Below are 94401 nucleotides of genomic sequence, written 5' to 3' on the forward strand. Positions count from 1 at the left end.
AGGTCATCTGGAAGCAGACGTAAATCAGCTCCGAGATGTTGGCGTCGACCGAGAAGGTCGCGGCCTTCGTGTCGGTGGTGACGCCCATCATGAAGGCCTTGGAGAAGCCGCCAATGAAGTCGGAGCCGCCGGTGAAGGTGAGGCTGTAGCCGTATACGGCCCAGATCACGCAGACGACGCAGACGGTGTAGAACACCTGCATCAGGACCGAGAGCATGTTCTTGGAACGAACCAGACCGCCGTAGAACAGCGCGAGGCCGGGGATCGTCATCAACAGCACCAGCACTGTCGATGTCAGCATCCAGGCGTTGTCTCCCTTGTTGACCGTTGGCTCGGCGTAGGCTGCGGTCGCAGCGAACAGGCCGACTGCGAGAGCCGCCAGTCCCGCGCCATAGGGACGCTTGAACGTCATATTGTTTACTCCTGCTTGGATAAGGTTGAGCGCGAAATCAGAGGGCCGCGGCATCGGCCTCGCCGGTGCGGATACGCACCGCGTGGTCGAGGTTGATGACGAAGATCTTGCCGTCGCCGATCTGTCCGGTTTTCGCCGCGGACGTGATGGCATCGATGGTCTTGTCGACCTGGTCGGAGGCGACAGCGACCTCGATCTTGATCTTGGGCAGGAAGCTCACGGCATATTCGGCGCCGCGATAGATTTCCGTATGGCCCTTCTGGCGGCCATACCCCTTGACTTCCGTCACCGTGAGACCGTGAACGCCGATGGCGGTCAGGGCGTCACGGACTTCTTCAAGCTTGAATGGCTTGATGATCGCCATAACAATTTTCATGGGTCCTATCCCCGCTTGGGCCCGGTCCGGACGTGGCCGGGCGTTCTCGACTGGTTCGCCACGAGGGAGAAGTTTCACTACGCGGGCACAGCCGGACCCCTAGAATCAAATGCCGTGCCAGATCAGGCGGATTGCCTAACGGACTATGAAGACGGGGGTTTTCGCCTTTGGCGGGTGCTGCGATGCAGTGCGCTATTACGTCGCGCTCAAAACGTGGTCACGCCTGCTGAAAATAAGGGCAAGACAGGCTCCCGACACAATGTTGCTCACGTGTCGGGCAGCGAGGCGGTATTTACGTAGCGTCGGCGCCTACTGCAGGGCTTCACCGTGCTGCGAAATATCCAGACCCTCCAGCTCGTGCTCACGGGATACGCGCAAGGGCACGAACAGGCCGACCAGCTTGAGCAGGATGAAGCTGACGCCCGCCGACCAGACGAAGGTCACGGCGACCCCATAGAACTGGATCAGGAGCTGCTGCGGATGGCCCTCCAGCAGGCCGGCGGTGCCGCCGATGGCGCTGGTGGCGAACACGCCGCCGAGCAGGGTGCCGGTCAGGCCGCCGATGCCGTGGACGCCGAAGACGTCGAGCGAATCGTCGTAGTCGAAGCGGTGCTTCAGCCAGGTACAGGCCCAGTAGCAGAGTGCACCGGCAATGATGCCGATGACGATGCCGTGCCATGGCGCGACGAAGCCCGAGGCCGGCGTGATGGTGCCGAGACCTGCGACCGCGCCGGAGATCATGCCGAGCACCGAGGGCTTGCGCCGCGTCGCCCATTCGATCGCGCCCCAGGTCAGCGCGCCCGCGCAGGCGGCCAGATGGGTCGCGATGATCGCCATCACCGCGCGTGAGTTCGCTCCGAGCGCTGAGCCGCCGTTGAAGCCGAACCAGCCGACCCACAACAGGCCGGTGCCCATCACTGCGAGCGACAGATCGAACGGCGAGAGATTCTCGGTGCCGTAGCCGTGACGGCGTCCCATCACCTTGGCTGCAACGAGGCCGCCGGTGCCGGCGGACAGATGCACGACGAGACCGCCGGCGAAATCGAGCACGCCCATGCTGGCGAGGAAGCCGCCGCCCCACACCCAATGCGCCAGCGGAATGTAGACGAAGATGAACCAGGCGACCGAGAACAGGAGATAGGCGGAGAACCGCATGCGGTCGGCGACCGAGCCCGCGACCAGCGCCACCGTGATGACGGCAAACGTCATCTGGTACAGCATGAACAGCGATTCCGGGATCGTCTTCGCCGCGGGGTTGACGCTGTCCATGGTCATGCCGGCGAGAAACCAGCGATCGAGCGTGCCGATCCAGGGGCCGTCGCCGACGAAGCACAGCGAGTAGCCGAACGCCACCCAGAGGATTGAGATCAACATCACCGCGGCCAGGCTCTGCGCCATGGTGGCGAGCACGTTCTTCTTGCGCACCATGCCGGAATAGAACAGCGCAAGCCCCGGGATCGTCATCATCAGCACCAGCGCTGTCGCGACGATCATCCAGGCGGTGTCGGCGGTGCTGATCTCGTTTGCCGCCGCGTGCGCCGGCGCAGCTAGGACGGACACAAATCCGATTGGCGCAGCCTTGGCAGCTGCGCGGCGCGACAATCCCGCCATATCGTTCCCCCCGGCATCAATTGGCGTCGCACATCATGGCGTATTTGCCCGGTGCGATCGAAGCAGTCGTGTCAAAGCGTTTTCGAGCGAAGTGGATACCGGTTCGCGTGACAAGAAAACGCGTCAAAACAAAAAGTCAGAGCGCGTCGCTGTCGGTCTCGCCGGTGCGGATGCGCAGCGCGTGGTCGATCGGCGTGACGAAGATCTTGCCGTCGCCGATCTGGCCGGTGCGCGCCGTCGCGGTGATCACGGCGACCGCCTTGTCGGCGACGTCGGAAGCGACCGCGATCTCGATGCGCAGCTTCGGCAGGAAGTTCACGACATATTCGGCGCCGCGATAGATCTCGGTGTGGCCCTTCTGCCGGCCATAGCCTTTCACCTCGGTCACGGTCATGCCGTGCACGCCGATCGCCGTTAGGGCCTGGCGGACCTCATCGAGCTTGAAGGGTTTGATGATCGCGACGACGAGTTTCATGGTCAGGCCTATTCCCCGGGATGCGCCGCGCCGTATGTCCCCGGCGCTGCGTCAATCTGGCATCTTTCCAGGCAAATGGCACAAAAAAGTTGCAGATTGAAGCGGAAAAACGTTTGGCCAAGGGCGGTCATGTGAACGGCCGCCTCTGTACAGGGCAGCTGTTCATCATTCACAATGCATTTTTGGCATGGATGCGGTGAACCCAGGCGTGAACCGAAGCGTCCCGGCCGGTACACACCTAAGTTCGAGGGGGACGTTCCATGGCGAGTTGGTTCTACGCATCCGAGGGTAAGCAGCAGGGGCCCTTTCCGGAAGGGCAATTCCGCGACCTCGTTGCCCAGGGCGTCGTGCGTCCGGACACCTTGGTCTGGACCGAGGGCATGGCCGGCTGGCAGAAGGCCGCCGAAATTCCCGGCCTGATCGGCGGCGGTGCGCCGCCGATGGTCCCGACGGGCGGAAGTGGCTATGGCGGCGCTGCCGGCTATGCAAGCGGTGGATCGCTCTCGGTCGATTTCAGCATCCTCGAATTCACCTGGCGCAGCATCGTCCTGCTGATCGGAATGATCTTCGTCATCCCGGCGCCTTGGGCCTTCGTCTGGTACACCAGATGGATCGTCTCCTGCGTGAACGTCCCCGGGCGGCCGAACCTCAGCTTCACCGGCAATGCGATGACGTTGGTGCCGTGGTATTTCGGCTTCATCGTTCTCGCCATCGCGCTTGGCTTCGTCGGCAGCGAGATATTGAGCAACCTGCTGTTCATCGTGCAGATCGTGCTCTACTGGCTGCTGATCAAATGGATGGTCGCGAACCTCGCCTCCAACGGGCAGCCGCTGGGCCTCAGCTTCACCGGTTCGGTCTGGGCCTATATCGGCTGGAATCTGCTGTTCGCGATTTCCATCATCACCATCATCGGCTGGGCCTGGGTGGCCGCGGCTCAGATGCGCTGGTTCTGCCGCAACGTCGAGGGCACCCGGCGCGAGATCGTCTTCAAGGGCAGCGGCCTCGATATCCTCTGGCGCGGCATCGTGGCCGCCATCCTGATGTGCTTCATCATCCCGATCCCGTGGGTGTACCGCTGGATCATGAACTGGTTCGCCTCGCAGACCGAGCTCGCGCCGCGCGGCTCGCTCGGGGCATGATCCGAACGCTTCAGGCGCTGCTTGAAGCGATCAGGCCTTCCGTTCGCGCACCGAGCCTTCCTGCGCGACGGAGGCGACCAGCGTGCCGTCCGGCTTGAAGATCGAGCCGCGGGTCAGCCCCCGTCCCGATTGCGCGCTCGGCGAATCCTGCGCGTAGAGCAGCCATTCGTCGGCGCGGAACGGGCGATGGAACCACATCGCGTGGTCGAGACTCGCCGGCATCATGCGCTTGTCGAACAGCGTGCGGCCATAGCGCGCCATGATCGCATCGAGCAGCGAGAAGTCCGAGGCGTAAGCGAGCGCGCACATGTGCAGCGCCGGATCGTCGGGCAGCTTGGCGGCGGTCTTGATCCAGACGTGGATGCGGCCGTCGTCGATCTTCTGGCCGAAATAACGGCCGAGCTCGACCGGGCGCAGCTCGATCGGCCGATCGGATTCGTAATACCGGCGGATGAAGTCCGGCATCTCCTTGAACATCGGCTGCTTCGCCACCTCCTCCGCCGTGAGCTTTTCCGGCGGGGGCACGTCCGGCATCTTGTCCTGGTGGTCGAACGCAGTCTCCTCCTCGGCGTGGAACGAGACCATGATCGAGAAGATCGCGTTGCCGTGCTGGATCGCGGTGACGCGGCGGGTCGAGTAGCTTTTGCCGTCGCGCAGGCGCTCGACCTGATAGATGATCGGGATCTGCGGATCGCCCGGCAGGATGAAATAGCAATGCAGCGAATGCGGCAGCCGGCCCTCCACGGTGCGGCAGGCCGCGACCATCGCCTGCCCGATCACCTGGCCGCCGAACACCCGCTGCCAGCTCGTCTTCGGGCTGTTGCCGCGGAACAGGTTCACCTCGAGCTGCTCGAGGTCGAGGATCCCGATGAGGTCGATCAGTCCTTTGGACATGATGGTGCTTTCCAGTGATGCCTCATTCCGGGGCGCACGCGGTGCGAACCCGAAAATCTCGAGCTGATAAACCTCCGGATTCCGGGTACGCGCGTTGCGCGCCCCGGAATGACGGAACGAAGGGCTAGCGGTCCTCGTTTCACCGCACTGTTTCGCCCAGCTCAAGTCTGCTAGCAAGACCGAGAATTGTCCGGGAAGCTTTGGTATGTCGGTACAGGGTAGCATTGTCATCGGTGGCGGCGCGTTTGCCGGCCTTGCGCTGGCCTTGGCGCTACGCCAGGGGCTCGGGCCCGAGATCCCAATCATCGTCGCCGATCCCGCGCTCGGCACGCGGCCGAGCCGCGACCCCCGCGCCACCGCGATCGTCGCCGCCTGCCGCCGCCTGTTCGAGACGATCGGCGCCTGGGACGACGTCCGGGGCGAGGCCCAGCCGATCCTCGACATGGTCGTCACCGATTCCAAGCTCGAGGACGCCACCCGCCCGGTGTTCCTGAACTTCGCCGGCGACGTCGCGCCGGGCGAGCCCTTCGCGCATATGATCGAGAACCGCCGCCTGATCGACGCGCTGGTGGTGCGCGCCGAGGCCGACGGCATCGATCTTCGCGCCACCCCGGTCGCCTCCTACGATGCGCGCACCGACGGCATCGAGGTGACGCTCGGCGACGGCAGCGTGATCGCGGCGGGCCTCTTGGTCGCCGCCGATGGCGCGCGGTCGAAGCTGCGCGAGCGCGCCGGCATCGTCACTCATGGCTGGGAGTACGATCAGTCCGGCATCGTCGTCACCGTCGGCCACGAGCGCGATCACGAGGGCCGCGCCGAGGAACACTTCCTGCCGGCCGGCCCGTTCGCGATCCTGCCGCTCACCGGCAAACGCTCCTCGCTGGTGTGGACCGAGCGCCGCACTGAGGCCGCGCGCATCATCGCCCTCAGCGACGAGGAATTCCACGCCGAGCTCGAGCAGCGCTTCGGCCTGCATCTCGGCGAGGTCAAGGTGCTCGACAAGCCGCGGGCGTTTCCGCTGTCTTATTTCGTCGCGCGGTCCTTCATCGCCGAGCGCCTCGCGCTGGTCGGCGACGCCGCCCATGTCATCCACCCCATCGCGGGCCAGGGTCTCAACATGGGCCTGAAGGACGTCGCTGCGCTGGCGGAAGTGGTGGTCGATGCCGCGCGGCTCGGCCTGGATATCGGCGGGGCGGACGTGCTCGAACGCTACCAGCGCTGGCGCCGGTTCGACACCATGGCGATGGGCGTCGCCACCAACTCGCTGAACTTCCTGTTCTCCAACCAGTCGACGCTGTTGCGCACGGTGCGCGACATCGGCCTCGGCCTCGTCGACCGCGCCCCGCCGCTGAAGAACCTCTTCATCCGCCAGGCCGCAGGCCTCACCGGCGAGGTGCCGCGGCTGTTGAAGGGCGAGGCGTTGTAAGGGCGAATGGTGAGTATCGAGTGGCGAGTGGACCCATTCGCCATTCGCCACTCCCCACTCGCTGTTATCAATCGATCTTGCGCGCCTCTTCCGGCAGCATGATCGGGATGCCGTCGCGAATGGGATAAGCGAGCTTGGCGCTGCGCGAGATCAGCTCCTGCCGCTCAGCATCGAATTCCAGCGGGCCCTTTGTCAGCGGGCAGACCAGGATCTCCAGCAATTTTGGATCGACGCTGGCTTCGGGACGTTCGGTGGGCGCGTTCATGGAAGTCTCCGGCACTTGCTTGCCTTTAGCATAGAAATTCGCGCCCGCCATCGCGCTTTAGGCGGAGACCATCGCCAGGAGCTCGTCGAGCATGGTCCGCAGCCGCGCGGCCGGGATTGACGGGCCTGACAGGGCGAAACCGAGAAATGTCCAGTACAGGATCTGCGCGCGGGCCTGCGCCGTTGCCGGGGCGAGTCCCCGCTTCTGCAGCAGCTCCTCGATATAATCGAGCCTGCGGCGATCGATGGCACGCACCGCCCCTTGCGCGCTCGCATCGAACGCCGCCCAATTGCGCACCGCGCGTTCGAGGTCGAGCCGCGCGCCGAAGGATCTCCGCAGCAGCATCTTGACCGGCTCGTCGCCGGCGGCTTCGACGTCGGCGATGATCCGCTCGGCCGCGATCTCGCGCCAGCGCTTCAGCACCGCGGCGTGAAACGCGGCGAGATCGGCGAAATGCCAATAGAAGCTGCCGCGCGATACGCCCATGGCCTTGGCGAGCGGCTCGGCCTTCAAGGCCGTGAAGCCGCTCTTGGCCAGGGCCTTGAGGCCCTGGCCAGTCCAATCGTCAGCGGAGAGCTGTTGGTTCATGTCGTTTCCCGAAAAGCGCACCATACACTAGTGTATTGACAAGCGCTTGGCCAGACGCTATCGAAACATACATGAGTGTATGGAGGCGTCGATGCGGGATCTGCTGCTCCAGTGTGCGGGCGTCGTGACCATCGCCGTTGCGCTCGTTCACGGCTACCTCGGCGAAGCCAAGGTCTTCGCCCGCGCGCGCATCGAGCCGGAGCGCCTCCGCACCTTGATCCGGCTGGTGTGGCAGGCCTCGACCGTGGCCTGGATCGGCGGTGGCGTGCTGCTGATCGCGGCGCCGTGGATGCAATCGGAGCCGGCTCGTCACTGGATCGTCGCGACCATGGCCTGCGTGTTCGGCTGCTCCGCCCTCGCCAACGCCTGGGCGACGCGGGGCCGGCATTTCGGCTGGATGGCGCTCAGTGCGGTCGTCGTGATGTCGGTTGCCGGGTACTAGAACTCATCTAAAGCGGACCAGATCCGTTACCGATCGACCAGGCATTCTTCGGATGCCGTCTCGTCCCTTTCGTGCTCCACGTTGCTGGCGTGGCGCTGATGGGACTCCTGCAGCGCGATGATCACCGGACGCAAGCGCATCCGCGTCCATCTCCAGTCATCCGCAAACGCGCGCAGCGGGCTTCCGGCGCGACCGGCGCGCGGACCGTGTTAGCCCCACAGATCAAATTTTACGGACGGTGTTGGCAAGCCGCTAAGCATGCGATCAGGCGCGGCACAAAATTAACGCGAAGGGCGATTAGCCGGTCCAGCATCGACAAACATCAACAATATCGACGATGGGGCGAAACTGAATGTTCCGCGTTTTCTCCTGCCTTACGGCCGAACACGATTGGCGGCTCGTCGTGCTCGCTGCTCTGGTCTGCTTCGTTGCCAGCATCGTCGCGGTCAGCATCTTCCACCGCGCGATCGCAACGCGCGGGAGAACCCGGTGGATCTGGATCGCCATTGCCGGCGCGGCCATCGGATACGGCATTTGGGCTACGCATTTCGTCGCGATGCTCGCCTACGAGCCCGGGGTCACGACGGGCTACGGCATCGTGTTGACGGCGTCCTCTCTCGCGGCGGCAATGCTGCTGACCTCGGTCGGCTTCGGCGTCGCGGTCGTCACGTCCGGCCGCTGGCGCGCGGCGGCTGGCGGCGTCATCATCGGTGGCGGCATTGCCAGCATGCACTATCTCGGAATGTGGGCGCTCGAAGTGCCGGGCCGAGTCTCCTGGTCCGTAGACCTCGTGCTCCTCTCCATCGTTCTGGGCATGTGTTTTGGCTACGCTGCGCTGGCGGCAGCGCTCACCCGTCAGGGTTATAGCGGCACGCTGGCAGCCGCCACCCTGCTGACGCTCGCCATCGTGTCGCATCACTTCACGGCCATGGGCGCCGTGCAGATCACACCGGATCCGGCGCTCGCGACCGATACGCTTTCGCTGTCTCCGGCCTTCCTCGCGCTCGCCATCGCCGGCGTCGCATTGTCCGTGCTGGGCATGAGCCTGATCGGAGTGCTGGCCGATCGTCGTCTGGCGACCAGAACCGCCAGGTTCGAGGAGATCATCAGCCAGCTCTCCATAGCCCGGCAGCAGCTCGAAGGGTCGCAGAACGAGCTCAAGGAACAGAAGCTGAGGCTGGACACGGCCATCAACCATATGGTCGAGGGCCTTTGCATGTTCGACGCCGGGAAGCGGCTCGTCATCTGCAACGAGCGTTACGCCCGTTTGTACCGGCTGCCGCCGGAATTGCTGCGTGCGGGAACTCCGCACCGCGACATCATCCGTCATCGCGTCACCAGCGGCATACTCGAAGGCGAGGCCAGCGATTTCGCCGCCGAACGGCAGATCGCCAGGCTCGAAGCACTGCCGATCCATGCCGTCTCGAGCCGCATCGATGCGTTCGCCGATGGGCGGCTGATCTGCGTGACGCGGCAGCCGATGGCCGGCGGCGGCTGGGTGGCTACGCATCTGGATGTCACCGAGCAACGCCGGTCCGAAGCGAAGATCACCTACATGGCGGAACACGATGCGCTCACCGAGCTGCCGAACCGCGTGCTGCTCAAGGCGCGTCTGGAGCCTGCACTTGCCGATACGCGTGGCGGAAATCTCCATCTGGCGGTTCTCCTGCTCGACCTCGACCGCTTCAAGGAGGTCAACGACACGCTCGGACATCCGGCGGGCGACCTGCTGCTGCGCTCAGTCGCGGCGCGCTTGCTGGATTGCATCAGGGAAACGACGTTCGTCGCCCGACTGGGCGGCGACGAATTCGCAATCGTCGACTACGTGACCAATCCGGCTGCGGACGCGGCCTCTCTCGCCGAGGCGATCCATGGCGCGCTCAGCGAGCCGTTCGATCTCGGCGATCATCAGGTCATTGTCGGCACCAGCATCGGGATCGCCCTTGCGCCCCGAGACGGCGCCGATTCCGACACGATCCTCAGGAGCGCAGATCTTGCCCTCTACTCGGCCAAGAGCGGCGGACGTGGTGCATTCCGCTTCTTCGAGCCGGAGCTGGACCGGCTCCTGCATGCGCGCCGCAACCTGGAGCGGGATCTGCGGAAGGCGCTTGCGAGGAGCGAATTCGAGCTCCACTACCAGCCGTTCGTCAATTTGAAGAGCGGCGAGACCTGTGGCTTCGAGGCGTTGCTGCGTTGGCATCACCCCGAGCGGGGTCTGGTCTCGCCCGGCGAATTCATTCCCGTCGCGGAGGAAACTGGCTTGATCCTGCCGCTGGGGGAATGGGTGTTGAGAACCGCCTGTGCCGAAGCGGCAAAATGGCGTTCCGACCTGAAGATCGCGATCAACCTGTCTCCAGCGCAATTCAGGAGCAAGGAGCTCGTGTCGACGATCGTGAGCGCACTGGCGGCGTCGGGGATTGCTTCAGACCGGCTCGAGCTCGAGGTCACCGAAACCGTCATCATGCATGACAGCGGGACCGTATTCGCAGCACTCAGCCAGCTGCGCGAGCTCGGGGTGCGGATTGCCCTCGACGATTTCGGCACCGGCTATTCGTCGCTCAGCTTTCTGCAGAAGTTTCCCTTCGATAAGATCAAGATCGATCGCAGCTTCGTCAGCGAGCTGTCCAGTCCGATGGAGGAGCCCCATCGGATCGCGCGGGCCGTGGTCCAGTTCGCCACGAGTCTCGGTAAGACGTCCACCGCCGAAGGCGTCGAAACCGCCGAGCAGCTGGACATCCTGCGCCAGGAGGGCTGCGTCGAGGCCCAGGGCTTCCACCTCAGCCCGCCGATACGAGCCTCGACGATCGCACGGCTTGCGGATCGAAAGGCCGAGGCCGGCGAGTTTGCCGCATAGAGCATGATCCGGACCCGAAGGGCCGCGTCAGCGCAAAGTGTGTAGCGGTTTCCGAAAAGATCATGCTCAAACCAAAAAACCCAAAGCGCGATGAGGATTCATCCTAATCGCATCGCGCTTTGGGTCGCTTGACGATCACTGCAGCGGCGGGTCGCCGCTGGTGCGCTTCTTGGCGAGGTCCATCTCGGTGACGGCGATCAGGATCTCGGCGCGGGTCTTCAGGTCGGGCGCCTCCAGCATGGCCTGCTTTTCCGCGGGGCCGTAGGGCGACATCATCGCGAGCGCATTGACGAGGGCTTCATTGGGCGCGCTCTCGACGCCCTCCCAGTCGACCTTGAGGTTGTTGGCCTTCAGGAAGTCCGCCAGCACCGCCAGCAGCGCCTCGCGGTCGACCTCCTCCTCGCCGCGGCGCGCGGTGAAATCGTCGACGTAGGCGAAGAAGTCCACCTTGCACTGCCGATAGGGGGTGAGCACCTCGAGCTCCTCGACCACCTTGAAGCGCGAAACGCCGGTGAGCTCGAGGATGTAGCGGCCGTCGCCGGACTCGGCGAGCTGGGTGATGCGGCCGACGCAGCCGACGCGGAACAGCGCCGGCTTGTCGGAATCCTTCCGCGAATGCGCGATGTCGGGCTGGATCATGCCGATCAGGCGATGGCCGTCGCGGAAGGAATCGTCGACCATCGAAAGGTAGCGCGGCTCGAAGATGTTGAGCGGCATCTGGCCGCGCGGCAGCAGCAGCGCGCCCGGCAGCGGGAAGACCGGAATGATCTCCGGGAGGTCGGCGGGCCCGCGATATTCGATGTTGATCGGCATCTGCCCGGTCCCCTGGCGTTGCTAGCGCATGATCCGGATCCGAAGGACCGCGTTAGCGCAAAGTGTGGAGCGGTTTTCCGAACAGATCATGCTCAAAAAAGGCCGTTACGAAAACAGGATCGTCGACAAACGTTTGCGGCCTTCGACGGTTGCATCATCCGTGCCGCCCCAGGCCTCGAAGAACTGCACCAGCTGCTTGCGGGCGCCGTCGTCGTTCCATTTGCGGTCGCGCTTGATGATCTCGAGCAGCTGCTCGGTCGCCGCCGCGCGGTTGCCTTGGGCGTTGAGCGCGGTGGCGAGGTCGAACCGGGCCTGATGATCGAGCGGATTTGCGGCGACTTTCTGTTCCAGCTCGGCGACCGGTCCAAGCGATTTCGCCTGCTCGGCGAGATCGATTGCGGTCTGCACGGCCTTCACGGCCGGGTCGTTGCGCTTGGATTCCGGCACCATGGCCAGCGTCTGCTTGGCCTGCTCCATCGCGCCGGAAACGGCGTAGCACTTCGCAAGGCCCGCAAGCGCCGCGATGTTGGTGGAATCATGCTGCAGCGCCTCGGCATAGATCTGCGCCGCCGCCGCCGCGTCGCCCTCGGCGAGCACCGCGTCGGCCTCCTGCACGATCTCGGCGACGTTGACCTCGCCCGGCGCGGTGACGCCCTTGGTCAGCCGCTCGATGAAGGCGTTGACCTGGCTCTCCGGCACCGCGCCCATGAAGCCGTCGGCCGGCTGGCCGTTGACGAAGGCGATCACGGCCGGGATCGACTGGATGCCCATCTGGCCCGGGATCGCCGGATGATGGTCGATGTTCATCTTGACCAGCTTGACCTTGCCCTTGGCCGCCTTCACCGCCTTCTCCAGGACGGGGGTGAGCTGCTTGCAGGGGCCGCACCATTCCGCCCAGAAATCGATCAGCACGGGCTGGCGCTTCGATTCCTCGATGACGTCCTTCACGAAGGTCTGGGTGGTGGTGTCCTTGATCAGGTCGGCCGCAGCCGGGCCCGCCGCTCCGTTACCCTGGTCGATGATCGTCACGGGATTCCCTCGTCATGTCTGGAATGGCGGCTCTTTAGCACGCCGCCGCGTCATATGCTTGTGGTCGGCTCCTAAATTGGGCCGAATGGGCCGAATTTCAATCCAGGCACCCCGATTCGCCGGTTCCGAGACGTTTCCGGTCGATTTGGCCGGCTTCGGGCTCCATACGGGGTCCGAATTGCGAATTGAGGCCGCCTGTAGCTGTTGCATTCCCCTCCCGCTTTTGGCATACGACAGCCGTTGTCGGCGCGTCACGCGACCGACACAGGATGCGGGTGTAGCTCAGTGGTAGAGCACGACCTTGCCAAGGTCGGGGTCGAGGGTTCGAGCCCCTTCGCCCGCTCCAGTTTTTCCTAGGCTGGCCTAGGAAGCGCTCTCCAACCTCGGAGAGCATTGTATGAGCCTCAAAGACTCCAAAGGGCAAGCGCGAGCTGTTGTTGGGCATGAGCCGCCTCGTACGGCGATTTGCTGTCCGCGCTTGCGAGAGCGGCCTCAAACCGAGGCCGGAGCAATTTTGAAGGTCTTTCGGTAGTTTACGGGCAAGTGAAGACGCCGGGAAGGCAGCAACTCAATGGATTCTCAGGCCTTGGTTCACTATATTTGGGGAGAGGAGTTTCCATGTCTGCTCAGCGCTCCGCCACCAAGGCCCAGTATACCGCTGGTGTAATCCAGCGGTTGGCGGCTGCTAACAACGTGGCAGTGATCGCGACATCGAACGATGTCTTTGCCCATCACGTGACGCGGCTCTCCGGCGATGACGTGAATTTCGATCCTATCGAGAATACCATCGTCGCACTCCAGCGCGCCGGGATTTTGGATCGTGTCCAAGCGGTGCGTCTTCAAGCGCGCTATCTTCGCGAAAGCCGTCTGTGACGTTTGATCCGTTTGGAGATTTTGCGACGCGCGGTTATTTGCGCAACGTCGCGAAGGCCAAAGATCCCGGAATCGTTCAGCGCCTCCTGCACAACTCCTTTCTGACCGGCATCGATGCAGCCTTGGATCATCTCAAAGCGCAGCCTTCCCTAAGCTACGCCGATGTCCTCCAAACACACAAAACGCTCTTTGAAGGAGTGTTCCCCTGGGCTGGAGAGGACCGTCATACGAACGCGTCCCACATCTTCGTAAAGAAGGGCTCTGTGATCTTCGCCCATCCCAATGACATCCGCAAAGCTATCAACTCCTGGACGGCAATGGCCGCACTATCATGCTGATCCATGCGGAACTTGCGCGGCGTGCAGGCATCAGCATCGATTGGGCCGCCACGGACAAAGTTCAGTATCTCGCAGCCCTGACGCAGGAGCTCGAAGAGCCGGGCAAGGGCAAACTTGATGCTTACCTTAAGCCATTCATCCGCAAGGGCTCGGAGAGCAACATCGCCGACGGGATCAAGGCCGCGCCGGGCCTGGACGGCGGCAACACAGACACAGTCGCAGGCGAGACGAGCAATCCAATGCTCCAGGCGCAATACGAAGAGCAAAAAGCCAAGCGCAACGGCGGGCGAGACTTGCAATGACAATCCTGGTCACCGGTAGCGCTGGCCATCTCGGGGAGGCGGTCCTGCGGACGCTCCGTGGGCGCGGGTCGCCCGCCCGCGGCGTCGATCTCAAGCCCTCCCCCTTCACCGATGCCGTTGGCTCCATCGTCGATCCCGCCTTCGTGCGGCGCCAGATGGACGGCGTCACTGCCGTGATCCACACCGCGACGCTGCACAAGCCGCATGTGGCGACCCATTCCAAGCAGGATTTTGTCGACACCAACGTGTCAGGAACGCTGAACCTGCTCGAGGCGGCAGTCGCGGCCGGCGTGAAGAGCTTTGTCTTCACCAGCACCACCAGCGCATTCGGCTCGCAGCTGCGGCCCGAGGCGGGACAGGCGGCGGTGTGGGTCACCGAGGAGCTGCCATCGGTGCCGAAGAACATCTACGGCACGACCAAGCTGATGGCCGAGAACCTCTGCGAGCTGTTCTTTCGCGAGCGCGCGCTACCGATCGTGGTTCTGCGGACCTCGCGCTTCTTTCCGGAGGACGACGACGATCCGGCGATGCGATCGGCCTACACGCTGGACAACGCGCAGGCCAACGAGCTGCTCTACCGCCGGCTGGATATCGCGGACGCAGTGAGCGCGCATCTGCTCGCCGTCGAGCGTGCGCCCGGCATCGGCTTCGCCCGCTACATCGTCTCGGCGACGAGCCCGTTCGAGCAACGTCATCTCGGAGCGCTGGCGCGCGATGCCGCCGGCGTCGTGCGCGAGCTCTATCCGGAGTGCGCGCAGCTCTATGCGGCGCGCGGCTGGCGGCTCTTCCCCGCGATTGACCGGGTCTATGTCAACGAGCGCGCGCGGCGGGAGCTCGGCTGGCGACCCGAATTCGACTTCGCGCATGTGCTGCGCAGCCTGCGCGATGGCCGCGACGTCCGCAGCACGCTGGCGCGTGAGGTCGGATCGAAAGGCTACCACGACACGCTGTTCGACGACGGACCCTACCCCGTGGCCCCGTGAGCGCCGCGATTATTTTACTCGACGCTTCAAATGATTGTCCGGCGTCACCGCGCGCGGATCAACTTGCGCAGTTCTACTGTGCATGGGGTTGTTTTCGCACTTTTGTATGCCCACCCCGGCGGACCGCCTGACGACGTTGCGCGCGCGCTGTTGATTCCGCGTTGCAGCGCGAGGCGCGGTCGTCGCAGCGTTCATCCGTTCATTGACATTCCGTCTCAATTTTTGCTGCGCGCAGCCGCGCTGCATCCGGCGCGCTTCTCACGATGGGCAGATGTGCTACCCTTTTTGCGCCTGTCGTCCCGACGGGCTCAAGACTTCGCCTCTCGACTAGCAAAACAAAATAACGCGCAGCCCTGATGGCTGCCTTAGGGGAGTGATGCGATGACATCGATGTTCCATCGATCCGTGTTGGCGCTTGCAGCCGTGGCCCTTCTCGCGGGGACCGGCGCCGGCAACGCGCAGCAGCAGGACAAGAACAAGCCGCTGAAGAAATACGATTCCAGCACCAAGGAGTTCTGGACCCATCCGCCGGATGACTGGTTCCTCGGTGACGAGACCGAGGCGCAGAAGGGCCTCGCGCCGCCGTCGGGCCCGCCGACCGGCGCCTCCGACGCCGAGCTCGCCAACATCGTCAAGAAGATCAAGCTGCCGCCGGGCTTCAAGATCGAGGTCTACGCCTCGGGCGTGCTGGCCGCGCGGCAGATGGCCTGGGGCGACAAGGGCACGTTGTTCGTCGGCTCGTTCGGCCTCGGCAACGTCTATGCCATCAAGGACAACAACGGAAAGAAGGAGGTCAAGACCGTCCTCAAGGGCCTCAACATGCCCACCGGTCTCGCCTTCAAGGACGGCGCGCTCTACGTCATCGCCGTCGACAAGCTGATCCGCTACGACAACGCCGAAGCCAATCTCGACAATCTCGGCCAAGGCAAGGTCGTTTATGACGACATGCCGTCCTATGCCGCGCATGGCTGGAAGTACATCGCGGTCGACAAGGAAGGCTGGTTCTTCCTGCCGTTCGGCCCGCCCTTCAACATCGGCATTCCGCCGACCAGCGTGTCGCAGATCCGGCGCGTCGATCCCAAGACCGGCAACGCCGAAATCTGGGCGCTCGGCGTCCGCAACTCGGTCGGCGGCGACGTCGATCCGCGCACCGGCAAGCTCTGGTTCACGGAGAATGCCCGCGACTGGATCAGCGATGATCTGCCCTCGGACAAGCTGAACATGATCAACCGGATCGGCGAGCATTTCGGCTATCCCTATTGCCATCAGGGCAATCTGCCTGACGACAAGTTCGCGATGGGCCACAAATGCTCCGAGTTCACGCCGCCCGTACTGAACCTCGGTGCCCATGTCGCACCGCTCGGCATGAAGTTCTACACCGGCGACCAGTTCCCCGCCGACTACAAGAACAACATCCTGATCGCGGAGCACGGCTCCTGGAATCGCCACAAGTACCAGGGCGCGCGCATCGTGCGGGTGATCGTCGGGCCTGACGGCAAGAACCCGAAGCGGGAGGTCTTCGCCTCCGGCTGGCTCGAGGGTGACCAGGGCTATCTCGGCCGTCCCAACGACATCATCATCGCCAAGGACGGATCAATCCTTGTGGCCGACGATTGGGCCGGCGCGATCTATCGCATCAGCTACAGCAAGAAGTAGCGCGACCTGACGGAGAAAGCTGCGACCGGGTGACGGCCGCAGCCTCGTTTGTTTAACGCCCCAAACTGTCGTTCCGGATTGCGCGCCACTTGCGCGCAAGTCCGGAACCCATAACCCCGACTCGTGGTTATGGATTCCGGGCTCGCGCCAAGCGGCGCGCCCCGGAATGACGAGCTCGATAGATCGGAATCCTCCCCCATGCGCCGGCAGTTCATTTCGTACGCAATCAGCGCGGTTGCGCTCCTGATGCTCGGCGCCTTCATCCCAGCCGAAGCCGCCGACAATGCCGCGATCAAGGAGAAGGCCGCCGCCTGCTCCGGCTGCCACGGCGAGAACGGCATTTCGCAGACCGAGAACATCCCCTCGCTCGCCGGCCAGCCCGATCAATTCCTGCAATGGCAGCTCGTGTTCTTCCGCGCCGGCGCGCGCAAGAACGATCAGATGCAGCCGATCGTGGAAGGGATCACCAACGAGGACATCCGCAATTTCGGCGCTTACTTCGCCTCGCTGGCGCCGCCGAAGGGACCCGAAGACGGGGATCCCGACCTGTCGAAGAAGGGGGCGCAGGTGGCCGCCGGCCGCCGCTGCGCCTCATGCCATACCGACAGCTATGCCGGCACCAAGGCGGTGGCGCGGCTCGCGGGGCAACGTGAGGAATATCTCGTCAAGGCGCTGCACGATTACAAGGCCGGCCAGCGTGTCGGCGGCGGCGTCGCCGCGATGGCCGACGTCGCCTATCACATGAGCGATGAGGAGATCACCGCCGTCTCGCACTATCTCGCGCACTTGAAATAGCGCTGAGCTGTTTCGTCAATCGCAGCTCGTCATCCCCGGGGCGCGACACAGTCGCGAGCCCCGGGACGACACCGAATGTGTGGTTACGCCCTACCCCGCCCGCTGCCTCTCATACGCCTTCAGATGCGTATAGGCGATGCGCAGCTTCGGCACCGGCACCTTGGCGGAGTCGGCGCGCGCGATGAGATCGCCAATGACGTGATCGGCCTCGACAGGCAGGCCGGCCTTGATGTCGCGGAACATCGACGCCGTCAGCGGCGAGCCCTCGGTGGTGAGATTGCCTTTGACGCGATCGAAGAACGGGCCGCCCGGCGGATAGCCGGACGCCGTGGCAACCGCGCTGGTCTCATCCAGCATGCCGAGCAGGAAATCGCGGCCGCCGGGCGCGGCGAGGATATTGCCGACGGACGTCCGCATCAGGCTGGTGCTTGCAGCGAGCGAGGACAGGAACACCCACTTCTCCCACATGTCCTGCATGATGTTCTGGCTGGCGCTGGCGCCATGGATGCCGCTCTTGAAGGCCTCGTCGATCGCCTTCACCCGGTCCGACATCCCGCCGTCGCGCTCGCCGTAGCTGAGCGACTGCATCGGCTGGAGCTGCACCACCTCGCGCTTCTCGTTCAGCGTGGCCGCAATGGCGCAGAGGCCGCCGAGCACGCGCTCCTTGCCGAACCTCGTGTCCAGCGTGTCGAGATGCTTCATGCCGTTGAGCATCGGGATGATCGCGGTGTTCGGCCCCACCGCGGGGGCGAACGACTTGATGGCATCGTCGAGGTCGAATGCCTTGCAGCTGAGCAGCACGACGTCGAACGTGTCCTTGATTGCGTCGGCCTGAACCGTCGGCGGGTTCTTCAAGGTCACATCGCCGTTCGGGCTCTTGATAACGAGGCCGGCGCTCGCGAGCTCGTCGGCGCGGCGAGGCCTAACCAGGAAGGTCACGTCGCGGCCGGCCTGCAACAGCCTGCCACCGAAATAGCCGCCGATGGCGCCGGCGCCGACCACGAGGATGCGCATGGGAGAACTCCGCTTGTATTATTAGCGAATGGCGAATAGGGAGTAGCGAATAGTGGGCGCGATTTCCACTCGCTATTCGCTACCCGCCATTCGCGCGCTTCACTTTCCCGACACCATCTCCTCGACCTCGCGCAACTGCTCCTTGCCGAAGAACATTTCATTGCCGACGAAGAAGGTCGGCGAGCCGAAGGCGCCGCGGGCGACCGCCTCCTCGGTGTTCTTGATCAGCTTGGCCTTCACCTCGGGTTCCCCGGCGCGGGCGAACAGCTTTTGCGCATCGAGACCAGACGACGCCAGCGCCTTCGCCGCGATCTCGGGATCGTCCATCTTCTTCGGCTCGCGCCACATGTGGTGGAAGGTGGCCTCGACATATGTCTCGAACACGCCCTCGAGCTGCGCTGCGATGGCTGCGCGCATCAGGTTCAGCGTGTTGACGGGAAAGTGCGGATTCCAGACATAGGGCTGGACATGGAAGCGTTTGATGAAGCGCTCGGTCTCGACCTGCTGGAACTCCCGCTTGTTCTTGATGCCGGCGAGCGTCTCGGCCGGCGACTTGTTGTTGGTCGACTTGAAGATGCCGCCGAGCAGGATCGGCACATATTCGAACTTGACGCCGATCCGCTGTTCGATGGCTGGAATCGCCAGATGGCTGAGATAGGCGTTGGGGCTACCGAAATCGAACAGGAATTGCGGGGCGGTGCGGGTCAAAATCATTCTCCCTGGCCTGGCTTTCTGAGCGGCTTTTTCTCATTGTGGCGCAGGCCGCGCCACAGGTCTATCGTTTAATGACGGTCATAATACTTTGACCGTCAGATCAGGCGCTGCATCGCCCGCTTGCGCCACACCAGATGGTAATAGCCCATCTGCAGAATCAACATGGCGCAGAACACGATGGGATAGGCGGCCCACACGCCGGTCAGGCCGACCGTGTGGCTGAGGATGATTGCAGCCGGCAGCTCGATTGCGGCGATCGCGAAGATCGACAGCAGCATCGGCGTCAACGCGACGCCGGCGCCGCGCATTGCGCCCGAGAACACCGTGGCGAGCCCGAACGGCACCGAGCTCCACAAGGCGATGTTGAGCAATCCCTTCGCCAGATCCAGCACGGCGCCGTCGGTGATGAAGATACCGAGCACCGCGCGTGGCGCGAGGTAGATCAGCGCCACCAACCCGCCGGTCAGGACGATATTGAACGCAAGGCCCATCCGCACGATGCCGTCAAGCTGGGCCCGGTCGCCGCCGCCGACGGCCTGGGCGCCGAGGATCGAGACCGCGATCGAAATCGACATCGCCGTGAACTGGGTGTAGCCCATCACCTGGTTGACGGCGCCATAGGCCGCGGTGGCATTCGAGCCGAAGCCGTTGACGAGGCCGAGCAGCACAAGCTCGGCGATCGCCATCACCACCATGCCGATCGCGCTCGGCAGGCCGATCCCGAGGACTTTGCCGAGCACGGCGCCGTTTAGTCGGAGGTGACGCAGCAGCGTCGCATCCGGCGCGAGCGCGTGCTTTCTCCGCAGCAGATAGGCAGCCAGCACGATCAGCGTCAGCGTGTTCGAGATCGCAGCCGCCCAGGCAGCACTGGTGATGCCGACGGCCGGCAATCCGAACGTGCCGCGGATCAGCATCGGCGTCAGGATCAGGCCGATCGCCGTCGACAAGGCCAGCGCCAGCAGCGGCGTCAGTCCATCGCCGACGCCGCGGATCATCGCCGTCATCAGCAGGAAGATGAAGCCGAGCGGCATCGTCAACAGCATGATGCGCGCATAGGCGCTGGCTTCATCGAGAATGTCCGCGGGCGTGGCGAGCATCACCATCAGGGGCCGGCTGAAGATCCCGCCAACGAGTGCAATCGCTATCGAGAGCAGCAGGCCGACGGCGAGTGTCGTGCCGACGATGATCTTGATCCGGCCATGCTCGCCGGCGCCGAAGGCCTGGCCGATCAGCACGGTGGCGCCGGTGCTGAGGCCCATGACGAAGGCGAACAGGAAGAACATCACCGGGAAGAACGCCGAGACCGCGGCGAGCGCGCCGACGCCGACCATCTGGCCGAGATAGACGTTGCTGACGGTGCCGAACAGCGATTGCAGCGCGTTGCTCAGCATCAGGGGTGCGAGAAAGCGGAGGAATGTGGTCCAGAGCGGCTTTGCGGCAGACATGGCATTGGCCTTTCATCAGGGCGTGCGAAGCCGTTGCCGCGCAATGCGCGGCTCGGCCGTCGATGGGGCGTGAGAAGCGGCGCGCGGTTTAAGCGCGGTCGCTGTAGGCGAGCTTGACGATGTGGTCGCGGATGTCGGTCGGCCAGTCGGCGATCAGGCCGGTGAAGCGTCGCCGGTCATCCGCGAACAGGGCGCGCGAGGCTTCCTCGAACTGCGGCAGATCGCCGGCCATGGTCGACATGAAGTGGTAGGCCGCATCGCGCGCCTGCCGCTCGCGGTCCTTGTCGCCGCTGGCGCGCCTGGCTTCGTCGACGAGCTTGCGCAGCGCGACCGAAGCGCCGCCGGCCTGTGCGTTGAGCCACTCCCAGTGCCGCGGCAGCAAGGTCACCTCGCGCGCGACCACGCCGAGCTTCGGCCGGCCGCGACCGCGCGGCTCTGCGGGTGCTTCGGTCGCCTCAGCCGACGGCGGGACAAGCTTCGCCAAGCGCGCCAACACCTCGCGATCTCCACCACGCAGATCGAAGTCGATCGATCGGCCCGTGGCGTCCTCGAAGATGATGATTGGCTCGTCCGGCTGTGACGCCACCCGCTTGACGACCAGCGCGACCTCTCCAGCCGGCCCGGACACCAGGCGGCGTTGTCCCTGGAAAGCGGTGAAAAATTTCTGCATTGGAATCATTGCCATTTTGACGATGCTGGGTTTCTTAATACCCGGGTAAATTACTCGCGTCAATATACCCGGATAAAAATATCAGCAGCGACGGCTCGACAATGTGTTCCCGGGCTGGCACCAACGGCGCGGCCGATGACCACGACCAAGCCTTGAGGACCCCGCGATGCTGACCGTTCACCACCTCAACAATTCCCGCTCGCAGCGCGTGCTGTGGCTGCTCGAGGAGCTGGGCGTTCCCTACGAGATCGTGCGCTATCAGCGTCAGCCGGACATGCGCGCGCCGAAGGAGCTGCGCGCCATCCATCCGCTAGGCAAATCGCCCGTCATCACCGACAACGGCAACACCATCGCCGAATCAGGCGCGATCATCGAATATCTCATCGCCACCTACGGCAACGGGCGGCTGATCCCGCCGCCGAACACGCCGGAGCGGCTGCGCTACACCTATTGGCTGCACTATGCGGAAGGATCCGCGATGCAGCCGCTGCTGCTCAAGCTGCTGTTCACGCTGATGCCGAAACGTGCGCCGGCCTTGCTGCGCCCGCTGGTGCGCAAAGTCTCCAACCAGGCGCTGACCGCGCTGGTCAATCCGCAGCTGAAGCAGCACATGGACTATTGGGAAGGCGAGCTCGGCAAGAGCGAATGGTTCGCCGGCAGCGAGTTCACCGCGGCTGACATCCAGATGAGCTTTCCGCTCGAAGCCGCCCAAGCTCGCGGCGGCCTCGAGCAGGGCCATCCCAAGGCGATGGCGTTCCTGGAGCGCATCCACGCCCGGCCTGCCTATGCGCGCGCGCTGGAGAAGGGCGGGCCGTATCAGGTCGGGCGGTAAGCTCCCTTACTCCGTCATTCCGGGAGCAGGTTACTGCCCCGCCGCCTCCGCGCCGCGCGTGCGCGGATCGGCTGCGCCCAGCGTTCCGTTCGGCGTCACCAGAATCGAGTTGGCAGATGTCTGCCCCATCGGCTCGAGGACGAGGTGCCCCATCGCCTTCAGCTCGAGCAGCACGCCCTCGGGAAAGCCGCGCTCGACGCGCACTTCATCCGGCAGCCATTGGTGGTGCAGCCGCGGCGCTGCGACCGCGGCCGCAACATCCATCTCGTAGTCGAGCACGTTCACGATCACCTGCAGCACGGTCGAGATGATGCGGCTGCCGCCGGGCGAGCCCGTCACCAGCACCGGCTTGCCGTCCCTCAGCACGATGGTCGGTGACATCGACGACAGCGGCCGCTTACCGGGACCGGGAAGATTCGCTTCGAAGCCGACCAGGCCATAGGCGTTGGAGGCGCCGATTGCCGCGGTGAAATCGTCGAGTTCGTTGTTGAGCAGCACGCCGGTGCCGTCGGCGACGAGGCCGACGCCGTAGCTGAAGTTCAGCGTGTAGGTGTTGCTGACGGCATTGCCGCGGGTGTCGACGACGGAAAAATGCGTGGTGTTGCTGCCCTCACGTGGCGCGGCAGGAGAGGTCACGAGCTCTTTTGACGGCGTGGCGCGTTCGAGGGAAATGTTTGCGCGCAGCTTCGCGGCATAGTCCTTCGCAATGAGGGTCTCGATCGGCGCGTTGACGAAGGCGGGATCACCGAGATAGCGGGCGCGATCGGCATAAGCGCGCTTCATGGCTTCGATCAAGAGATGCAGCGACGCCGCTGATCCCTGCTTCAGATCGGCCAGAGGGAAGCCCTCGAGGATGTTGAGCGTCTCCATCAGCACGACGCCGCCGGATGAGGGTAGCGGCATCGACACGATGTCATAGCCGCGGTAGCTGCCACGCACCGGCGTGCGGATGACCGGCTGATAGGCCTTGAGGTCGGCCGGCGTCATGATGCCGCCGGCATCGGTCACGGCCTTGGCGAGCTTCTCGGCGACCGGCCCCTCGTAGAATCCCCGCGGCCCCTGTGCAGCGACGGCCGCCAGCGTTTCGGCGAGATCGCCCTGCACCAGCCGATCGCCTTCGCCCAGCGGCGTGCCATCCGGACGCGAGAATATCCTGGCCGAAGAAGGCCAGCGTGCCAGCCGCCGGTGCCAGCCCGGCAACGTATCGGCCATGTCGTCGCTGACGATGAAGCCATCGCGTGCGAGCGCGATCGCAGGCGCCAGCAGTTGCGCCAGCGTGAACTGACCCGAGCCGTATTTCTCGAGCGCGAGCGCAAGGCCGGCGACGGTGCCGGGCACGCCGATGCCGAGCGCGGAATCCCGTGACTTCGTCGCGTCGGGCTTGCCGTCGGCGCCGAGGAAGATCTGCGGCGTGGTCGCGGCCGGCGCGGTTTCGCGATAGTCGACCGTGATGTCTTCATTGCGATCGGCGGAATGGATCACCATGAAGCCGCCGCCGCCGATATTGCCGGCACGCGGATAGGTCACGGCCATCGCGAAGCCGGTCGCGACCGCAGCGTCGATGGCATTGCCGCCGCGCCGCAGGATGTCGGCGCCGATCTGCGCAGAGATCTTCTCCTGCGCCACCACCATGCCGTGCTCGGCGGCGACGGCGCGCACTGCCTCGCGTGCGGGCGGAACATAGCCCTGCCTTGCATCCTGAGCGGTCGCAGGGGCGAGACCGAGCACCAGGACGGCAATGGCGGCTAAAAATCTCCGCCGTGTCGAATATGACGACATCATCGAATTCCCGCCGTGGCGTTGCACCGGTTCACACCCGTCACTGTAATGCTATACCGTTTGCTCTAAGAGAGGCAAAACTGTTCGTGATGGGTGCTGCGTGATGACGACAATCGCTCCGGATGCGCGCATGGCCGGCGTGGCGCGGACCTATCCGCCGCGCGCCGCCGTCGTGAGTTGGATCTTTTTCGATTGGGCCGCGCAGCCATATTTCACGCTGATCACGACCTTCGTGTTCGCGCCCTATTTCGCGACGGCCATTGCGCCAAATCCCGCCGCCGGTCAATCCTTGTGGGGCTTTGCGATGGCGGCCGCGGGCCTTGCGATCGCGCTGTTGTCGCCGGTGCTCGGCGCCATCGCCGACGCTTCGGGCCGCAGGAAACCGTGGATCGCAGGTTTCGGTACGGTGCTGGTGCTGGCGTCCTGCACGCTCTGGATCGGCAAGCCCGGCGATCATGCCGTCATTCCGCTGGTGCTCACCGCAGTTGCGCTCGCCAGCGTTGGTGCGGAATTTGCCACGCTCTTCAACAACGCGATGATGCCGACGCTGGTGCCGCCGGAGCGGATCGGTCGTCTCTCCGGCACCGGCTGGGCCACGGGCTACATTGGCGGCATCGTCAGCCTGATCATCGTGCTCGGCCTGCTCGCCGCCAATCCCGAGACCGGCCGCACGCTGCTCGGCGTCACGCCGCTCTTCGGCCTCGATCCCCTCACACGTCAGGGCGATCGTGCCGCGGGGCCGCTGACTGCGCTGTGGTTCATCATCTTCGTGACGCCGATGTTCCTGTTCACGCCGGATTATCCGGCGAAGCGCCCGCTGGGCGAGGCGTTGCGCGAAGGCCTGTCGGAGCTGAAGCAGTCGATCAAGAGTCTGCCGAGGCAGAAATCGCTCGCGGCATTCCTGCTCGCCAACATGATCTACACCGATGGTCTGGTGTCGCTGTTCGCCTTCGGCGGCATCTATGCCGCAGGCACCTTCGGCTGGCATACGATCCAGATCGGGACGTTCGGCATCATGCTCGCGATCGCCGGCGCGCTCGGCGCCTGGTTCGGCGGCAAGCTGGATGATCGTCTCGGGCCGAAGCGCGTCATCGCCGGCAGCCTGCTGGTCCTGCTGCTGTCGGTGGCCGCGATTCTCCTCGTCGACAAGGACAGCGTCCTGTTCGTCAAGACCGCGCCGCCGCAAGCGGGCGCTGCCCTGTTCTCGAGTACGGCCGAGCGCGCCTATCTCGTGCTGGGCTGCCTGATCGGTGCAGCCGGCGGCCCGCTCCAGGCCGCTTCCCGCACGCTGCTGATCCATCTCGCGCCGAAGGATCGCATCGCGCAATATTTCGGCCTGTTTGCGCTGACGGGAAAGGTGACGTCCTTCATCGGCCCGCTCCTGATCGGCCTGGTCACCGCGCTGACCGCCAGCCAGAAGGCCGGCATGGCCGTGCTGGTGGTGTTCTTCGTTGCGGGATTGGGGCTGTTGATGCGGGTGCGGGATTAGCATCCCCATCGTCATTCCGGGGCGCGCCACTTGGCGCGAGCCCGGAATCCATTTCTCCGCATGGGACCCTGCACAATGGATTCCGGGTTCGCGCTTCGCGCGCCCCGGAATGACAGCAACTCAATGCCTGAAGTGCCGCGTTCCCGTGAACACCATGGCGATGCCGTGCTCGTCGGCGGCCTTGATCACCTCGTCGTCGCGCATGGAGCCGCCGGGCTGCACCACGGCGGTGGCGCCGGCTTCGATGCAGGCGAGCATGCCGTCGGCGAACGGGAAGAATGCATCCGAGGCCACCACCGAACCCTTGGTGAGCGGTTCGGCGAGCTTCAGCTCGGCCGCCGCATCCTGCGCCTTGCGTGCGGCGATCCGCGCTGAATCCACCCGGCTCATCTGACCCGCGCCGATACCGACGGTGGCGAGATCCTTGGCGTAGATGATGGTGTTGGACTTGACGTGTTTTGCCACCCGGAACGCAAACTTCAGATCACGCATCTCCGCATCCGTCGGCGCGCGCTTGGTGACGACCTTGAACGTCATGTCGTCGACAACGGCGTTGTCGCGGCTTTGCACCAGCAGGCCGCCGGCCACCGTCTTGGCGGTCAGGCCCGGCGCACGCGGATCGGGCAGGCTGCCGGCGAGCAGCAGGCGCAGGTTCTTCTTGCCGCCGATGATGGCGATCGCCTCTTCGCTGGCGTCGGGCGCGATGATGACCTCAGTGAAGATCTTGGTAATCTCGCGCGCGGTATCGGCATCGAGGGCGCGGTTCATCGCGATGATGCCGCCGAAGGCCGAGGTGGAATCGCAGGCCAGCGCCCTGCGATAGGCCTCGACGAGGTTCGGACCTTCGGCGACGCCGCAGGGATTGGCATGCTTGACGATGACGCAGGCCGCGGTGCGCTTGGCGTCGAACTCGCCGATGCATTCATAGGCGGCATCGGTGTCGTTGATGTTGTTGTAGGACAGCTCCTTGCCCTGGAGCTGCCGCGCGGTGGAGACGCCGGGGCGCTTGTCCGGCGTCGCGTAGAAGGCGGCGGTCTGGTGCGGGTTCTCGCCATAGCGCAGCGACTGGATCAGCCTGCCGCCGAAAGCGCGGAAGTCGGGCGCGTCGATCTCGAGCTGACGGTTGAACCAGTTCGAGATCGCGGCGTCATACGCCGCAGTGCGGGCATAGGCCTTCGCGGCGAGCCGCCGGCGCAGCTTTAGCGTGGTCGCGCCCTTGTTGGCGGCAAGCTCGTCGAGCACGGCCTGATAGTCCTGCGCCTCGACCACGACGGCAACATCGTCGTGATTCTTGGCGGCGGCGCGGATCATCGCGGGGCCGCCGATGTCGATGTTCTCGATGCAATCCTCGAAGCCCGCGCCTTTGTCGACGGTGGCCTCGAACGGATAGAGATTGACGACGAGCAGGTCGATCGGCGCGATGCCATGCGCCTTCATCGCTTCCGCGTGCTCCTTGTTGTCGCGGATCGCGAGCAAGCCGCCATGCACCTTCGGATGCAGCGTCTTGACGCGGCCGTCCATCATCTCGGGGAATCCGGTGAGGTCGGAGACGTCCTTCACCTTAAGGCCGGCCGCGGCGATTGCTTTCGCGGTGCCGCCGGTCGAGACCAGCTCGACATCGTGCGCGGCGAGCGCCTTGGCGAACTCGATCAGGCCGGTCTTGTCGGAGACGGAGAGAAGGGCGCGGGTGACGCGGCGGGGACGGTCAGTCATGAGCAAGATCCTCTGTTCAGGGAGTGTCTATGCCCAGGCGCGCGGCTTATATGTCCCGCGCTTCCCGATGGTGCTCCATCCAAGGTCGCCAGTCGCGCGAGCGAGCGCTCGATAGCAGCTTTTGGCGTCGCTCTCAACGGGTAGATAGGGCCGGATCGCGCCTGTTTACAACGGAAGTTCCGGCTCGCGCCGGGCGTTGCGGCGGGCATTGGTCACTGCGGGCGAGGCGGTGGAGCGGACAAAGCTCCAGCGGATCGAGGGGGCCTGGCGGGCGTTCTGACGGATCACGATCTGGGCGGTGCGGCGCGGGCCGTCATTGCCGGCCAGGAATACGCTGTCCTCGAGATCGACCTTGTCGTCCAATGCCTCGAAGGTCCAGACGTCGCGGTTCGGCAGCACCAGCATGACGCCGCGCGCATCCGACAGCCGGCTTGCCTTCACTGCGGGATGCAGATGGAAGCGCAGCGCGAAATCGGCATCGGCGCCCTTGAAGCGTCCGCCCTGCGGCGGCGACAGCGCGTCCTCGCCGTCGATGCGCGCGCCGTCATTGGCGATCATCAGCACGCGGCGGTGGATCGCGCCGAACTTGGCGAGATAGCCGTCATGCGAGGTCGTGAGCAACGTGCCGTTCTGCACGACCTCGCGATAGCTCTCGACCTCGACCGGGCCGCTGGTGACGGGCGCGCCGTGCAGGAGCCGCTTCATCGCCGACATCTCGACGAACTGGCATGACGACGACTCGTGATAGGTCAGCGTCGAATGCGCCGCCGTGCTGCGCGCGAACGGCCGCCAATTGTCGCGGCCGGTGGTCGGCATGCCGCAATTGGTGACGATGCGGCTGATGCCGGACGACAATTCGAACGAGAGGCAGCCGGCATGGGCGTCGTGACTGACGCCGGCCGGCGGCGGCGGGCCGGTGTCGATGATCACAGTGGTCTGGCCGGCATCGAGGCGCTGAAAGCCGGTATGCGGCATGTTCGCCATCGGCGCGCCGTGGGTGTCGTCATAGGCAAGCAGCGTGGCGAGCAGGTCGGACGAGGTCGCGCTCATGCCGTTGAACAGGGCGAAATTGCCGTCGCCGTGCCGGAAGAAGCGCAGCATCGGCATCATGCGGTCGATCGCATTGAGCAGGGCCGGCGGCGGCGCGATATTGCGCGCGGCAAAAGTCTGCCGCAGTGGCAAGAGGTCGATCAGGAGCTCGATCAGCGCGCCCGGATTGCGCGAGATGTGGCCGCCATCGGGCAGGATCTGCCGCTGCAATTCGTCCGACAGCTTCTTGGAGGCGCTGCGGATGTGACGCGTCTGGTTGGCGAGGCACAGGGACGCATAGCACAGCGCGATCAGCACCTGCAGCTTCGGCACCCCGTCCGGAATGTCGACCATGGTGTAGCGCAGGAAGCGGATCTCGCGCGCCAGCGCCCGCAAGTAACGGCGGTAGAACTTGTTGTCGGTCTCGCTCAGCACCAGCGGCGCCTGCGAGAGCAGCGAAATCACGCGCCTCGCCAGTACGTCGGCGCGGCGCGCGACGGGGCGGCGCTTGTTGGCGGGATTCGAGATCCAGTCCTCGATCAGCGCGCGCGCATTCGCCCGCGTCAGCGCCGTATCGGCGGCGCGCAAGTGCCGCAGCCAGCCGAAGCCGAGCAGCGCAACCTCCCAATCCTCCGACGGCGGCTCGAGGTCGAAGATCGAGCGGCCATGGCAATTGACGATCTTGCCGGCGAAGACGAAGCGACCGGCATAGATCTCGGCAGCGCGAGTCGCATCCGCGGTCCGCAGGTCATGCGGCGCGATAATCAGCCGGTCGGTGCGGCCGGGCCAGACTCGCGACAGCACAACGGAACCGCCGCTCGCGCGCGCGAGCATGTTCCGCGCGAAGCGGTTCATGACCAGCGTCGAGATACGTCTGCGTTGAGCGACCGACACGCCTTGCCTTGATGGGGGAGAGGATCAGTGACGAATCCTTATTAATCCCAAAATCGGACGCCTGACACCACCTTGAACGGCGCGAATCAGGGTCGTGGTCGCAAAATCCAGTGCAAAATCAGGATTTAACGAGCCGGGCCGCGAAAAATCCGTCGAGCCCGCCGAGCCTGGGATCGGCGTTCGGCAGATGGCAGGGCAGGGTGCGCAGGTCGCCGTCCCCGTTGAGGATTTCGTCGAGGCCCGCAACCTCCGATGCCACGATCGGAGCGCGGCGAAGCGCGGGCTCGGCGGCGAGCAGTGCCGCCACCGCCTGCTCGCCCTCCTCGGGTTCCAGCGAACAGGTGCAATAGACCAGCGTTCCGCCCGGCTTGAGCAGCGACACCGACTTGCGCAGCAGCCGCTGCTGGAGCGCGGCCAGGGTAGCGATGTCGGAGTCCTGCCGCAGCCATGCGACGTCGGGATGCCGGCGGATCGTGCCGGTGGAGGTGCAGGGAGCATCGATCAGAATACCGTCGAACGCCTCCGCCGGGCCGGCCCATTCCACGGCGTCAGCGACGACGGTCTCGGCCTGCAGCGACAGCCGCGCCAGGTTTTCGCGCAAACGCGCCACCCGTGCCGGCGAGCGGTCGATCGCCGTGACCTGCGCGCCCGAGAGCACCAGCTGCGCGGTCTTGCCGCCAGGGGCGGCGCAGAGATCGGCAATGGACTTGCCTTTGACATCGCCGAACAGCCGGGCGGGCAACGCGGCGGCGGCGTCCTGTACCCACCATTGTCCTTCGGCGAAGCCGGGCAGCATGGTTACCGCACCATGCAGCAGCATCCGCACCGTTCCCGTCGGCAGCATCTCACCATGCAGGCGGCTTGCCCATTGGGCGGGATCCGATTTCACCGTGAGATCGAGCGAGGGCTCGTGGCCGAGCGCCGATGCCATGTCCCGTGCGATCGCCTCGCCATAATGAGCGCTCCAGCGCGCGAGCAGCCATGGCGGCAGATCCAGTGATTGCGTCGCGACCTCCTCGACCAGCGCCTTGCCCTCGCGCGCACAGCGGCGCAGCACGGCGTTGACGAGCCCGGCATAGCGCGCGGCGCGGCGGTCGGATTGCACGAGGCGGACGGAAAGATCGACCGCGGCGTGATCCGGCACGTCCATCCAGAGGATCTGGGCGGCGCCGATCAAAAGTGCGCTCTGCGCGCGTGGCGCGTCGGAGGGAACGCCCTTGTCGAGCAGGCGGGACAGCACATGGCCGAGCGTGCCGAGCCGGCGCAGCACCGTGGCGACCAGGCGCCGCATCAGCGCGCGGTCGCGGTCGGCCAGCGTCTTCAGTCCGGGATGGGCACCGCCGCCGTCGAGCTGGTCGTCGAGCGTGCGGTGCTTGTGCAGCACGCCGTCGACGATGTCGGCGGCAATCCGTCGCGCCGCAAGGCCGGGCACTTCGGACGGAGGGACGAAACGTTGAGATGGCATGCGGAAGCAAGGTTCTGAACGAGCGGCAGTTCCGCCGCGATGGGCGCATGCCTTGAGAAGGCGATCTCTGACACGCGAATATGCCAAATGTAAGAATCGCTTGCGGGTTTTTCAGCGCTCCGAGCCGATTTCAGGAATGCGTTATTGGGCATCGCGTTGTGCGCGGTCCTGCGCTAGAAAGCGCGGCGATGAGTGACCCCGTTCCCGATCGCAAGCCGCTGTCGCCGGCCGCCCAGCGCGCGCTGGCCGAGGCCGAGGCGCGCCGGCAGGCTGCGGCCGCCAAGGCCAAGGATGAGGCCAAGAACAAGACCAAGGCGAAGGAGCTGCAGGGGCCGAAGGGGCCCGAGCCCACCCGCTACGGCGATTGGGAGCGCAAGGGCATCGCTTCCGACTTCTGAGCTTGCAGTCGGAGCGGCTGGATAACGCCGGCAGATCTCGTCCCGGTCGTCACAGGTAGTTGTGCGCTCGCAAGTAGCGGATGATGCGTTCGCAGGCCGCCTCGCTCGACAGCTCCGAGGTGTCGATGGTGATGTCGGGCGCCAGCGGCGCTTCGTAGGGGGCATCGATGCCGGTGAATGCCGGCAGCTGGCCCGACCTAGCCTTGCGATAGAGCCCCTTGGGATCGCGGCGCTCGCATTCGGCAAGCGGCGTCGCGACATGGATCTCGATGAACTCGCCCGCCTCGAGCCGCTGGCGCGCCAGCTGGCGCTCGCTGCGGAACGGCGAGATCAGCGCCACCAGCGCGATCAAGCCGGCATCGACGAACAGCCCCGCGATCTCCGCGACGCGCCGGACGTTCTCCGTTCTCTCCGCGTTGGAAAAGCCGAGGTCGCGGTTGATGCCGTGACGAAGATTGTCGCCGTCGAGCAACGCGGCATGGCGCCCGAGCTCGGCGAGCCGGCTGTCGACGAGATTGGCGATGGTCGATTTGCCGGCGCCGCTCAGCCCCGTGAACCAGAGCACGCAGGGCCGTTGCTGCTTCAGCCGGGCTCGCACGGATTTGTCGACCGCAAGCCGCTGCCAATGAACGTTGGTGGCGCGGCGGAGCGACATGTCGATCATTCCCGCCGCGGCAGTGCGATGGCTGATCGGGTCGATCAAGATGAAACTGCCCATCTCGCGGTTGTCGCGATAGGCCTCGAACACCAGCGGGCGGTCGAGATCGAGATGGACATAGCCGATCTCATTGACGTCGAGCGTGGCGGCGCTTTCCCGCGCCATGGTGTCGATGGCGATCCGGTGCTTGAGTTCCGTGATCACCGCGCCGGTCGAGGCGGTACCGCACCGGAGCAAATAGCGCCGGCCGGCGACCATGGCCTCGCCATCGAACCAGACGAGATGGGCCGCGAGCTGATCCGACACCGGCGCTGCAGATCCGGCGGTCAGCACGTCGCCGCGGCTGACGTCGATCTCATCGGCGAGCGTTAGGGTGATGGACTCGCCTGACCTTGCGTGATTGCGCTCGCCGGCGGGCGTGAGAATGCGCGCGATGCGGGTCTGGTGACCCGACGGTTGCGCGCGAACGGCATCGCCCACCGAGATCGTTCCGCTCGTGATCCGTCCGCAGAAGCCGCGAAAGTCCGCATGCGGCCGGCTCACCCATTGCACCGGCAGCCGGAACGGCTGCTGCGAGGTGTCCCCGGCCACGTCCACGGATTCCAGATAGGCCGTAACGGTCGGTCCCTCGTACCAGGGCATGCGCGTGCTCGCGGCGACGATGTTGTCGCCGTCGGGCGCCACGACCGGGATGCACTGGACCTGGGAGATCCCGAGCTGACCGGCCAGAGTCAGGTATTCGGCGGTGATGGAAGCGAAGCGATCGCCGTCAAATCCGATCAGGTCCATCTTGTTCACGGCGAGCACGACGTGGCGGATGCCGAGCAGCGACAGGATGTGGCTGTGACGCCGCGTCTGCGTGATAACGCCCTTGCGCGCGTCGACCAGCACCACGGCGAGATCAGCATTGGAGGCACCGGTCGCCATGTTGCGCGTATATTGCGCATGTCCCGGCGTGTCGGCGACGATGAAGCGGCGCAGCTTCGTGGCGAAGAAGCGGTAGGCCACGTCGATGGTGATGCCCTGCTCGCGCTCGGCCTGCAACCCGTCGACCAGCAGCGCGAAGTCGAGGTCGCCGCCGGTGGTGCCGGCGGTCCTGCTCTCCGAGGCGAGCGCGTCGAGCTGGTCGTCGAGCAGCGTCTTCGAATCGTAGAGCAGCCGACCGACCAGCGTGCTCTTGCCGTCGTCGACGCTGCCGCAGGTGACGAAACGCAACGTCGGGCGATCGTCTTGCTCGAGCCGCGGCGCATCGGCGGCGGCGATCGCCGGTGCCTCGTGATAGGACATCAGAAATAGCCTTCCGCCTTCTTGCGCTCCATCGATGCGAGACTGTCCCGGTCGATCATGCGTCCCTGTCGTTCGGAGGTGCGCGACGCCATCATCTCCTGCACGATCTCGGGCAGGGTTGCCGCCGTCGAACTCGTTGCACCGGTGAGGGGATAGCAGCCGAGGGTGCGAAACCTGACGGAGCGCGATTGCGGCTCCTCGCCGGGTTGCAGCGGCATCCGGTCGTCGTCCACCATGATCAATGCTCCGTCGCGCTCGACCACGGGGCGCGACGCTGCGAGATAGAGCGGAACGATCGGGATGTCCTCGAGCAGGATGTAGTCCCACACGTCGATCTCGGTCCAGTTCGACAGCGGAAACACCCGCATGCTCTCGCCGGGCGCGAGCCTCGTGTTGTACAAGCCCCACAGCTCCGGCCGCTGGTTCTTCGGATCCCAGCGATGCGCCGCGCTGCGGTGTGAGAACACGCGCTCCTTGGCGCGCGACTTCTCCTCGTCGCGCCGCGCGCCTCCGATCGCGGCGTCGAAGCCGTGGAAGTCCAGCGCCTGTCGCAGCGCTTGCGTCTTCATGACGTCGGTGTAGCGGGCCGAGCCGTGGGTGAAAGGGTCGATGCCCTGGCTCAATCCGTCATTGTTGGTATGGACGATCAGGTCGAGGCCGAGCTCGCGCGCGCGTCGGTCCCGAAACGCGATCATCTCGCGAAACTTCCAGGTCGTATCGACATGCAGCAGCGGAAACGGCGGCTTGCCGGGATCGAAGGCCTTCATCGCCAGATGCAGCAGCACCGAGGAATCCTTCCCGATGGAATACAGCATGACCGGCTTGCGGAACTCGGCCGCCGTCTCTCGCAGGATGTGGATGCTTTCCGCCTCCAGACGGCGGAGGTGGCTGGCGACGTGACGCTGCTTGCCGCCAGCACCTTCACGGAGTGCGGAATCGGCTCCGGTGGGAACGTCCAGCATGACCATCACGCAGCCGCAGCAAACCAGTCGCCGAACAGACGTTGCGACAGTGCCGCATTTAGGCCGAGATCGCGAACACAGGCGGCGACCGCGACGCGATAGGCATCATTGACCCCGCAGCGCTCCAGAGCCTCGCGTTGCGCTTCGCTCAGAGAGGCCGTCGCACGGCGCTGGTAGCGATAGGCACTGTCGGAGGTGTGCAAATTGGGCACCTTGTAGATCGTCGCTTCGCTCGGGAAGATGACGCGCGCATTGTTCGCGTGCGAGTCTCCCGGCTCACGCCAGGACGTCACGGCATTCTCGTTGAAGCTGCCCGAAAGGCCGATCCGTTCGAACAGGACACGAACCGAGGACACGGCCTCCTTGCTCACCTCGTAGACGTAGTGAGTGACGGCAACGCCCTGTCGCTGGGCGTAGCTTGCGACTTGAGCCGCGCTGAGCGCGGCGACGACATAGTGCCGCAGCAATACATCTTCAGGCGCGCGCGAGATCAGCTTGTCGAGCCACGATGCCAGTGAACTCGCCGGCTCACGGTCGAGCATGATGAGATGCAGCCGGTGCCGCGGATAGCCCGCCTCGATCAGCAGCTTGAGCGGATTGAACAGGCTCTCGGCGAGCACGTAGGGCCCGATCGTTTCCTTGCTGAAGATGTGCGGCTCGTCGTCTGCCGACGGCACGGCCCACGGCGCCGGCCTCTTGCCGACGAGCGCATCGCGCAGCATGGCCTTCAAAGGCTGATAGTAGGAAGGCATCCCGGTCATGCCGAACAGATTGCTCAGGGCCGTCGATCCGACGCGCGCCTTGCCGCATGCAAAATAGAGCATGGGAAAGTCTTGCGGCGAGCGATGCCGGAAGCCGTCCGCCAGGCACTCCGTCACCTCGCGCATCAGTGTTTCGAGCGCGACGGTCCTGGTTTGGAACCCCTCCACCGGCGGAAGCAGCGTGGTGTCGAGAGAACTATCTTGCCGACGAACGAGTTCGGCGATTCGCTCGAGCGAATCGGGGGACGACGCATCGATATTCATGGCGGGGGACTCGCTGAACAAGTTCCGCAAGCGAGTTGCTCACGGCTCAATGTTCAACCTAGTGTTGATTACGACCCCGGTCAAACCCGGGAAATCCCGGGGGCTTCATAAATGTCCGGCGAGCACGGCAATCGTGCTCGCCGCTCCGTTGCGCACTACGCGGCGCGCACGGTGCTGAGGAACTTCTCGACCTCGGTCTTCAGGAGGCTGCTTTCGCTCGACAGCGAACGCGCCGACGCCAACACCTGTCCCGACGCCGCGCCGGTCGCGCTCGCGCCATGGCTGACCTGGGCGATCTTGTCTGCGACTTCGACCGTTCCCTTGGCGGCTTCGCTGACGTTTCGCGCAATCTCGGCCGTCGCTGCGCCCTGCTGTTCGATCGTCGCGGCAATGGTCGTCGAAATATCGGAGATGCGGCCGATGGTCGTCCCGATTTCCTTGATCGCTCCGACGGAGTCCTGCGTTGCAGATTGCATGCCGGCGATCTGCGCGCTGATTTCCTCGGTCGCTCGCGCGGTTTGCGCCGCGAGCGCCTTGACCTCGCTCGCCACGACCGCAAAGCCGCGGCCGGACTCGCCGGCGCGGGCCGCCTCGATCGTCGCGTTTAGCGCCAGGAGGTTGGTCTGTTCGGCGATCGCCGTGATCAATTTGACGACGTCGCCGATGCGGCCCGCCGCCTTGAGCAGCTCGTTGATCCGGGCATCGGTACGCTCGGCCTGCTTGACCGCATCGCCGGCGATACGGCTGGAATCGTGCACCTGACGGCCGATCTCGACGACCGACGTGCTCATTTCCTCGGCCGCGGACGCCACCGCCCCGACATTGGTCGAAGCTTCCTCCGAGGCGGCGGCGACCATTCCGGAGAGCTGCTGGGTCTGTTCGGCCGTACCCGACAACGTGCCGGCAGCGGATTCGAGCTCCTGGGATGCGGCTGACACCGAGTTGATGATGCCGCCGACCGCAGTTTCGAAGGCGTTGGCAAGCCGCGTCATCTCCTGCTTGCGCTGAGCGGCCGCAGCGGCTTGATGGTTCTTCTGCTCGGCTTCCATCTGCTCGATGCGGATCAGATTGTCCTTGAAGGTCTGTGCCGCGCGGGCGTTGTCGCCGACCTCGTCGCCACGGCGGGTGTAGGGAATTTCGATCGCCTTGTTGCCTCCGGCGAGCTGCAGGAGCACATCGCCGATGCGACGGATCGGACGGGCGACGTTCAAGACGGAAAAGACTGCGGAGCCGACCAACGTCAGGACGACGAATAGGCCGACGATCAAAGCGAAATTGGCGACGCGGTCCAACTCGGCCAGCATCTCGCCCTTGCGGCGCGCGGCGAATTCGTTGGCGACGCCGACGAGATCGTCGATGCGCTTGCTGACTTCCTGCGCTGCCGGACGCATATGCTCTGCGAGAATACTTGCCCTGGCCGACTCTGCTGCAAGCTTGGCGCCACCCGCGGGGGCGGCGATGACCGCCTTTTGCGCCGCGGCGAGCTCGACGCCGCTGGCCAGATACGCATCGACGAATTTCTTGGCCTCGCGGTAAGCGTCCTGTGTGACCTTGCGGGTCGCCCGCTCTCTCGCGGCATCGATTTCAGTGCCGGCTTCGCCGGCCCGGGTACGGAGAAGCTCAAGGAGCCTGTCCACCTCTCCGGCTGACGGTGCCGAGCCGAGTTCGAGAGCGGCGAGCTGCGCGCGTGCCATCGCCGTCTGAGCCGCCTGCGCATTGCCCTTGTTGAGATAGTTGATCGTGACGAGGCGATTGGATTCGGCAATGGAGCGGTTGCCGAGCATCTGATTGGTCAGCATGCCGCCGACCAGCACGACGCTCACGCCCGTCACGATGCCGAGCTTTGTTCCAATGCGAAACCTGAATGACCTCACGGCAATCTCCCCTCGGTTTGTCGTATAACAGCTATTCGCAACCAATGATTGAGATTTGGAAAATATTCGCGGATCCCCAGTAGAACTACGGCTAACCTCTTTGACAGGCGGAACTTTCGTGCATGGCCTCCGGCGCATTCGGCATCGTTTATGGACACGCTCGTGCTTGTGAGTTCCCCCGACTCAGACATAGCGTGAGTTGATGCGTTTCCAGGATCGCCCCAATTCCTACCGGCCGCAGTTCAGCGGCTCGCCGTTCGGCCGCCGCCTCTCCGGCCTATTGCCCTGGATGTTCGTGGTGGGCATCGCGCTGGCCGTCGTGCTCACATTCCGTCATGGAACGCACTGGCTTGTTCGCGATACCGATCGCACTGGAGATGCCGAGATCGTTCTTCAGCAGACCGGCCACGCGGATGTGCGTCCGGTCGAATTCATCCGCGCCATCGATGGCGACACTTTTCTCGCCCGTGTTCGTCTGCACGAGGGACGCGATCCCGTGGTCCGCATTCGGCTGCGCGGCATCGATGCACCCGAACTGAAAGCATCCTGCCAGGAGGAGCTGGACAAGGCCGAAGCTGCGGCCCGTGCCTTGCGCGATCTGCTCGGCCAGGGCGGCGTGACCATCACCAATCTCGCTCCCGACAAATACGGCCGAGTCCTCGCCGACGTCGCGACCCGGCGGACTGCGAACGTCTCGGCGGCACTGCTCGCCGGCGGCTTCGTGCGCGGCTACAATGGCGGCCATCGCGACGGCTGGTGCGCGCGCGGCTGGCGGTTCTGGCAATAAAATGGCCGCGTCGAAGACGCGGCCTTTCATTTCATCTCGGCTGATTCAGGCGATCAGCGCGTCACGACCACCGTCGTGCCGACGGAGACGCGGCCGTAGAGATCGGTGATGTCGTCGTTGAGCATGCGGATGCAGCCATAGGAGACGAAGCCGCCGATCGAGCCCGGCACGTTGGTGCCGTGGATCGCATATTCGCCGCCGGCGAGCGTCATCGCCGCAACGCCCATCGGGTTGCGCGGCGAGCCGCCCGGAATGACGTCGGGGATACCAGGCTTGTTGCGCTTCACCTCGGCGGGCGGCGCCCAGGCCGGATTGAGATATTTGCCGTCGATCTTCGTGGTGCCGGCCCACTGCTTGCCGGCTTTGCCGACGCCGACCGGATAGCGCACGGCCTGGCCGTTCCCGAGGATGAGATAAAGCCGCCGCTCGCTGGTTTTGACCACGATGGTGCCCGGCGAATAGTCGGCCAGGTGCGCCCCCACCATTTCCGGCCGCGCCTGCGCCGCCGTCGACGTCAAGGCCCCAGCCGCGATGGTGGCGGCCAGCGCCACCGCAATCCTCATCGACATCGATGCTTCCCCTTGCCCAAAACGGATCGTCCAAAATGACGCAGAACCGGCAATCGTCGCCGCACCAAGCCCTCGTCGATGCTCATTCTTAACCGCGCCCGTTAACCCAATGGTTTCGACGCGCGGCTGCCGAGGGCAGGCCAGCAGGGGGAACAAAGGAAATGTTCGAAATAAAGTAAATGACCAGAAAACAACACTCGACGGGAAAGATGCAGGCGCGCTGCCGCGCCCGCTGACAACAGCGTGAGGGTGTGAATGGCCGTTGGTTGAGAGGGCGCGCTGACGCGAAAACTAATCGCGTGTCCCGGATGCGCTGCAGCAGGAAACGCTGCTGCGCAGAGCCGGGATCCAGGAAGCTACACGTTCTTACGTTTAGATGGGCCCCGGCTCAGCAGCGCACCGCTGAAGGAGCGCTGCGCTGCGTTCGGGGCACGAACTCGCCTTACGCCGACTTCTTGTTCTGCCGGTTCTTGACGAGATCATCGACAACGGCGGGATCGGCGAGCGTCGAGGTGTCGCCGAGGCTGCCCGGCTCGTCCTCGGCGATCTTGCGCAGGATGCGGCGCATGATCTTGCCGGAGCGGGTCTTGGGCAGGCCCGGGGCGAACTGGATCTGGTCGGGCGAGGCGATCGGGCCGATCTCCTTGCGCACCCAGGTGACGAGCTCCTTGCGCAGCTCGTCGCTCGGCTGCACGCCGGCCATCAGGGTGACATAGGCGTAGATGCCCTGACCCTTGATGTCGTGCGGGAAGCCGACGACGGCGGCTTCCGACACCTTCTCATGCGCGACCAGCGCGCTCTCGACTTCGGCGGTGCCCATGCGGTGGCCGGAGACGTTGATGACGTCGTCGACGCGGCCGGTGATCCAGTAATAGCCGTCGGCGTCGCGGCGGCAGCCGTCGCCGGTGAAGTACTTGCCCTTATAGGTCGAGAAGTAAGTTTGTTCGAAGCGAGCGTGGTCGCCATAGACCGTGCGCATCTGGCCGGGCCAGGACCGCGTCAGGCAGAGATTGCCTGATGTCTCGCCTTCCAGCACCTTGCCGTCGGCATCGACGATCTCAGGCACCACGCCGAAGAACGGCTGGGTGGCCGAGCCGGGCTTCAGCTTGGTCGCGCCCGGAAGCGGCGTGATCAGAATGCCGCCGGTCTCGGTCTGCCACCAGGTGTCGACGATCGGGCAGCGGTCGTCGCCGACGACGCGGTGATACCACTCCCAGGCTTCGGGATTGATGGGCTCGCCGACCGAGCCGAGCAGGCGGAGCGAGGCGCGCGAGGTCTTCTTCACCGGCTCGTCGCCGGACTGCATCAGCGCGCGGATCGCGGTCGGCGCGGTGTAGAAGATGTTGACCTTGTGCTTGTCGATGACGTTCCAGAACCGCGAATTATCCGGATAATTCGGCACGCCCTCGAACATCAGCGTGGTCGCGCCGTTGGCGAGCGGCCCATAGAGAATGTAGCTGTGGCCGGTGACCCAGCCGACGTCGGCGGTGCACCAGTAGATGTCGCCGTCGTGATAGTCGAAGACGTATTGATGCGTCATCGAGGCGAACACGAGATAGCCGCCGGAGGTGTGCAGCACGCCCTTGGGTTGGCCGGTCGAGCCCGACGTGTAGAGGATGAACAGCGGATCCTCGGCGTGCATGTGCTCGACCGGGCATTCCGTGGTCACCATCGCCGCGGCCTCGTGGTACCAGAGGTCGCGCGTGGGGTTCATGTCGACCTTGGCGCCGGTGCGCTTGACCACGACGACCCAGTCGACGCCGTCGGCCTTGCCAAGCGCCGCATCGACATTGGCCTTCAGCGGCACCTTCTTGCCGCCGCGCAGGCCTTCGTCCGCGGTGATGATCACCTTGGATTGGCAGTCGTTGATGCGTTGGGCGAGGCTGTCAGGCGAGAAGCCCGCGAACACCACGGAGTGGATCGCGCCGATCCGCGCGCAGGCCAGCATTGCATAGGCGGCCTCGGGAATCATCGGCAGGTAGATGGTGACGCGGTCGCCCTTCCCGACGTTGCGGGTGCGCAGGATGTTGGCCATCCGGCAGACCTCGTCATGCAGCTCCTTGTAGGTGATGTGCTTGGACTGCGAGGGATCGTCGCCCTCCCAGATGATCGCGGTCTGGTTGGCGCGTTTGGCGAGATGCCGGTCGATGCAATTGTAGGCGACGTTCAGGATGCCGTCCTCGAACCATTTGATCGAGATGTTGCCCGGCGCGAACGAGACGTTCTCGATTTTCGTCGGCGCCTTCATCCAGTCGATGCGCTTGGCCTGCTCCGCCCAGAAACCGTTCGGGTCCGAGATCGAACGGGCGTACATCTCCTTGTACTTGGCCTGGTCGACCCAGGCGCGCTTCGCCCACTCCGCGGGGATATCGTAGATCTTCTCGGACATGCTTCCCTCCACATGCGGCAAGCTAAGGCAATGCCGACAGCATCATTTGATGGATTATGCGTCGGGCTAACCGGACCCGACAAGGAGCACAAGCTGGACCTTCGGCGGGCAGCCGGCCATGCGGAGGATCAAGGTCCGGAAGGCCCACTGTCGCAAATCTGAAATAGGGCCGACGGGCACCTTCCGGCTCTCTACCCAAACCGCCAGAACAGAGACCGCAGAGCCCCCATGCGGCGAGGAGAGGTATTTAGCAACCTCTTCTCACTGATTCGGGACTCGCAATCGTGTTCGGAACACCCTAAATGGCCAACCCGGGTCCAAAGAGACCCCTCGGAACAAAAATCACAACAGCGGCATTGATCGACAACAGGACAGGGCTAAGGCGTAAGACCATGATGGATCAGCAGAATCTCGGGACGATACGGCCCGCTTCAGCCGATCCTGCAGCCATTGCCCTGGCCAAGGCCCTCGGACAATGGCCGAAACCGGGCGGTTTCAGGCGCCCGAGCCCCAAGAAGACCTACGACACGGCGCCTGCGGCGACGGTCGAGGCCCTCGCCAAGGAGCTCGGCTTGCGGCTCGGCGACCAGAACGAGCTGACCATCCGTCGTATCAGGCGCGGCAAGGGCTATTCCTTCGTCCGTCCCAACGGCGCGCATATCCGCGACGCCCGCACCATCCGGCGGCTGCACGCCATGGCGGTGCCGCCGGCCTATCGCGAGGTGCGCTACTCCGCCGACCCGAACTCGCATCTGCAGGCCGTCGGCCGCGATGCCGCGGGCCGGCTGCAATACCGCTACCACGCCGACTGGGAGAAGGTCCGCGAGCAGCGCAAGGCGCATCGCCTGGCAAAGCTCGTCGGCGCGCTGCCGAAAATCCGGCGCAAGGTCTCGGCGTTCCTGTCAGGGGACGAGCCGACGCGCGAGTTCGCGCTCTCGGCCGTGATCGAGCTGATCGCGCGCACCGCGATCCGCCCCGGCAATGAATCCTACGCCCGCCTCAACGGCACCCGCGGCGCGACCACGCTGCTGAAGTCCAACGTCACGCTGGAAGACGATTGCTTCGTGCTGACCTTCAAGGCCAAGGGCGGCAAGGCGGTGCGCAAGGAGTGCGACGCCGCCAAGCTGGTGCGCGCCATCGGCATTTTGCAGAGCGTTCCCGGCAAGCGCATGTTCCAGTATCGCGATGCCTCCGGCATCGTGCGCGCGGTCAACACCACCCAGGTGAACGCGTTTCTGCGCGAGATCGCCGGCATCAAGATTTCCCTGAAGGATTTCCGCACGCTGATGGCGTCCGCCGTCGTGGTGGAATCGCTGTCGCGGATCACGCCGGCGAGCAGCCAGCGCGGCCGCAAGAAGCAGGTGCTGGATGCGATCCGCGCCGCCGCCGACCAGCTCTCCAACACGCCGGCGATCTGCCGCAAGAGCTACGTCCACGACACCATCGTCACCGCCTTCGAGGAGGGCATCCTCGAGCGCTTCGCCGCGACCATGACGGGCCAGCGTTCGCAGGCCAGGCGCGAGCAGCTGCTGGCACAGGTGGTGGCGACCGCGGCGGTGTAACGAAGCGACGCTCTCGTACGGTGGGCAAAGCGAAGCGTGCCCACCATTTGCCCATGGTGACGGGTGGTGGGCACGGCGCGAAGAGCGCCTTTGTCCACCCTACGAGAGCTACTTCTTATCTGACACACCCTTGTCAGGACCGGGGTCGCCGCCTGCGGCTGCGATCGTGAGCCGCTCAAGGTAGTGCGCCCAACCCGTTGCATGAGCGGCCGCCTGCGCTTCGTTCGGCAGGCCGCTATGGGTCATGCGCAGCAGCGTGCCGCCGTCCTGCTCGATCAGGTCGATCTCGATCAGGCTCGAGCCGGGCGGCACTTCCTGACCGCCCTCCCACCCGAACGTATAGGCCAGACGATGCACCGGCACGACCTCGCGGAACGCGCCGCGGGCGGCGGCGCCGTCCGGGCTGACGCCCTTGAGCAGGTAGAGCCCGCCGGGATAAGGCTCCGTGGTTGCGTCGGAGCCCATCCAGCTCAGGATCTTTTCGGGGTCGGTGAGGTAGGCGAAGACAGTGGCGCGCGGGGCCGCGATCTGGGTCTCGCGTCGCACTATGAAGGGTTCGGGCATCGGCAATCATCCCTGGTCTGACGATGGGACATGGCGGCGGCCCTGCGCTCCGTCAAGGATTGCCCGTGGCAAAGACGGCCCTGTTTCGCCATGATCGCCTCATGCAGCTCTCCCCGACCCTCGCCTGGCTCCTCGACGCGGCCTCGGATTGTCGCGGGGCCGACCACCTGCTCGCGGAGCTCGGCGCGCATCTGGCCGCCGATGGCGTGCCGCTCGCGGCAGGCGCCCTGACGCTGGAGGTGCCGCATCCGCTGATCGCGAAGCGGACCTGGCTATGGCGTGCCGACAGCGGGCAGGTGATTGAAGCGCTCGGCTTCGCGCCGGGCGGCCTCGCGCCCGATCCACCCAACGACGCCGGCCGCCGCTGGCTGCGCGATACCGCCGGCGGCGAGGTGCATGAAGATGTCGCCGGACGGTTCGACGACGGACCGCTGCTCGGCTGGATCGGGCCGCGTCCGTTCACGGCGGATGAGGTCGAGCAATTGCGTCAGGCCGCGCGTTTCGCCGCGACGCCGCTGGCCGTGCTCGCCGCGCGCGCGACCTTGCGGGCAACGCTCGATGCATACCTTGGCACGCGCAGCGCGGAGCGGGTGCTGGCGGCGCCTCTGCGCCGCGATCTCGGCGAAACCATCCGGGCCGCCCTGCTCTATGCGGACCTGCGCAATTTCACGAGCCTGTCGGAGACGACACCGCCGGCCGACGTCATCGCGGCGCTCGATGCCTGGTTCGATCGCATCGCCGGCGCGGTTCACGCCTTCGGCGGCGAGGTGCTGAAATTCATCGGCGACGGCGTGCTCGCGATCTTTCCGGTGCTCGAGGCGTCCCCGCGCCGCGCCTGTGACGCTGCTTTGCGCGCGGCAAGCGCAGCCGAAGCCGGGATGACGTACCTCAACAAGGAGCGCCGCGCGCAAGGGCTGCCGCCTTTGTCGTTCGGTGCCGCGCTCCATCTCGGCGAGATGCTCTGGGGCAATATCGGCGCCGCCAACCGGCTCGACTTCACCGCGATCGGCCCCGCCGTCAACCTCGCCAGCCGTCTGGAGGGATTGTGCAAGCCGCTGGGCCGGACGGTGCTGGTGTCGGGCGCGCTCGCCGCCGAGACGGAGATGCCGCTGGTCGCGCTTGGGACGCATGAGCTGCGCGGCATTGCCGCGCCGTGCGAGGTGTTTGCGCTGGAGGAGTCGCAAGCCCGGATATCGTAGCCGGGATGGAGCGAAGCGTAATCCGGGATCGGGCTTCAATCGAGACTTTCCCGGATTGCGCTGCGCTCCATCCGGGCTACGAAACGACGTAACTACATCCCGCCCATCTTGCAGACGAGCTTCCACTCCTCTGCCGTCACCGGCTGCACGGAGAGGCGCGAATATTTCACCAGCGCCATATCCGCGAGCTTCTTCTCCGCCTTGATCGCGGCCATCGTCACCGGCGTCTTCAGGGGCTTGTCGGCCTTGATGTCGACGCAGACGAATTTGCCGGTCTTGTCGGTTGGATCGGGATAGGCCTCCTTGATGATCTCGGCGATGCCGACGATCTCCTTGCCCTCGTTGGAATGATAGAAGAACGCCTTGTCGCCCTTCTTCATGTTCACGAGGTTCTGACGGGCGGTGAAATTGCGCACGCCGGTCCAGGCCTCGCCCTTGGCGCCCTTCGCAACCTGCTGGTCCCAGGACCACACCGACGGTTCGGATTTCACGAGCCAGTACGCCATGCTTATTCCTCTGCCTTGAAGGGGCGCGTCATCAGCGCCGAGATCGCGGCATCGATCGTGCTTCGGCCGCTCAGGATCGATGCGACCGCCTCAGATACCGGCAACTCGATGTTTTGCGAAGCGGCGAGCTCGATCAGCACGGGGGCGGTGAACTCGCCCTCGGCGAGCTTGCCGGCGGGAGGCTGCTCGCCGCGGCCGAGCGCGAGGCCGAGCGCGAAGTTGCGCGATTGCGGGCTCGAGCAGGTCAGAATGAGATCACCGAGGCCCGACAGGCCGGTGAGCGTCTCGCTGCGTGCGCCGAGCGCACGGCCGAGGCGCGTCAGCTCGGCAAAGCCGCGGGTCGTGAGCGCCGCCTGCGCGGAGGCGCCGAGCTTGCGCCCGACCGCAATGCCGACCGCGATCGCCAGCACATTCTTGGCGGCGCCGCCGATCTCGACGCCGCGAATGTCGGTGGAGTGATAGGGGCGGAATGTCCGCGAGCCCAGCGCCTGCACCAGGCTGCTGGCGAGCGCCTCATCGCTTGCCGCCAGGGTCACTGCCGTCGGCAGGCCGCGTGCGACGTCGTCGGCAAAGCTCGGCCCCGACAGGATCGCCGGCTGCGCGTGCGGCGCGGCCTCGGCGATCACGTCGGTCATGAACTTATGGGTGCCGTGCTCGATACCCTTGGCGCAGGCGACGATCGGCACCGCCTTCGTGATGTGCGAGGCCAGCATGTTGACCGCACCGCGCAAATGTTGCGCCGGCGTCGCAATCAGCAGCATGTCGGCACGCGCGGCGAGCGCCAGATCGCTCGTCACGACGAGCTCAGGCACGATCCGAATCCCGGGCAGCCGCGGATTGTCGCGCGTCGATGCGATCCGCGCGGCGTGCTCGGCATTGCGTGCCCACAGCGTCACGTTTCGCCCTGCTCGCGCCGCCACCGTCGCCAGCGCCGTACCCCAGGCGCCCGCGCCGATCACTGCGACGGATTGGAACGCGGTCATCCCTAGAATCCCGCCCGAGTCTTGCCGTAGCCCGCGGGCGCGGTCGCGTTGGCATCGAGCAGCCAGCGTGCGCGCGGCTGCGCGTCCATCGTGTCGGTCAGGCCAAGCGCCAGGCGCTCGGCGCCGGCCCAGGCGATCATGGCGCCGTTGTCGGTGCACAGCGCGGGCGGTGGCATGATCAGCTGCGTCCCGGCCTGCTTCGCGACATCGTCAAGCGCGCCGCGGATCGCCTGATTGGCGGCAACGCCGCCGGCGGCGACCAGCGCGCGCGGTGCGCCGAACTGCTCGCGGAAAAGCTTCAGGCCGACGCTCAGCCGGTCGGCCGTTGAATCGAGCACGGCGGCCTGGAAGCTCGCGCAGAGATCGCTGATGTCCTGCGGCATGAGCTCGGCCAGCCGGCTCGCTTCGGTGCGCACCGCCGTCTTCAGTCCCGACAGCGAGAAATTGGCATCGGGGCGCCCCTGCATCGGCCGGGGAAACGCAAAGCGCGTGGCATCGCCGCCTGCCGCCGCGCGCTCGACCTGCGGGCCGCCGGGATAGGGCAGGCCCAGCATCTTCGCGACCTTGTCGAAGGCCTCGCCGATGGCGTCGTCGACCGTGGTGCCGAGCCGCACATACTGACCGACACCGGTGACTGCGACGATCTGGGTATGGCCGCCGGAGGCGAGGAAGAGGCAATAGGGAAATTCGATGCCGTCGGTGAGACGCGGCGTCAGCGCATGCGCTTCGAGATGATTCACCGCGACCAGCGGCGTGTCGTGCACCATCGCGATCGCCTTCGCGGTGGTGAGTCCGACGATGACGCCGCCGATCAGCCCGGGCCCCGCGGCCGCCGCGACGCCGTCGAGCTGAGCATAATCGATGCCGGCCTCGTTCATGGCGCGGTCGATGATCCCATCGAGCACGTCGACATGCGCGCGCGCGGCGATCTCCGGCACCACGCCGCCGAAGCGGGCATGCTCCTCGATCTGCGACCGCACGATGTTGGACAGGATCTTGCCCTTGCCGTCGGCCGCGCGTTCGATCACGGCCGCGGCGGTCTCGTCGCAGGTGGTTTCGATGCCCAGCACCAGCATTGGCGAATTGTTATCCAATTTGCGCCCTTGCGCTCATCCATAAAGCAGAGTTCTGGTACGTCCGGTAGCATCCCGGGGTCGGCTTGCGCAATCGTCACGCGCAGCCGTTCTGGTCAATGCGTCACCGCCAAATGGTCCGGGAACAGCAGCGATGTCCATTCTTGTCACACGGCCGCATCCCGACAATGCGGCGACGGCGGACAATCTGCGCACGCGCGGGCATGCGGTACTGCTTGCGCCGGCGCTCAAGCTCGAGCCGGTCGCCTTCCAAGGCGAGAGCGAAGTTTCTTATGATGCCGTTCTCGTCACCTCGGCCAACGCGATTCGCGCCATAGCGCCGCAATTGCCGGATCTCGGTCTGCTGGTGCTGCCATTGTTCGCGGTCGGCGAACATACGGCTGCAGCGGCGCGAGAGGCTGGTTTTGCCGAGGTGATCGTCGCCGGGGGCGACGCCGCGTCCTTGCGCGACAAGGTGATGCAGAGCGCGCGCGACAAGGTGTTGAAGAAAAACAGCACGCTGCTGTATCTCGCCGGCGCGGATCTGTCGCGCGACCTCGGCGGCGAACTCGGGGCGGAAGGTTTCCGCGTGGTGACGCAGACGACCTACCGCATGGCGCCGGTGAAGCATCTGCCGCGCGAGGTGTGCGAGGGCTTTGCCGCCCACGGGATCGAGGCGGTGCTGCACTACTCCCGGCGCAGCGCACGTGCGTTCCTCGATGCGGCGCGGGACGAAGGTGTCGAAATTTCGGCGCTGGCGATCCCGCATTGCTGCCTGTCCGAGACCGTTGCGGGCGTGCTGCGCGATGCCGGCGCGTCACAGGTTCTGGTGGCCGCAACGCCGGACGAAACTGCCTTATTCGACACCTTGGAGCGTGCGTTGCGGACCCGTTTGGCGTAAAGGTCGGGCCGAATCCGACGCAATCTAATCCATCCCTGGTATGGAAGTGTGAGGAACCGTCACGATGGCCGACGACAAGCCTGAAGACGCTGGATTGGCGCCCGATCCGGGTCGTGCCAAGCGCACCCCGCCCACCATCGACCTCGAGGCGACGGAAGTCTCGACCCAGCCGCAGCAGGTCGCGGGCGAGCCCGAGGCATCCGAGCATGTCGCGCAGGAGCAGGCCAGGGTGGAAGAGCCCGGCTCGGAACAGGTCAAGGCCGAGCCTCAGTCCGAATCTGCAGAGCAGCAGGCCTCCGCGGCGGTGCCTGTATCGGCGCCGATTTCGCCCTGGGTCATCGCGCCGTTCTCCGGCGTTGCCGCGGCTGCGGTCGTGATCGCAGTCGGCTGGATGCTGGGCTGGCCCGCGGTGCAGGCCCCGCCGGCCGCGCCGCAGGTCACAAGTGCGACCGTCGATGCGCTGAGCGGACGCGTTGCTGCGGTCGAAGCCAGGGCCGCGAGGCCGGCGGCCGATCCGGCCCAAGTCGCGCGGATCGACGCGTTGGAGAAAGCGGCGAGCGCACTGCGCGGCGACATCGCCAATTTGCGCGCACAGTTCGATAAGACGGCGAGCGCGCTGAACGATGCGAAATCCGCGCCGCCGAGTGCCGCGCCCGATCTTGCCGCGCTCACCGACCGCATCGCCCAGCTCGAGCGCGCGAGCAAGACCGAGCGGGCCGAGCTTGCGCAGCAGGGCGAGAAGATCGCCGAGGCCAAGACGATGGACGACAAGCCGCTCCGCTATGTGGTGGCGGCGTCCCTGCTCGACGTTGCCGTTCGCCACGGCGATCCCTATCAATCGCAATTGGCCGCGGCGCGGTCGCTGGCGACCAAGCCCGACATGCTCAAACCGCTCGAGGCGTTTGCATCGTCCGGCATCCCGACATCGGCGGCGCTGAGCCGCGAGCTCCTCAATATCGTGCCGAAGCTGTCGCCGCCGGCTGAAGCTCCGTCGAGCGAAGCCGGCATTGTCGAGCGTCTCCAGGCGGGTGCGTCAAAGCTCGTGCGGATCGAGCGCACCGATGGCGTCGGCAACGATCGCGGCGCCATCGTGACGCGCGTCACGGCGGCGGCGCTCCGTAGCGATTTCGCCGAAGCGCGGCGCGAGCTGAAGACGCTGCCCGAGGCTGATCGTGCTCCGGCGCAGGCCTGGCTCGACAAAGCCGACGCCCGCGACGCCGCGCTCGCCGCGTCCCGCAAATTCGCCGACGATGCCATGGCGGATCTCGCCAAATCTACTCAATAAGATTCGCGCAACAATCGGCGCGTATAGGGATCGCCATGCTTCGCATCGTCCTCTTTCTCGTCTTGATCGCACTGGCGGCGGCCGGCGCGGCCTGGGTCGCCGACCAGTCCGGCGATCTCGTCCTGACCGCGGGCAGCTTCCGCATCTCGACGACGCTGCCGAGGTTCGTGTTCTTGCTCGGCCTCTTCGCCGCTTCCGTCGTGCTGGTCTGGAGCATCCTGACGATGATCTGGCGCATGCCGGGGCGCTTGCGCCGACGCCGTCATGACAAGCGCCATGCCCGCGGCCGTCACGCCATCACCCATGGCCTGCTCGCGATCGGCCACGGCGATTCCGCGCTCGCGCGCCGGCACGCCGAGGCGGCGCGGCGGCATGCGCCGAACGATCCGCTCGCACTGCTTTTGCACGCGCAGTCGGCGCAGCTCGAAGGCAATCGCGACGAGGCGCAACGCGTCTTCCGCGCCATGGCCGAACGCGAGGACACGCGGCTGCTCGGCCTGCGCGGTCTCTTCATCGAGGCGCAGCGCGCCGATGATGCGGTCGGCGCCGTGATGATTGCGGAGGAAGCGATCAAGCTGTCGCCGTCCGCGACCTGGGCCTCGCACGCGGTGCTCGGCTTCCGCTGCGCGCGCGGCGACTGGAGCGGCGCGCTCGCGATCCTCGATTCGAATCTGTCCGCGGGCCTGATCGACAAGCAGACCTATCGCCGGCAGCGCGGTGTGCTGCTCGCCGCGCGTGCGCTGGAGCTGGAAACGATGGACCGCGACGTCGCGCGCGAGAGCGTGCTGGAGGCGGTCAAGCTCGCGCCGACCCTGGTGCCGGCGGCCGTGCTCGCGGCAAAATTCGAGAGCGAGGCGCATCAGGTGCGCCGCGCCATGAAGCTGGTGGAAGCCGCCTGGCTCTCCAATCCGCATCCCGATCTCGCGGACGCCTATGCGCATGTGAAGCTCGGCGATTCCGCATGGCACCGCTTGCAGCGGGTAGAAACTCTCGCCGCGAAGACCCCCGCCGACAAGCCCGGTTATGTCGAAGGGCAGCTCGCGATCGCGCGTGCTGCGATCGAGGCCTCCGAGTTCGCCCGCGCGCGCGAGGTGCTCGCGCCTTATCTCAAGGATCCGACCCAGCGCGTCGCGCTGCTGATGGCCGAGATCGAGCGCACAGAGCATGGTGACGGCGGCCGCGCCCGCGCCTGGACCTTGCGCGCGGTGCGCGCCCGGCTCGATCCCGCCTGGACCGCGGACGGCTATGTCAGCGACCGCTGGCGTCCGGTCTCCCCGGTCACCGGCCGCCTCGATGCGTTCCAGTGGCAGGCGCCGGTCGCGAGTCTGCCCTCGGACAAGGGCCCCACGCTCGAATCCTCGGCCTTCGAGGAAGCCATGCTGGCCGCTCCGCCGCCGAAGCGGGTGACCGCCGCTCCCAGCGAAGCCGCGGTGGAACCGCCGGAGGTGGCCCCGCTGCCGGCACCGGCCGCGCAGGACAATTCACCCCCTCAGGCCAAGGACGCCGCGAAGGAGGCTACCAAGGAAGTGGCCAAGGAGACTGGGGAGCAAACTGCGAAGGTCGACGAGCCGGTCGTCACGCCCGCCGAGCCGGCGAATCCGGCTCCGGCGCCCGCCGAATCATCGCCGCCGGCGCCGACGCCGGTCTTCCGGACCCGGGCCGACCTCAGCAAGCCCGCATCGGCGCCGACCCAGACCGTCATCCCGATCGTCCGCGCACCGGACGATCCCGGGATCGACGACGACGGCCCAAGCGACGAATTTACGGAACAAATCGGCACGCCCAAAGCCCAGGCGGGCGGCTGGCGCGGATTCTGGTCCCGCTGGGGCGCGTGAGCGGTATTTCGCCTCCCGCTTGTCCTTGCCAATTCGGGCCATGCCCGATATCAGGGGCGCACGTATCGGGGCCGGCATTGCTTTGGTCCCGGCAGGTTCGCCGCAATAGCTCAGTCGGTAGAGCACGTCATTCGTAATGACGGGGTCGGGGGTTCGAATCCCTCTTGCGGCACCAGCGCCCCGGTTCATCCGACCTCAAGCGCTCCGATGACCAGGCATCAGCCTGCATCAGGGCTCGCTCGGCTGCGTGATCGCGATCACATAATCGCAGACATGGCTCCCCTAACGTCCTGTCACGCCAACACGGGGAGACTTCACATGCGCAAGATCATTCTGATTGCCGCCATGCTGCTGGCTTCTGCCTCCGCCCAGGCAGGCGGCTCCCGCGGTCTGTCGCTGGCGGCGGCAGGCGAACAGACCTCCACTCCGCAAACCACGACATCGGCGAGCACCGTGACGGCGCAGGTGAGCGAAGCCGCGCCGGCCACCGAGGTTCAGAAATATCATGATCGTCCGCCGGCGGTGTCGCTCTCCGCGCCGACAGTGGCGACCACTCCGACCGTCACCACACCGGCGACGGCCTCCGTGCCGGTCACGACGACCAAGCCCGCGGCCAAGACCACGGCAAAGGCGGACAAGCCGAAGCCCAAGCGCAGCTGGACCGAGCGCCGCATCATCAGCGAGCTGCATCGACACGGCATCTATTGGTGAGGCGCCGACCTGTACCCGGATCTCGCCGTCATGCCCGGGCTTGACCCGGGCATCCACGTCTTCGCGCCTGATCCTAAAACGTGGATGGCCGGGACAAGCCCGGCCATGACGCAAGAGTTTTGGATTTGGCGCTTACTGCGAGACCGTTTGCACGACGCTCGCGATCGGGCGCGTGTTCGTGCCCGCGGTCGGCACCTTCATGTCCTTCATCAGCGCCTCGTCATATTCCGGCAGCGTCTGGAGGCTCGTCTTGGCCTTCATCTGCACGACCTTGTAACCGCCGGCCTTCAGCCGCGCGAGCAGCGTCGGCAGGGCGAGGCCCGTGTTCTTCTGGAAGTCGTGCATCAGGATGATGCCCTTGCCGAGCTTGTCCAGCCTCGTCATCACGGTCTCGACGATCTTCTCCGGCGTCGCGCCCTTCCTGAAGTCGAAGGAGTCGATTTCGGTCGAGAACATCGCGACGTTGCGGGTGCCGAAATAGCTCACCATCGCGGGATTGTGCTGAAGCTGCGGAAAGCGGAAGAACGGCGCCGGGTTGGTGCCGAGCGCGAATTTCACTGCGCTGAAGCCCTTCTCAACCTCGTCCTTGACCTGCTGCTCGGTCAACTTCTTGCTGTTCAGATTGACATGCGACCAGGTGTGCGTGCCCACCGTGTGGCCCTGGGCCAGCACCTGCTTCAGGATCTCCGGATGGTAGGTCGCGTGCTTGCCGACCGAGAAGAACAGGCCCTTGGTGCATTCGTCCGCGAGCGCCTTCAGCACCGTGGGCGTGTTGACCGGCCACGGACCGTCGTCGAAGGTCAGCACGACCTCCTTCTCGGTCAGAAAGTCGAACTGCTTGAAATGCTCGAAGCCGAAGCCGGGGCCGCCCGTCGTGTCGATCTCGACGACGCGGGACACACCCAGCGCGTTCGGATTGGCGCAGGCCTGCTTCGACTGCATCGGCATGACCGGCACGGGGGCAGGTGCTGGAGCTGCTGCGGCCGGCTTGGCCGCGACGGCCGCGGTGGTCTCGACGTCGTCCTTGGCGGCGAGCTTCGCCTGTGCCGGCAATGGGTCGGCGGCACGGGCGGCAACTGTCTTGGGAGCGCCCTGGTCGGCGCGCGCGGAATAATAAAACCAACCGCCGGCGGCGATCACGACCGCCGCAACTACACTGGCCAGCATCAGGCCCAACGCATTACGCATCGTTACTCTTTCCAATTACGCAACCAAACCGGCGGAATTTCCCGCGCGACGAGCCATTAATGCGAAGTAAGAGTTAACGTGACACCAACACGACAGCGGTTGCGAAGGAATTTCAGTGGGCTGCGTCTGAGTGACTGAGATCACAGAGGACGGGTCTCCCGTGAGCGTCATCACAGTGGAAACGGTTTTGCCGGAGCATCGTAGCTCCCATCGACAACGGGCCCGCTGAGGCGGCGCCAACGGGAGCTTCAAATGACCAAGTCGTTTACCGGCAAGATCCGCGACACCAGCCTGGCCCTGGGCTTTGCCGCCATCGTCTCGATCGCTTCGACGGGCGCGAGCTTCGCCTTCTCGGCCGAGGCGCAGCAGATGTGCACGGGCGATGCCTTCCGTCTCTGCTCGGCCGAGATCCCCAATATCCCGAAGATCACCGCGTGCATGATCAAGCATCGCTCGGACCTCAGCGCCGGATGCCGCGCGGTGATGGACAAGACCCTCGCCAAGGGCGCCTCGCGCAAGGTCGCTGACGCTCAGGACACACAGTAACCAAGACGCTGCAGCTCCCCTCGTCATGCCCCCCGGCATGTAGCCGGGGTGATGCGGCGGCGCCCTGCAGCTAGTCAACAAAGCCGTTGCAGGTGCGGGATCGTCGCACTAGCTTCGCCCGCACGTCTTTCCGGGTAAGAGGCAATTGCGCGATGACCAGACTGCTTTTCGTTATTTCCTTGCTCCTGTGCGCATCGAGCGCCTCCGCGCAACAGCAGCCCGGCCATGATGCCTGCGCGCGCGACGTCACGCGCTTCTGCCGTCCCGTAATGGACAATGGCGACGGTGCCGTGCTGGCCTGCCTGAAGCAGAACCGCACCAAGCTGAGCAAGGCCTGCGACAAGGTGCTGACCCAGCACGGGCAGTGATCGTCATTCCGGGGCGCGCGAAGCGCGAACCCGGAATCCATCGCGCGACCAACTCCTGCGATAAATGGATTCCGGGTTCGCACCTTACGGCGCGCCCCGGAATGACGAGAGGACTACGTACTGCTTCCCGCCGCGGTCGCGACCACCGGCAGCACCTCGCTGTTGGCGCGGTCCGGCGTGTCGTCCTTCCAGCGCACCGAACCGAAGGGGCGCTCCAGCATGCGGCGGATCCGCACCGGCTCGGGACCGATGTGGAAATCGATCGCCTGCTGATGCAGCGCGCGTTCGGACTGGGTCGCACGGTTGCGCTGACGCAAATAGTCGAGCCAGGTCGGGCAGTGATAGCGCTCGGTCCACAGCTCGGGGTCGGCGATGTCGCGCGCGATCGACCAGCCATAGGCACCGTTGCGCTGGCGCGAGAGCTGCACGTCCTGCATCACGTTGTGGAACGCGCGCGCATTCTCTTGCGCAACCCGATATTCGATCTCGACCACGAGCGGGCCGCTGCGCCCTGTCAGCGACAGCCTCACCTCGGGATCGGCCAGCATGTCCGCATCCTCGTTGCGGGCGCCGACACGCGGCATCGTGAGCCAGATGCCGAGCAGCGGCGAGATCAGCATCAGGCCGGCCGAGGTCAGCAATGCGATCTCGACGCCGGCATAGTCGGTGAGATGGCCCCAGCCCCAGGCGCCGATCGCGATGCCCCCGGCGATCGCGGCCTGGAAGGCTGCGAGCGAGCGACCGGCGACCCAGCGCGGGGCCGAGAGCTGCACGCCGATATTGAACAGCGCGATCGCCGCCATCCAGACTGCGCCGCCTAGCACCAGCGCGGCCGCCGTCAGCACCGGCTCCGTGCTCAAAGCGAGGGCGGCCATGGTGAAGGCCATCGTGATGGTGCAGGCGCGGATCGCGGCCTCGCCGCTCATGCGCTTGCGCAATTCGTGGATGTTGAGCGCGCCGATCACCGCGCCCATGCCGAAGGCGCCGAGCATGATGCCATACATCTGCGCGCCGCCATGCAGGAGGTCGCGCGCGACCAGCGGCATCAGCGCCATCACCGCGCCGCCGATCAGGCCCATCACCAGCGTGCGCAACAGCACGATCTTGATCGGCGGCGAATTGGTGATGTAGCGCACGCCCGAGACCATGGCGCGGTTGAGCTTTTCCCGCGGCAGGCGCGACGGCTCGGTGCTGCGGCGCCAGAGCAGCAGCACCACCAGCAGCGGCAGATAGAGGATCGCGTTGCAGGCAAACGCGGCCACCGCCCCAAGCGCAGCGACGATGACGCCGCCGACCGCGGGGCCGAAGCTGCGTGCGATGTTGTAGCTGATGCCGTTCAGCGCCACCGCGGATGCCAATGCCTCGGGCGGCACTTGTTCGCTGACCGAGGACTGCCAGGCCGGTCCGAACAGCGCATTGCCGCTGCCGACGATGAAGCAGAAGGCGAGCAGCAATTCCGGGGTGATCAGGTTGAAGCCGGCCAGCACGGTGAGCACGCTCGCGCCGATCAGCGCGATCGACAGCGAAATCACACTGACGATGCGGCGGTCATACATGTCGGCGATGGCGCCGGCCGGCATCGAGATCAGCATGATCGGCAGCATGAGCGCGGTCTGCACCAGGGCCACCTTGTCTGCCGAGGCCGCCATCTGCGTCATCGCCCAGGCCGCACCCACGCCCTGGATCAGGAGGCCGAGATTGGAGAGCAGGCTGGCGAGCCAGATCCGCCGGAACACGGTGTACCGCAGGGGCGCTGTGATGCCGTCGGCGGCCATTTTCGGGCGGTTCGGCTGCTCGGTCATATCCCCTTCCATGTCGGATGGCAGAAGTGGTCGTGGTGATTCCGGCCAATTCAGTGATGCCCGCGAAAGTCCTTCGCTGTCCAGTGCTTAGGCCGGTATAAGCAGTGCAAAGAGCTAGGTTTGCCGGGGAGGAACAGATGAAGCTGTCGCGACGGACGATCTTGCAAGGGGCTGCGAGTGTGCCTTTCGCACTTGCGAGCTTGCGGACGGGCGCGCTGGCGCAGACCGCGCCCGCCACGGAGCTGCCGCCGATTCTGTTCGTCCACGGCAATGGCGATTACGGCGCGCTCTGGATGACGACGCTTTGGCGGATGGAGTCCAACGGTATCGCGCGCGATCGCATGATGGCGATCAATTTCACCGACCCGCTGGCGCGCAACGACGACAAGGTCGAGCAGGCGGGTCGCTCCTCGACCGAGGATCAGCGCCTCGAGCTCGCTGCCGCCATCACCGAGCTGAAGCGCCGCACCGGCGCAGCCCGCGTGGCGCTGGTCGGCAGCTCGCGCGGCGGCTACGCGATCCGTAACGTCATCAAGAACGGCGGCGCCGGTGATGTCAGCCATGCGGTGCTGTGCGGTACGCCCAATCACGGCGTGTTCGCAACAGACGACCAGCCGAACAACGAATTCAATGGCCGCGGCACGTTCCTGCGCGGACTGAACGAGGGCGAGAGTGAGGTGACGCCGGGAGTCGCTTTCCTCACGCTGCGCAGCGACGGTCTGGACAAATTCGCGCAACCCGATGGCCGCTTTATCGGCAAGCCCGGCATGCCGACCAATGTCACCGCCGAAGGGCCGGAGCTGAAGGGCGCCACCAATCTCGTGCTCGGCGCGCTCGACCATCGCGAGGTGGCGTTTCACCCGCGCGCGTTCCGCGAGATTTACAAGTTCATCGCGGGGCGCGAACCTGCGCGCATCGCGATCGTGCCGGAGACCAGCGTGAGATTGAGCGGCCTCGTCACGGGTACGCCCGGCGGCGTGCCGACCAATCGTCCGGTCGCGGGTGCAATCGTCGATGTCTTCCGTGTCGATCCTGATACCGGGGAGCGCAAAGACGGTGCGCTGTACAGCTCGACAACAGGCTCAGATGGCCGTTGGGGGCCGGCGCAGGTCGATCCCGCCTGGTCGCTCGAATTCGTGCTGATCTCGCCGGATGCGCCGACGACGCACATCTACCGCTCGCCCTTCCCGCGCTCGTCCGAGGTTGTGCATCTGCGGCCCGCGCGGCCGCTCGGGCCGGCCGACAAGGCCGCCGGCGCCGTCGTGATCATGTCGCGTCCGCGCGGCTATTTCGGCCTGCCGCGCGACGTGGTGCTGCTCGACGGCAAGGAGCCGGCCGACGTCAAGCCGGGCGTGCCCACGGATGCGGCAGCCACCCTGCGGCTTCCCGCCACCGAGGTTGGCCGTAACATCGTGGCCCAATTCGGCGAAGAACGGATTGTGGCACGCGCCTGGGCTGCGTCCGAGAACCGGATTGCCATCGCCGAGCTGACTTACTAGCTATTTACCTGCGTCCCACCTTGCGGGAGAGAGCCATGAATATCGCCAGCGTGCGTCGGCCCATCACCCCTCCGGCTCCTCCGCGAGCGCCCGACGATATGTCGTTCTTCGGCCGGCTCGCGGTCATCAGGCAGAATATGATCGCGACCTGGGGTCAACGCGCCTACGAGGAAGAGGTCATTTCTGGCCGCTTCTTCTTCCGCAATAGCTTCATCCTGAACCAGCCGGACGCGATCCGGCACGTGCTGCTCAGCAATTACGAGAACTACACGCGCACGCCGGCCGGCATCCGCATGCTGCGCCCCGTTCTCGGCGACGGCCTTCTGATCGCGGAAGGTCATTCCTGGACGTTTCAGCGCCGCACGCTGGCGCCGGCCTTCACGCCGCGCGCGACCGCAAACCTCGTTCCGCACATGACGGCCGTGCTCGACGAAACCATCGCCAAGCTGGACGCGCAAACCGGTGAGCCGGTCGACCTGCGCGCGATCATGCAGCGCATGACGCTCGAGATCGCCGGTCGCACGATGTTCTCGTTCGGCATGGACCAGCACGGCGCAACCCTGCGCAACTTCATCATGGAATATGCCGCGCGGTTGGGGCGTCCGTACTTCCTCGACATGGTGCTGCCGGTGTCCTGGCCGAGCCCGATGGATTTTGCCCGCGCCCGTTTCCGCAAGCGCTGGACCGAGTTCGTGGCCATGCTGATCGCCGAGCGGCGTAAGGCGGGCAAGAAGGACGGTGCGCCGCCGCGCGATTTGTTCGATCTCATGGACGAGGCACGCGATCCCGAGACGGGCCAGGGCTTCTCCGACGAGCAGCTGGTCGACGAGGTCGCGACCATGATCCTCGCCGGTCATGAGACCACGGCGACGGCGCTGTTCTGGGCGCTCTACCTGCTCGCGCTCGATCCCGATACGCAGGAGGAGGTGGCGTCCGAGACCCGCGGCGAGCATCTCGACAGCATGGCCGACATCGATCGCCAGAAATTCACCCGCGCGGTGATCGACGAAACCATGCGGCTCTATCCGCCGGCCTTCCTGGTCGCGCGTGCCGCGCGCGATAGGGACAATGCGGCGGGCGTCGAGATCGGCAAGGGCGACATCATCATGATCGCGCCCTGGCTCTTGCACCGGCACGAGAAGCTGTGGGATCAGCCGAACGCATTCATTCCAAAGCGCTTCATGTCGCAGGAGGCGCCGGACCGTTTTGCTTACCTGCCGTTCGGTGCAGGTCCGCGCGTCTGCATCGGCGCACCGTTTGCCCAAGCCGAATCCGTGCTGGCGCTGGCGCGGCTGATCGGAGCGTACCGAATCGAGCTTGCCGACCCCGCGACCCCCGTAATTCCGCTCGGCGTCGTCACCACCCAGCCGGACCATTCACCCCTGTTCCGCATCACGCGTCGGTGACAGGCTCGCGTCTGGCCGCTGGCGTGATCCAGCCTACATAGAGTTTCGCCATGAGCGACATCCAGGCCCAATTCTCCGTTCTGAAGCAGACCGCCGATCCCGTTGTGGTGGAGGCCATCGCGCAGCTGATCGCCAACGGTCATGATCGCGATCTCAACCGGATCAATGCGCTGGATTTTGCCGACCGGACCGGGCTCGACCAGGAGAAGGTCATTTCCGGCTTCCTGCACGCCTCGCGGCTCGGCCTGTTCGACATGAGCTGGAACGTGCTGTGTCCCGGCTGCGGAGGCGTGCTGGGCGCGCACGCCACACTGAAGTCGTTGAAGCACGACGACTACAATTGCGCGCTCTGCGCCGCCGGATACGAGGCCTCCGTCGACGAGATGGTCGAAGTGGCCTTCACCGTCAGCCCGCGGGTCCGCCGCATCGGTGCTCATGATCCCGACACGTTGCCGATCTGGGAGTATGTGCGGCAGATGTTCTGGAGCTCAGGCGTCGACATCAACGACGAATCCTTTTCCCGCCTGATCGACCAGGTAACGCTCGAAGCCCTCGAATTGCCCGCCGGCGAGAAGGCGATCCTCTCACTCAATCTGCCGAGCCAGTTCATCATCGTGTTCGAGCCGGTCACCCATTCCGCCCATTTCCTGGACGTTCAGGGTGAGCCGACCAGCGAGCGTCAGCAGCTGTCGATCATGTTCAACAAGCTGGAGGCGCCGACGGGGACCACCGTGATGCGCCCCGGACCGTTGCGTCTCATGCTCGAGAACCAATCGGACAGTCGCGTATTGCCCTCGGTCTGGATTGCCGACCACGCGTTGCACGAGATGATCGGCAAGCGCAAGCCGATCCTGACCGCCAAGCGCATGCTGTCCAACCAGACGTTCCGCGACGTCTTCAAGGCCGACAACCTCAATGTCGACCAGCGACTGAAGATCACGTCCCTGACGTTCCTGTTCACCGACCTGAAGGGTTCGACGGCGCTGTATGAGCGGGTCGGCGACCTCAATGCCTTCGATCTCGTGCGGGCGCATTTTCGCGCGCTGCTGGAGATCATCGCCGCCGAGAAGGGTGCGGTCGTGAAGACGATCGGCGATGCCGTGATGGCGACCTTCGTCAGGCCCGAGCACGCCATCACCGCGGGACTGCGCATGCGCGCCGCGATGGACGAATTGAACAAGCAGCGCGGCGCCAACGACCTCATTCTCAAGATCGGGATCCACGAAGGCCCCTGCCTCGCAGTCATGCTCAACGAGCGGCAGGATTATTTCGGCCAGACCGTCAACATCGCCGCCCGCGTGCAGAGCCTGTCGACCGCGCAGGAGATCCACATCACCGGCCCGGTGCTGGACGCTCCCGCAGTCGCCGAGGTGCTCAAGCAGCGCGCCATCAAGCCGATCCAGAAGCAGGCCGCGCTCCGTGGCATCGCCGACAAGATGGTGGTGTACGAGATACCGTGAGGCATCATTCGTCATTCCGGGTTCGATGCTGGCGCATCGCCCCGGAATGACGGTGAACAGATTGCCGAAACGTAATACGCGCGCGGAACTGACGCACGTTGCGCCGGTTGGGTTTCTTGCTCATATAATGCTGGTAACGGCCGCGCTCCTTGCGGCGTCATCAATCTCGGTAGGACCTATGCTCGACGGCTTGCGCCAATTCATCGCCGACATTGTCGGTCCCCAAGCCCAGGACCGCGCATTTGGCGACAGCGATTACCGGCTGGCCGCGACCGCGCTGCTGGTCCATGTGGTCTCGCTGGACGGCCAGCCGAGCGCGGCCGAGCAGCGCAAGCTGCACAGCCTGATCGAAAGCCATTTCGGGCTCGACCGCGGCACCGCTGACCGTCTCATCGCCGACGCCACCCAGGTCGAAGGCGAGGCCGTCGACCTCTATCACTTCACCAGCGTCATCATGCGCTCGCTCGACGAAGCGGGTCGCAAGCGGATCGTGCAGATGATGTGGGAGCTGGTCTATGCCGACGGAGAGGTCAGCGAGTTCGAGGACAATGTGGTCTGGCGCGCGTCCGACCTGCTCGGCATCTCCCAGCGTGACCGGATCGAGCTGAAGCACGCCATTGCGGAGCGTGCCGGTGGCCAGGTCAAGGATCGCGCCGTCGGACCGGTCCCCGGCGGATTGCCTGGCCTGCGAGCCACATGACGAAACTTTAATATAAGCCCGGCGGTCCCCCGCTTCTGCGGATTCGACTGCAAATACCGGTCTTTCCTGCTTCCACTGTCGCTCTCACAAGCAGCCATGCTGCCAGCGCCGCTTGCCTGGCGCGCACGGCTTATGCTCTCGTTCTGGTATTGCCGGGACCACAGACTTCAATTCAAGAGACTTCGATCGTGAATGAGCGGGTAACGTTGATCACCGGTGCCTCGGCGGGCATCGGGATGGAGCTGGCGCGTGTGTTTGCCGCCAATGGACATCGCCTCGCATTGACGGCGAGACGGGTGGATCGGCTCGAAGCGCTCGCGAACGAGATCGCCGCCAAGGGTGGCAAGAAGCCGATCGTGATCGCCTGCGATCTCGAGGACCCGGATGCAGGCGAGAGGATCGCCGCAGCACTTGCCGCCGAAGGTGTCGAGCTCGATCATCTCGTCAACAATGCCGGCTTCGGCGTGTTCGGTGATGCCATCGAGCGCGATCGCGACATGCAGCTCGGCATTGTCGACGTCAACGTCCGTGCGCTGACGGATCTGTCGCTGCGCTTCGCCGATCAGCTCATCCGGAACAAGGGCGGTCTTCTCAATGTCGGCTCGGTTGCAGGCTTCCTGCCCGGCCCCGGCATGGCCGTGTACTACGCATCCAAGGCCTATGTGATTTCCTTCACCGAAGCATTGCGGGCGGAGCTCGCTCCCCGCGGCGTCCGTGTCACCGTGCTTTGCCCGGGCCCGGTCCCCACGGAATTCCAGGCCCGCGCCGGCGTCGGCTCGCAACATGACACGGCCTTTCTCAACGTCTCAGCTGCCGAGGTTGCGCGGGAGGCGTATCGCGCTCTGATGGCCAACAAACGGGCAGTGCTGCCCGGCCTCGGCAACAAGATTGTGCCGTTCGCGCTGCGCTTCTTCCCACGCGGCTTCATCCTGGCGGCCACTAGCCGGTTCCAGCGGCAGCGGCGCTGAACGCCGCCGCCCGCGTCCGTAGTGGCCCGGAGCTTGCTTCCAGACGTGCGCGTGTGTGCGCAAACTCACACGATGTTAACCATCGCTTAGCTATGCTGGCGGTCTGAACCGATAGCACTCGCAGAGGCCATGTCGTTCCGGACGGACAGGTTTGGTGGCGCAGAGGTGGTCGCCTTCCCACAGAGGGCGGCGAGCGTCGCCGCCGCTGAAACCCGGCTGCCGGTTCTGATCGTCCTGCATCAGGAATGCTCGACACCCGGCCGCGTCGGCAATGCGTTGCGCGCGCTCGGCCACCGCCTCGACATCCGCCGTCCTCGCTTCGGCGATCCCCTGCCCGAGACGCTCGATCAGCATGCCGGGGCCGTGATCTTCGGCGGGCCGATGAGCGCCAATGATTCCGACGACTACATTCGCCGTGAGATCGACTGGATCGAAATTCCGCTCCGCGAGCAGCGCCCGTTGCTCGGCATCTGCTTAGGGGCGCAGATGCTGGCGATGCAGCTCGGGGCCCGTGTCGCGCCGCATGCGCAGGCGCTGACGCAGATCGGGTACTACCCGATCAGGCCGACCGCCGCGGGCCGCGCGCTCTGCCCGCACTGGCCGGCGCAGGTCTATCACTGGCATCGCGAGGGCTTTGAGCTGCCTGGAGGCGCCGACTTACTCGCCGAAGGCGATGATTTCCCGGTGCAGGCGTTCCGCACGGGCAATGCTTTCGGCGTGCAGTTCCACCCCGATGTGACCTATGCGATGATGTGCCGCTGGACCACGCGCGGCTATGACGGATTCAGCGCGCCCGGTGCACGGCAGCGGCATCATCATTTCGCGGATCGCGCCGTCTACGATGTCGCCGAACGCGCCTGGCTCGATCATTTCCTCGACGGCTGGTTGGAGCGCCGGCCGATGCTGGCGCAAGCCGCCGAGTGATCGCGGCTTCGCGCAAGTCCTTGGCGCAAGTCCTTGGCGCAGGTCCTTGGCGCAAGTCCTTCTCCCATCCCGGGGTATGCTAGGCTCGCTTCTAACGAGCGCGTGCGAACGCGTGCCGGCAAACAAGGGAGAGTCATGGCCTACGAACACATTCTCTATGAGGTGAGCGACAAGATCGCGACCATCACGCTCAACCGCCCCGATCGCATGAATGCATGGACGCCGGTCATGGAGCGCGACGTGCGCAACGCGATGGAGGCATCGAGCGCCGACGACAATGTCCGCGTCATCGTCCTCACCGGCGCGGGCCGCGCCTTCTGCGCCGGCGCCGACATGGATGCGCTGAAGGGCCTCGATCCCAACGACGTCAGGCGCGCCTCGAACCTGCCGCCGTTCGACATGAATCGCCGGCCAGACTGGCAGACGCGGTACGGCTATTATCCTTCGATCAAGAAGCCTGTGATCGCCATGCTGAACGGCGCGACGGCAGGCATTGGACTGGTGCATGCACTCTATTGCGACCTTCGCTTTGCCGCCGACAACACCGTGTTCACCACCGCCTTCGCGCGGCGCGGCCTGATCGCCGAGCACGGCATCAGCTGGATGCTGCCGCGCATCGTCGGCCACGCCAATGCGCTGGATCTGCTGCTCTCGGCGCGGCGCGTGTCGAGCGAGGAGGCACTGCGGATCGGGCTGGTCAACCGGCTCTGTCCGCCGGAGAAGCTGCGTGAAGAGACGTATACTTACGCGCGCGATCTCGCCGATTTCGTCTCGCCGAGCGCGATGGCCGTGATCAAGCGCCAGCTCTACGAGGTGCCGTTCCAGACGCTGGCCGAGGCGACGATCGACGCCAACAGGGAGATGATGGTGGCGCTGAACGGGAGTGATTTCAGGGAGGGCGTGGCGAGCTTCATGGAGAAGCGGCCGCCAAGGTTTACGGGGAGGTAGGGGAATTCGCCAAGCCAGTCCGTCTTCGCCCTGCGGGCTTCGCCGGACACCACGCTTCACTCTTCGGGCTCCGCGCGGCTGCGCCACGCGTAGCCCGAAGGGCGAAGCGTGGTGGAGCCAGGCGGGATCGAACCGCCGACCTCGTCATTGCGAACGACGCGCTCTCCCAGCTGAGCTATGGCCCCTTTGCTGGCCGCTCTGGTGAACGCGGCCGACAACCGGGCGCCATTTAAGTCCCCGCCAAGGTCAAGTCAAGGACGGGCGTAACCCGGTTTTAGCTCTCCGGGTGCCGACTTCCCTTGTTTGGGCCTGACGGAACCGATATCTAGCAAACGGGGCGTCAATCCCGACCGAGCCAGAGTTTTCAAAAGCCAGAGGCCTCATAAGCCATGCGTGCCGTTCTCGACATCGTCATCATCGTGCTCGACCTCTACGTCTGGCTGCTGATCGCCTCCGCGATCCTGTCCTGGCTGATCGCCTTCAACGTGGTGAACACGCGTAACCAGTTCGTGTCGGCGGTGGCGGAGTTCCTCTACCGGATCACCGAGCCTCTGCTGGCGCCGATTCGCAATTTCCTGCCCAGCCTCGGCGGTCTCGACATCTCGCCGATCATCCTGATCCTGATCATCATGTTCATCGAGCGGGTGATCCTGTACTACATCTACCCGAACGTGGTCTAAGCGGGCGGGAGCGCCTTGGTTGCCAACAAGGAGCCTTGTTGTCAGGAGCCTTGCCCTAAGGACCCTTGGCGCTACTCGGCCGCAGGTATCAGCATCGCGCTGCGGGTGACGCCGCGCGGCGGCCGCGACGACATCGACGGGATCGAGCAGCTTTCGGATGGCCGCAGCGTGCTCAAGGTGCGGGTGCGCGCCATTGCCGATGGCGGCGAGGCCAACAAGGCCGTGCTGGCGCTGCTGGCGAAATCGCTCGGCGTGCCCAAGAGCAATGTAAAGCTGCTATCCGGAGCCACGTCGCGGCTGAAGCAGATCGCGGTCGACGGCGATCCGGCGCGTCTCGGCGAAACCCTGCGCCAGCTCACATCGGCCAAACCGACAGATTGAGAGAACGGACATGACCGCTGATATCATCGATGGAAAAGTCATTGCGGCGGAACTCCGTGGCCGCGTCGCCGAGGAGGTCGCCCGCGTCAAGCGCGAGCACAATCTGGTGCCGGGCCTTGCAGTGGTCCTGGTCGGCAACGACCCCGCCAGCGAAGTCTATGTCCGTTCAAAACACACCCAGACCCAGGCCGCGGGCATGGCCTCGTTCGAGCACAAGCTGCCGGCCGACGTCTCGCAGGCAGATCTGCTGGCGCTGGTCGCAAAGCTCAACCGGGATCCCGCCGTGCACGGCATTCTCGTGCAATTGCCGTTGCCGAAGGGGCTGAACACCGAGGCCGTCATCAACGCCATCGACCCCGCCAAGGATGTCGACGGGCTGCATCCGAACAATGCCGGCCGGCTCGCCGGCGGCTTCGAGGCGCTGTCGCCCTGCACGCCGCTCGGCTGCATCATCCTGACCAAAAGCGTGCACGCCTCGCTCGAAGGCATGAACGCCATCGTCATCGGCCGCTCCAACCTGGTCGGCCGCCCGCTCGTGCAATTGCTGCTGAACGAGAACGCCACGGTGACGATCGCGCATTCGCGCTCGCGCGACCTGCCTGGCCTCGTGAAGAAAGCGGACCTCGTCTATGCAGCAGTGGGCAAACCAGAAATGGTGCGCGGCGACTGGCTGAAGCCGGGTGCGACCGTGATCGATGTGGGCATCAATCGCATCCCGAAGGAGGACGGCAAGACGCGCCTCGTCGGCGACGTCGCCTATCAGGAAGCGCTTGCCGTTGCCGGCGCGATCACGCCGGTGCCTGGTGGTGTCGGCCAGATGACGGTGGCGTGCCTGTTGGTGAACACGCTCCGCGCGGCCTGCGCGATCGCCGGCCTGCCGAAGCCGGCGGTGTAGTTGAGCGTCATTCCGAGGCGGCTCGCAGAGCCAAACCCGGAATCTCGCGCCCCGACCTCTGGATTCCGGGTTCGCTCTGACGCGCCCCGGAATGACCGTGCCGATCAGCCCTTCTTCTTCTTCTCGCGCTCGATGCCTTCTTGGATCAGCTGGTGCGCTTCCTCCGGGCCGCCCCAGCGCAGGATCTTCACCCACTTGCCCTTTTCGAGATCCTTGTAGTGCTCGAAGAAGTGCTGGATCTGCTGCAGCGTGATGTCGGGCAGGTCGGAGTACGACTTCACCTTGTCGTAGCGCTGCGTCAGCTTGGACGACGGCACCGCCAGGATCTTCTCGTCGCCGCCGGCTTCGTCCTCCATGAACAGCACCCCAACCGGGCGCACGCTCATGACGGCGCCGGGGATGATGGCGCGGGTGTTGATGATCAGCACGTCGCAGGGGTCGCCGTCATCCGACAGCGTGTGCGGGATGAAGCCGTAATTGCCGGGGTAACGCATCGGCGTGTAGAGGAAGCGGTCGACCACCAGCGTGCCGGCCTCCTTGTCCATCTCGTACTTGATCGGTTCGCCGCCCACGGGGACCTCGATGATGACATTGACGTCGTGGGGGACGTTCTTTCCGATCGAGACCGCATCGATACGCATTCAAGGCTCCGTTGTTGCCGAGGATAAATCGCGCCCGGCAGCGATTTTGGCGCTGTCATACGCGGGCTTGGCCCGCTGATCCATCGCGTTTTTGTGAAATAATGAATCCGGCGATCACCGGCGCAAGCGGCCTGCGGTATCGACGGAGGGGAACGCTGCCCGGCTAGGGTTTCAGCAGCTCAATTGGTCCAAGCGAAGGCAACCTTGTCGAGCGCCTTCGGTCCGAAACGCTCCGACGAGCGCGCCACCATGCGGCCCCCCAGGGCGCGGTAGAACTCGGTGGCCGGGTCGTTGTCCGAGAGCGCCCACACCACCATGCTCTTCAGCCCGCTCTGCATCAGGTCGCGGCGGGCGGCGGCAAACAGGCGGCGGCCGAAGCCGAGGCCCTGAAACTCGGGCCGCAGATAAAGCTCGTAGATCTCGCCGTCGAAATGCAGGCTGCGGGCCCGGTTGCGGCCGTAATTGGCATAGCCCGCGATCTTGTCACCGAACACCAGCACGCTGACACGGCTGCCCTTGCGGATCGCGCTGTCCCACCATTGCGGACCGCGGCGGTTGATCAGCTTCTCCAGCTCGGCGCCGGGAATGATGCCCTGATAGGCCGAACGCCAAGCTTCGTCATGCGTCGACGCCACCGCAGTTGCATCTGCAGCTTTGGCCGGCCGGACCTCGATCAGGGTTGTGCTCATGGACGCGATCAAACCAAGTCGCCGCGTCGGCGGCAAGACCTATCGTTAATTATCGGTTAACCTGTGGACTTTCTGCATCAGTATTTTGGCCATGTTGTGCCGAAAAAGGACAGAGCCCAATGCTGAGGGCACCGGCGGGCCGTGCCTCGGTGCAAAACTCCTGTTGCGGCAACGAAGGAACGGCGATGGGCACCGCAGAAAGTCAGCCCATGCTGATTCGTTCCTACTAGTGTGGCTGTCGCTGTTCTTGTTCGCTCTCGCCAATTCATGCGGCTCCTCAACACCATCGCGCTCCTGCCTCTGCTGGCTTTGCTGACTGCGCCACCTCTGTGCGCGCAGGTCGGGTTCGGTCCAACCGGAGAGGAGGGCGAGCCGTTTCGTCGGCAGGAATGGCGCGTGCCAACGCCGGATACCGATCTTGCTGCGCATGCCCTGCTGTTTCGCCCCTCGGGCCCAGGTCCGTTCCGGCTCGCGGTGATCGCACACGCCTCGACGCAGAACACGTTGCGTCGGGTGCAAATGCTGCAGCCGGAATACCGCCCGCTCGCCGGCTATCTTGTCGCGCGCGGCTTTGCCGTGCTGGTGCCGGAGCGGCCCGGCCATGGAGCCACTGGCGGCCGCTACCTCGAGGATCAGGGCGGCTGCGACGAGCCCGACTACACGCGCTCGGGCCGCGCAACGGCCGACGCAATCAAGCTGGCGCTGGTTCAGCTGCAAAAGCACGATTTCATCCGCAAGGATGGCGCGATCGTGATCGGCCATTCCGCCGGCGGATGGGGTGCGCTGGCGCTCGCCGGTGCCGATCCGAAGGTGATCTCCGCCATCACCGTGTTTGCACCGGGACGCGGCGGCCATGCCAATGATGAGCCGAACCGAATCTGCGCGCCGCACACCCTGCTCGCCGCCGCAGCGGAATTCGGCAAGACCGCGCGCATTCCCGTCACCTGGCTTGTTGCGGGGAATGACAGCTATTTCGCGCCGGCATTCTCGCAGAAACTCGTCGATGCGTTTCGCGGCACGGGCGGCAAGGCCGAGTTTCGCCCGCTGCCGGCCGTCGGCAGCGAAGGCCATTGGATGATCGAAACCGAAGCCGGCGTCAAAGCCGCCAGCGGCGAGCTCGCGCGGGCGCTGAACCCGCCCAAGCCTGTGGCGACCAAGAAGCCATGACGCTGTATTTCCTGGTCAAGTTTGTTCACGTCGTCGGCGCCATCGTCATTCTCGGCACCGGGACCGGCATCGCCTTCTTCATGCTGATGGCGCATCGCACGCAAGACCCGGAGTTCATCGCCCGCACCGCTTCGGTCGTCGTCATCGCGGATGCGATCTTCACGCTGTCGGCCGTGATCCTCCAGCCGGTCAGCGGCGGCGTGCTGATGATGCTGTCGGCGACCTCGATCACGGAGCGCTGGCTGCTGGCCTCACTCGCGCTCTACGCGATTGCCGGCTTGTTCTGGGTGCCAGTCGTGTTCATGCAGATCGAAATGCGCGACCTCGCGCGCAAGGCTGCTGCGCAGCACAGTGCGCTCCCACAGCGCTATTTCGTACTGTTCCGCCGCTGGTTCGCGTTCGGCTTCCCCGGTTTTGGGGCAACCGTGCTGATCCTGTGGCTGATGATCGCAAAACCATTTTGAGAGACGTGATGAACCAGCGCACCATTCTCGTACTCGGCGCCTCTGGCCTGATCGGCCGCTTCGTCACCGATGATTTGCGCACGCGGGGCTTTCGCGTCGTCGGCGTGGCGCGGAGCCTGTCGCCGGCGCAGAGGATGAGCGCGCTGGACATCGAGCTGCCGATCCTCATCCTCGATACGGCCGCGCTGACGCGTCTTCTCAACGAGCATGCGGTGGACGTCGTCGTGAACTGCCTCGGCGTGCTCCAGGATGGCCCCGGCAGCAACACCAGCGCGGTGCATCGCGATTTCGTCGCGCGACTGCTTCAGGCGATCGGTGGCAGCGGCCGCGCAATCCGGTTGGTGCACATCTCGATCCCCGGCACCGCGGAGGCGGATCGCACCGCTTTTGCCACGACCAAGCGCGAGGCCGAGCGCCTGATCGGAGCCAGCGGCATTCCCCATGCCATCCTGCGGCCCGGCTTCGTGGTCGCACCGTCAGCCTATGGCGGCAGCGCCATGCTCCGCGCGCTTGCAGCCTTTCCGATCGATTTGCCGGCCAAGGACATGGCAACGCCATTTCAGCCCGTGGCCATCGAGGATATTTCGGCGACCATCGCCTGGCTCGCCGCGCGCGACATCGACGATGCCTCGTTGAGGGCGGTGAGCTGGGACCTGATGCAGGCCGAACCGGTCACCATGGCCGGCGTCATCAAGCCGTTTCGCCAAGCGTTCGGCACGGCCGGTTGGCCACGCATCGCGATGCCGCGTTTCATGCTCGATCTCGGCGCGAAACTCGGCGATGTCGCCAGCTATCTTGGCTGGATGCCACCGATGCGCTCCACCGCCATTGCCGAGCTCCGTCGCGGCGTGACTGGCGATCCGACAGCGTGGATCGCCGCGACGGGCATCGCGCCGAGGAGGCTCGCTGAATTAATCGGACGCCATCCTGCCAGCATCCAGGACACATGGTTCGCGCGCCTGTTCCTGGTCAAGGCGCTGATTTTCGCAAGCCTGGTCGCGTTCTGGGTCGTCTCCGGTTTCATCGCCTTGTTCGTGTCCTACGGTGCCGCCGCCGGCATTTTGACCGCGCACGACTTTCCGCCCGCGTTGGTCGATCCCATCACCATCGGCACCAGCCTGATGGACATGAGCATCGGTGTCTTGATCGCCTTCCGCCGGACGGCTGCGATCGGCTTGATCGCGGGTATTTTCGCTTCGCTCGGCTATATGGTTGGCGCCGCAATTCTCACGCCCGACCTCTGGATCGAGCCGCTTGGCGCGCTGGTGAAGACCGGGCCGGCGATCGTGCTGATGATCATTGCATTGCTCATGCTGGATAAGCGATAGCGTTTTCGAGCGAAGTGGATTCCGGTTCGCGTGAAGAAAACGCGTCAAAATGAGAGTCTGATGCCCAAATGGCCTGATGACGACGTCATTCTGTTCGACGGCGTCTGCATCTTCTGCTCACGCTGGGTCCGCTTCGTCGCCAAGCGCGACACGGCGAGGCAGTTTCGGTTCACGCCGATCCAGTCGGATTATGGCGCCCGGCTCGCGCGCACGTTCGGCATCGACCCCGATGATCCCGACACCAATGCGGTGATCCATGGCGGCGAAGTGTTCATGAAGTCGGATGCTGCGCTGACGGTGCTGTCGCAACTCCCAGGCTGGCGCTGGGTGCGCGCATTATTCGTGTTGCCGAAGCCGCTGCGGGATGCGGTCTACAGCCTCGTCGCGCGCAACCGCTATCGCATCTTCGGAAAGTATGACGCCTGCTTCGTGCCAGATGCGGATTTGCGAGCGCGAGTGATCGAGTAGCCCGCAATGACGGAGCTTGCAGCTAAGGCTTGCCCAGAGCCGCCAGCACTTCCTTCGCCGCCCGCTCGCCGCTGTCCCGTGCACCATGCGCGGTCGTGAAGAAGGTCGGCGACGTCGCCTCGCCCGCGAAGAACAGACGTGCATCCACCGGCGCAGCCAGCACGGCACGGTCGCCGGCATGGCCGGGCAGCGCATGCGAATACGACCCCCGCGCAAAGGGATCGCGGGCCCAACGCGATTCATACAGCGGCTTCAGCTTGCAGCGGGTATTGTTGCCGAGAAAACCCGCGATCTCGCTGATGGCTTGGGCGGCGATGGCACCGTCGCCGGCATCTTCCAGCGCGCGGGCAAAGCTGCCGCCGAAAAAGCCCTCGATGCAGGGCTGGCCGAACGGGCGGATGTGATAGGTGCCCATCTCCGTGCGCATGGTGGCGCCGCGTAGATTGCCTTCTGTCGGAAAGGTCTCGGCGTCATCGAGGGCCAGCGTCACCTTATCGTCGACGCCGAGCGGCAGGCCCGCCGCTGCGTTCACCTTTGCGGGGAGCGGCGGCGAGAAGCGGATGGCTTCTTCCGCGATGAGATTGGTCGGCACGGTGACGATCGCCTTGTCCGCGGTCAGCGCGCCCCGCGACGTCTCGATGTGGACGCGTTTGTCCGAATGATCGATCAGCGCGACATTGCAATTCAGCGCCACCGGGCAGGGCGCACCATAGGCCGCAATCAGCGCGCCATAGCCGCGGCGGACGCGCCAATTGAAGTTGGTGTCCTCATAGGCGTCCCAGTCCAGCGTCGACATATCCTTCAGCTCGCACCCGTTGATATAGGTCGAGATCGCGTCGATCATCGGATTCCAGCGATTACCGGGCTCCAAATGCGAGCTCGCGGCCTCGTCCTTACCTGTTTGCGCCGCTTCCCACAGACGCTCATAGAACGCGTCCATTGCGCGCATGAAATCGTCGCGCTCGCTTTCCGGAAAGGCATTGCCGTAGGCCCGCTCGCGCCAGGGCGGCAGGTCCTTGTTGAGCTCGAAACCGAGCTGTCGCGCGATCGGCACGAAAGAGTTCTTGTCGGCCGAATGCAGCCAGCCGCAGCCGACGTCGAACGTCACCTCGGGTGAGGCCTGCACCGTCCAGGCCCGGCCGCCGAGCCGGTCACGTGCCTCCAGCACGATGACGGAGAGGCCACGGCCCGCCAGCGCGTGCGCCGCGCCGAGGCCGGCGGCACCAGCGCCGATGATCGCGACGTCGACGGAGGAGGGGAGGGACATGAAAAAGCGAATAGTGAGTGGCGAATGGCGAATAGAGTATCGGAACTAGGGCCTGTGGCCAAACGGCCCTATTCGCTACTCGCCAATTCCCATTCGCCCGCTTACGCCACCGCTTCCTTGGCCTTTTCCGCGCGCTTGCGCTCGTTCGGGTCGAGGTGCTTCTTGCGCAGGCGGATCGACTTCGGGGTGACCTCGACGAGCTCGTCGTCCTCGATATAGGCGAGCGCCTTTTCCAGCGTCATGCGGATCGGCGGGGTCAGGCGCACCGCCTCGTCCTTCGAGGTGGTGCGGATGTTGGTGAGCTGCTTGCCCTTGAGCACGTTGATCTCGAGATCGTTGTCGCGGGTGTGCTCGCCGACGATCATGCCGCGATAGACCTTCCAGCCCGGCTCGATCATCATCGGGCCGCGGTCTTCCAGCTTGAACATGGCGTAAGCCACCGCCTCGCCCTGGTCGTTCGAGATCAGGACACCGTTGCGGCGGCCCTGGATTTCGCCCTTGTAGGGGGCGTAACCGTGGAACAGGCGGTTCATGATCGCAGTGCCGCGGGTGTCGGTGAGCAATTCGCCCTGGTAGCCGATCAGGCCGCGGGTCGGCGCGTAGAACACCAGGCGCTGACGGTTGCCGCCCGAGGGCTTCATCTCGATCAGCTCGGATTTGCGCTCGCTCATCTTCTGCACGACGACGCCGGAATGCTCCTCGTCGACGTCGATCACGACCTCCTCGATCGGCTCCATGGTGGCGCCGGTCGCTTCGTCCTTCTGGTAGACGACGCGCGGACGCGACACCGAGAGCTCGAAGCCCTCGCGGCGCATGGTCTCGATCAGGATCGCGAGCTGGAGTTCGCCGCGGCCCGACACTTCCATCGCGTCCTTGTCGGCGGATTCGACGACGCGCAGCGCGACGTTGCCCTCGGCTTCGCGCAGGAGACGGTCGCGGATCATGCGGCTCGTCACCTTGTCGCCTTCGGTGCCGGCGAGCGGGGAGTTGTTGACGATGAACGACATCGACACGGTCGGCGGATCGATCGGCTGCGCCGGCAGCGGCACCTCGACGGTCGGGTCGCAGAAGGTGTCGGCGACGGTGCCCTTGGTGAGGCCCGCGATCGCGACGATGTCGCCGGCTTCGGCTTCATCGAGCGGGGTGCGCTCGAGGCCGCGGAACGCCAGGATCTTGGTGATGCGGCCGGACTCGACCAGCTTGCCGTCGGCGTTCAGCACCTTGACCTGCTGGTTCGGCTTCAGCGTGCCGGAAGAGATGCGGCCGGTGATGATGCGGCCGAGATAGGGGTTGGCTTCGAGGATGGTGCCGATCATGCGGAACGGACCTTCCTCGACCTTCGGCGGGGCGACGTGGCGCAGGATCAGGTCGAACAGCGGCTCCATGCCCTTGTCCTGCGGACCTTCGGGGCTATCCGCCATCCAGCCCTGCTTGGCCGACCCGTAGAGGATCGGGAAATCGAGCTGCTCCTCGCTGGCATCGAGCGCCGCGAACAGGTCGAACACCTCGTTGATGACTTCGGTCGGGCGCGCGTCAGGGCGGTCGACCTTGTTGATGACGACGATCGGCTTGAGGCCGACCTTAAGCGCCTTGGAGACCACGAATTTGGTCTGCGGCAGCGGGCCTTCGGCGGCGTCGACCAGCACCAGGGCGCCGTCCACCATGTTGAGGATGCGCTCGACCTCACCGCCGAAATCGGCGTGGCCGGGGGTGTCGACAATGTTGACGCGGGTGTCCTTCCACTGCACCGAGGCTGCCTTGGCCAGGATGGTGATGCCGCGCTCGCGCTCCAGATCGTTGGAGTCCATGGCGCGATCGGTCACCTTCTGGTTCTCGCGGAACGTGCCGGACTGCTGCAGGAGTTTGTCGACCAGGGTCGTCTTGCCGTGGTCGACGTGGGCGATGATGGCGACGTTACGAAGATTCATGAGTGAGCTTCTTTGCGGTCGAACAATGGGTTAAGCGCGATCTCGCCGGTCGGACCGGGACCTCTTCTCGAAACAACGCTGGAAGACTGGAAACGGGGCGCTTTCCGCCCAAAAAGGAAGCCCGGCCATATCAGACCGGGCGCCCTGCGCGTTGCGGCGCAATATATGCAAAAACGGCCAAAAAACAATGTGTTCTTTGACCGTTGGTTGACTGAATTTTGTCCGGGAATCCCCGGGGCTTAGGGCTGGGTCGGGGGGTGAGCGGGGACCCTGCGCCCCTTGATGGCCGCCCAGATCATGGCGACCCCGCCGATGCCCACGACCAGTCCCAGAAGGACGAACGGCGCGATGTCGCCAGTGATCTTGCCGTCCTCGAACATCGACACTCCGCCGAACAGGAGTGCGCAGAGACCTGGCACCAGCATGAAGATCCCGGCGATCGCCATCAGCGCGGTGAGGCAACCGCTGCGAGCTGGGCCGGGCGTTGGTGCGGGTGGTAGAACCGGCGGTGGCGTGTCGCTCATCGTGGTGCCTCCTCGGTTTGCCTCGCCTCGTGATAGGTCTGCCCCTCGAGCCCGGCGCGAATCCGGGAGATGGCGCCATTCCGATAGAACAGATTGTAGGTGTCGAACGGGATGATCGCCCCCTGCTCGGTCACGAAATGGATGCAGCTGCGCTTGACGTTGCCGACGCAGAAATTGAAGCGGTCGAGAAACTGCACGATGGTGACGCGGAAGACGTTTTCGTAGGTGAGCCCGTCCGGCACCTGAAAGCTCGGCAGGCAGCACAACAATTCGCAGACGCGCTCGGACGTGTTGAGGGGCCCTGAGGAGAGCGAGAACAGGTCGATGAATTTTTCGCGCAGCACCGGATATTTCTCAGGGCTGATTGTGTTGGGCATCACCGCCACCAGCTGCTCCTGCGGGATCAGCGAGGTCAGCGGCAGCACCTTCTCGCCGTTGCGCAGGCCATAGCCGATCGAGATGCTCTCGGGGTTGCAAGGCAGCGGAATCATGTCCTTGTCCCCGAACACGCCAGTCTCGACGACGCGCTTGCGGATCTCCGACAGCATGATGCGGTCGGTATTCTTGTCGAAGCTCTCGTTGCGGCCGGCATCCTGGACTGGCTGCAACGTCACCCCGCGCACGCACGTCCAGGTCAGCGCGTGACGCACGATGTCGCCGATCTCGGAATCGTTGACGCCGCGCTTGATGGTCGCGACCAGCGTGGTCGAGATGCCGCAATGCTCGAGATTTTCCAGCGCCTGCTGGCGGATCTTTCGTAAATCCGCGCCGCGCAGGTTGATCAGCGCATCGCGATGCAGCGAATCGAACTGGAGATAGATCTCCAGCCCGCGCCTGTTTTCGGCGAGCCGCGCCACGAAATCCTTTTCGCGGGCGATGCGCAGTCCGTTGGTGTTGATCATGACGTGGCGGATCGGCCGGGCGCGCACGGCGTCCAGGATCTCGAAGAAGTCAGGATGCAGCGTCGGCTCGCCACCGGAAATCTGCACGAGATCGGGCTCGCCCTCGCTCGCGACCAGCGCGTCGAGCATCTTCTCCACCGTCGCGAGCGGCGTGAATTTGGTTCGTGCCGGCGAGGACTCCGCAAAGCAGACCGGGCAGGTGAGGTTGCAATGCTCGGTGATCTCGATCAGCGCCAGGCAGGAATGCTGCTCGTGGTCGGGACAGAGACCGCAATCATAGGGGCAGCCGAATTGGGTGCGTTCCTGGAATTGCAGCGGCCGGTCGCCCGGCTTGATGAAATCCTTGCACAGCCGCCAATAGGCGGCATCGGTCGACACCAACGTCGATTGCACGCCGTGCTCCCTGCAACGCTTTTCGTACCAGACCTCGTTGCCGAGAATCTGGATCTTGGTCGGAACCAGCTTCAGGCAGGTCTCGCAAAGAGATTGGGTCTGGCCCCAGAAGATGTAGGGGCGCGACTTACGCAACGGCGCGTTCATGCAAGTGACTCGTTTTGTAAGCGTCTCGCTTGGGGTGCCGTCGCGAGCATGAATGCGGCGTAGAGCAGGACGGACAGCGACAGTAGGTGAAACAGGGTCAGGGGCCCGACCAGCGTGCCATAGGGCTTGAGGAATTCCCATAGGAAGCGCTGCATTCCGTAATAGGCGAGCACCAGGTAGAAACCATTGGTGATCGTGAACGCGTTCCGGTTCAAGACCGCCACCACATAGGCGAGCGCGAACAGGGCCATGGCCGCGCTCTCGTAGAGCTGCACGGGATGGCGGCGAACGCCGTCGCCGAAATCCTGGCCGAAGGGCAGCGCCGTCGGCGTGCCATAGGTGAAATCGTCGAGCCCTGCGAAGTAGCAGCCGATCCGGCCGATCGCGATGCCGAGCGCCAGCGGCAGCGCGAACCGCGCGCCGGTTCGTACCGTGACGCCTGCGGACCATTTGTAGAGCTCGATCGCCACGATGCCGCCCGCCAGCCCGCCCTCGACCGAGCGCGCAATGCCGCTTTGCCCGGACAGCCACAGATTGGCGGAGCCGAACAGATAGGCGCCAAGGCCTGCGCCAAACACCAGCGTGGCGATATAGGGCAGCGCGAAGGATTGCGAGGGAAACTGCAAGCCCCGTCGCGACAGCCAAAAGACGGCGGTAGCCGCCGCCAGCCAGGCCAGGATGTCGAAGAGAGTGTGAAGGAAAGCCCCGCTCATGCGGGGCCAGTATAGCACGACCGCGGTTAGAGCGGCGCGCCGCGCATTATAGCGCCACAAGAGAGAAGGAAGAAGCTACCCGGCCTCCCGCTCCTCGGTCGGATAGACCCCGCGCAGCACCTCCTCGAAATGCATCTTCACCGCATCGTTGCACAGGCAGGCGCGCAGCCTCAGGCCGTCGCGGTTGCGGACGAGGATCGAGCCGCGCCGCGTGTCGAGCACGCCTTCGGCCTTGAACGACTGAAGCACGCGGCTGGCATAGGAGCGGCCAACGCCGAGCAAAGTCGCGAGCTGTTCGTGGGTCAGCGGCACACTGGTCTCGTCGCCGGTCCGCTCCATCGCCGCCAGGATCCATTTGGCGGTGCGCTGCTCGATCGAATGGATCGCGTTGCAGGCGGTCGACTGGAAGATCTGGGCCAGCATGCAATCGGCATAGCGGGCAAAGACGTTGCGCAGCGACGCCGAGCGCAGCTTGGCCGCTTCCAGCTTGGCAACGTGAATGCGCGCAAACGGTCCGCCGAATTTGACGCAGATCCGGGTATAGGCCGGCAGAAACCCCTCGCTGACGATGCCGCCCACCGCGCCTTCGCGGCCGACCAGAATGGTTTCGACGTCGCGGCCATCCTCGTTGGGGACGAGGAAAGTCGCGAGCGACGGGCCGCAGGGGAAGTGGACCACCTGCACGTCATCGCCGGGATTGTAGAGCAAGTGCCCGGCTGCAGAGTCCTCGACGGTCACGTGCGGCGCCACGAGGCCGTAGTCGACCTGACTCAAACGCCGCAGCAGATTGTTGGCCGGCCGGCTCTCGACCTCGGTGATCTTGCCGATACGCGCATCCATTCTGAACTCCCACCCTTCCTCCCACCTTAGCGAGTTCCATCCGTTTCCTGTGTGCACAAGTGGACAGACCAGAGAACGATGATGTGGTGAGTTTCGTTCCGGGAACCCCCCGATGCGCTGCGCGCAGGCATCGTGTCGCGGCAGTCCTGATCCAAAAACCCCAAACCAAGATGCGATCATGGTACCTGCACACTCCAATGGCACAGGCTGGCCGGCCGATGTTCTGATCGTCGAGGACGATCCGATCATCGCGATCGATTTCGAGGATCGCCTGCTCGGATTTGGTGTCGCCGCCGTGCGGACCGTGGGTTCGGTGACGCAGGCGTTGAATGCCATTGCGAAACGGAGACCCGATTTCGCGCTGCTCGATGTCGAGCTGATCCGCGAGACGAGCTTTGCGATCGCCGAGCGGCTCATTGCGCTGAAGGTTCCGTTCGTGTTCGTCACCGGCTACGGCGCCGAGGTGCGCATCCCGCCCGGATTGGCGGGCCGGCCCCGGCTGCAGAAACCGTGCTCGAGCGAGGCGCTGGAGGCGGCGCTGCAGGCACGGGACACCTGATCGCTACTTGCCGGAGCGAATGCAGAGCTCGGCGAGGTCGGTCTCGACGCCCTTGAAGAAGGTGTGCGGAAACGGCGCCGGCGATGAGGCCTTCCTGATCGCCGCACTCTGCGCAATCGCCTCTTGATCGGACAATTGCAGGAAACGTTTCAGCGCCTTCGAGCGACTCTTCCTGGCGAACGTCTCCAACCGCTCTTCCGTTGCATCGGTCGGATTGAGACGGAGCAGAGCTTCGTTGCCTGTCTGCAATGGATAGACCCCTCCAAGTTTCACGCGGGCGATCACGTTGTAGCGGTCGAAATGCTCGAAGATCAAATCCAGGATCTTCGCCTGACGTATCGGCTCTTCCATCGCGAGATAGCGCTTCACATCCGGATTGCTCTTCAGGCTTTCCAATTCGGCTGCGCCGGCAAATGGATTGTCGGAGGTCTGCCGGTCGATGAACGCCGATGCGCCATCCAGCATATGCGTGCCCCATCTGATGACGATATCGCGGCCGCGCGGTTCGAGCTGGTCGGCAGCCAACCCCTTGTCCGTCAGACATGCCGGGTCGGCGCTTGCGCGCAGTGACTTGCCGAGCTCGGCGGTCAGCGCCTTGCCGTAAGGCGAAGCGAGGGCCTCGCGCACCAGCGTCGCTCTGTCCTGAGCCTTCTCTTGGGTCTGCGCGCATGTGGGGGATGCTGCGCTCAGCAGCAGCGCGATAACGATCGTTGGGCGGCTGAACGGCACGGTATCAACTCGAACATGGCTCGGACGGCATCACGCCCTCGAAAATGCGCGGGCGCTCGCAATTGTCGTCCGGGCCGGCCGGAGGGTTCATCCGGCTTCGAATTGGCCGTCACGCACGCTTCGGATCGAGCGTGGTCGACCACAGCGCGACGTCGGCGCGATCGCGCAGGGTCACCGTCATCCGGCCGGACGCGCCGTCGATCTTGACGTGACCAAAGAACTGCATGCCCGCGGACGGCGGCAGATTCTGGCTGTCCTTGCCCGGCGCCTTGACGAAGCGCACCTCGGGACCAAAGGTATTGTCGAGCGCGTTCGGGCCGAACGTGCCCGCGTGCAGCGGGCCCGAGACGAACTCCCAGAACGGCTCGAACTCCTGAAATTGCGCCTTGTTCGGATCGTAATAATGCGCGGCGGCGTAGTGCACGTCCGCGGTCAGCCACACCGTGTTGCTGATCGGCGCCATCTTGATGAAGCGTAGGATGTCGGCGATCTCGAACTCGCGGCCACGCACCGGGCCGTCGCCCTGCGCAACGGCTTCCGAGCCGCCCTTCGGCGTGTCGGAGACGATCAGGCTGATCGGCATGTCCGATGCGATCACCTTCCATGTCGCGCGCGAATTCAGCAGGCCGCGCTTGAGCCAGGCGATCTGCTCCGGGCCGAGGAAATAGCTGGCGGGGCCATAGGCGGTTTCGAGATTGGCGCCGTTCGGTGCGCGATAGCTGCGCTCGTCGAGCACGAATACGTCGAGATGCGGGCCGTAGGAGATCTGGCGATAGACGCGGCCGGGTTCAGTGATGCTCTCCCGCATCGGGTACATCTCGTGGAAGGCCCGGCCCGCGCGGGCTGCGAGCAGTGAGATGTCGCGCACCTTGTAGGCGGCCGGCAAGTCTTTCGACAGCGACCAGTTGTTGGTGACCTCGTGGTCGTCCCACTGCACGAAGACCGGCACCTCGGCATTGAAGGCGCGGAGATTGTCGTCGGTGAGATTGTATTTGTACGCGGCGCGAAACTCGTCCAGCGTCTCGGCGACCTTGGCCTTCTCCGGGATGGTCAGATTCTTCCAGATCTTGCCGTCGGCGAGCTTCACCTCGGATTGGATGGGACCGTCGGCATAGATCGTGTCGCCCGAGTGCAGGAAGAAATCCGGCCGGTGCTTGCGCATGGTCGAGAAGGTGACCATGCCGCCGTCGTCGGAATTGATGCCCCAGCCCTGCCCTGCGACGTCGCCGCCCCAGACGAAGCTGACGTCGCGGCGGTCGGCCGGCGCGGTGCGGAAGCGGCCGGTCACCGCCTCGCCCTCGATCGCGCTGTGGGAGAGATCGCGGAAGCGGACGCGGTAGAAGATGTCCTGGCCGGCGGGTAGATTTTCGACCAGCATCTTGGCGGTGAAGTCGCTCTCGGGCAGCGCCGCAATCGGCGGCAATGCCCGGGCGTCCTTGAAGGACTCGCTCGTGGCGACCTCGACCAGCATCTGCGCGGGCCGGTCGGTTCGCGCCCACACCACGCCGCCGTCGACGGTGATGTCGCCCGCTTGCACGCCGTGGGTGACTGCCGGCCGGTCGGCCGCGCGCGAAAGATACGGCATCGCCAGCGTGCCGAGCGCACCGGCGCTGCTGGTGAGGAAGCGGCGGCGGGAGAATGTGATGGTCATGAGGCTCCGACCCCGGGGCTTGCGATGGAGTCCGTCATTCCGGGGCGCGCGTAGCGCGAACCCGGAATCCATGTCTCCCCGCGAATGCTGCGCAATGGATTCCGGGTTCGATGCTTCGCATCGCCCCGGAATGACGTTGGGAGCTATATTGAGACAATGTGACGCAGCAATAACGCGCGCGGGCGCTCACGCGTTGCCGGCGGCCCGGAACTGCGCGCTGGCACGTTGCAGGTTCGGCGGCAGGCTGAACAGCACAGCCTTGCGGTCGGCGACGGCGGCGTGGAATTGGTCGAGTGCGATGTTGAAGGCGGTGAGCGCGGCTTCCTCGATGGCTCCGTGATCGAAGCAGCGCAGCGTGTCGCGCAGGATCTCGTCGGCCTCGGTCTGCATCTGGTCGAGCTCTTCGGTCGTCTCGCACTTGCGTGCCGCGGCGATCATGTCGAGCAAGCGTTCGCGCTGGTGATTGTTGTTGTCGCGCTCGTCCTTCTTCAGATAGCCGGCGAACCAGGCGCCGACCGAGCCCATGGCCGAGAGCGCCATCAGGCTCCACCAGATGTAATCGCTGTATTTGTCGAGGAAGGTCTTCTCCTCGCCGTCGACGAAAGCGGCCGCACCCGGATGCACCGGGATCACCGCATCCTTGTCGGTGTCGGGCGTTTCGATCTTCGCCGCCAGCGGGAATTCCGTCACCAGTTGCTGGCGCACGGCGAAGAGCTGGCGCGTGAACGCTGCGATGTCGGCCTCGGACACGCCTTTGCGCGCTACGATGTGGTGCGCGAAGCTGATGGTCTTGACCTCGTCCTCGGGACGGTCGGGCGAGCCGCCGTAGGTGCCGGCGGGGATCTCGCCCGCTTCATAGACTGGATGGTTTTGCGCGATCGCATCGGCGGAATCGATGGCGAGGAAGGTTGGCGTGCCGCCCTCCCTGACCGATGCCGAGATCGCGTCCGCCGTGATCTTGCTGTTGACCGGGCCTGCTGCGAGATAGACGTCGGCCTTCTGCGCCTTGATCGCCTCGGCAACTTCATTGACGGGAAATTGCACGATCTCGACCTTGGCCGGGTCGACGCCGTATTGGTGCAGGATCACCTTGAGCAGATTGACGTTGGCCTGGGTGCGGCCGACGACGCCGATGCGGTGGCCGGCGAGTTGCGCGACCTTGGTGATCTTCGCGCCCTTCTTCTTGCCCTTGGCGGGCACGGACCACAGCACCACGACGTTCTTGCGCAGGGTCGCGACCGCCTGTGCGTTCTTCGGCACGTCGAGATCGCCACGCACGATGGCGAGATCGACCTTGCCTTCGGCGAGCGCATTGGCGCTGGCGGTTGCGCCGTCGGTCTGGATCGGGCGCAGCCGCACATAGCTCTTGTGCTGCGCGAAGCCTTGCGTCAGCGCCTGCACGACCTTGACGTCGTCGCTGTTGGCGGGGCCGACCGCGATTCTGAGCGTCACGGGACGCATCGCGAAGTAATAGCCGCCTGCGACCACGCCAACGATCGCAAGCAGGAACGCCAGAGACACGAGCGCCGTCTTCCGCGCCGCGGATCGCGGCGAAGGCGGAGGGGGCGTTTCGGCCAGGTCCAATCCCCCGGTCATCGGTCTCCCAAACAGGCGCTTCAGGCTCAGTTTCATCTTGGCCGGCGATTTACGCCCGCAATTGTAGCAAATTTCTTGTCCGGCGGGGTTACATCTCCGTCATGGTTAGCGGATGCAGGAAATCCCGTATGAACCGGGGCGCCGGGGCGGTGTTAGAGTAAAGTTCCCCCTAGAGGACGGAGACGACCATGGCAGAACGGCTCTCGGCGGAGGCGCGCAGGCAAGCGCTGGGCGGACTATCCGGCTGGACTGACGTCCAAGGCCGCGACGCCATCGGGAAGACCTTTGTCTTCAAGGATTTCAACGAGGCGTTCGGCTTCATGACCCGCGCCGCGCTGGTCGCCGAGAAGATGGATCACCACCCCGAATGGCGCAACGTCTACAAGACGGTGGAGGTGGTGCTGTCGACCCACGATGCCGGCGGCGTCACCGCGCGCGACATGGCGCTAGCCAAGGCGATGAACGCCATCGCAGGCTGACACCAAGCAGACGTCTTGAAGCAGACGTCTTGCAGGGACCGGCTGCATCCCCATCTTGTGATCAGCCGGGATCGGGCGGTCCTCCGCCTCCCGCAGAACGGGGAGCATTTGAGCATGGCTGCCGAGCACAGCGTTGGCTTCGAGCCGGCCGATCGGCTCGCGGAAGATCGCGAGAGCGTGCGCCGCCGCTTCTGGCGCAAGCTGAAGCGGGTCGCTGCGCATCTGCCGTTCGCGGAGGATCTACTTGCCGCCTATTACTGCGCGTTCGACCGGCAGACGCCGCGTCACGTCCAGGCTTCGCTGCTCGGTGCAATCGCCTATTTCGTCCTGCCGTTCGATTTCGTCGCGGACGTGATGCCCATGCTCGGCTTCGCCGATGACGCCGCCGTGCTCGCCACTGCCATCCGCATGGTTGCCGACCACATCACGAACGAGCATCGCGAGGCCGCCCGCGCCGCGCTGAAGCGTGGGGTGGAGGAGGCGGACGTCGAGGCAGCGTAACAGTTTCGCCACGCCTTCCGCTGTCATTCCCCGCGAAGGCGGGGAATCCAGTACGCCGCGGCCTCCCGGTTCAATCGCTGACGTCACGGAGTAATGGATCGCCCGCCTTCGCGGGCGATGACAGTGAGTGTGTGGTGTGCAGGTCGCGACAAACGCGTTTCCGTCTCGCATCCTCACGGATGCAAGATCACCTTGCCCATGGCCTGACGTCCCGCCAACACCTTCAACGCATCGGCCGTCTGCGCCAGCGGGAAGGTGCGGTCGACATGCGATGAGATCTTGCCTTCCGCGGTCCACTTCACCAGCTTCTCCAGATTGGCGCGGTTCTTGGCCGGGTTGAGCCGGGTCCAGGCGCCCCAGAACACGCCGCGGATGTCGCAGCCCTTCAGGAGCGCGAGGTTCAGCGGCATCTTGGGAATGTCGCCGGCGGCAAAGCCGATGACGAGGAAGCGGCCTTCCCATGCGATCGAGCGCAGCGCCTGTTCGGCGTAAGCACCACCAACGGGATCGAAGATGATGTCGACGCCCTTGCCGCCGGTGAGCTTGCGCAGGCCTTCCTTCAGATCTTCCTTGGCGTAGTTCAGCGTCAGCTCGGCGCCGTGCGCCTTGGCGAATTCGAGCTTCTCGTCCGACGAGGCGCAGGCGATGACCTTCAAGCCCATCAGCTTGCCGAGCTCGCAGGCCGCAAGGCCGGTGCCGCCGGCTGCGCCCAGCACAGCGAGCGTCTCGCCCGGCTTGGGGCTGGCGCGATCTTCCAGCGCATGCAGCGCGGTGCCGTAGATGATGATGATGCCGGCCGCGCGGTCGTAGTCGAGATTGTCGGGGATCTTCACGATCGATGCCGCCGGCAGCGCGATCTTCTCGCGTGCGCCGTTGTGGCCGCAGGAGGCGACCACGCGATCGCCGACCTTGAGATCAGTGACGCCGGGACCGATGCTCTCGATCACGCCCGCAACTTCCGCGGCCGGCGAGAACGGGAACGGCGGCTTGATCTGGTACTTGCCCTGGATCATCAGGATGTCGAAGAAATTCAGCGCCGCCGCCTTGATCGCGATCACGGCTTCGCCGGGCCCCGCCACCGGATCGGGCACCTCAGTCAGGACGAGGTCGTCGGGCTGGCAATATTGCGAGCAGAGGATGGCTTTCATGGCGGCACCTTGAGGGCGTTTCGGGTGGAATTATAGTTTGGCCGTTTCTGCCGGATTTAGGCAGTGGCGACAATCCGGATTCTTTGTCTGGGGTCAGCGACGGCCTATCCTCCGTCGTTGCGAGCGCAGCGAAGCAATCCAGAGTCCGTCCTGCGGAATAGTCTGAATTGCTTCGCGAAGCCCGTCATCGGGCCGCGCTTCGCGCGGACCCGGTGGCTCGCAATGACGAAATCCGCGGAGAAAGGATTCAAACGATGTTTGAAACAAGCCTGCTGAAGAACAAGCGCATCCTCATTACCGGGGGTGGTTCGGGTCTCGGCGCTGCGATGGGGCGTCGCTTCCTCGCGCTCGGCGCCGAGCTCGTGATCTGCGGCCGCAAGCTCGAGCGGCTCGAGGCGACGGCGCGCGAGATGCGCGACGAGACCGGCGGCACGGTCATCACCATCGCCTGCGATATCCGCGACGGTGCGGCGGTCGACGGCATGATGGATGCGATCTGGCGCGAGGCGCCGCTCGACATCCTCGTCAACAATGCCGCTGCCACCTTCATCGCACAGAGCGAGCATCTCTCCTTCCGCGCCGCGGACGCGATCCTGGCGCCGACACTGCATGGCGCGATGTATTGCACGCTCGCCGCCGGCAGGCGCTGGATCGAGGCTAACCATCGTGGCGTCGTGCTGTCGATCCTCTCGACCTCCACCATTACCGGCCGCGCCTTCACCGTTCCCTCGGCGATGGCGAAATCCGCACTGCTGGCGATGACCAGGAGTCTTGCGGTGGAATGGGGCCCGAAGGGCATCCGGACCGTGGCGATCGCGCCGGGCCCGTTTCCGACCGCAGGGGCCACCGGGCAGCTCCGTCCCGAAGGCCGCGACGAAGGCTGGACCTCGCGCAATCCGCTCGGCCGCACCGGCGAGCACGGCGAGCTCGCCGATCTCGCCAGCTTCCTGGTCTCGGATCATGCCGCCTACATCAATGGCGAGATGGTGGTGATCGACGGTGGCGCGCATCTGCGCAGTTCCGGCGCCGAGGATTTGCTCGGCTGGACCGAGGCGCAATGGGCCGCGCAACGCGCCGCCCGATCCAGGGCCTAGCCGCCGAAGATACCGCTAACTGCCTTCCCAAATTGAACTTTCCCGGCTATCCCTGCCCGGGGACAAAGCGCGCTCGGGCCATCTTCCAGTCACAATATTGAGGGAACCAACGCGGCATGTGGCGGGTGCTGATTTTAGCTTTGATGACTGGCGTGGCGGCCGGGGGAATCGCCGTGTCTGCGCGGGCGCAGACGGCGCAACCGACGCCCAAGTCCAGTCCAGCTCCAAAAGAGGCGGCACCGAAGCCGGCGGCGCCGCCGGCCAACACCAACGCAAAGGCGGCCCCGAAGCCCGAGAGCAAGCCGGCGGCCCCGGCTGCGGCCGTTGCGGGGGGCGCGGAGCCGACCCTGATCGGGCAGTTCGGCACCTGGGGTGCCTATTCGGCGACGCCGAACGGCAAGAAGGTCTGCTTCGCGCTGGCCAAGCCGTCATCGTCGAAGACCAATCCGCCGAACCGGCCGCGCGATCCCGCCTATGCCTTCGTCTCGACCCGGCCGGCCGAGAAGGTCAACAACGAAGTCTCGGTCATGATCGGCTATGCGCTGAAGCCGGGCTCGGAATCGACCGCCGAGGTCGGCGGCGCCTCCTTCGCCATGTACACGCAGGGGGACGGGCTCTGGATCAAGAACGCGGCCGAGGAGGAGCGGATGGTCGAAGCCATGCGCAAATCCGCCGATCTCGTCGTCAAAGGCGTCTCGGCCAAGGGGACCGAGACGACCGACACCTTCTCGCTGAAGGGCCTCGCCCAGGCGCTCGACAAGATCGCGCAGGATTGCCGGCGTTAAGACTGCGGGCGATAAGGTCGCAATCGGCGGTTCCGGTTGTTATATAGGGGCCGTTCCAGATTTCTTCGTCATTCCGGGGCGCGCACAGCACGAACCCGGAATCTCCGAGGTTCCGGGTCTGGTCCTCAGGGTCGCTTCGCGATCTCTTCGGACCATCCCGGAACGACCAAGCCATTAGGTCCATTCAATGCAACCGACGACCGAGCCGCACAACGGCCTCCTGGTGGAGAAGACCCCGCTCGAAACCTATGTGCCGCCGGCCAAGCCGTCGCTGATCGGCCTGTCGCGCACCGAGCTGGCCGATCGGCTCGGCGAGATCGGCGTCGCACCGGCGCAGCGCAAGATGCGGGTGCAGCAGCTGTGGCACTGGCTCTATTTCCGCGGCGCCCAGAGTTTTGACGAGATGAGCTCGATCTCGAAGGGCATCCGCGCCGAGCTCGCGCAGCATTTCACCGTGGACCGGCCGGAAGTCGTGGCCGAGCAGATCTCCAACGACGGCACTCGCAAATGGCTGTTGCGCCTGCCGAGCGGCGACAATGTTCAGAAGGCGCATGAAGTCGAATGCGTCTACATCCCCGAGACCGACCGCGGCACGCTCTGCGTTTCCTCGCAGGTCGGCTGCACGCTCAATTGCGCCTTCTGCCACACCGGCACCCAGCGCCTGGTGCGCAACCTCACCGCCGGCGAGATCGTCGGCCAGGTGATGGTCGCGCGCGACCGTCTCAACGACTGGGCCGATCGCGAGGACGGCACGCGCCGCGTCACCAACATCGTGATGATGGGCATGGGCGAGCCGCTCTACAATTTCGACGCGGTGCGCGATGCGCTTCTGATCGTCGGCGACAACGAAGGCATCGGCATCTCCCGCCGCCGCATCACGCTGTCGACCTCGGGCGTGGTGCCGAACATCGTGCGGGCCGGCGAGGAGATCGGCGTCATGCTCGCGATCTCGCTGCACGCGGTGCGCGACGAGCTGCGCAACGAGCTGGTGCCGCTCAACCGCAAATATCCGATCAAGGAGCTGCTGCAGGCCTGCCGCGACTATCCCGGCGCATCGAACGCGCGCCGCATCACCTTCGAATATGTGATGCTCAAGGGCGTCAACGATTCGCTCGACGATGCCAAGCTGCTGGTGAAGATGCTCAAGGGCATTCCGGCCAAGATCAACCTGATCCCGTTCAATCCCTGGCCCGGCACCGCCTATGAATGCTCGGACTGGGACCAGATCGAAAAGTTCTCCGAATATATCTTCAACGCCGGCTATTCCTCGCCGGTGCGCACCCCGCGCGGCCGCGACATCCTCGCCGCCTGCGGCCAGCTCAAGTCGGAGACGGAAAAGCTCTCGGCGCGCGAGCGCCAGGCGCTGCGCGCCATGGCGATGACGGATTAGTGTGTCATGCCCGTGCTCTCGCCTCCTCGTCATTGCGAGGAGCGTAGCGACGAAGCAATCCAGACCGTCTCCGCGGACGTATGTCTCGATTGCTTCGCTCCGCTCGCAATGACGACAATCGGGACTTCTTCGTCATGTCCCTGATCGGCCGCCTCGTCGTCATCTTCATCGGCTTCCTCGCCGCCTGCTTTGTCGGCGGCATGATCGTCGTCGTCGCGTTGCTGTTTCCGGAATTCGCCGATCTCGGCGCCGGTCCGGTCGACCAGGGCACGATCGACATCCTGCTCGGCTTCGGCTTCATCTTCGTGTCCGGCTTTGCGCTGGTGCCGGCGGCGGTGATCGTCGCGATCACCGAAGCGCTCTACATCCGCAGTGCGATCGCCTATGCCGTCGGCGGCGGCCTTGTCGGGCTCGCCTGCTATCTCGGCCTCGTCCCGTTCCATTCCGACACGTTGCAGTTCGAGGGCATCGTCCGGCGTCACCTGGAGATCATGACCGGCGCGGGCATCGTTGCCGGCTTCGTCTACTGGCTGATCGCCGGCCGCAACGCCGGCGTCTGGCGCGAACCGCCGTCCCCGCGGAAACCACCGCCGCCATTGCCGGCGAATTCAAGGCCGGGCCCGCGGTGAGTTTCGTACCCTCCCCTGGGGTTTCCATCTCCATCCCACTCCGCTAAACCGCGCGCCATGAACCGTACCGGACTCTTCATTGCCCTGGCGCTGTGGCTCGTGATCGGCGTCGTCTTCGGCCTCTATCCCGAGCTCGACCTCAAGCTCGCATCGCTGTTCTTCGACGCGGAGACCAAGACGTTTCCGCTCAAGCTGAACGGGTGGGCCGGCTTTGCGCGCGATGCGGCGATGTGGATCGCCTGGGCCTTCGCCCTTCCCTCGATCGTCGCGCTCGTGGTCAAGATGATCCGGCCCGACCGGCCGCTGATGGTGCCGGGGCGTACGGTCGTCTTCCTGCTGGTGACGATGACCATGTCGGCCGGTATTTTGACCAACCTGACGTTCAAGAATTATTGGGGCCGTCCGCGTCCGGTGGTGGTGACCGAGTTTGCCGGCGATCAGCAATTCGTGCCGTGGTGGGATCCGCGCGGCACTTGCGGGCGCAATTGCTCGTTCTTCTCCGGCGAAGGCGCGACGGCGTTCTGGACGCTGGCGCCGGCCGCGCTGGCGCCGCCGGCGTGGCGGCCGCTCGCCTATGCCGCCGCCGTGGTGTTCGGCGCCTTGACCAGCGCCCTGCGCATGGCCTTCGGCGGGCACTTTTTCACGGACGTGTCGATCGCCGGCCTCGTCACCTTCGTCGTGATCTGGTTCGCCTACGCGCTGATTTACCGCTGGCCGCGGACGCGGTTCTCGGACGAAGCGGTGGATGCCGCCCTGACCCGGTTGAACATGCCCGCTTACCGGCTCCGCCAGCGCCTGTTCGGCCGCAAGACCGACCCCGAGCCCTCGGTTTGAGCCATTAAAGGGGTGCCGAGCCCCGCGAAATTTGATATTCGCGCGGTCGAACGCACCCATCACATCAGCTTGAGACCCGATTGGAAGCCCCATGACCACGATCCTGAAAAGCCTGCCCAAGGGTGAGAAAGTCGGCATCGCTTTTTCGGGCGGCCTCGACACCTCTGCGGCGCTGCTCTGGATGAAGCAGAAGGGGGCGCGCTGCTACGCCTACACCGCCAATCTCGGCCAGCCGGATGAAGCCGACTACAACGAGATCCCGCGCAAGGCGATGGAGTTCGGCGCCGAGAACGCGCGCCTCGTCGATTGCCGCACGCAGCTGGTCCACGAGGGCATCGCCGCGATCCAGTCGGGCGCCTTCCATATCTCGACCGGCGGCATCACCTATTTCAACACCACGCCGCTCGGGCGCGCCGTCACCGGCACGATGCTGGTCGCAGCGATGAAGGAAGACGGTGTCAACATCTGGGGCGACGGCTCGACCTTCAAGGGCAACGACATCGAGCGCTTCTACCGCTACGGCCTGCTCACCAATCCCGGCTTGAAGATCTACAAGCCCTGGCTCGACCAGCAGTTCATCGACGAGCTCGGCGGCCGCGCCGAGATGTCGGCATTCATGACCGCGCAGGGCTTCGCCTACAAGATGAGCGCCGAGAAGGCGTATTCGACCGACAGCAATCTGCTCGGCGCCACCCATGAGGCGAAGGATCTCGAGAGCCTCGACAGCGGCATCAAGATCGTCAACCCGATCATGGGCGTGCCGTTCTGGCGTGATGACTGCAACGTCAAGGCCGAGAAGGTCGTGGTGCGCTTCGAGGAAGGACAGCCGACCGCGCTGAATGGCCAGACCTTCTCCGATCCGGTCGCGCTGTTCCTCGAGGCCAACGCGATCGGCGGCCGTCACGGCCTCGGCATGAGCGACCAGATCGAGAACCGCATCATCGAGGCCAAGAGCCGCGGCATCTATGAGGCGCCCGGCATGGCGCTGCTGCACATCGCCTATGAGCGCCTCGTCACCGGCATCCACAACGAGGACACGATCGAGCAGTACCGCGTCAGCGGCATGCGCTTGGGGCGCCTGCTCTATCAGGGCCGCTGGTTCGATTCGCAGGCGTTGATGCTCCGCGAGACCGCACAGCGCTGGGTCGCCCGCGCCGTCACCGGCGAAGTCACGCTCGAGCTGCGCCGCGGCAACGATTATTCGATCCTCAACACCGAGAGCCCCAACCTTACCTATGCGCCGGAGCGGCTGAGCATGGAGAAGGTGGAGGACGCCGCCTTCACGCCGGCCGACCGCATCGGCCAGCTCACCATGCGCAACCTCGACATCGCCGACACCCGCACCAAGCTCGGTCTCTATTCGAAGACCGGCCTGTTGTCGGGCAGCGAAGGCTCGCAGATCTTCCGGCTCGAGAGCGACAAGGGCTGAGGCTTTCCGGAGCCGGATTGCGCTTCGCTCCATCCGGGCACCGAGCTTAATGACGCTGTCATTCTCGACCGCTACGCTTCCACTGTTGGAAACGGGATTGCGGAGCATCGCACATGGTCAGGGGATCGGCACTCGCCTCTCTCATTGTTCTCTGTTGGGCATCATCATCGTCGGCGCAGACGATCTATCCGATCGATCGCGCCGAGATCCTGGCCGGAGCCAAGTTCGACTTCAAGGTCGAGCTCCCGGGGCTGGTCGATCCCGCCAAGTTGAAGGTGACGGTGAACGGCGCGGATTACGCGGCCGCGTTCGGCCGCTCCGGAACCTTCGTCGAGCGCGAGGACGGCAAGGAGCAGTCGGCCCTGGTCCTGCGCGACGTCACGCTGACCAAGCCGGGTAGCGTCGCCGTGGAGGTGAGCGACGGCACGCGCCAGCGCAGCGTCACCTGGACGGTCTACGACACCGGCCCGCGCAAGGCGAAGAACGTCATCCTGTTCATCGGCGATGGCATGTCGCCGGCGCATCGGGTCGCCGCGCGAATCCTGTCCAAGGGCATTTCGGAAGGCAAGAGCCGCGGCAAGCTCGCCATCGACGACATGCCCCATATGGCCCTGGTGGCAACCGCCGGCTCGGACTCGATCATCACGGATTCCGCGAACTCGGCGAGCGCCTATGCGACCGGGCACAAGAGCGCCGTCAATGCCCTCGGCGTCTACGCTGACCGCAGCGCAAGCCCGCTCGACGATCCCAAGGTCGAAACCATCACCAGCCTCGCCAAAAGACGGCTCGGCATGGCGATCGGTGTCGTCACCAATACCGAGATCGAAGACGCGACGCCGGCGGCGATGGTCGCGCACACCCGCCGCCGCGCCGCCTATGACGACATCGTCGAGCAGTTCTTCGCGGCAAAGCCGGATGTGATGATGGGCGGCGGCAGCGCAAATTTTCTGCCGAAGTCGGCTGCCGGCTCCAAGCGCAAGGACGAGACCGACTACATCGCGAAGTTTCGCGATGCCGGTTATCAGGTGGCGACCACCGCGGGCGAGCTCAGCGCCTCTGCCGCCAAGCAGGAGACGAGCAAGCTGCTCGGCCTGTTCGCCACCGGCAACATGGACGGCGCGCTCGACCGCAAATTCCTCAAGGGCGGCGGCGTCAAGAAATTCCCCGAGCAGCCTGATCTGACCGAGCAGGTGCAGGCGGCGTTGAAAATCCTCTCGAAGAACGAAGCCGGCTTCTTCCTAATGGTCGAATCCGGAATGATCGACAAATACGCGCATTTGCTCGACATGGAGCGCGCGGTCTACGACACGATCATGCTCGACAACGCGGTGCGTCAGACGCGCGAATGGGCGCGCGCACGCGGCGACGACACCCTCATCCTGGTGCTGGCCGATCACAATCACCCCAACAGCCTGGTCGGCACGGTGAACGACGACATGGGCACGACGCCCAACGTGCCCTTGCGCGAGCGCGTCGGGGTCTACGATCAGGCCGGATTCCCCAACTATCCCGCGCCGGATGCGGAAGGTTATCCGTCACGCATCGACGTGAGCCGCCGGCTTGCCATCTTCTCGGCGAGCCTGCCCGATCATTACGAGACGTTCCGTCCGAAGCTCGACAATCCCAACGAGCCGACCGTCAAGGCCGGCGACGACGGCACCTTCAAGGCCAACGACAAATACAAGGAGGTCCCGGGCGCGGTGCTGCGCCCCGGCAATCTGTCGTCGCTGGTCGGCGCCAGCGTGCATTCGGGCGAGGACGTCATTGTCACGGCGGCGGGCCCGGGGAGCGAGCGCGTGCACGGCTCGATGGACAATACCGAAGTGTTCCGCGTCATGGCCGAGGCGCTGGGATTGGCTGCGCGAGAATGATGGGGGCGACTGGCCAACCTGGGCCCAATCACATTCCTGCCGCTGGCGAGCGCGGCAGGACGGGCCGCCCTGGTCCGCTCACGTTCCATCAATTCACGACGAGTGAGGCGGCGTGAAGACCAGCTTCACGCAGCTGCGGAAGAGCAGGATCTGTCGCTCCAGCCGCTTCGGGTCGTTGAGCGTCTTCGACATGATGATTGCGCCGTCGACCACGCACGAGATCATCTCCGCGAGATCGTCGAGGTCGATCGGCTCGCGGGGCGGATAGACCGCGGCGATGCCGTCGAGAATCTCGCGGAAGTGCGCATTCCAGCTCCGGACCGATTGTGCAGTCAGATCGCGAACATCGCGGTCGAACAAGCGCTCCTGGTAGCAGATGCTGGCGATCAGACAGCCGGGATGGCCGTTCGGCAGATCGGCCATGACTTCAGCGAGTAGTTTCAGCGAGATCAGGAACGACTGCAGCGGGTCGTCGGAGAGCTCACGTCCGCGCCTGAAGATCTCATCGAACAGGCGGTCATTCGTATCCACGTACCGGCGCAGCATCTCCCGTGCGAGCGCGTTCTTGTCCCTGAAGTGATAGAAGAAGCCGCTCTTGGTCAGTCCGGCCTCGGCAATGACCTCCTCGATCGAGGTGGCGCCGAAGCCCTTTGCAAGCACCGCCGCTTCCGCGATCTCGAGAATGCGCTCGCGCGTCGCTTCGCCCTTTCCCATCGATGTCTCCAGAACTGTACCGACGGTGCGGAAATTGGTTCTTGGGGCCAAGGCCCACTCCGCGTGACTCGTGCAAATCATTGATTTGTCTCCGCTTGCGGGTGGAAGTTCAGCCGCACTACGGGGCTTCTAGAGCGACGCGACATTATGCGGCACCAAATGCCGCGACCGAACACGGGCCTAGCGCGACCGAGTGAAGAGAGCGGGCCCGTCCAAATGATGGAGCGATCAATGGCCAGATACAGACATGGTCTGCCGCAGCGCGGCGGCGGCATTTTCCTGACCGACGGCGGCATGGAAACAACCCTCATCTTTCAGCACGGGCTGGAGCTGCCCCACTTTGCGGCATTCGTGCTGCTCGACAGCGCGGATGGCCGCGCGCATTTGAGGCAGTACTACGAAGCCTACCTGCGTATCGCGCGGCAGCATGGGCTCGGCTTTGTCCTCGACAGTCCGACCTGGCGCGCCAACCCCGATTGGGGCGCCAAGCTCGGCTATGATGCGGCCAGGCTTAAGGCCATCAACATGCGCGCCATCCGCTTCCTCGACGAGTTGCGCGGCGTCTGGGAGTTGCCCGGCACGCCTTGCGTCATCAATGGCGCGATCGGTCCGCGAGGCGACGGCTACAAGGCCGGCAACATGGACGCGGCGGAGGCGGAAACCTACCACTCAGGCCAGATCGCGGCCTTCGCCGAGGCGGGCGCCGACATGGTGACTGCATTCACACTGAACAGCATCAACGAAGCCGTGGGCGTGGTCCGTGCAGCCAAGAGGCAGGACATTCCGGTCGCCATCTCTTTCACGGTCGAAACCGATGGCCGCCTCGTCCGGGGAGAGTCGCTGCGCGAGGCGATCGAGGCGGTCGACGACGCAACTGAACGTGCCTGCGAATACTTCCTGATCAATTGCGCGCACCCAACTCACTTCGAGAGTGCACTCGCCGCAGGCGAGGCGTGGGTTCAGCGCATCCACGGCATCAGAGCCAATGCATCGGTCAAGAGCCACGCCGAGCTCGACGAATCGGAGGCGCTGGACAGTGGTGATCCCCAAGATCTCGGCCGCCGCTACCATTTGCTCAGGCGCGCATTCCCCGGCATGCGCATTCTCGGCGGCTGTTGCGGCACTGATCACCGGCATGTTGCCGCCGTTTGCGAGGCATGCCTGCCGTCGGAAGCAATGACGGCGTGACAAGAAAAATGGCCGGGATCGCTCCCGGCCATTGTCTTCTTGCGAAGGTCTTACTGGCGCGGCGGAGGCGCCGCGTTGGCCTGGTCGCCGTTGAGCAACGGCGTGATGCGACGGACGGTGACGCGCCGGTTGATCAGGCTCGCGCCTTGCGTCTGCTCCTTCAGATACTGCTCGCCATAGCCCTGCGACGTCAGGTTCTCCGCGGGCACACTGAATTGCTGCGTCAGCAATTCAGCTGCGGCCTGCGCGCGGCGATCCGACAGCGACAGATTGTCGACCTCGTTGCCGACCGCATCGGTGTGGCCCTCGATCAGGAACACCTCCTGCGGGTTGGCCTGGAGCGCCTGGTTGATGCCGTCGGCGATCACTTGCAGCCGCGCCGCCTGATCCGGCGGAATGGTCCACGATCCGGTCTCGAAGTTGATCGTGTTGACGTCGATGCTCGGCATCTGCATGCGAACATTCGGGCTGTAGCGGATCTCGTCGAGCGAGTAGCGCCGGTCGATCCGCTGCACCGGCGGAGCCCGCATCGTTTCGTAGATCACCTGCGGCGGCGCCTCCTGGGCGTCGACGATGTAGCGATCGTAGGGAATGTTGACCACCGGCGGCGGCACGTCGACGTAGAAGCCGCCGACCGCCCGCGGATCGCGGTAGGTGTTGTCGATGATCACGATCTCGCGTCCGCGCGGGTCCCGGCGGATACGACGCAGCAGCGAGCCGTCCGGCCCGACCACGGTGATCACCTCGCTGCCGTCGGGACGGATCACGACGGTGCGGGTTTCGCCGCCGACGGTGTCGGTGCGGATGTCGCGGGCGCCATAGCGGAAGCGATAGAGATCGTTGCCGCGGACGTAAGCCTGCCCGCCCGGATCGCGGATGATGATGCGGTCCGGCTCGGTGTAGACGGTGCGGCCGCCTTCGACGACCTCGCGCCGCTGGTTATGGATATCGGCGATGGTGGCGCCGATCACGGCGCCGGCCACCACGCCCGCGCCGATCGCGAGCGGCGTCAGGTCACGCTGCTGCGGACGCGGCGGCGGCGGCAGGGGCGCGGCGACTGTCGGCGCGGCGCGGAAAGCCGGCGCGACCGTCGGCGGTCTGTATTGTGCCCGGTCGGGCGGCGGCGCTGCGGCCGGCGTGCCGGGCACCACGGTCGGAGCCGCGGCGCCGGCCGGAGGTGCCGGCGGCCGGGCGGGCGCACCAGCCTGCGGCGGCGCAGCCGGAGTCCCGGCGGCGGGCGCGCCGGCAGGAGGCGTTCCACCCTGCTGCCCCGGGGCTGGCGTCGCTGTCGGGGCCGGGGTTGCGCCGGGCGCGGGCGTTGCCGACCCCGGACGTCCGGGCGGCGGGGGTGGCGGCGTGCTGCCGGGCGCGGGCGTTGCCGTTGGAGCGGGCGTGGCGCCGGGTGCGGGTGATCCCGCCGGGGGCGGCGGCGCACCAGGACGTACGCCGGGCGGAGGTGCGCCGGGGCGACCAGCCGGCGCTGCGCCGGGCGTGCTGCCGGGAGCCGGCGTTGCGGTTGGCGCAGGTGGCGTCGTCGGTGCCGGGGTCGCCGTTGGAGCCGGCGTGACTGCCGGCGCAGGCGCGCCGGGGCGGGCCGGGGGCGCGGCTGTCGGAGCAGGCGGTGTTGCCGTGGGCGCAGGCGCGGGAGTCGGCCGAGCCGGCGGAGCCGCTGCGGGAGGGGGCGG

Annotated in this window: 90 protein-coding genes, 3 tRNA genes and 1 riboswitch (1 of these 94 only partly in view); of the genes, 49 read left to right on the forward strand and 44 right to left on the reverse strand. The window is 65.2% G+C overall.

The genetic code is table 11. From position 1 onward, the window contains the following. From I6F16_RS25010 to I6F16_RS25025, 4 genes are all read right to left on the reverse strand, one after another. A protein-coding gene (locus I6F16_RS25010; protein ID WP_036003055.1) for an ammonium transporter crosses the window boundary here: on the reverse strand, positions 1-412 show its 5' end (the start). Its footprint begins 1037 nt before the window's first position; 412 of the gene's 1449 nt are visible here — the first part of the coding sequence; it begins with the start codon at positions 410-412; its stop codon lies off the left edge, out of view. A gap of 37 nt (positions 413-449) precedes the next feature. Beyond that, a complete protein-coding gene (locus tag I6F16_RS25015) occupies positions 450-788 on the reverse strand; it encodes a P-II family nitrogen regulator (protein WP_008142813.1) in 339 nt (112 codons plus the stop codon). A gap of 309 nt (positions 789-1097) precedes the next feature. Beyond that, positions 1098-2399, reverse strand: a complete 1302-nt coding sequence (locus I6F16_RS25020) for an ammonium transporter (protein ID WP_225174076.1) — start codon at positions 2397-2399, stop codon at positions 1098-1100. A 136-nt stretch (positions 2400-2535) separates the two neighbouring features. Further along, on the reverse strand, positions 2536-2874 hold the full coding sequence (locus tag I6F16_RS25025) for a P-II family nitrogen regulator (protein ID WP_008142802.1): 339 nt from the start codon (positions 2872-2874) through the stop codon (positions 2536-2538). A gap of 260 nt (positions 2875-3134) precedes the next feature. Here I6F16_RS25025 and I6F16_RS25030 point away from each other — a divergent pair, with 260 nt between their 5' ends. Further along, entirely contained in the window at positions 3135-4013 is an 879-nt protein-coding gene (locus I6F16_RS25030; RefSeq protein WP_157285146.1) for a DUF4339 domain-containing protein, read from the forward strand. 30 nt (positions 4014-4043) lie between these two features. Here I6F16_RS25030 and tesB read toward each other — a convergent pair whose 3' ends face one another. Further along, positions 4044-4907 (reverse strand): acyl-CoA thioesterase II, encoded by an 864-nt coding sequence (tesB, locus tag I6F16_RS25035; protein ID WP_036003028.1) that lies wholly within the window; start codon positions 4905-4907, stop codon positions 4044-4046. Between the two features lie 205 nt (positions 4908-5112). Here tesB and I6F16_RS25040 point away from each other — a divergent pair, with 205 nt between their 5' ends. Continuing rightward, positions 5113-6333 carry a ubiquinone biosynthesis hydroxylase gene (locus tag I6F16_RS25040; RefSeq protein ID WP_036024268.1) on the forward strand — a complete coding sequence of 407 codons (1221 nt, stop codon included), beginning with the start codon at positions 5113-5115 and terminating at the stop codon, positions 6331-6333. Between the two features lie 67 nt (positions 6334-6400). On the opposite strand, the gene I6F16_RS25045 is transcribed toward I6F16_RS25040, so the two are convergent. Together I6F16_RS25045 and I6F16_RS25050 are read right to left on the reverse strand one after the other, a co-directional pair. Next, positions 6401-6598, reverse strand: coding sequence for a Trm112 family protein (locus tag I6F16_RS25045; RefSeq protein ID WP_036003042.1), 198 nt, complete (start codon positions 6596-6598; stop codon positions 6401-6403). Between the two features lie 57 nt (positions 6599-6655). After that, on the reverse strand, positions 6656-7186 hold the full coding sequence (locus tag I6F16_RS25050) for a TetR/AcrR family transcriptional regulator (RefSeq protein ID WP_036024363.1): 531 nt from the start codon (positions 7184-7186) through the stop codon (positions 6656-6658). Positions 7187-7277: 91 nt separating this feature from the next. On the opposite strand from I6F16_RS25050, the gene I6F16_RS25055 reads away from it, so the two are divergent. Beyond that, positions 7278-7628 (forward strand): hypothetical protein, encoded by a 351-nt coding sequence (locus tag I6F16_RS25055; protein WP_036003036.1) that lies wholly within the window; start codon positions 7278-7280, stop codon positions 7626-7628. A 352-nt stretch (positions 7629-7980) separates the two neighbouring features. Beyond that, a complete protein-coding gene (locus I6F16_RS25060; RefSeq protein WP_225113162.1) occupies positions 7981-10482 on the forward strand; it encodes an EAL domain-containing protein in 2502 nt (833 codons plus the stop codon). Between the two features lie 135 nt (positions 10483-10617). On the opposite strand, the gene I6F16_RS25065 is transcribed toward I6F16_RS25060, so the two are convergent. After that, positions 10618-11295 (reverse strand): LON peptidase substrate-binding domain-containing protein, encoded by a 678-nt coding sequence (locus I6F16_RS25065; RefSeq protein WP_036003016.1) that lies wholly within the window; start codon positions 11293-11295, stop codon positions 10618-10620. 105 nt (positions 11296-11400) lie between these two features. Beyond that, complete coding sequence (gene trxA, locus I6F16_RS25070) at positions 11401-12324, reverse strand: thioredoxin (RefSeq protein WP_025033093.1); 924 nt, start codon at positions 12322-12324, stop codon at positions 11401-11403. Between the two features lie 271 nt (positions 12325-12595). Here trxA and I6F16_RS25075 point away from each other — a divergent pair. The 7 genes from I6F16_RS25075 (at position 12596) to I6F16_RS25105 (ending at position 17271) form a co-directional block, all read left to right on the forward strand. After that, positions 12596-12670: transfer RNA gene (locus I6F16_RS25075), tRNA-Gly, on the forward strand. 272 nt (positions 12671-12942) lie between these two features. Beyond that, positions 12943-13197 (forward strand): hypothetical protein, encoded by a 255-nt coding sequence (locus tag I6F16_RS25080; RefSeq protein ID WP_036003012.1) that lies wholly within the window; start codon positions 12943-12945, stop codon positions 13195-13197. Then, positions 13194-13535: a hypothetical protein gene (locus I6F16_RS25085; protein ID WP_225113164.1), complete on the forward strand. Its 342-nt coding sequence runs from the start codon at positions 13194-13196 to the stop codon at positions 13533-13535. Before I6F16_RS25080 ends, I6F16_RS25085 begins: the two co-directional genes overlap by 4 nt. After that, positions 13529-13837 (forward strand): hypothetical protein, encoded by a 309-nt coding sequence (locus I6F16_RS25090; protein ID WP_225113165.1) that lies wholly within the window; start codon positions 13529-13531, stop codon positions 13835-13837. The genes I6F16_RS25085 and I6F16_RS25090 overlap by 7 nt, the downstream gene beginning before the upstream one ends. Further along, positions 13834-14820, forward strand: coding sequence for an NAD(P)-dependent oxidoreductase (locus tag I6F16_RS25095; RefSeq protein ID WP_225113166.1), 987 nt, complete (start codon positions 13834-13836; stop codon positions 14818-14820). The genes I6F16_RS25090 and I6F16_RS25095 overlap by 4 nt, the downstream gene beginning before the upstream one ends. A 381-nt stretch (positions 14821-15201) precedes the next feature. After that, on the forward strand, positions 15202-16476 hold the full coding sequence (locus I6F16_RS25100) for a PQQ-dependent sugar dehydrogenase (RefSeq protein ID WP_036003007.1): 1275 nt from the start codon (positions 15202-15204) through the stop codon (positions 16474-16476). 198 nt (positions 16477-16674) lie between these two features. Continuing rightward, complete coding sequence (locus tag I6F16_RS25105) at positions 16675-17271, forward strand: c-type cytochrome (protein WP_225113167.1); 597 nt, start codon at positions 16675-16677, stop codon at positions 17269-17271. Positions 17272-17361: 90 nt separating this feature from the next. On the opposite strand, the gene panE is transcribed toward I6F16_RS25105, so the two are convergent. The 4 genes from panE to I6F16_RS25125 form a co-directional block, all read right to left on the reverse strand. Further along, on the reverse strand, positions 17362-18285 hold the full coding sequence (gene panE / locus I6F16_RS25110) for a 2-dehydropantoate 2-reductase (protein WP_225113168.1): 924 nt from the start codon (positions 18283-18285) through the stop codon (positions 17362-17364). Between the two features lie 99 nt (positions 18286-18384). Then, the gene (locus tag I6F16_RS25115) at positions 18385-18993 is read right to left on the reverse strand and encodes a 2-hydroxychromene-2-carboxylate isomerase (RefSeq protein WP_193374950.1); all 609 of its coding nucleotides are present in this window, start codon (positions 18991-18993) and stop codon (positions 18385-18387) included. Positions 18994-19094: 101 nt separating this feature from the next. Then, positions 19095-20444: an MATE family efflux transporter gene (locus I6F16_RS25120; RefSeq protein ID WP_225113169.1), complete on the reverse strand. Its 1350-nt coding sequence runs from the start codon at positions 20442-20444 to the stop codon at positions 19095-19097. Positions 20445-20532: 88 nt separating this feature from the next. After that, on the reverse strand, positions 20533-21129 hold the full coding sequence (locus tag I6F16_RS25125) for a DUF2239 family protein (RefSeq protein WP_109141984.1): 597 nt from the start codon (positions 21127-21129) through the stop codon (positions 20533-20535). A 151-nt stretch (positions 21130-21280) separates the two neighbouring features. Between I6F16_RS25125 and I6F16_RS25130 the strand changes: the two genes are divergently transcribed. Next, entirely contained in the window at positions 21281-21946 is a 666-nt protein-coding gene (locus I6F16_RS25130) for a glutathione S-transferase (RefSeq protein WP_036002974.1), read from the forward strand. A gap of 30 nt (positions 21947-21976) precedes the next feature. On the opposite strand, the gene ggt is transcribed toward I6F16_RS25130, so the two are convergent. Then, the gene (ggt, locus tag I6F16_RS25135; RefSeq protein ID WP_225113170.1) at positions 21977-23728 is read right to left on the reverse strand and encodes a gamma-glutamyltransferase; all 1752 of its coding nucleotides are present in this window, start codon (positions 23726-23728) and stop codon (positions 21977-21979) included. Positions 23729-23828: 100 nt separating this feature from the next. On the opposite strand from ggt, the gene I6F16_RS25140 reads away from it, so the two are divergent. After that, entirely contained in the window at positions 23829-25214 is a 1386-nt protein-coding gene (locus tag I6F16_RS25140; RefSeq protein WP_036024247.1) for an MFS transporter, read from the forward strand. 120 nt (positions 25215-25334) lie between these two features. Here I6F16_RS25140 and purH read toward each other — a convergent pair whose 3' ends face one another. The 3 genes from purH to I6F16_RS25155 all read right to left on the reverse strand — a co-directional run bounded on the left by purH (position 25335) and on the right by I6F16_RS25155 (position 30315). Further along, positions 25335-26927: a bifunctional phosphoribosylaminoimidazolecarboxamide formyltransferase/IMP cyclohydrolase gene (gene purH / locus I6F16_RS25145; protein WP_225113171.1), complete on the reverse strand. Its 1593-nt coding sequence runs from the start codon at positions 26925-26927 to the stop codon at positions 25335-25337. Between the two features lie 24 nt (positions 26928-26951). Beyond that, a riboswitch (ZMP/ZTP riboswitch) is annotated at positions 26952-27033 on the reverse strand. Positions 27034-27092: 59 nt separating this feature from the next. After that, positions 27093-28811 (reverse strand): heparinase II/III family protein, encoded by a 1719-nt coding sequence (locus I6F16_RS25150; RefSeq protein ID WP_036002964.1) that lies wholly within the window; start codon positions 28809-28811, stop codon positions 27093-27095. Between the two features lie 157 nt (positions 28812-28968). After that, positions 28969-30315 carry a transcription antitermination factor NusB gene (locus tag I6F16_RS25155; RefSeq protein WP_225174077.1) on the reverse strand — a complete coding sequence of 449 codons (1347 nt, stop codon included), beginning with the start codon at positions 30313-30315 and terminating at the stop codon, positions 28969-28971. A 188-nt stretch (positions 30316-30503) separates the two neighbouring features. Here I6F16_RS25155 and I6F16_RS25160 point away from each other — a divergent pair, with 188 nt between their 5' ends. Then, the gene (locus I6F16_RS25160) at positions 30504-30713 is read left to right on the forward strand and encodes a DUF1674 domain-containing protein (RefSeq protein ID WP_036024240.1); all 210 of its coding nucleotides are present in this window, start codon (positions 30504-30506) and stop codon (positions 30711-30713) included. A 49-nt stretch (positions 30714-30762) separates the two neighbouring features. Here I6F16_RS25160 and cysN read toward each other — a convergent pair whose 3' ends face one another. The 4 genes from cysN to I6F16_RS25180 form a co-directional block, all read right to left on the reverse strand. Continuing rightward, the gene (gene cysN / locus I6F16_RS25165) at positions 30763-32658 is read right to left on the reverse strand and encodes a sulfate adenylyltransferase subunit CysN (RefSeq protein ID WP_225174078.1); all 1896 of its coding nucleotides are present in this window, start codon (positions 32656-32658) and stop codon (positions 30763-30765) included. Next, positions 32658-33620: a sulfate adenylyltransferase subunit CysD gene (gene cysD, locus I6F16_RS25170; protein WP_225174079.1), complete on the reverse strand. Its 963-nt coding sequence runs from the start codon at positions 33618-33620 to the stop codon at positions 32658-32660. The genes cysN and cysD overlap by 1 nt, the downstream gene beginning before the upstream one ends. A gap of 5 nt (positions 33621-33625) precedes the next feature. After that, positions 33626-34645: a sulfotransferase family protein gene (locus tag I6F16_RS25175; RefSeq protein WP_225144191.1), complete on the reverse strand. Its 1020-nt coding sequence runs from the start codon at positions 34643-34645 to the stop codon at positions 33626-33628. 155 nt (positions 34646-34800) lie between these two features. Continuing rightward, on the reverse strand, positions 34801-36519 hold the full coding sequence (locus tag I6F16_RS25180) for a methyl-accepting chemotaxis protein (protein ID WP_225174080.1): 1719 nt from the start codon (positions 36517-36519) through the stop codon (positions 34801-34803). Between the two features lie 202 nt (positions 36520-36721). Between I6F16_RS25180 and I6F16_RS25185 the strand changes: the two genes are divergently transcribed. Then, a complete protein-coding gene (locus I6F16_RS25185; protein WP_225174081.1) occupies positions 36722-37306 on the forward strand; it encodes a thermonuclease family protein in 585 nt (194 codons plus the stop codon). 53 nt (positions 37307-37359) lie between these two features. On the opposite strand, the gene I6F16_RS25190 is transcribed toward I6F16_RS25185, so the two are convergent. Both I6F16_RS25190 and acs read right to left on the reverse strand, forming a co-directional pair. Further along, positions 37360-37875 carry a L,D-transpeptidase gene (locus I6F16_RS25190; protein ID WP_225174082.1) on the reverse strand — a complete coding sequence of 172 codons (516 nt, stop codon included), beginning with the start codon at positions 37873-37875 and terminating at the stop codon, positions 37360-37362. A gap of 442 nt (positions 37876-38317) precedes the next feature. Continuing rightward, complete coding sequence (gene acs, locus I6F16_RS25195; RefSeq protein WP_225135575.1) at positions 38318-40264, reverse strand: acetate--CoA ligase; 1947 nt, start codon at positions 40262-40264, stop codon at positions 38318-38320. Positions 40265-40656: 392 nt separating this feature from the next. Between acs and I6F16_RS25200 the strand changes: the two genes are divergently transcribed. Further along, positions 40657-41826 (forward strand): DNA topoisomerase IB, encoded by a 1170-nt coding sequence (locus I6F16_RS25200; protein ID WP_225174083.1) that lies wholly within the window; start codon positions 40657-40659, stop codon positions 41824-41826. Between the two features lie 108 nt (positions 41827-41934). Here the strand turns inward: I6F16_RS25200 and I6F16_RS25205 are convergent, their stop codons facing one another. After that, positions 41935-42390 (reverse strand): SRPBCC domain-containing protein, encoded by a 456-nt coding sequence (locus I6F16_RS25205; protein WP_036002934.1) that lies wholly within the window; start codon positions 42388-42390, stop codon positions 41935-41937. Positions 42391-42491: 101 nt separating this feature from the next. Between I6F16_RS25205 and I6F16_RS25210 the strand changes: the two genes are divergently transcribed. Next, entirely contained in the window at positions 42492-43589 is a 1098-nt protein-coding gene (locus I6F16_RS25210) for an adenylate/guanylate cyclase domain-containing protein (RefSeq protein WP_225174095.1), read from the forward strand. Between the two features lie 92 nt (positions 43590-43681). On the opposite strand, the gene I6F16_RS25215 is transcribed toward I6F16_RS25210, so the two are convergent. From I6F16_RS25215 to tsaD, 3 genes are read right to left on the reverse strand one after another with little or no spacing between them, the layout of a single operon-like run. Continuing rightward, on the reverse strand, positions 43682-44095 hold the full coding sequence (locus I6F16_RS25215; RefSeq protein ID WP_225113176.1) for an EVE domain-containing protein: 414 nt from the start codon (positions 44093-44095) through the stop codon (positions 43682-43684). 2 nt (positions 44096-44097) lie between these two features. After that, the gene (locus tag I6F16_RS25220) at positions 44098-45078 is read right to left on the reverse strand and encodes an NAD(P)H-dependent glycerol-3-phosphate dehydrogenase (RefSeq protein ID WP_225113177.1); all 981 of its coding nucleotides are present in this window, start codon (positions 45076-45078) and stop codon (positions 44098-44100) included. A gap of 2 nt (positions 45079-45080) precedes the next feature. After that, positions 45081-46148 (reverse strand): tRNA (adenosine(37)-N6)-threonylcarbamoyltransferase complex transferase subunit TsaD, encoded by a 1068-nt coding sequence (tsaD, locus tag I6F16_RS25225; RefSeq protein ID WP_193375182.1) that lies wholly within the window; start codon positions 46146-46148, stop codon positions 45081-45083. Between the two features lie 157 nt (positions 46149-46305). On the opposite strand from tsaD, the gene I6F16_RS25230 reads away from it, so the two are divergent. The 5 genes from I6F16_RS25230 (at position 46306) to I6F16_RS25250 (ending at position 50883) form a co-directional block, all read left to right on the forward strand. Then, on the forward strand, positions 46306-47052 hold the full coding sequence (locus tag I6F16_RS25230; protein ID WP_225113178.1) for a uroporphyrinogen-III synthase: 747 nt from the start codon (positions 46306-46308) through the stop codon (positions 47050-47052). Between the two features lie 64 nt (positions 47053-47116). Next, a complete protein-coding gene (locus I6F16_RS25235) occupies positions 47117-48337 on the forward strand; it encodes a hypothetical protein (RefSeq protein WP_036002917.1) in 1221 nt (406 codons plus the stop codon). Positions 48338-48372: 35 nt separating this feature from the next. After that, the gene (locus I6F16_RS25240; RefSeq protein WP_225113179.1) at positions 48373-50172 is read left to right on the forward strand and encodes a heme biosynthesis HemY N-terminal domain-containing protein; all 1800 of its coding nucleotides are present in this window, start codon (positions 48373-48375) and stop codon (positions 50170-50172) included. 99 nt (positions 50173-50271) lie between these two features. Next, positions 50272-50347: transfer RNA gene (locus tag I6F16_RS25245), tRNA-Thr, on the forward strand. Between the two features lie 143 nt (positions 50348-50490). Next, complete coding sequence (locus tag I6F16_RS25250; RefSeq protein WP_036002911.1) at positions 50491-50883, forward strand: hypothetical protein; 393 nt, start codon at positions 50491-50493, stop codon at positions 50881-50883. Between the two features lie 132 nt (positions 50884-51015). Here the strand turns inward: I6F16_RS25250 and I6F16_RS25255 are convergent, their stop codons facing one another. Then, entirely contained in the window at positions 51016-52071 is a 1056-nt protein-coding gene (locus tag I6F16_RS25255) for a polysaccharide deacetylase family protein (RefSeq protein ID WP_225113180.1), read from the reverse strand. A 252-nt stretch (positions 52072-52323) separates the two neighbouring features. Between I6F16_RS25255 and I6F16_RS25260 the strand changes: the two genes are divergently transcribed. Both I6F16_RS25260 and I6F16_RS25265 read left to right on the forward strand, forming a co-directional pair. Continuing rightward, entirely contained in the window at positions 52324-52617 is a 294-nt protein-coding gene (locus I6F16_RS25260) for a hypothetical protein (protein ID WP_036038816.1), read from the forward strand. A 152-nt stretch (positions 52618-52769) separates the two neighbouring features. Beyond that, positions 52770-52985: a hypothetical protein gene (locus I6F16_RS25265; RefSeq protein WP_036002903.1), complete on the forward strand. Its 216-nt coding sequence runs from the start codon at positions 52770-52772 to the stop codon at positions 52983-52985. A 113-nt stretch (positions 52986-53098) separates the two neighbouring features. Here I6F16_RS25265 and I6F16_RS25270 read toward each other — a convergent pair whose 3' ends face one another. Further along, positions 53099-54787 carry an MFS transporter gene (locus I6F16_RS25270; RefSeq protein WP_225113181.1) on the reverse strand — a complete coding sequence of 563 codons (1689 nt, stop codon included), beginning with the start codon at positions 54785-54787 and terminating at the stop codon, positions 53099-53101. Positions 54788-54924: 137 nt separating this feature from the next. Here I6F16_RS25270 and I6F16_RS25275 point away from each other — a divergent pair, with 137 nt between their 5' ends. The 7 genes from I6F16_RS25275 to I6F16_RS25305 all read left to right on the forward strand — a co-directional run bounded on the left by I6F16_RS25275 (position 54925) and on the right by I6F16_RS25305 (position 62692). Continuing rightward, the gene (locus I6F16_RS25275) at positions 54925-56286 is read left to right on the forward strand and encodes a hydrolase (protein ID WP_225113182.1); all 1362 of its coding nucleotides are present in this window, start codon (positions 54925-54927) and stop codon (positions 56284-56286) included. A 35-nt stretch (positions 56287-56321) separates the two neighbouring features. After that, on the forward strand, positions 56322-57692 hold the full coding sequence (locus tag I6F16_RS25280; RefSeq protein ID WP_036002897.1) for a cytochrome P450: 1371 nt from the start codon (positions 56322-56324) through the stop codon (positions 57690-57692). Positions 57693-57742: 50 nt separating this feature from the next. After that, entirely contained in the window at positions 57743-59152 is a 1410-nt protein-coding gene (locus I6F16_RS25285; RefSeq protein ID WP_225113184.1) for an adenylate/guanylate cyclase domain-containing protein, read from the forward strand. Between the two features lie 178 nt (positions 59153-59330). Continuing rightward, positions 59331-59852: a TerB family tellurite resistance protein gene (locus I6F16_RS25290; protein WP_036002890.1), complete on the forward strand. Its 522-nt coding sequence runs from the start codon at positions 59331-59333 to the stop codon at positions 59850-59852. Between the two features lie 188 nt (positions 59853-60040). Then, a complete protein-coding gene (locus I6F16_RS25295; RefSeq protein ID WP_225113185.1) occupies positions 60041-60820 on the forward strand; it encodes an SDR family oxidoreductase in 780 nt (259 codons plus the stop codon). A gap of 129 nt (positions 60821-60949) precedes the next feature. Then, positions 60950-61744 (forward strand): glutamine amidotransferase, encoded by a 795-nt coding sequence (locus I6F16_RS25300; RefSeq protein WP_109142003.1) that lies wholly within the window; start codon positions 60950-60952, stop codon positions 61742-61744. Between the two features lie 135 nt (positions 61745-61879). Beyond that, on the forward strand, positions 61880-62692 hold the full coding sequence (locus I6F16_RS25305) for an enoyl-CoA hydratase (RefSeq protein WP_225113186.1): 813 nt from the start codon (positions 61880-61882) through the stop codon (positions 62690-62692). Positions 62693-62801: 109 nt separating this feature from the next. On the opposite strand, the gene I6F16_RS25310 is transcribed toward I6F16_RS25305, so the two are convergent. After that, a tRNA-Ala gene (locus tag I6F16_RS25310) sits at positions 62802-62877 on the reverse strand. A gap of 204 nt (positions 62878-63081) precedes the next feature. On the opposite strand from I6F16_RS25310, the gene I6F16_RS25315 reads away from it, so the two are divergent. From I6F16_RS25315 to folD, 3 genes are read left to right on the forward strand one after another with little or no spacing between them, the layout of a single operon-like run. Then, complete coding sequence (locus tag I6F16_RS25315) at positions 63082-63372, forward strand: YggT family protein (RefSeq protein ID WP_036002872.1); 291 nt, start codon at positions 63082-63084, stop codon at positions 63370-63372. 15 nt (positions 63373-63387) lie between these two features. Beyond that, positions 63388-63753, forward strand: a complete 366-nt coding sequence (locus tag I6F16_RS25320) for a DUF167 domain-containing protein (RefSeq protein ID WP_051056859.1) — start codon at positions 63388-63390, stop codon at positions 63751-63753. A gap of 10 nt (positions 63754-63763) precedes the next feature. Further along, positions 63764-64648, forward strand: a complete 885-nt coding sequence (folD, locus tag I6F16_RS25325; protein WP_225113187.1) for a bifunctional methylenetetrahydrofolate dehydrogenase/methenyltetrahydrofolate cyclohydrolase FolD — start codon at positions 63764-63766, stop codon at positions 64646-64648. A gap of 104 nt (positions 64649-64752) precedes the next feature. On the opposite strand, the gene ppa is transcribed toward folD, so the two are convergent. Together ppa and I6F16_RS25335 are read right to left on the reverse strand one after the other, a co-directional pair. Then, complete coding sequence (gene ppa, locus I6F16_RS25330; RefSeq protein WP_036002867.1) at positions 64753-65289, reverse strand: inorganic diphosphatase; 537 nt, start codon at positions 65287-65289, stop codon at positions 64753-64755. A 179-nt stretch (positions 65290-65468) separates the two neighbouring features. Continuing rightward, complete coding sequence (locus I6F16_RS25335; protein ID WP_024338772.1) at positions 65469-65978, reverse strand: GNAT family N-acetyltransferase; 510 nt, start codon at positions 65976-65978, stop codon at positions 65469-65471. Between the two features lie 267 nt (positions 65979-66245). Here I6F16_RS25335 and I6F16_RS25340 point away from each other — a divergent pair, with 267 nt between their 5' ends. Genes I6F16_RS25340 through I6F16_RS25355 form a run of 4 tightly spaced genes read left to right on the forward strand, consistent with a single transcriptional unit; the run spans position 66246 to position 69405 of the window. Continuing rightward, a complete protein-coding gene (locus I6F16_RS25340; protein WP_225174084.1) occupies positions 66246-67145 on the forward strand; it encodes an alpha/beta fold hydrolase in 900 nt (299 codons plus the stop codon). Continuing rightward, the gene (locus I6F16_RS25345; RefSeq protein ID WP_225174085.1) at positions 67142-67609 is read left to right on the forward strand and encodes a DUF2269 domain-containing protein; all 468 of its coding nucleotides are present in this window, start codon (positions 67142-67144) and stop codon (positions 67607-67609) included. The genes I6F16_RS25340 and I6F16_RS25345 overlap by 4 nt, the downstream gene beginning before the upstream one ends. 8 nt (positions 67610-67617) lie before the next feature. Further along, on the forward strand, positions 67618-68937 hold the full coding sequence (locus I6F16_RS25350; protein WP_225174086.1) for an SDR family oxidoreductase: 1320 nt from the start codon (positions 67618-67620) through the stop codon (positions 68935-68937). 60 nt (positions 68938-68997) lie between these two features. After that, positions 68998-69405, forward strand: a complete 408-nt coding sequence (locus I6F16_RS25355) for a thiol-disulfide oxidoreductase DCC family protein (protein WP_225174087.1) — start codon at positions 68998-69000, stop codon at positions 69403-69405. A gap of 22 nt (positions 69406-69427) precedes the next feature. On the opposite strand, the gene I6F16_RS25360 is transcribed toward I6F16_RS25355, so the two are convergent. The 6 genes from I6F16_RS25360 to I6F16_RS25385 form a co-directional block, all read right to left on the reverse strand. Then, on the reverse strand, positions 69428-70672 hold the full coding sequence (locus I6F16_RS25360) for an NAD(P)/FAD-dependent oxidoreductase (RefSeq protein WP_225174088.1): 1245 nt from the start codon (positions 70670-70672) through the stop codon (positions 69428-69430). Positions 70673-70773: 101 nt separating this feature from the next. After that, positions 70774-72600 carry a translational GTPase TypA gene (gene typA, locus I6F16_RS25365; protein ID WP_036002847.1) on the reverse strand — a complete coding sequence of 609 codons (1827 nt, stop codon included), beginning with the start codon at positions 72598-72600 and terminating at the stop codon, positions 70774-70776. 239 nt (positions 72601-72839) lie between these two features. Further along, positions 72840-73124, reverse strand: coding sequence for a hypothetical protein (locus tag I6F16_RS25370; RefSeq protein ID WP_225174089.1), 285 nt, complete (start codon positions 73122-73124; stop codon positions 72840-72842). Continuing rightward, positions 73121-74566 (reverse strand): radical SAM protein, encoded by a 1446-nt coding sequence (locus I6F16_RS25375; RefSeq protein ID WP_225174090.1) that lies wholly within the window; start codon positions 74564-74566, stop codon positions 73121-73123. Before I6F16_RS25375 ends, I6F16_RS25370 begins: the two co-directional genes overlap by 4 nt. Continuing rightward, positions 74563-75279, reverse strand: a complete 717-nt coding sequence (locus I6F16_RS25380; protein ID WP_225135603.1) for a prolipoprotein diacylglyceryl transferase family protein — start codon at positions 75277-75279, stop codon at positions 74563-74565. The genes I6F16_RS25375 and I6F16_RS25380 overlap by 4 nt, the downstream gene beginning before the upstream one ends. Positions 75280-75354: 75 nt before the next feature. Then, positions 75355-76119 carry a helix-turn-helix domain-containing protein gene (locus tag I6F16_RS25385; RefSeq protein WP_036002835.1) on the reverse strand — a complete coding sequence of 255 codons (765 nt, stop codon included), beginning with the start codon at positions 76117-76119 and terminating at the stop codon, positions 75355-75357. Positions 76120-76297: 178 nt separating this feature from the next. Here I6F16_RS25385 and I6F16_RS25390 point away from each other — a divergent pair, with 178 nt between their 5' ends. Continuing rightward, positions 76298-76678 (forward strand): response regulator, encoded by a 381-nt coding sequence (locus tag I6F16_RS25390; RefSeq protein WP_057025841.1) that lies wholly within the window; start codon positions 76298-76300, stop codon positions 76676-76678. Positions 76679-76681: 3 nt separating this feature from the next. Here I6F16_RS25390 and I6F16_RS25395 read toward each other — a convergent pair whose 3' ends face one another. From I6F16_RS25395 to I6F16_RS25405, 3 genes are all read right to left on the reverse strand, one after another. Further along, the gene (locus I6F16_RS25395) at positions 76682-77407 is read right to left on the reverse strand and encodes a hypothetical protein (protein WP_225135605.1); all 726 of its coding nucleotides are present in this window, start codon (positions 77405-77407) and stop codon (positions 76682-76684) included. A 109-nt stretch (positions 77408-77516) separates the two neighbouring features. Beyond that, a complete protein-coding gene (locus tag I6F16_RS25400) occupies positions 77517-79058 on the reverse strand; it encodes an alkaline phosphatase D family protein (protein WP_225174091.1) in 1542 nt (513 codons plus the stop codon). 186 nt (positions 79059-79244) lie between these two features. Further along, the gene (locus tag I6F16_RS25405) at positions 79245-80690 is read right to left on the reverse strand and encodes a TAXI family TRAP transporter solute-binding subunit (RefSeq protein ID WP_050991799.1); all 1446 of its coding nucleotides are present in this window, start codon (positions 80688-80690) and stop codon (positions 79245-79247) included. A gap of 152 nt (positions 80691-80842) precedes the next feature. Between I6F16_RS25405 and I6F16_RS25410 the strand changes: the two genes are divergently transcribed. Next, entirely contained in the window at positions 80843-81133 is a 291-nt protein-coding gene (locus I6F16_RS25410) for a 4a-hydroxytetrahydrobiopterin dehydratase (RefSeq protein ID WP_036002826.1), read from the forward strand. A gap of 114 nt (positions 81134-81247) precedes the next feature. Further along, the gene (locus I6F16_RS25415) at positions 81248-81634 is read left to right on the forward strand and encodes a YkvA family protein (protein WP_225113193.1); all 387 of its coding nucleotides are present in this window, start codon (positions 81248-81250) and stop codon (positions 81632-81634) included. 173 nt (positions 81635-81807) lie between these two features. On the opposite strand, the gene I6F16_RS25420 is transcribed toward I6F16_RS25415, so the two are convergent. Continuing rightward, positions 81808-82782, reverse strand: a complete 975-nt coding sequence (locus I6F16_RS25420) for an NADPH:quinone oxidoreductase family protein (RefSeq protein WP_225113194.1) — start codon at positions 82780-82782, stop codon at positions 81808-81810. Positions 82783-83036: 254 nt separating this feature from the next. Here I6F16_RS25420 and I6F16_RS25425 point away from each other — a divergent pair, with 254 nt between their 5' ends. The 7 genes from I6F16_RS25425 (at position 83037) to I6F16_RS25455 (ending at position 90814) form a co-directional block, all read left to right on the forward strand. Next, a complete protein-coding gene (locus I6F16_RS25425; protein WP_225113195.1) occupies positions 83037-83876 on the forward strand; it encodes an SDR family oxidoreductase in 840 nt (279 codons plus the stop codon). Positions 83877-83992: 116 nt separating this feature from the next. Beyond that, positions 83993-84661 carry an invasion associated locus B family protein gene (locus tag I6F16_RS25430; RefSeq protein ID WP_036002810.1) on the forward strand — a complete coding sequence of 223 codons (669 nt, stop codon included), beginning with the start codon at positions 83993-83995 and terminating at the stop codon, positions 84659-84661. Between the two features lie 187 nt (positions 84662-84848). After that, positions 84849-86051, forward strand: coding sequence for a 23S rRNA (adenine(2503)-C(2))-methyltransferase RlmN (gene rlmN / locus I6F16_RS25435; RefSeq protein ID WP_036002808.1), 1203 nt, complete (start codon positions 84849-84851; stop codon positions 86049-86051). Between the two features lie 134 nt (positions 86052-86185). Next, the gene (locus I6F16_RS25440; RefSeq protein WP_036024186.1) at positions 86186-86680 is read left to right on the forward strand and encodes a hypothetical protein; all 495 of its coding nucleotides are present in this window, start codon (positions 86186-86188) and stop codon (positions 86678-86680) included. A 57-nt stretch (positions 86681-86737) separates the two neighbouring features. Beyond that, positions 86738-87514 carry a phosphatase PAP2 family protein gene (locus tag I6F16_RS25445; RefSeq protein WP_225113196.1) on the forward strand — a complete coding sequence of 259 codons (777 nt, stop codon included), beginning with the start codon at positions 86738-86740 and terminating at the stop codon, positions 87512-87514. A 91-nt stretch (positions 87515-87605) separates the two neighbouring features. Next, on the forward strand, positions 87606-88943 hold the full coding sequence (gene argG, locus I6F16_RS25450; protein ID WP_225113197.1) for an argininosuccinate synthase: 1338 nt from the start codon (positions 87606-87608) through the stop codon (positions 88941-88943). Between the two features lie 113 nt (positions 88944-89056). Continuing rightward, a complete protein-coding gene (locus I6F16_RS25455; RefSeq protein WP_225113198.1) occupies positions 89057-90814 on the forward strand; it encodes an alkaline phosphatase in 1758 nt (585 codons plus the stop codon). 93 nt (positions 90815-90907) lie between these two features. On the opposite strand, the gene I6F16_RS25460 is transcribed toward I6F16_RS25455, so the two are convergent. Then, positions 90908-91528 (reverse strand): TetR/AcrR family transcriptional regulator, encoded by a 621-nt coding sequence (locus tag I6F16_RS25460; RefSeq protein WP_074447591.1) that lies wholly within the window; start codon positions 91526-91528, stop codon positions 90908-90910. A gap of 231 nt (positions 91529-91759) precedes the next feature. Here I6F16_RS25460 and I6F16_RS25465 point away from each other — a divergent pair, with 231 nt between their 5' ends. Then, positions 91760-92716 (forward strand): homocysteine S-methyltransferase family protein, encoded by a 957-nt coding sequence (locus tag I6F16_RS25465; RefSeq protein WP_036002790.1) that lies wholly within the window; start codon positions 91760-91762, stop codon positions 92714-92716. A gap of 50 nt (positions 92717-92766) precedes the next feature. Here the strand turns inward: I6F16_RS25465 and I6F16_RS25470 are convergent. Next, on the reverse strand, positions 92767-94401 hold a 1635-nt coding region (locus I6F16_RS25470), incomplete at its 5' end, for an OmpA family protein (protein ID WP_225174092.1).

Origin of the sequence: Bradyrhizobium sp. IC4060 (assembly GCF_020193715.1) — a bacterium.
In the GTDB taxonomy this organism is placed as follows: Bacteria; Pseudomonadota; Alphaproteobacteria; order Rhizobiales; family Xanthobacteraceae; genus Bradyrhizobium; species Bradyrhizobium yuanmingense.

What these genes read in the sequence shown, in the direction of transcription:
- purH (WP_225113171.1), bottom strand. Translation starts at nt 26,927, where the DNA reads ATGACTGACCGTCCCCGCCGCGTCACCCGCGCCCTTCTCTCCGTCTCC.
- rlmN (WP_036002808.1), top strand. Translation starts at nt 84,849, where the DNA reads ATGCAACCGACGACCGAGCCGCACAACGGCCTCCTGGTGGAGAAGACC.
- I6F16_RS25440 (WP_036024186.1), top strand. Translation starts at nt 86,186, where the DNA reads ATGTCCCTGATCGGCCGCCTCGTCGTCATCTTCATCGGCTTCCTCGCC.
- I6F16_RS25215 (WP_225113176.1), bottom strand. Translation starts at nt 44,095, where the DNA reads ATGGCGTACTGGCTCGTGAAATCCGAACCGTCGGTGTGGTCCTGGGAC.
- I6F16_RS25240 (WP_225113179.1), top strand. Translation starts at nt 48,373, where the DNA reads ATGCTTCGCATCGTCCTCTTTCTCGTCTTGATCGCACTGGCGGCGGCC.
- I6F16_RS25025 (WP_008142802.1), bottom strand. Translation starts at nt 2,874, where the DNA reads ATGAAACTCGTCGTCGCGATCATCAAACCCTTCAAGCTCGATGAGGTC.
- I6F16_RS25380 (WP_225135603.1), bottom strand. Translation starts at nt 75,279, where the DNA reads ATGAGCGGGGCTTTCCTTCACACTCTCTTCGACATCCTGGCCTGGCTG.
- I6F16_RS25120 (WP_225113169.1), bottom strand. Translation starts at nt 20,444, where the DNA reads ATGTCTGCCGCAAAGCCGCTCTGGACCACATTCCTCCGCTTTCTCGCA.
- panE (WP_225113168.1), bottom strand. Translation starts at nt 18,285, where the DNA reads ATGCGCATCCTCGTGGTCGGCGCCGGCGCCATCGGCGGCTATTTCGGT.
- I6F16_RS25390 (WP_057025841.1), top strand. Translation starts at nt 76,298, where the DNA reads ATGGTACCTGCACACTCCAATGGCACAGGCTGGCCGGCCGATGTTCTG.
- I6F16_RS25315 (WP_036002872.1), top strand. Translation starts at nt 63,082, where the DNA reads ATGCGTGCCGTTCTCGACATCGTCATCATCGTGCTCGACCTCTACGTC.
- I6F16_RS25020 (WP_225174076.1), bottom strand. Translation starts at nt 2,399, where the DNA reads ATGGCGGGATTGTCGCGCCGCGCAGCTGCCAAGGCTGCGCCAATCGGA.
- I6F16_RS25090 (WP_225113165.1), top strand. Translation starts at nt 13,529, where the DNA reads ATGCTGATCCATGCGGAACTTGCGCGGCGTGCAGGCATCAGCATCGAT.
- I6F16_RS25050 (WP_036024363.1), bottom strand. Translation starts at nt 7,186, where the DNA reads ATGAACCAACAGCTCTCCGCTGACGATTGGACTGGCCAGGGCCTCAAG.
- I6F16_RS25270 (WP_225113181.1), bottom strand. Translation starts at nt 54,787, where the DNA reads ATGACCGAGCAGCCGAACCGCCCGAAAATGGCCGCCGACGGCATCACA.
- I6F16_RS25015 (WP_008142813.1), bottom strand. Translation starts at nt 788, where the DNA reads ATGAAAATTGTTATGGCGATCATCAAGCCATTCAAGCTTGAAGAAGTC.
- I6F16_RS25455 (WP_225113198.1), top strand. Translation starts at nt 89,057, where the DNA reads ATGGTCAGGGGATCGGCACTCGCCTCTCTCATTGTTCTCTGTTGGGCA.
- I6F16_RS25415 (WP_225113193.1), top strand. Translation starts at nt 81,248, where the DNA reads ATGGCTGCCGAGCACAGCGTTGGCTTCGAGCCGGCCGATCGGCTCGCG.
- I6F16_RS25155 (WP_225174077.1), bottom strand. Translation starts at nt 30,315, where the DNA reads ATGCCATCTCAACGTTTCGTCCCTCCGTCCGAAGTGCCCGGCCTTGCG.
- I6F16_RS25125 (WP_109141984.1), bottom strand. Translation starts at nt 21,129, where the DNA reads ATGGCAATGATTCCAATGCAGAAATTTTTCACCGCTTTCCAGGGACAA.
- I6F16_RS25425 (WP_225113195.1), top strand. Translation starts at nt 83,037, where the DNA reads ATGTTTGAAACAAGCCTGCTGAAGAACAAGCGCATCCTCATTACCGGG.
- I6F16_RS25260 (WP_036038816.1), top strand. Translation starts at nt 52,324, where the DNA reads ATGACCAAGTCGTTTACCGGCAAGATCCGCGACACCAGCCTGGCCCTG.
- acs (WP_225135575.1), bottom strand. Translation starts at nt 40,264, where the DNA reads ATGTCCGAGAAGATCTACGATATCCCCGCGGAGTGGGCGAAGCGCGCC.
- I6F16_RS25445 (WP_225113196.1), top strand. Translation starts at nt 86,738, where the DNA reads ATGAACCGTACCGGACTCTTCATTGCCCTGGCGCTGTGGCTCGTGATC.
- I6F16_RS25250 (WP_036002911.1), top strand. Translation starts at nt 50,491, where the DNA reads ATGCGCAAGATCATTCTGATTGCCGCCATGCTGCTGGCTTCTGCCTCC.
- I6F16_RS25065 (WP_036003016.1), bottom strand. Translation starts at nt 11,295, where the DNA reads ATGCCGATCAACATCGAATATCGCGGGCCCGCCGACCTCCCGGAGATC.
- I6F16_RS25340 (WP_225174084.1), top strand. Translation starts at nt 66,246, where the DNA reads ATGCGGCTCCTCAACACCATCGCGCTCCTGCCTCTGCTGGCTTTGCTG.
- I6F16_RS25160 (WP_036024240.1), top strand. Translation starts at nt 30,504, where the DNA reads ATGAGTGACCCCGTTCCCGATCGCAAGCCGCTGTCGCCGGCCGCCCAG.
- typA (WP_036002847.1), bottom strand. Translation starts at nt 72,600, where the DNA reads ATGAATCTTCGTAACGTCGCCATCATCGCCCACGTCGACCACGGCAAG.
- I6F16_RS25210 (WP_225174095.1), top strand. Translation starts at nt 42,492, where the DNA reads ATGCAGCTCTCCCCGACCCTCGCCTGGCTCCTCGACGCGGCCTCGGAT.
- I6F16_RS25275 (WP_225113182.1), top strand. Translation starts at nt 54,925, where the DNA reads ATGAAGCTGTCGCGACGGACGATCTTGCAAGGGGCTGCGAGTGTGCCT.
- I6F16_RS25190 (WP_225174082.1), bottom strand. Translation starts at nt 37,875, where the DNA reads ATGTCGATGAGGATTGCGGTGGCGCTGGCCGCCACCATCGCGGCTGGG.
- I6F16_RS25130 (WP_036002974.1), top strand. Translation starts at nt 21,281, where the DNA reads ATGCTGACCGTTCACCACCTCAACAATTCCCGCTCGCAGCGCGTGCTG.
- I6F16_RS25335 (WP_024338772.1), bottom strand. Translation starts at nt 65,978, where the DNA reads ATGAGCACAACCCTGATCGAGGTCCGGCCGGCCAAAGCTGCAGATGCA.
- I6F16_RS25200 (WP_225174083.1), top strand. Translation starts at nt 40,657, where the DNA reads ATGATGGATCAGCAGAATCTCGGGACGATACGGCCCGCTTCAGCCGAT.
- I6F16_RS25355 (WP_225174087.1), top strand. Translation starts at nt 68,998, where the DNA reads ATGCCCAAATGGCCTGATGACGACGTCATTCTGTTCGACGGCGTCTGC.
- I6F16_RS25230 (WP_225113178.1), top strand. Translation starts at nt 46,306, where the DNA reads ATGTCCATTCTTGTCACACGGCCGCATCCCGACAATGCGGCGACGGCG.
- cysD (WP_225174079.1), bottom strand. Translation starts at nt 33,620, where the DNA reads ATGCTGGACGTTCCCACCGGAGCCGATTCCGCACTCCGTGAAGGTGCT.
- I6F16_RS25460 (WP_074447591.1), bottom strand. Translation starts at nt 91,528, where the DNA reads ATGGGAAAGGGCGAAGCGACGCGCGAGCGCATTCTCGAGATCGCGGAA.
- argG (WP_225113197.1), top strand. Translation starts at nt 87,606, where the DNA reads ATGACCACGATCCTGAAAAGCCTGCCCAAGGGTGAGAAAGTCGGCATC.
- I6F16_RS25305 (WP_225113186.1), top strand. Translation starts at nt 61,880, where the DNA reads ATGGCCTACGAACACATTCTCTATGAGGTGAGCGACAAGATCGCGACC.
- I6F16_RS25350 (WP_225174086.1), top strand. Translation starts at nt 67,618, where the DNA reads ATGAACCAGCGCACCATTCTCGTACTCGGCGCCTCTGGCCTGATCGGC.
- tesB (WP_036003028.1), bottom strand. Translation starts at nt 4,907, where the DNA reads ATGTCCAAAGGACTGATCGACCTCATCGGGATCCTCGACCTCGAGCAG.
- I6F16_RS25385 (WP_036002835.1), bottom strand. Translation starts at nt 76,119, where the DNA reads ATGGATGCGCGTATCGGCAAGATCACCGAGGTCGAGAGCCGGCCGGCC.
- I6F16_RS25375 (WP_225174090.1), bottom strand. Translation starts at nt 74,566, where the DNA reads ATGAACGCGCCGTTGCGTAAGTCGCGCCCCTACATCTTCTGGGGCCAG.
- I6F16_RS25430 (WP_036002810.1), top strand. Translation starts at nt 83,993, where the DNA reads ATGTGGCGGGTGCTGATTTTAGCTTTGATGACTGGCGTGGCGGCCGGG.
- I6F16_RS25040 (WP_036024268.1), top strand. Translation starts at nt 5,113, where the DNA reads ATGTCGGTACAGGGTAGCATTGTCATCGGTGGCGGCGCGTTTGCCGGC.
- I6F16_RS25045 (WP_036003042.1), bottom strand. Translation starts at nt 6,598, where the DNA reads ATGAACGCGCCCACCGAACGTCCCGAAGCCAGCGTCGATCCAAAATTG.
- I6F16_RS25055 (WP_036003036.1), top strand. Translation starts at nt 7,278, where the DNA reads ATGCGGGATCTGCTGCTCCAGTGTGCGGGCGTCGTGACCATCGCCGTT.
- I6F16_RS25370 (WP_225174089.1), bottom strand. Translation starts at nt 73,124, where the DNA reads ATGAGCGACACGCCACCGCCGGTTCTACCACCCGCACCAACGCCCGGC.
- I6F16_RS25175 (WP_225144191.1), bottom strand. Translation starts at nt 34,645, where the DNA reads ATGAATATCGATGCGTCGTCCCCCGATTCGCTCGAGCGAATCGCCGAA.
- I6F16_RS25290 (WP_036002890.1), top strand. Translation starts at nt 59,331, where the DNA reads ATGCTCGACGGCTTGCGCCAATTCATCGCCGACATTGTCGGTCCCCAA.
- I6F16_RS25205 (WP_036002934.1), bottom strand. Translation starts at nt 42,390, where the DNA reads ATGCCCGAACCCTTCATAGTGCGACGCGAGACCCAGATCGCGGCCCCG.
- I6F16_RS25080 (WP_036003012.1), top strand. Translation starts at nt 12,943, where the DNA reads ATGTCTGCTCAGCGCTCCGCCACCAAGGCCCAGTATACCGCTGGTGTA.
- ggt (WP_225113170.1), bottom strand. Translation starts at nt 23,728, where the DNA reads ATGATGTCGTCATATTCGACACGGCGGAGATTTTTAGCCGCCATTGCC.
- I6F16_RS25420 (WP_225113194.1), bottom strand. Translation starts at nt 82,782, where the DNA reads ATGAAAGCCATCCTCTGCTCGCAATATTGCCAGCCCGACGACCTCGTC.
- I6F16_RS25140 (WP_036024247.1), top strand. Translation starts at nt 23,829, where the DNA reads ATGACGACAATCGCTCCGGATGCGCGCATGGCCGGCGTGGCGCGGACC.
- cysN (WP_225174078.1), bottom strand. Translation starts at nt 32,658, where the DNA reads ATGTCCTATCACGAGGCACCGGCGATCGCCGCCGCCGATGCGCCGCGG.
- I6F16_RS25185 (WP_225174081.1), top strand. Translation starts at nt 36,722, where the DNA reads ATGCGTTTCCAGGATCGCCCCAATTCCTACCGGCCGCAGTTCAGCGGC.
- I6F16_RS25235 (WP_036002917.1), top strand. Translation starts at nt 47,117, where the DNA reads ATGGCCGACGACAAGCCTGAAGACGCTGGATTGGCGCCCGATCCGGGT.
- I6F16_RS25300 (WP_109142003.1), top strand. Translation starts at nt 60,950, where the DNA reads ATGTCGTTCCGGACGGACAGGTTTGGTGGCGCAGAGGTGGTCGCCTTC.
- ppa (WP_036002867.1), bottom strand. Translation starts at nt 65,289, where the DNA reads ATGCGTATCGATGCGGTCTCGATCGGAAAGAACGTCCCCCACGACGTC.
- I6F16_RS25100 (WP_036003007.1), top strand. Translation starts at nt 15,202, where the DNA reads ATGACATCGATGTTCCATCGATCCGTGTTGGCGCTTGCAGCCGTGGCC.
- I6F16_RS25030 (WP_157285146.1), top strand. Translation starts at nt 3,135, where the DNA reads ATGGCGAGTTGGTTCTACGCATCCGAGGGTAAGCAGCAGGGGCCCTTT.
- I6F16_RS25220 (WP_225113177.1), bottom strand. Translation starts at nt 45,078, where the DNA reads ATGACCGCGTTCCAATCCGTCGCAGTGATCGGCGCGGGCGCCTGGGGT.
- I6F16_RS25345 (WP_225174085.1), top strand. Translation starts at nt 67,142, where the DNA reads ATGACGCTGTATTTCCTGGTCAAGTTTGTTCACGTCGTCGGCGCCATC.
- I6F16_RS25265 (WP_036002903.1), top strand. Translation starts at nt 52,770, where the DNA reads ATGACCAGACTGCTTTTCGTTATTTCCTTGCTCCTGTGCGCATCGAGC.
- I6F16_RS25405 (WP_050991799.1), bottom strand. Translation starts at nt 80,690, where the DNA reads ATGAAACTGAGCCTGAAGCGCCTGTTTGGGAGACCGATGACCGGGGGA.
- I6F16_RS25105 (WP_225113167.1), top strand. Translation starts at nt 16,675, where the DNA reads ATGCGCCGGCAGTTCATTTCGTACGCAATCAGCGCGGTTGCGCTCCTG.
- I6F16_RS25255 (WP_225113180.1), bottom strand. Translation starts at nt 52,071, where the DNA reads ATGCGTAATGCGTTGGGCCTGATGCTGGCCAGTGTAGTTGCGGCGGTC.
- I6F16_RS25060 (WP_225113162.1), top strand. Translation starts at nt 7,981, where the DNA reads ATGTTCCGCGTTTTCTCCTGCCTTACGGCCGAACACGATTGGCGGCTC.
- I6F16_RS25400 (WP_225174091.1), bottom strand. Translation starts at nt 79,058, where the DNA reads ATGACCATCACATTCTCCCGCCGCCGCTTCCTCACCAGCAGCGCCGGT.
- folD (WP_225113187.1), top strand. Translation starts at nt 63,764, where the DNA reads ATGACCGCTGATATCATCGATGGAAAAGTCATTGCGGCGGAACTCCGT.
- I6F16_RS25360 (WP_225174088.1), bottom strand. Translation starts at nt 70,672, where the DNA reads ATGTCCCTCCCCTCCTCCGTCGACGTCGCGATCATCGGCGCTGGTGCC.
- I6F16_RS25285 (WP_225113184.1), top strand. Translation starts at nt 57,743, where the DNA reads ATGAGCGACATCCAGGCCCAATTCTCCGTTCTGAAGCAGACCGCCGAT.
- I6F16_RS25465 (WP_036002790.1), top strand. Translation starts at nt 91,760, where the DNA reads ATGGCCAGATACAGACATGGTCTGCCGCAGCGCGGCGGCGGCATTTTC.
- I6F16_RS25095 (WP_225113166.1), top strand. Translation starts at nt 13,834, where the DNA reads ATGACAATCCTGGTCACCGGTAGCGCTGGCCATCTCGGGGAGGCGGTC.
- I6F16_RS25150 (WP_036002964.1), bottom strand. Translation starts at nt 28,811, where the DNA reads ATGAACCGCTTCGCGCGGAACATGCTCGCGCGCGCGAGCGGCGGTTCC.
- I6F16_RS25410 (WP_036002826.1), top strand. Translation starts at nt 80,843, where the DNA reads ATGGCAGAACGGCTCTCGGCGGAGGCGCGCAGGCAAGCGCTGGGCGGA.
- I6F16_RS25280 (WP_036002897.1), top strand. Translation starts at nt 56,322, where the DNA reads ATGAATATCGCCAGCGTGCGTCGGCCCATCACCCCTCCGGCTCCTCCG.